The sequence below is a fragment of the Methanobrevibacter arboriphilus genome (assembly GCF_019669925.1).
Lineage (GTDB): Archaea > Methanobacteriota > Methanobacteria > Methanobacteriales > Methanobacteriaceae > Methanobinarius > Methanobinarius arboriphilus_A.
Genome location: NZ_AP019779.1, coordinates 519,045 through 634,387, shown reverse-complemented (window position 1 = coordinate 634,387; position 115,343 = coordinate 519,045). Strand labels below are relative to the sequence as shown.

Sequence of the window (115,343 nt, the reverse complement as noted above, 5' to 3'; positions counted from 1 at the left end):
TATGTAGATACCAATGTAATGGCTGGTCGAACTGGTCATATTAAGGATAATGGTATGTATGAAGGATTAGTTTATTTGCCTTGTATTCAAGAAAATGATTTTGTACCAGAATTACCTAAAGAAAAGGTAGATATAATTTATCTCTGCTTCCCAAATAATCCTACTGGGACTACACTTAATAAAGAACAATTAGCTAAATTTGTAGAATATGCAAAAGAAAATGAATCTATAATATTATTTGATGCAGCTTATGAGAAATTTATAACTGAAGATGATGTTCCTCATAGTATTTATGAAATAGATGGAGCTAAAGAGGTAGCTATTGAATTTAGAAGTTTTTCAAAAACTGCAGGTTTCACTGGAACTAGATGTGCATATACTATTGTTCCAAAAGAGCTTAAAGCTGTAGATAGCTATGGTAACTTACAATCTGTTAATGAACTTTGGAATAGGAGACAAACTACAAAATTTAATGGTGTTTCTTATCCTGTTCAAAAAGCTGCTGAAGCTACTTTCACAGAAGAAGGAAAAAAAGAAATAATGGATAATATTGAGTATTATATGAACAATTCAAAAATAATTCGAGAAAGCTTAGCTAATATAGGTTTAAGTGTTTATGGTGGTGTAAATTCTCCTTATATTTGGGTTAAAACTCCTAATGATATGGATTCTTGGGACTTTTTTGATCTTCTTCTTAATGAAGCAAATGTGGTTGGAACTCCTGGTGCTGGTTTTGGTTCTAGTGGAGAAGGTTATTTAAGGCTTACTGCATTTAATTCTTTAGAAAACACTAAAAAAGCAATGAAAAGGATTTCTGAATTATCTTTTTAGGTATTTAAAATATATGTTTTAAATAAAAATAAGAAGGAAATGGTATTTTGTTTAATGGAAAACACATCTCTTACTGGTTAGACAGTACAGAAATGAAAAACTATTCTTCTCTTAAAGAAGAGGTAAAAGTTGATGTTGCTATTATTGGTGGTGGAATAGCTGGAATAACAACAGGGTTTATTCTTAAAAAATAAGGATTCAATGTTGCTTTAATTGAATCTAATCGTATTGTTGGTGATGTTACTGCTGGAACAACAGCTAAAATCACTATTACATCTGGTTTAATTTATAGTAATCTTTTATCTAAATTTGGAAAAGACTTTGCTTTAAAATTTTATATGGCAAATTTTGATGCTTTTAATACTATTAGTAATATTGTCAATGAATTTAATATTGATTGTGATTATAGAGTTTCTCCTTTGTGTTTATATTCTTCTGATGAAAATTCTTTTCATTTAATTAAAGATGAGTATGATTCATTAGAAGAGCTTGGAGTTCATGCAAAACTTACTGATGAGTTACCATACCCTCATAAAGGATTGGGGATATTACATGATAATCAAGGTGAATTTCATCCAAAAAAATACTTAAATTTTTTAGCTGATTCTATTGATGGTAATGGTTCTTTTGTTTTTGAGAAAACACGAGTTTTTAGTATTGAAGATGCTCCAAAGGATTTATTCTATGATTCTGATTTGAAAAAGATTTCTAATGGTAATTATAATGATTTAAAATTGATTCATACTGAAAATGGAAATATTTTAGCTAATTTTGTAGTTGTAGCTACTAATTCTCCTATATATGATCCAGATTCTGTCTGTAATTTTATGCATCAAAATAAGTCATATATAATGGGAGTTTATACTAATAAAAATAAAGATTCTGGTATGTTTGTAGATATTAACCCATTTCATTCTTATAGATCAACTAATACTGATAAGGGAGAAATGGTTATTGTTGGTGGTGAACATCATGATATTGGTGAGGTTGAAGATACTTGGGAGTGTTATAAAAACTTAAGTAATTATATTGAAGAAATTTTCGATACAACCGATATTGAATATTTTTGGTCTAACCAAGACAATAGAGCTGTAGATGAGGTTCCTATAATTGGTGAAACTTCACATAATGGTGTTTATATAGCTACAGGATTTGGAAGTTGGGGAATGACTACTGGAACTATATCAGCTAATGTTATTTCTCAATTAATATTAAATAAACTTGGTAAAAAGAGAATAAAACTTAATGAAGGAAAAGAAAATTTAAGAATAGATGATTATATTAATATTTTTGATCCTCAAAGATTTAAGGATAAAGAAGGCCATAAAGATATTGAGGAATGTTTAAATAGGTTGGATAGAGGATCTAAAATTGAAAATTCTGATACTTATGAGTTAAATGATGAGGAATCTCAGTGTTTATCTAAGTATTTGTTAGAATTAGATTTTGAAGAAGCAAAAATTGTTAATATTGGAAATCATTCAGTAGCAATTTATAAAGACATTGATTCTAATTTTTATGGGGTTGAATCAAGATCTACTCATAGTGGTTGTACTCTTGTCTGGAATACAGCTGAAAAATCATGGGAATGTCCTAAATTTGGGTCAAGATTTAGTTTTAATGGAAAAGTGATCCATGGACCTGCAATTTATGATTTAAAATCATATATTTAAAAAATTCTCATGTATTATTAGTTCTTATTTGCTTTTTAAGCAATTTAATTTTAATTTTAAGTAATCTTTATTTTAATTTTAAGCAATTCTCATTGCAATGTTTCCAGCTTCTTTAAGTACTTCATTTTTCTGGTTTAAATCTTCTTTTGAATGAATTCCTGCAGCTATTAATGTATTTACAACATTAAAATTCATAAAATCGTATAAAAATGCTTTTTGATTTTTTATATATTCTTCATAAACTTTAGTATCAGGATTTCCTTGAGTGTATATTAAAATAACTTTTTTCCCATCAACATTTCTATTTTCATTATTATATATACTATAAAATCTATCTGTGAATAGTTTAGTTTGTGCTGTAACTTCACCAAAATAAATTGGAGATCCAACAATAATATAATCTGCATCCTCCATTTCTTTATGAATTTTATTTATATCATCATCTAAATCACATGATTCATTTTCTTTGCAATATCCACAAGCTTGACAAGGATTTATATTTAAACTGTTTAAAGATACTAATGCAGTTTCGTGATTATTTTCATCTGCTGTGTTTAGTATTTTTTTAATTATTGTATTTGTACTACCTTCCTTATTTGGACTTCCTGAAAATGCCATAATTTTCATAAATTCACCCCATCCTTAAAATTTAAAGTTTATTAACTATTTTAATTAAATTATACTATTTTAATTAATTTTATAAATTAATTTTATAAGTTAATTTTAGAACCTAATTTTATAAACTGATTCTATATAAGATATAAATTAATTTATATATAATTTAATTTATATATAAACTAGATTATATTTATTATATTAATATTATATTTAATATTATATTAGTTTATAACTAATTTAATAATTTATTTTATAATAATAATATCAATAATAATATTAATAATAATATTAATAGTAATATTTATAGTAATATCAATAGTAATACTTAAAATAACAGTGGTAATAATAAACTTAGTAATATTCATGTTTTTAAGTTTGTTATTTAAGCTTTTTATTTAAATTTTTATCTAAATTTCTTTGTTTTTTAGAGTTTAAGAGGGGTTTTAATGGTTTCTGATAAAGATCTTTTTGATGGAATGAGTGAAAATAATAAAAATAGGTATAAAAAAGATACGATCAATAGATATGGTAAGCGTTCATTTAAAAAGGCTGATAAAAAGCTTAAAAAGATGAGCCCTGCTGAATGGGAAAATTATCAATCTAACTTAAACAACCTAATTCAAGATATAGCCAACTCTATGGATAAAAATGAATATAATTCAAAAAAAGTTCAAAAATTAATATTTAAGCATTTTAAATTAGTTGGGACTTTGAATCCAACAAATAAAGAATCATATATTGAGTTAGCAAATCTTTACTGTGAACATGAAGACTTTATAGTGTTTTTTGATAATTATCATAAAGGATTGGCCCAGTTTATGTCTAAAGCTATGATATATTTTGCAAATAATAATTCTAGAAATTAATTCCAGAAATTAATTTTTTAACTAACAATTTTTAATTATTTATATTCTATTTAATCAACATTAAACATTAAATTATATATACTAATGTATATCAATATAAACTATGAAAGAAAAGGCAATAAAAATAGAGGATTCAGATTCATTCCAAACAATATTCACAAAATATGGGGCAATAGCTTTAGATAAGCAAGAATGCTTTGGTGAAATTATTGGAGATACTATTGGGAATTTAAATATTGATGATGGAGTTATATCTTTTGGAGATGATTTAGAATTTCCAGTACAGATAATTGGGACCTTATCCAACGAAAATAATAAGTGGCATTGGGCATGGGATAATGAAGAGGTAAACTTCCCTGAAAATTTAATCAAAGAGTCTTTTGATGTTAAAAAAATTGGTGAAAAATATAGTATTGGTCAGTTCACTACCGATGTATTTGATGCTGATTTACTTGAATCTCATTTGATAGCTATGACTGTTTCAGGCATTATGGATGATGATGCTTATTATGCAGTTGATCTAGGAGAAGTTACAATCTTTGTAACTATTAAATCTGATAAAATTCAAAAAGACAACTCAATTGAAAGATTTATAAATGTTTATAATAAGTTTCAAAAGGAATTTGATGTTAAACCAAGACTTGCATTTGAAGCTTATACTAAACTTAGAGGCTATAAATATAAGGAAAGAGATGAGTTTTCAGTAGCTAAAATTGATGAATCAAGAGTTATAGTTGGATTTTCAGAAAGAGGTAATGTAACTCATATTCAAACTATGTTAGAATAATTTAATCTCTATTTTATGTTTTCATTTCTATTTATTATAGTTTAAATATTTTAATACTTTTTGCATATATTTTATTAATATATTTATTCTATCAATATATTATTTTTATATTATTTATAAGATTATTTCTAATATTAATTATAATATTATTTTTAGTATTATATCTGATATTAGTTATAATATTATTTTTAATATTAATTATAATATTATTTTTAGTATTATTTCTAATATTTAGCTTATATGGCATTTAAAATTTTGGTATTTGGGCATTCCTAGTATTTTGAGTGGTTTTATGGATAAAGAATTAATTCAAGAAATAAACTATGAAATGTCAATATTAATTGATTCTGGTTTTTATTGCAATGAGGAGATACTTGAAATTATAGAAGAACAGTTTATTGATGAAGATATACCATTAGATGTTCTTGATAACATAATCTTAAATAAATATAATGAGAATATATCTAAACAAAAGAATTGGGAAGAAAAAACTGACTTTGATAGAATTAGGGAGTGTTTTAATCAGATTAATAAGGAAAACATAATAGCTATCCATAATGCAGGTTATACTATAGATGAAGGTGTTCATGATGCTTTTGAAGTCTTTCATCACCTTAAAACCAAAAATAGGTCTCCTGAGGGATTTTGTTTCTATAATTTTCAAGATATAGAAGTAGCTATTAATTATAATCTGTTAAATATTGCTTTTGGTGATTTTACAGACAATGAGGAAAAATCATTAGATATAGGTAAAAAAATAGCTAATATTTTTAAAGTCAATGGTTTTTCTGTTAAATGGAATGAAAATATTAATACAAGAATTGAAATTAATCCATTTAAGTGGGAGAAATCCTTTGATAATCAAGAATATGAAATGGAAGGAGCTTTTAATTCTTATTTAAAGAATTATAAATAATTAAGAATATTTATGAAACAAAAAACTTTAAGGTTAATGGAAGATGCAATTTCATCAGCTGGAAGATGGACTTGGTTAGAAACATCTGAAAATTCTATTCAACTTGATTTTGAGGATGTTCAATTGTATAAACCAAGCTTAGAAAAATATACTAAACATTCTAGTGAAATAACTATCCGTTTAGCTGATGATCCTTTTTTTACTATTTATTATAATGATTATCAAGATATAAATTTTTTAAACATAAAAAATAATTTAAACATAAAAAATAGTAAAAAAAAGAATTACTTTTTAAAAGAAGAAGATCTTCAAATTAAAGATGATTTTTCATATAAAATAATAGAAAATGGACTGAAATTTCAAGATTTTAATCTTTTTGAGAAAATAAATAAGGATTATAAGTTTAAAAAGACATTTTTAGGAAACATTGATCATTTTTCTAATATTAATAATGATTTTTTTAATATTGACGTTGATTTTTTATTAGTAGTCATTTTTGATGATATTGCTATTGTTTGTGGAGCTAATCAAATTAATTTTTTCAATGATTTTGAGTCTTTAAATGATCATGATATTAAAAAGCTTTCTAATCAATGGTGGGTTTACTGGGTTGATTATTGGAAATCTAAAAAAACTGATCATGAATATGAGTATGATCCTGCTTGTGAAGTATTTTTATGGATATAAGTTTTCAGAAATACAATTTTTCATGATATAAATTTTCATAATATAGATTTCTATGGTATAGACTTGTATTATTATAGATTTGTATTATTATAGGTTTTATTATTATAGACTTTTATAATATAGCTTTTTAATTTATTTTATTTCTAATTTATTTTATTTTTAATATATTATTTCTAATGATTTTAATTTTATTAAATGATAATTTTATTAATGTTTTTAATAATATATTATAATAGGATTATTTACTATGAAATCTAATTCACATTATAAATCAGAAGATATAACTATTGAGGATATAGTCAATTGTTTAAATGATTTAGAAAGTATTGATTCATTTTTTATATTAGAAAGAGGAGATTGTAGCTATCTCCAATGTATAAATTATAAAGGTCATTTATTAATTGAAGAGAGAGTTTATAAGGATAATAGTTTTAAACATTATGTTTTAGGGCATGATTATAACATCTTTAATGAAAATGAAGTCAAAAAAGATGGGATATGTGATACTGATGAAAGTATAATGTTTAATGTAGGGCATGAAAATAAAAAATCTTATTTTAATAATTATAGACTAGCTATTGATGATAAATTTTTCAAAAGATTTTCAAATGAACTTTTTTCTTTAGAAGAAACTATTAATATTTTTACTAATTATTATACTAATATCCCATTTGAATTTATCACAAAAAGAGATATAACTCATGAGTTTGGAGAGTTAGAAGAAGGATTTATTTTTATCAAATGGTTAAATTCAGCAGTTGATAGTTTTAAGGAAGATTTAGATGAATTTATAACAATTATCGAACCTTTTATAATCGATGAACTTAAAAAAGATTGTATTGGTCGTAAAATTGTTTTTGATGAAAAAATGATTGAAGGGTTAAATTTTCCTGAAAATGAAGATATTAATAATGAAGATATTAATGGAAATAATATCAAATGCTCAGTTTTTCAAGTCATAGACGTTTTCTGGGCTGTTGAGTCTATCATTGAAATTGCTAAAAAATATGAGTTTATATATGATATTGTTATTTTTAAAAAGAAAAGTCTTGAGGATATTGAGCTTATAAAAATAAGTATTGAAGATTTCAGCTAAATTATCCTATCAGACAACACATAAACAATATTTAAAAATCAATGAAACTAATAAACAGAAAACTATAAAATAATAAACTTCATTAGCCAATTTGTTATTATTCATGACCATCACCCTCAAATATCAAGTTATTACTTTTAGTTTTCCACATTAATAAACCTTACTATTAATTTTGTAATGGTTAAAAATATCATTATAAAAAACACAAAAAAAAATGATAAATCAAAAGATTTTTATATAAAGAAATTGAGGGAAATAAGAAAAATCAAGAAGAATTAGAAATTATTAAAAATATTAAATGATTGTATATAGATATAATAATTAGATATAGGATTATAATAATTAAATATAGATTGAGTACATTAAAAAGTAATAATATTAAAATAAAGGCTTTGTAGAAATCCTAATTTTTCTTAAAATTTTAAATTTCTTTTTTTCAATATTATTCTTTAATTTTAAAATAAACTATTTTTCATTCTTTAAATATTTATAAAAAGTATTTAATTTTGTTAATTCGAATTTTGTTAATTAAAAAGATATAAATATTAAAAAGGAGAATATATATTAATATGAAACGCAAAAATACATATTCTCCATTTAATAATTTAATTTCAAGACAGTTAAATCTTTCGGATTTTAACTTTGAAAAACCTGTTCAAAACTGTATTAAAAGATTTAAAAATCAATTTAAAATTGATTTAAATGAAAATAAACTTATAAATTTTATTTTTTACACTTATAATCACGCTGAAGAATGTATAAATAAGTATTCACACTATTTTTCTAATCATTTATACACACAACCTACTTTATTCACTATTTTAGCAATGAAAATTTATTTAAAATTAACTTATCGTGAAATAAGCTTTCTAATAGACTTATCTGATAATTTAAAGAAATTTTTCCATATAAAAAGGGCACCACACTACACAACTCTTCAAAAATTCTTTAAAAGGTTACCTGCAAGAATTTTAAATAAAATAAATCAATTAATCCTGATTGAAAATGATATAAAACCAGAAATGATTGTTTTAGATGGAAGTGGGTTCACAAATGATAATGCAGATAAATATTATGCTCAAATACGCAAAAAAGAGCGAAAAAGCTACATTAAGAATCATATTGCAATTGATGTTAAATCTCGTTTAATATTAAACTATCAAACACAAAAAGGTCCAAAATACGATACACAATTTGCAATAGCTTCAATTAGAAAAATAAAAAAATATAAACCTCATTACATATTAGCAGACAGAGCGTACGACACAGAACCAATTAGAAAATGTATAAACGAAGAAATTGAAGCTTTTGACCAAATACCATTGAAAAAAAGAGCTAAAAAGGGAAAATATAGATTAAATAGCCCTACAATTTTTCGAAATAAAATTTATAGAAAAAGAAACAACGTTGAAAGTGTATTCAGCGTAATAAAAAGATTATTTGATGGAACAAATCAAAGTAAAAGTACAAAACTATCAATCAAAGAAACCAAACTTAAAAACACAATTTACAATATACACAGATCAATACAAATCAACTAAAAAAAGGATTTCTACAAAGCCAAAATAAAAAAGAATCAAAAATAAAAAATTTAGTTAATAAAAAATCATTAATCAAATTTTTTAATTAATAACATATAAAGCATCTCTTTTACTAATTTGTTTTAAGCTGCTTGTACCTAATCTTAAATTTTTAACAATTTTTGAATATTTTTTAGGTATTTTAAATCTTAATATTATTTTTGTTGATTTTCCAGGTTTTAATGCTTTTAATTTAGCACTTGCAGTATATTTTTTAAGTTTAGGATGAATTTTACCGATATTTTTGTCGCCTGACTTTTGATACCACATTGATATTTTTGTCGCCTTTGAAGTTTTTGATCCTACATTAGCTACTTTAATAACTAAATAATCTATAGTTCCTCTTCTATAACTTTTTTGACTATAATAACCTGCGGTTATTGGTTGGGATTTACCCAATGACAATTGAGGAGCATCAGTAACTTTAACTAAATATATCTTGGTTCCATTGATTATTTTTCCATTTGCTTTTATAGATTGTCCAAAAATGTCATAACCTGTACAAGTACCATTAAGTTTTACTTTAATAAGATACCATCCTGTTTTTTTATATGTATGTGATATCCATTTAGTAGTTTTCTTTTTAGTACCATCATCAAAATCTATAGTTGCACCTTTGACTTTCATACCTTTTAAATTAGTTACTAATATATCGCCTCCACTATTTATTGAAGCTTTATATTTAATTTTATTTCCTTTAGCTACTTGGAAAGCATAATCTTTATAGGATTTCCATTTTTTGGGAATTTTATTTTTTTCAATGGTCTGGATTCCTTTATTTGCACTCAATTGTGTAAAACTATCTGCATTAGGACCGGTTACTTCAAACCCATCAGTACCATATTTTCCGTCTGCCCAAGTTGCAGATATTGAGAATAATACTAAAAATGATAATAGTATTGCAAATATTCCCACTCTGGTTTTATTAATATTCAAATTTTCCACCCCTTATTAATTTGAAAAATCTTTCTTTTTTTGCTAATATTTTTTATAATATCTAATATATTTAGTTTATTAATATTTTCAATTTTTTTATTATATATATTATATTAAATTAATTTATTATCTTATTATAATTTATATAAATAATAATTTATAATAAATACAATTTTTCTAATATCAAATGAAGTTTATAAATTATCATTTGTAATTGAAAATATATATAGTTTTGTTATTTAACAATATTATTAATTAAGATTATTGTTAGTTTTGTTTAATCTTATTGTTATTTTTATATTTATTTTTTTAAATAATTAATGTTTATTTTAATCTACTATCTATCTAGTTTATAATATAATATATTTTCTAATAATTTTTATAAGCTGATTAAGAAATTGGAAATAGTATTAAAAATAGCTATTATAGTTAATAATAAAATTAATACTAATTTTGTTATTATTCATATTATTCATTATTAACAATTAACTTAATATAGGATAATTTAACAATAGTATAATTGGGTTGATTTTTTGATTTTAAGTTAAAAAAATATATTTTAATAAAATCAAATAGTCTATTATCTTTATAAATATAATATCTTTATAAAAAACATTAATATTGTAGAAAAATGAAAAATTTAATTATTATTATATTATAAATATTAACTATATAAAACTTAAGTTAACTATAATCTATGTTAATTATAATTTAAGTTAACTATAATTTAAGTTTGATGATTATTTAATGGTTTAGGAGATTCAAATGACTTGTAATATTTTAGTTGGTGGAGCTTGGGGAGACGAAGGTAAAGGAAAATGTATAACTTATCTTTGTGATAATGATAAACCCAGTATAATAGCTCGTGCTGGAGTTGGACCGAATGCTGGTCATTCAGTAGAGTTTAATGGTGAAAAATATGGTTTACGTCTTACTCCTTCAGGTTTTGTAAACAGAGACGCGAAGCTTCTGATTGGTGCAGGAGTTCTTGTTGATCCTGAAGTATTTTTCCATGAATTAGATTACCTTGATAAGTATGATATTAAAAGTAGGTCCTTTATGGATTATCGATGTTCTATGATAGAACCTGAACATAAAGAGCGTGATCAAGCTTCAGAACATCTTTTCAAGAAAATTGGCAGTACTGGAACTGGATGTGGTCCAGCTAACGCTGATAGAGTACTTAGAACAGCTAAAATGGCTCAAGACCTTCCTGAACTTGAAAATTATACTACTGATGTTCCTTTGGCAGTTAATGAAGCTATTGACAATGGTGAGGAAGTTTTTATTGAAGGATCTCAAGGCTTTGGACTTTCTCTTTATTATGGAACTTATCCTTTTGTAACTAGTAAAGATACAACAGCTAGTACTTTTGCAGCTGATGTTGGAGTAGGACCAACTAAGATAGATGATGTTATCATCGTTTTTAAATCTTATATTACTCGTGTAGGTGAAGGACCTTTCCCATCTGAAATGCCTCAAGATCAAGCTGAAGAATTGGGCATTGAAGAATATGGTACTGTTACAGGAAGAAGAAGGAGAGTAGGTCTTTTTGATATGGATTTAGCTAAGGAAGCTTGTATGATAAATGGTGCAACTCAAATAGCTTTAACCTGTGTTGATCGTCTTTTCCCTGATTGTGAAAGAACTCAGGATTACTCTGCACTTTCTGGGGAGACTAAGAGTTTTATTGATGAAATTGAAAAAGAAACTGGTGTTCCTGTTACAATAATATCTACTGGTCCTGATTTAAAAGATACTATTGATTTAAGGAAAGAATTATTATAATTAATTTAAATATAATATTAAATCGTATATTATACTTTCTTATTATATTTTTTTATTATATTCTCTTATTATTTCTATTATTATATTTTTTATTATATTACATACCTATTTTTATAGAATAGAATTTATTTTTTAATAATTATTCATTTTTTAATAATTATTTTAATATTTATTTTTAATTTAAATTATGGCAAATTCTGTAAATTTAAGGGTTTATTTTAATAATAAAACTTTTATAAGTATTTTTCATTTTATTCTTGCTATTCCATCTACTTTGTCGAAATCTTTGTCAAAACTGATTATTTTTTCAGCTTTTAACTCTTTCATTTTTTCAACTATTAAAACATCAACTAAAGATAAGCTTCCATCATATTTCAGATGATTAACCATCGCTTTATCATATAAATTGTTTGTGGTGAGAATTGTATAATTATCTTTAATATTATTATATACTATATTAGCTTTTTTACCTCCTCCAAGATAACCCACTTTAGCTATTGTTTCTAATATTACTCCATCGGTTACCATACAATTGTCTTCTTCTTTTATTACATCTAATAATGATATTGCATTATTATGCCATTGATCTTTTTTAATAGTTAGTGCAATAAAATAACATGAATCAATGAAAATCAAGTTTATAATCTCCTTTTCAATTTTTTTAGATCATGTTTACTCATTTTTTTTAATTCTACTGCATCTGTAGGGGTTTCTAAATCAATTATTCCTATAATATCTCTTAATTTACTTTTTTCACGGAACTTGATTTTTATTTCACCATTATCATCTTCTATCCATTCAACAATATCATTTGGCTTTAAGTTATATTTTTTCCTTATTTCAGAGGGGATTATTGTTTGATTGTTATCATAAATTTTACTACTTATCATAGCTAATCACCAATTATATATTATATTGATAGTTATACTTAAATCTATTCAAGACAATATTCTTTTTTGGCTATCTATTTTAATTTTATATTTTATTATCACTAATTCAAATGTTTTATCTTTTATCTATTTTTAGGATTTTATATCTTAATCGAAGTGTTTTAATTGTTTATTATTGTATTAACTATTTTCAATAGTTTTTTATTTTTCATTTTTTATCTTTATTTTTTATTATTTTTATTGAATAGAATTTATTTTTTAATAATTATTCATTTTTTAATAATTATTTTAATATTTATGCTCAGTTTTTTTTATTATTTTTAATAATCATTTAATTTTAATTTCAGGGGTAGCTATTGTTTTTGTTTTAGGTAGTAATTAGTAATATTTATATAGAAGTATTTTTATATTATATTTATAACATAGTGAGTGTTCTCATTGTATTCGTTTTTCTTATATTGTATATTTATAATAGGAGTGAAAAATATTTTATTTAAGGATATATTTAGGGATAATTGTTTTATTTTATTTATTTTTGTGTTAACTTTCTTATTTTTGAGTTTGTCTAGTGTTAGTGCAGCTGAGTATAATTTTACTAGTTCTAATATTACTGATGATTTTCAAAGTGTTATTGATAATGATACTGATGATAAGTTAGTGATTAATCTTGATGATGGTGATTATAGTTTGGATCAGATTAATGTGTCTCGTAATGCTACTATTCAAGGTAAAAGTCGAAATACTAAAATAGTTGGAACAGGAAATGGTATTTTATTTAATATTAAATCAAATAATGTTAAGATTATAAATTTAACTATCACTGGTTTTGATACAGCTATACAATCTAATAATGGTGATTTAAGGATTGATGGTAATAACATCACAACTAATGGTATTAGTATTGATATACATAGTGTTGGTAATGATTTAAAAGGAATAAACATTGAAAATAATATCATTGTTTCTTCAATTGCTAATTATAATCGTGGGGCTCTTTATATTTCTGCTCTTGATAATAGTAATATTATTATATCTGTTTCTTTAATTGGTAATAATATAAGAGGTAATAGTCCTAGTGATTCTAATGGTGTTCGTATTCGTGGAGCTGGTTGTAGTAATAATATAACTTTCACCAACAATAACATCACAGGATCATATGGTGGTATTTATCTGTATGGAGCTAGTAGTAACAACGCTAATATATCTTTCATTAACAATAACATAACAGGAGAATCTCGATATGGTGTTTCTTTTGATGCATCTAGTAGTAACAACTCATGGTTTCAGTTTTCTAACAACAAAATCATAGGATCATATGGTGGTGTTGATTTGTCTGTAGCTATCAGTAGTAACACCAATATATCTTTCACTAACAACAATATTATAGGAACACCTAATGGCGTTCATCTATTCTCATACAGTAGCAAAAACACTAATATATCCTTCAATAACAATAATATCACTGGAATATCAAATAAAGGTGTTCAACTATCTTCATACAGTAGTAACAACACTAATATATCTTTCATTAACAATAACATAACAGGAACAGATTGTGGTGTTGATTTATCTGTATACAAAAACAGCAAATCACAAGTTATCTTCACCAAAAATAATATCACAGGGGGGCTCTATGGTGTGTATGTTTATTCTTTTGAAGGTAATATTAGTGGTGTTAGTTTTTTGAATAATAATATAACTTCTTATTATGGTGATGGATTTTATTTTGAATACTTTGAATCTCCTGATAGGATAATACCAATTACATCTATTAATATAAGTAATTTTACAATTAATTATAATAGTATTTTTGCTACAAATGGAATTGGTTTGAATTTTGCTGGTTTATATTCTAAATGTCGTGTTAATGTTATTGTCAAATATAATCATATTAATGCTCTTATTGGCGTGAATATCACTGGTTTTAATCTGAATAGTAGTTTTGATTATAATTGGTGGGGTTTTAATGATATAAATGGTAAGATTTTAGGTATTAATACTAAAAATCATTATATATTAAATATTATCAATATTTCTAGTTTAAACAACCTTAAACATGGTGATAATGTTTCATTTATCTTTCTAGTATTGAATACTACTTTAAAAAATGATTGTGTTGAGAATTTACCTTATTTTGTGGTGAATGGTACTTTTAATGGTGTTGAGTATATTACTAGTACTAATGATTTGTTTGAGAATAATTTCACCATTTTTGGTGGTAATCAGACTTTAGATGCTTCTTTGGATGATCAATATGTGACTTTTAATTTCATTGTTAAAAACATTACTAATTCCACTATTGTTATTAGTCCTTATACTGTTAATATTGGTGAAAATATTGCTATTTATGGTCAATTAGATGGTTATTCTGGTGATGGTTCTGATTTTTTAACTGTTAGTATTGATGGTAATGATTTTAATGTTACTGTTGAGGCTGCTGGTGGTTGGAATTATAATTATACTGCGTATTCTACAGGAAACATAAGTGTAATTATCAGTTATTGTGGTAATGAAAATTATACTGGTTTTATCAATGCTACTAGTTTTAATGTTGCAAAATATAATACAAATAGTACTATATATATTAATCCTTTAAATGTTTTTGTTGGTGATAATGTTGTTATTAGTGGTTATTTAGCTAATTATACTAATATTGGTGTGGTTAATGTTATTGTTGATGGTCATAGTTACTTAGTGGATGTTAATGATACTACTGGTTTTTGGAGTTTAAGTTATATAGCTACTCATGCTGGACTTATTGATGTGATTGTTGCTTTGTTTGGAAATCCTTTTTATGAGGATTTTACTAATTCTACTAATTTTGATGTTATAAAAGCTGATACAAATAGTACTATTGTTATTGATCCTTTAAACGTTTTTGTTGGTGATAATGTTGTTATTAGTGGTTATTTAGCTAATTATACTAATATTGGTGTGGTTAATGTTATTGTTGATGGTTTTAGTGAGTTGGTTGGTGTTGATAATGTAACTGGTTTTTGGAGTTTAGATTATACAGCTAATCGTGCTGGAGCTGTTAATGTGATTGTTGGTTTGTCTGGAAATCCTTTTTATGAGGATTTTAATAATTCTACTAATTTTACTGTTAAAAAGTTTAATGTGGTTTTTACTTTAGCTGTTTTTGGTAAAAATAATTATGGTGAAACTATTAAATTGAAATCTAAGTTAACTAAGTCTACTAATAATGGTTTGTCTTTGAAAGGTAAGTTAGTTAAGTTTTATGTTAACAATAAACTTGTTGGTAGTAAAATAACTGATCTTAGCGGATTAGCTTCCTTTAATTATAAAATTGTTTCTACTAAAAAATTAACTTTTAAAGCTGTTTTTGCTGGTGATTCTGAATATAATAATAAAACATCAAACATTATAACTAAAACAATATCTAAAGCTAAAATTACCATGATTTTAAGCAATAAACTTTATAAAAAGAAGATTAAAGTTACATTAAGGTTTAAAGGAAAACCATTAAAAACTAAATGGGTTAAATTTTATGTTAAAGGAAAATATATTGGAAAAGCTAAAACCAATAGTAAAGGGGTAGCTTTATTCAAATATACTAAAAAACATGGAAAATTAGCTGTCAAAAGTGTTTTTATGGGGGATAATTTATTTAAAAGTATTCAATATTCACGAAAAATAAAATTATAATATTGAAGGGAGTATAAAAACATTTTTAAGGTATTTTACGAGAGTTTTGTATTATTCAATCTATAAAACATTTAATATTTTATAAAATTCTAAAAATAGGACTATTTTTCTTTTTTTATAGTTTATTACCAAAGATTTGCTACAGATGATTAATTCTGATCAATATTTAATATTTCTAAATATTCTTAATTGGAATTAAAATATTTTTAGAAGTTTTTTATAAAAATTTGAGAGTGATTATCTATTTCAATTTTTCAGTATTACAATATTATATACTTCTTTTTTAAATTTATATTTTATATTTTATAGATTATCTTTATTTTTTGTTGTTTTTATTGAATATATCTTTATTAGATATAGTTTTTTTATTACTTATTTCAATATTTATCCTTATTTTTTAATTACTATTTTTTTATTAAATAAAGGCTCATTCTCATTTTAATATTTATTTTTCTTTTATTTTTAATTTAGAGACGGGGGTAGCTATTGTTTTTTGATTTTTGGTAGTAATATTTATATAGGAGTATTTTTATATTATTATATTGTAACATAGTGAGTGTTCATTTTCATTATGTTATTATTTTTTTGGCTTTGTAGAAACCCTTTTTTTATTATATCTGATTGATTGGATAATGAGGTGAAAAAAATTATGGAAAGTAAAAATTTTGTGCGAGATTTTCATAATGAAATAGGAAATTATAGGATGTTTAAATTATATTTAGTTATTATTGGATTGTTTTGTGTTCTTTTTTTAAGCTTTAATTGTGTTTCTGCCATTGAATTTAATGCTACTACTGATGATAATGTTACTGCTATTTTGAATAATGTTAGTGCAAATTATACTAGTGATGTGAATATTATAAATCTGGCTAATGGTACTTATAATAGTTCCAATTTTCAAACAACCTCTCCTGCTACATTAAATAATGTTAAAAATTTAACTATACGTGGCTCAGGTAATGGTAATACTATTATTAATGTTGGAAGTGCTTTTATTCAGCCGAATAATTCTAATATTACATTTGAGAATATTAATCTTAATGTAATTACTCCTATTATTGTTAGAAACACTGCAACTAATCTATATTTTATTAATTCATATTGGTATGTTCAATATTATGGTGATACTACAAAACATTTCAATAATTTGTATTTGTATAATTCTACTATTTTCATGAATCCACCAGCTGTTTCTATGGGTCAGGTTCAAAGAGGTATATATTGTACTAATGTTTATGCTTATGATAATTCATATATTAATATTAGACCAGGAACTGCAAGTTGGAATAATGGTGGTACTGCTCAAGTTTTTTATATTGTAGCTAATGTTTATCTTACAGATTCAAGATTGTATTTTACCTCGAATTATGCTGCTGCTGCTCTTTATAAAGCTGGGGTTTTAGGTAATTTAGTAGCTAATCGTTCCGATCTATACTATTACTCTTATTCTAGACTTAATAAGGCTTATTATCCATATTTTATTCAGGGTAGGGTTGATATTTATAATTCTACAATTTATGCTTATGGTAGAGAATATCTAGATCGGGTAAATGTCAATTTTGCATCGTCTGGTACTATTCAGAATAGTGTTTTCTTACCTGGTTCTTTTATTCGCTCTGGAACTGTTAGTGCTAATTATAATTTTTTCATGGATCAGCCAGGTTCAAGTTGGAGTAATGTTAATTATCCTAATTTTCAAGTTTCGTATCGGTATTATTATGATGAAGTGATTGGTACCTCGGATGGTAATGAGATATTGACTGTGGATATGTTTAAATTAACTAATGATCCTGGTTTATCTAATGTTTATTATCTTCCTTTTAAAATTGTTATTAGTAATCTTACTGGTTCATCTAATAGTACTCTTGAGAATGGTACATTGGAATTATATGATACCAGATTTAATCTAAAATTATCCAATATTAATGTTACTAAAATTGCATTTAATTATAGTATATATTATACAGATAAGGATGGTAATAGTATTTTATATAAATCGGGTGGTCTTGATAAATATTTTAAGGCTGTAACTATTCCTGATATGTTTTATACTCATAGGGATAATATTACTATTACTCGTTTTAGTCCAGATGGAGTTAATTCATCGGGTAATATTTCTATTTATATAAATAATTCTCATATACTTGATTTGGATTTGAATGATTATGATGATGGAATCTTTGTTTTTTGCCCATATGAAGATTTAAATTCTTCTTATCAAGATTTATACTTTAACTTTAAATATACAAATTATATTAATTTCACTGTTGTGTATAATGGTGATGCTGATTTTAATCGTCAAAATCAAAGTGTAAGTATTTATCCTTTTTCTACTATCATTGTGGATGATGTTCATGTTGGTGATACTGCGGTTATTACTGGTGTTTTAGCTAATTTTACTGTGATTGGTTTTGTTAATGTTACTGTTGATGGTAAATTGTACAGTGATGTTGTTGTGGATTCTACTGGTGGTAATTGGACTGTAAGTCATCTAACTAATCATACAGGAACTTATAATGTTGCTGTTGAGTATATTGAGTCTGATATTGGTAATTTTACTGGTTTTAGTAATAGTACAAGTTTTGAAGTTAGTAAGTTAGCTAGTAATTCTAGTATTGTTATTCCTGTTGATATTAAGGTTAATGAAACAGTTTTAATTTCTGGTGTTTTAACAGATGAGAATAATAATACAATATCTGGTGCTAATTTAGAAGTTATTATTGATGGTGAAACCTTTAATGTGACTACTGATTCTGATGGTTTTTGGAGTTTAAATTATACTCCTGAACATTCTGGTGTCTTTAATTTATCTCTCTTTTATCAGGGTGATAGTCGGTATGATGGTTTTGTTGAAAATAAGGCTTTTAATGTTAGTAAGTTAGCTACTACTTCTAGTATTAATATTCCAAGTAATGTTAAAGTAGGAAAATCGATTAGTGTTTCTGGTGTTTTGACTAGTGGTGGTAAACCATTGGCTAATAGGATTATTAGTGTTATTGTTGATGGTAAAACTTATAAGGTTACTACTAATGGTCTTGGTGTTTGGAAACTTTCCTATACTCCTAAAATAGCTGGAAAATCTACTATGAAGGTTTATTTTGCTGGTAATGATGTTTTTGCTGGCTTTAATGTTAGTAAGACTTTTAAAGTAGTTGGAAAAGCTAAGATTAGTATTGTTAAGATTTCTAAGCTTGTTAAAGTAGGTAAGTATAAAGGTTTTAATCTTTATAGTAAAATTTACACCATTAAAAACTTGGGATCTGTTGTGGGTTCTAAGGATTATGTTAAGTATTTTAAGAATTGGTATTTGGAGAAATTGTCTAAGACTAGTAAAATTGTTAAGTATCAGTTTAGTGCTAAGTCTAGGGTTTTAAAGGTTCAAGCTAAGAATTTAGGTGTTGGAAAACAAGTTAAAATAAAAATACTAGTAACATACAAAAAAAGACTATAAAAATTGTAATTATTTTTTAAGGGAGAGTTTTTAATTTTTTTCTCCTTTTATTATTATTTTTTTTAATTTTATTATATTATTATAGGTTTATATTTCTTTAAAGCCTTTATAATTGTTATATTTGTTTTTAAAGTATTTTATTTTTTTCTCTTTTTTTATTTATTGTGTTTTTATTTTTTAGATTCCTGTTTTGATCTGATTGATTGATAAATTTTTTAATAGTTTTTATTGATTAAATACATATTCATTATTTATATATTAGCATAAATTATTTATTACTTGATTAATAAACTAATTTATTATAAAATACTTTATTATAAACTACTTATTAATAAAATATTATTATTTAATTAAATTTATTTTAAGGTTTTCCATTCATAAATTTTTTAAATGGGGAATATTATGTTAAAAGAAGTTAAAAAACTATTTCCTATTCTTAAATGGGGGAAAAGTTATAATAAAAAGTTTTTAAGACTTGACGTTATAGCTGGAATAACAGTTGGAGCAATAACTATTCCAGAAGCTATTGCTTATTCTTCTTTAGCAGGTTTACCTCCTCAAGCAGGTCTTTATGCTGCTTTCGCTGCTTTACTTGTTTATTTTATTTTTGGAACATCTAATCAACTTTCTATTGGTCCAACATCTGCATTATCTATTTTAGTTGGTTCTACTATTGGAACTATGACTATTGTCAATCCTTCTAATTTTTGGGCTATTGCCTCTTTTGTAGGGTTGTTGGTAGGTATTTTTTCTATTGTAGCTTGGATACTTCACATGGAATTTATTTCAAGAGTAATATCTAGAAGTGTTTTAACTGGTTTTTCTGCTGGTGCTGCTGTTTATATAATGGCAACACAATTATCTAAATTGATGGGTATAGATGGTGCAACTGGAGGTTTTTTTAGCAGAATAGCTTTTATTGGAACTCATCTCTATGAGATTAATATAATTACATTAGCTATTGGGATACTATCAGTTTTTTATCTTCTTTTAAGTGAGAAATATCTATCTAAATTACCTAATGCTTTAATAATTGTGGCTGTTCCTATATTATTATTTACTTTTATCGATTTAAGTTGGCTAGGTGTTAGTTTAGTTGGGAATATTCCTGCAGGTTTACCTATGTTTGAAATTCCAAAAATACCTAGCATTGATTTGGGTCTTATAGTTTATTTAGCAGGATTTTGTTTTATTTTAAGCTATGTTGAAGGAATGGGTACTACTAAAATATTAGGATTAAAGAGAGATGATGATTCAGCAGATAGTAACAAAGAACTTCTTGCTTTGGGATTATCTAATATTTCATCTAGTATTGCTCAAGGATTTCCAGTTGGTGGAAGTTTCTCAAGGTCTGCAATCAATGAAGAATCTGGTTCACAATCTCCATTTTCAAGCTTGGTTTCTGCTTTAATTGTTATTATTGTAATATTATTTTTTACAGAATTTTTTAGCCATCTTCCTGAGACTATTTTAGCTGCCATTATAATTGTAGCTGTTACTAAGATTTTTAATTTGAAAGAACTAAAAAGATATTATATAATAAGTAAAAAAGAGTTTGTTTATGCTATAGTTACAGCTGGAGGAGTTTTATTTTTAGGAATTTTGCAAGGTGTTGTTGTTGGAGTTGTAATTTCTGTTTTAGGAATATTATATAATATTTACAACCCACATATTGTTGAATTAGGCCGTGTAAAAGGTACAAGGTTATATAAGGATATACGATTCCATGAACCTGTTGAAACTATTTCTAATGTTCTCATACTAAGGATTGATGGTGCTCAAGTTTTTCTTAATTCTGAAAATATTGATAATGAAATATTAAAAAGAATAAAAGAAAGAAAGGAAATTTCTGTTCTGGTTTTAGATATGGGTAATACTGACTATTTAGATATGGCAGGAGCTGAAAATTTAGAGCTTTTACATGGAATTTTAGCTAAAGAGGGAATTGAACTAAGATTGGCTCATTTAAACTCTCCCGTTAGACAATTATTATGGAAAATGGGTCTAAACAAAAAATTAAACATGTATAAGGGTATTTATCCAACTATAGATGATATTGTAAATAACTGGGAAAAAAAGTATTATGATGAAGAAGAGAAATAACTATATATTTCGTTTTATATTTTTACTTTAATATATTATGTGTTTTAATATTATTGTGTATTTTCATATCTGATATTACTATGTTACTTATTTTAATATACTTATTTTAATATATAGATAAATTTAATGTTTGTTATTACTTATAAAAATTTTTTATTTTTATAAAGCTAAAAAAGAAGCTTTTATTATTTATAATTTTTTATTATTTATAACATTTCCATGAGTATAATTTTTTCATGAATTTATATAATTTAGCAAATTTTATATAGTATGAATAAAATATAATATAATGTTATTATAGCGAGTATTCTCTATAGTAACCCTCCTCAATTATAATATTTCTTGAACATATGTTTCATAGTTTTTCTGTTTTCTTAAAAATTAAAAAATATTCTATATTTACCTACCTTATATTATATTTAGCATCTAAATTATTATAATTGAAGGAGGATTTATTTTATTTTAGTATTATGTTTTATTTTAGTATTATTATTTTTTTTAAAAAAAATAGTGTATTGTATACATGAAATTTAGATATATTCTTTGTAAAATATTAACTTATATTTTTAAAGTTTTTCAATTATTAAAACAGCTTTTTTGTTTTAATGTTCCATATTCACCATTTTTTATAGCTTTTTCTGTAAAATCTAAAGATTTTTCAATGGATATATTCAAATTATTTCTATTCAAATCATTTGTATTTAGATAATTTGTATTCAAATTATTTGTATTTAGATCATTTTTTTTTATTAAATAACTTGTTAAAGCAGCTGAAAATGTGCATCCACTACCATGAGTATTTTTTGTTTCAATAAGAACTTTTCTGATAGTTTTTAATTCATTATTGGTTTTGTTAAAAATAGTATTGATTCCATTTAGATGCCCTCCTGTTATTATAACATTAGAAATCTTTCCAATTTTATAAGCTGCTTCTTTAGCATCATCAGGATTCTCTATCTTCATTCCTGCTAGAATTTCTGCTTCAGCAACATTTGGTGTTGTAATTATAGACTTTGGAAGAAGATATTTTCTGAGAGCATTTGCAATCATTTCTTTTGATTTTTTTATATCTCTTTCATCTTTTAAAAGAGATCCTCCAGCACTTGCAATCATCACTGGATCTACTACAATTTTGATATCATACTCTTTAATTTTTTTAGCTACAGTTTTTATTATTTCTGGAGAATATAACATTCCTGTTTTCCCATAGTTAATATATTCTCCATATCCATCAAATATTGAGTCAAATTGTTCTTTGATATATTCTGTATCTATTGGCATTAATGAAAATACTTTATTGGGGTTTTGCGAAGTTAATGCTGTTATAACTGAAGTTCCATGAATACCAAGAGCTTGAAATGTTTTCATATCTGCTATTATTCCTGCTCCTCCTGATGGATCTAGTCCTGCTATTGAAATTCCCATCATCTAATCATCTTTTTTAGATTTTTAACTTTTATTTTACGTATTTAATTAAAATTTAATTAGTTTTTATCTATTTAATTAAAGTTTAATTATTTAATTAGTGTTTAGCTATTTGATTTAAATTTAATTATTTAATCAAATTTAGTTATTCAATCAGGTCTTGTAACTTTTAGTCTTTCTGCACCATGAATAGATTCAACACCTATTTTTAAATCTTTTAAATAGCTTTGTGCTTCACATCCTGATCCATGAATCATTATTTCTCCGAGGTCTTCTGCTATGTTCACATCAAGAGACATATAAAATGAATCATATATTACAGGGTCAAATCCATTTTTATTTGCTTCTTTAATATGATTTTTGAAGCTAAATTCCCCAAATTTCATATCGATAGATAATGGTTTTATTATAAGACCATTTGTTCCTCCTCCTTTAGAAGGAACTATCACAAAATCAAGAGCTTTCGCTGATTCAATTAACGCATCAATGTTTGTTTTAGAAATTAAAGGGATGTCTGATGGAACAATAAACACTTTTTTGGTTTTATGCCTACACCAGTCCATAGCTTGAGAAATTGCAGTGTTTAAATTTAAACCTTCATTTTCCACCAATGTTAGAACTTCAAGTTTGTTTGCATATTCTAATACTTCTTTATCTGCACTTATTATAACTATCTCATCAACTACAGATTTTAATGTTTTTGTCACATCTTTAAGCATAGCTTTAAGAAGTTTTTCCCTTTCCTTTAACTCTAAAAAAGGAGATAATCTTGTTTTTGCATTTGAAAATCTTGATACTGGTATGATCGCATATATTTCATCCATTTTACCTACTCTTTATTAGTCTTATTGATTTTTTATTATTAATATGATTATTACTAATGGGATTATTGATATTATTATCAATATTATTTTTATAATTTCAATTATTCTTTATTATTTTAATAAGTTTTAGCCATTAAAGCAGTATATTTGCCTTCTTTACCACAATGGATACATTTTGAACCATCAATATCTTTGCAATAATCGCTATTTTCTGATTGAGTTCCAAGTATATCAATTTCAGTTATTTCCTCTATTACTTTTCCACATTCTTCATTCCCACACCATGTAAATGAAACAACTTTTTCATCTTTAATTAATTCATTTACATTATCTAAGCTTTTTGTTGAAATAATAGAGTCGTTCATTTTTTTCCAAACTTGATTTTTCATATTTTCAGATATTTCTTTAAACATTTCTTCAATTTTTGAAACATAATCAGATTCTAAGTCAATTTCAACTTTTTCAAGATTATCTCTTCTAACAATCACTGCTTTGTTGTTTTCAAGGTCTCTTGGTCCAAGTTCTATTCTTATTGGTGATCCATTTAATTCCCATTCATAAAACTTTTTACCTGGACGAATATCTCTAGTATCCATACTTGTCCTTATGTTATTAGATTCAAGGGAAGATTTTATTTCTTCACATTTGTTTAAAACTTCTTCTCCTCCTTTTTTAAATATGATAGGGATTATTGTAACTTGGTTAGGTGCAATTTGTGGTGGAAGTCTGAGTCCTTTCTCATCACCATGTATACCAATTACAGAAGCTATTACTCTATCAGAAAGACCATAACATGTTTGATAAACATAATCATGAGTACTTTCAGCTGTTTCATAGGTAATATCAAATGTTTTTGCAAATGTTTGACCTAAATTATGGACTGTTCCAATCTGCAGTGTCTTTCCATCAGGCATTAATGTATCAAAAGCCATTGTATAATCAGCACCTGGGAATTTGTCCCATATTGGTCTTTTACTTAAAAGATAAGGAATAGCAAGAGTATCAAAAAATTCTTTATAAATTTTAATAGCTTCTTTCACTTGTTCATCAGCTCCTTCTTTGGTTGTATGAACAGTATGGGCTTCTTTAAATGTTGTTATTTCTCTTACTCTTATGAGTGGTCTTGTATGTTTTGTTTCATATCTAAATGTATTAACAACTTGATAAAATTTCATTGGAAGGTCAATATGGGATCTTACCCAAAGAGAAAACATAGGATACATTGCTGTTTCACTAGTTGGGCGTATAGCTAATTTTTTATTTAATTCCTTTTGCCCTCCGTGTGTTACCCAGTAAACTTCATCTTCAAATCCTTTTACATGTATTCCTTCTTTTGCTAATTCATCTTCAGGCACAAGTAGTGGGAATAATACTTCTTCATGATCTTTATCTAATAGTTTTTTAAGAGGTTCAATAATATGTTTTCTTAATTTAAATCCTTTAGGTAACCACACACTCATTCCTTTTATTGGATATCTTGAGTCAATTATTGATGCTTCTTCTAAGATATTATGATACCATTGGCTGAAATTTTCCATTTAATCACCTGAATATTAGTAATAATTATTTTCATTGATTTTTAACATTTATCTTTATTTTTATTTTCTTTTTTAATTTTTATAATTTTTTAAAGAAAATATAATTTTTATTTTAAATAATAGCTATTAATTTCAAAATTAGCCTAATATTAGTCTAATATTAATTTATTACCAATTTAGTATTAGTTTAATATTAGTTTTATTGTTAGTTATTTATTAATTATTAGTTAGAATTAATTACTAGTTAAAATTAATTATTAGTTAAATTGATAATAATTTAAATAATTAATAAGTTAATGGATACTATATTATAAATTGGACGAACTCTAAACATTTTATCTAATAGTTATCTAATAGTTATAATATTCATATTATTTTATTAATATATAAATTATATTTCTAAATTATTTCTAATTATATTATTGATTATATTTCAAAGTATATTCATAATTATATTAATAATAATTATTCTAGTATATTTATAAACTATATTTCTAGTTATATTTCTAAAATATATTTCTAATTATATTTCTAATTAACCCTAATTATATTTCAAGTTATATTACTAATTATATTTAATTTATATTTCAAGATATATTCATAGCTATATTCATAAATATTTCTAGTTATATTTTTAATTATATTCTATTTAATTTATTATTTTTACTAAAAAATCAAAACTTATTTTATTAGTGGAGGCAAATATATATTATAAGATTATAGGAGATAATTATGGATTCCAAAAAAATTCAGATGCCTAGGGAAGTTCATATAGGTGCTGATGTTATTGATAATACTGGAAGTATATGTAAAGATTTAAGATTTTATGGTGAGGTTCTTGTTGTTACAGGACCAAACACTCTTAAAATTGGGGCTGATAAAGCTATTGAGAGTCTTGAAAATGAAGACTTTGAGGTTGACCTTTCTAAAATCAATGATGCTACTTCTAAGACAGTAAAAAAAATAGAAGATAAACTTAACAATACTTCTCTCATTGTTGGTGTGGGGGGAGGTAAAGTTATTGATGTAGCAAAAATGGCAGCTACTAATGCAGGTATTTATTTTGTTTCTGTACCTACTGCTGCTTCTCACGATGGGATTGCTTCTCCTTTAGCATCGATTAAAAATAATAAAGGTTCTGTTTCTATGACTGCTCAAGCTCCTATTGGAGTCATAGCCGATACTAATATAATCCGTAATGCTCCTTTTCGTCTTCTTTCTGCAGGTTGTGCAGATATTGTTTCTAACTACACTGCTATTAAAGATTGGCAATTAGCTAATAGGCTTCAAAATGAATCTTATAGTGAATCTGCAGCTGCTCTTTCTCTTATGACTGCAAAATTAATAATGAAGTCATCAAAATCTATAAAAAAAGGTTTAGAAGAAAGTGCTAGGCTAGTAGTGAAATCTTTATTCAGTAGTGGAATGGCAATTAGTATAGCTGGATCAAGTAGGCCTGCAAGTGGGTCTGAACATAAATTTAGTCATGCATTAGATAAAATAGCTAAAAAACCTGCTCTTCATGGTGAGCAATGTGGTGTTGGAACTATAATGATGATGAGTCTTCATGGTGGAGACTGGGAAGTTATAAAAAATGCGTTACATGATATGAATGCACCGACTAATGCATATGAATTGGGAATTGATCCTGATGATATTATTGAAGCTCTTATTATGGCACATAAGATAAGACCTGAGCGTTATACAATATTGGGAGATAGGGGACTTTCAAGAGATGCAGCTAAAAAATTAGCTATAAAAACAGGAGTGATTTAAATGATAACTTTGATTGGAGAGGATTTAGCAGAAGTTGGACTATCTTTTATATTTGAAGGTCATGTAAAAGAATGTGAAGGTTGTAGGTTTAAGGCGTCCTGTGTTGATTCATTAGAAAAAGGAAGGAAATATACCATTACTAAGGTGAAAGATATTACTCAAAAATGTCCAATTCATGATTCTGGAATTGTAAATGTTGTTGAAGTAGAATTAGCAGATATAAATGCTCTTGTTGATTCTAAAAAAGTTTTTGAAGGATCGAATATTTCTTTTGAGTCTCCAAACTGTGATATTGATTGTATTTATTATGATTTATGCTTCCCTGATGGTTTAAATGATGGGGATAAGTGTATTATTCTTAAAAATTTAGGAAAAAAGGAGCATGTTTGTGCTAAAGGACTTAACCTTACTAAAATTAGCTTAAAACTACATCCTTAATTATATGTTTGTTATTAATACATTTAGACTAATATATCATAGCTTGGACAATGTATTATAGCTTAAACTTGTATATATAGCTAATTATTATAATTCAATATATATAGTTTTAGTATTATATTTTATAGGTGTATTAATTTATATTATAACTTATTAATTCACTGTAACTTTATTAATTCACTATAACTGTGTTAATCTATTTAATCGTATTTTTTATTATAATTGTATTATTGTTAATATTTTTGGTGTTTAAATATGAATTTAAAGAAAATAGCAGGTTTTGCTGCTGCAGAAGAAATTCAAGATGGTCAAATTATTGGTTTAGGTACTGGTTCTACTACTCATTACTTTATTGAAAAAGTGGGTATGAGGATGAAAGAAGAAGAAATAAATGTAATGGGCATTCCTACGTCATATCAATCTTTTCTTTTAGCAAAAGAATGGAAAATACCAGTAACTACTTTAGAAGAGCATGATGTTGATATTGCTGTTGATGGTGCTGATGAAATTGATCCTAACTTTAATTTAATTAAAGGTGGGGGTGCAGCTCATACTTTAGAAAAGATTGTTGATTATTCTGCAGAAAAACTTATTATTATAGCTGATGATTCAAAAATTGTCAATAAGCTTGGAAAGTTTCCTGTGCCATTAGAAATAATCTCAGAATCTAGAAAACCTGTTTTTTCTGCACTTGAAGATATGGGTGCAAATCCTAAGATAAGAATGGCTCAATATAAAGATGGTCCTGTTATTTCAGATAATGGTAACTTTATAGTTGATGCTGATTTTCGTGAAATCGATAATCCTATACAGTTAGAAAAGGATTTAAATTCAATACCTGGCGTCGTTGAAAATGGAATATTCTCTCAGATGGTAGATCAAGTAATATTGGGAACTTCTGATGGTGTGGAAGTTTTAAAATGAGTTTTAACTATTAATATTAATATTTTTTTATTTAAATAGATAATATAGAAGAAAATCATTAAAAATATAATAATAAAAAATATTAACAATATTAGAAAAATATTGAAAATAGAATAAAAAACAATATAAGAAAATAATATAATAAAATAATATAAGGATAATATAAGAATAATAAAAAAATAATAAAAAATAAAGTAAAATATTTAATCAGTACTAAAAAATAATTAAAAATATAATAAAAAATATATTAATGGATATAATTATCTATATTCGTGTTTAAAGTTAGGATCATATAATTTTGAACTTTCGAAGTCTCCGGGGTCAAGAATTTCTCCAACAACAATCATAGCAGTTTTAGTAATATTTGCTTTTTTAACTTTATCTACGATATCAGATAAAGTTCCTCTAACTATTAATTGTTCTTTCCATGAAGCTTTTTTAACTACAGCAATTGGAGTGTTTTCATTATAACCTTCTTTACCATCAAAACCATTTTTAAGTTCTTCTACAACTTTTTCAATCATTCCGACTCCAAGGAATATACACATAGTTGCTTGATGTGTTGCTAGGCTAGCTAAACTTTCTTTTTCAGGTTTTGGTGTTCTTCCTTCTGGTCTAGTTATTATTACTGTTTGTGATATTTCAGGTAGTGTTAACTCAGATTCAAGGGCTGCAGCTGTTGCAAAGACAGAACTAACTCCTGGAATTATTTCATACTCTATATTTCTTTTTTCTAATTCTCTGATTTGTTCACCAATCGCACCATAAATTGATGGATCTCCAGTATGGACTCTAGCGATTGTTTTGTTGTTGTCTATTCCTTTTTCAATAATTTTTATTATCTGGTTTAAATCAATCGTTGCACTATTGTACACTTCAGCAGTTTTTTTTCTATGATTTAGAACTTCGGGATTAACTAATGAACCTGCATATATAATTATATCTGCTTTTTCAATCGTTTGATATCCACCAATTGTTAATAATTTTGGGTCTCCAGGACCAGCACCTATGAAAATCACTCTTCCTTTCATTATATCACATGATTAATATTCCACTATGTCTTTAAATGTCTTATTTTTTAATAATTTTAATGTACTGAAAGTAGTATTTTATTATTTTTATTATTTTTATTAGTTCTATTAGTTTTATTACTTTCATTACTTTATTACTTTTATTATTCTTGTTTTTAGTATTTATTATTCTTGCACATTATTTGTATTATATACTGTATAATTACTAGTTGTATTATGTTTTATATGATCAGTAGTTGTATCATATATTGTATAATCAGTATTTGTATTAATACTGTATAATTGTATATGGTATTAATTTTCATTATATTAATTAAATTTTGATTTTTATTCGTTATATTTATTCATTATCTTTTTTAATATTAACTCTTTCTTCATATACTTCGATAGCTCCATAGGGACATTCATGAATACAAATTTCACATACTCCACATGATGCTGGATCTATTACAGCTTTACCATCATCATTATAGTAAATAGTCTCAACACCAGTTAAAACATTTGGACAAGAATTTAAACAGGCATTTTCACATTCTTCAAATCCTTCACAAGCTTCTTCATCCACCATTGGAACTTTACAAGTGAAACCAAGAGCCCTTTTTATAGCTTCTTTTGTTCTGTAACTTGCAATATGTAATATTGTGTCTCCAGTAGCATTATCAGTTGCCATTGAAGCAACACAAGGAAAATTATGAAGTTTATTGTTTGCTTCAAATTCCGCATCTTTAACTGAAACCCCATTTAAATTTTCAGCTATAAACCAGCTTGAACCACAAGGAGCTCCTCTTATAACTTTTATAGAAGAAATATTGCTATCTAAATCAATTTCTTCAGATTCACTATCAGTTTCTATTTCAAACCTAGGTCTTCCAAATATTTCTGTAAATTTATCAATAAATTCATCTCCTATTGGAGTTAGTCCACAGAAAGGTTTAGGAAATACAATGGTTGTATTATCATCTAATTCATTTATTATTTCATTTTGAAGACCTAATGGTAATTGTTTCGGATGATAAATAGGAGCAATTACAGATTTAGCTCCTGATTTCTTAACTACCTCTGGAATAACCATGTTTATATCTCCATAAAGTCCAACTGCTATTATTAAGTCCGATTCAGGAATATTTTCAGGTATATAACTACTTATATCATCTATAAACTCTGGTAAATCATCTGAAGATGGAAATTCATGTATGCCTATAATGTTAGATGCAAAACCATGAGTAGCTATTCCATTTACTATTTTAGATCCATATTCTCCTGAACTAAGTATGAAAATTTTCATTTTATCCTCTCAATTATTTTTTGTGTCCTTTTAATTATTTTTAATTATATTCTTAATTATTTTTTAGTATCTTCTTAATTATTTTTAATTATATAATAATGAAATTTTATTTTGAGTTTTTACTTTTATTTTTAGTTTTTTATTTTTTACTTATTCATGAATTCTTATCTTAAAATAAGCTGATTCTTTTTTTTCTACTGTTTCTATTATCTTCATTTTTTCCATAATAATAAGTAAATCGATAATTTTTTCTAAAAATTCTTCTTTTTTATAATTTTCTTTTTTTATTTGGAAATTTGTTATAGATCTTTCTATTTTATTTTTTTCATATTTCTCATATGGTAATTCGTTTTTTAGGTTTTTTATTTCAATAAAGTTAGTATTATTTATTAAGTGATCTATTATAATTTCAATACTTGTTAACTCATTAATTTTTAGTTTTTTATAGATTTCAAATATTAATATTACTTTTTCACATTCTTTTTCTTCCATCAGCACTGGTTCAATAGATCCTTTAATCTTTTTAGCAAAATGGGTTATTTCTTTTTTTTCTCCGATTGGAACAAGTATTAGGACTTTTACTTCTTCACTTAAAAAATACATTCCTCTACTAACTTTGAAACTTTCCATTTCAATTATCAATCCACCTAAATCATCTATAAATTCTTTAAATTCATTGAATTTATAAATTCCACCAGTAAATAATAATAATTCATACATATTATCAACTGATATTTATTTTTGTATTTTTGATTATATTATTATTTCTATTTCATCTATTTTTATTTTAAATATTTTTTATTTTTAATACATTTTTAATATTTTTTATTTTTTCAAGTGTTTTTTGTTTTATTTTTATTATTTTTATTATTTCTATTATTTTTTTATTATTTTTTTATTTTCTTTTTATTTTAATTTCTTTTTACTTTCTTTTTACTTTCTTTTTTTTTATTTTTTTCATTTTTTTAATTCTTCTTTATTTTTATTCTTTTCTTGTAAATTTGTCCTTTCTTAAGAATTTTTCAAATAAATTTTAATATATTCTATTAATTTAATGTTTTTATCTTAAAATAACATTGAAAGCTTGTTTTTTCAATGAAAAATCAGCAAACCTTTTTAATGAAAATCAATAAAGACCTTTACATGGATTCAAGAGGAATATATACGATTGATTTTTTATTCTCAATATTTTTAACTTTGACAATTGGAATTATTGTTTTGAATCTCATTGGAAACACTTTAGAAGATCAAAAAACCATTGAAGAAGATATGGGTGGGAGAATATTAATTGATAATATTGCTAATGCTATAAATCAAGTTAATTCCAACAATTTAGGATATATGAAGGAAATTAATATTCCAAATAATATTTCTGGTAAAGATTTTAAAATAACAATAACTCATGATGAAGTTGTTTTAGAGTTAGAAAACAAAAAAGCTGATTCGGCTTTAATACCTATTAGAATAGCTAATATCAACCTTGATTCTATTGAAGAAGTTAAAATATATCCTGGAAATTCATATAAAATTAAAAAATTATTAGATAATAATAATTTAACAGCAATTCAAATTTATAATGGTTATTAATTTGTAAATTGTTAAATAATCTTTACTTGCAGTTATTCAATGTTGATAATAATTTAACTATAAGTTTGTTGATATATTGGTAATAATATAATCCTAATTTATTGATAATATTTTTATTGGTAAAATGATGTTTAAAAACGAAGATAAAGGACAAGGATCTATTGAGTTTCTTTTTTTAATTAGCTTTGGTATAATTTTAGCTTTATTATTAACTAACTCTTTAGCTCAAGAATATGATTTAACTCTATCTATTTTAGCAGCTAAAAATGGTGTTACTACTGGTTTAGATGGTGGAAGATTGAGTGTTTTTGAAAAAAGTGCTTATAATAAATATAAAATTAATAATTCTGTTTTAACACATCCTAATTCTATTAAATTAGTGAAAATAGAAACTATTGATAGGGGATACGATAGTAGGTATAATAGAACTAGTATTCAAATAAAAGCTTTTGTATCATCTTCTTCAGTAATGTTGAAAGGAGATAGAACTTCAACAGGAGATAGGATAAACTTTAATTTAAGAAAAAGTATTACCATGACATTTGGCACATCTAACTTAACTAATACATTACATAATCCTTGTTTTTCCAATCATCATGTGTATACAACTGCTAATGTTCAATGGGTTTAATTTTTCTATTGTTTTTATGTTGTATTCTACAATTTTTAGATATTAATATAATAGCATTAATATAATTATTATAATTAACATTATTAAGATTAATATTATTATATCTAATGTTATTATATCCAATGCTATTATAATTAGTATTAATATATTTATTATTATATCTAGTATTATGTTCAATATTATTTTTAGTGTTATTGTAATATATTGAATATTTAATAATATTAGTATTATTATTAATATTAATAGTATTATTAGTCATTATTACTATATTAATAATACTAATTATTATATAAAATATAAATATGACATATAATTATTGAATATTTATAATATTCTAATTAAATAAATAATATAAAATATCTTTATATTTAATGAATTGAGCTAAAGTAGTGTTTCCAATTATATCGGGAAGTATTATTGCCACTATAATTCCAAGTATTCCAAATACAATTCCAATTCCCCAAATTATTCTCACAGCTTCTTTTTCACTAATCGGTTTTCTAAGAACTAATCTAATTAATGATTTAAAACCTTGATCAGGAATTATCAGCTTACCATCATTATTAACTTCTGTTGGTTTGTGTTGTTGTCTTTCCATAACTCCTGCACTATAAAATTTCATAGCTGCATCAAGTATATTTGGGAAAAGAACAATAAATGCGATCAATTTCATCCTACCAATAAAAGCTATTGCAGCTATTGCTGCTCCAATAATCAAAGTTCCAGTATCTCCTGGAAATACTCTTGAAGGATATTTATTATATAGTAAAAATGCAATTAATGATCCTAACATACTCATACTTATAATAGCTACATCATATTTACCTAATATTATACAAGATATGGTCAATGAGGTCATAGCTATTACTCCAAGACCTGATTCGATTCCATTTAAACCTGCTAACATATTTGTAAGATTAGCTACTATTGAAACAGCTATAGGGATTAAAATTATGTATAACAATCCAACATTTGGGGGCGCGATCCATATCAAAGGAATACCTGCGAGAAATAGTAAAATAAATTTTTCTTTTGAGGATAATGTTAATAAATCATCTACCATACCTATAATCCCAACAAGGAGTATAACTACTAAAACAACTGTCAGTTGAAAAGTTAAAATTGGATGTAAATATATTCCAGCAAATATACCTATTATAAATCCAAATAAGATCCCTATTCCGCCCATTTCAGCCACTATTGGCTTAGCAGTTTTATGAATATCTTTCCCTATGATATTTGCTTTTTCAAGCTTGTTTATTAGTCTAGGCATTGTGAACCTAGTTACAAAAAACCCTAAAATACCACAGATAGCTGAAACCAGGACAATTGTAATTTCAGGATTTGTGGTAAGTAGATCTATCAATTTTTCACCTTTATCTTTTATATGTATTTTATTTCTATAATCACTATTTCTATAAATTTATTATAGTTTTTATTTCTATACTTTAATTATAGTTTTTATTCTTATAGCTTTACTATAGCTTTACTATAGCTTTATTATAGTTTTATTATAGTTTTATTATAATTTTTATTATAATTTTTATTTCCATAATTTTATCTTATTTTTAATATAACTGTTTATTATTTTATATATATCTATTTTATTTAATATACTATTATTTTATCTACTATAAACTTGTTATTTTAGTTTAATTATTTTTTATTATATGATAAACAGTTCTAAGAGGAATATTTTCTTTCTTTGCAATTTTTTTAACTGGAACTCCTGATTTAGCTAAATTTTTTATTCTTGTTCTTGTAGCATCATTATATTTATTCTTTTTACCTCTTTTTAACTTGATCTTCTCTTTGTCATAACTATTCTTCATATAATATATAGTTTTTACAGGTAAATTTAGGTATTTTGCTACTTCAGTTGGAGTTTGACCATCTTTTATTAATTTTATGACTTCTTCTTTTTTTTCATTGCTATATTTTATTCTAGAGGTCCAATTATGTTTAATTTCTACTTCTATTTCTAACTCTTCTAAAGCTTCTAAATATTTCTTTGAAATTCTTTTATATATGCTAGGGGGGCATGTAATTCTTTTTAAGTTAGGATATTCATCCATTAGATTAACAATCATTTTTGAACTTAGTTGAGAGCTAATATGGACTGTTTCCTCCTCTTTTTTATTTTTATCTTTATCTAGCATTTTAATCTATAAATATATTTATCTACTTCTTATTTATCTACTTCTTATTTATCTAATTCTTATTTATTTACTTCTTATTTATTTCTAAGCTTATTTATTCTTTATTTTTAAGTTTATTTCTTTATCATTTCTAAGAATTTTTTAGTTTTATCGCTTTTTGGCCTTTTAAAAGTATTAATATTTTTTATTTCATTTTCAACACTTTTTTCAGTAACATCAAATGTTTTTGAAGATAAAGAAACTGGAATATTACAATTTGAGCTTATAATAGCTGCTCCAAGTGAAACATAATTAATTTTTATATTGGATCCTTTTATTTTCTTTTCTAAATTAAATTTTTTATTCAGTAATAAATCCATATTATTTAATTCAATTATTTTTTCATTTTCATTATTTTTTAAGATGTTAACAACTTCTTTGTTCATATTTTCAAAGATTCTTCTTTGTTTTCTATCAATATCACTACGTAGATATGGAAAAGGACCTCCATATCTTTTTCGTCTGTCTTGTGAAGTTGTTAAGTAATATTTAAAAATATCCCATAGTATTAATGTTGAAGCTACTTCTGAAAATACTCTTTTTTCAACATTTTTTCTTTTATTAATATCTTGTTTTAATTGAGGATCTAGATTTTCTCTTTTACTCATTAATCCAACAGTTTTTAATCTATTCTCAGTTTCAAATCTTCTCCATTCTTCTAATGAATCTTCTCCAACAACGAATTTAGGTCTTTGTAGTTTTACATCTCTCACAATTTCATCGTATTTAGCTAATTTGTAAATATTACTAATTTTGTCTTTTAATATGGATTCTTTATTGTTTTGAACAATGTTTTCTGCATATTTAGCATATCCAATAGCTAATGCAGTTCTAGCATGTTTATCATTGATTATGGTTGGTTTGGTTCTGTGGAATTGCAGAAACTCAATTCTTACATTTTTACCATATTCTTTTCTTATTTCTTCTTCATAGCTATCGACATATTCAGAATCTAATGAAACTCTTTTTCTTATCCATCTGTCATTTTCTTTAAATTTTATGACTGCTGAAACGGTTTTCACTACACCTTTTCTTTCTTGTTTCAATATACTTAAAACTTTTTTAAAGGATTCTCTCCCCCAACTTGTCATTTCAGACATTAAAACCATATAATTTCCAGATAATGGTAGATAAGGAATAATTTCTAATCTATAAACGCCTGTTTTATTAATTTCAAATTTAAAATCAGTACAACCACAGGAACATTCTTCTTTTTCTTCTTTTTTTTCTTCTAATTTTGATATATTTTCCTTATTTTCAATATTTTTATTGTTTGCTGATTCTTTTTTAGATAGCTCTATGAATGCTGAGGGTTTATATGATTTAGAACAAGATTCACATTTGAAGATTCCGAATTCTTCTAGATGACCGATAGCTATTTTATGAGCATCAATTGCAGATTTCACTCGATCTAATATGTTTTTTTTAGCTGTTGCCTTCATTCTAAAGTATTGGCCATGCCTATTTACTTCACTCATTTCTTCAAAGGCAATATCTCCTGAGTTAGTTGATCCATATTTATTCAAAGATCGATATGGGGCAGTATAACCTTTTAAGTCCATATCTTCTCTCATTTCTTGCAAATTGCTCAATCTTTTTGTAAGTTTACAGTAAACTGATTTAAATGATTCTAATTTGGAAATTTTTTCCAAACTTATTTTTTCATTTTGAATTTCATTTAAATATTTTTCAGTTTTACTTATAAGAATTGATTCATCCATTTAATCACCGTGAGGACTTAACACTTACAATAATTCAAGAATAACGCCAATTTCATTTTTATTGAAGTGTGTTAGATATAATAGGATTTTAATTTTTATATTTTACTGTTTATAGTCTATATTTCAATACTTATAGTCTATATTCTACTGATTATAATTTATATTCTATTATAGCTTATATTCTATTTTATATTTCATATTCATATTCTATGTTATATTGAAATATTATTATTTACCATCTTCTTTTTGTGTTATCTTATGCTTTCTCCTATTTCACCGTCTTCACAAGCTAATAAAGTAGAACTATCACTTGCCAGTATCATACCTTCAGATTTTACTCCGAATAATTTTGCAGGAGGTAAATTAACTAAAACTACTACTTTTTTATTTATTAATTCTTCAGGTGAATATTTAGTTCCAATTCCAGCTACAACTTGAATTTGCTTTTCTTTTATATTTACTTGTAACTTTAATAATTTATTAGAACCTTCTATTTTTTCAGCTTCTAATATTTCACCTATTCTCATATCCATTTTCCCGAAATCATCAATAGTAATTTGTTCACTCATTTCTTCGCCCCCTTTTTCTTCTTTGTTTCCTAGATTTTTTTCTTCACTTTCTAAATTTTTATACAAGCTTTCTTTTTCTTTTTCTATAATATCTTCATCTATTTTTTTAAATAATGGTTTTGATTTATTTATCTCATGATTAACTTCAAGAAGAATTTTTGAGTCATTCCATTTTGTATCTATAGGTATATTTAATATATTAGCAATTTCTTCGGCTTTATTTGGGATATAAGGTTTTAATAATATAGCTAATGCCTTAGCCAATTGATTGCATAAATATAAACAGTTAGCTGCTCTTTGATTATCTTCTTTAACAGCTTTCCAAGGTTCCTGATCATTAAAGTATTTATTTCCTTTTTTAGCTATTTTTATTATCTCAACTAAACCTTCTCTAAATTTAAATTCTTCAATTAATTTTCCAACGGTATTTGGAATCTCTTCAATAGCTACTTCAAAAGTTCTATCATCATCATTTGGATTTTTATATTCTGGAATTTTATTAGCAAAGAATTTTTTTGTGAAAGTAAATGTTCTATGTAGGAAATTTCCAAGTACATCAGCTAATTCGTCGTTAATCCTTCTTCCAAAATCGTCCCATGAAAAATCAGTATCTTTACTTAAAGGAGCATTTATTGTAAGGTAATATCTTAATAAATCACTATCATATTTTTTAACAAAATCTTCTACCCAAATAACCCAATTTTGGCTTGTAGACATTTTTTTCCCCTCGAGTGAGAGATATTCTCCTGCAATGATATTGGTTGGCAGTCTACATCCATATCCTTCAAGAAGGGATGTCCAAAATAGTGCATGATGATAGATTATGTCTTTTCCAATAAAATGGATTGCAGTATCATTCCAATACTCTTGCCAATCTTTTCCAGTTTTAGCTGACCATTGAACAGCAGAGGATATGTATCCAAGAAATGCTTCTCCCCAAACATATATTATTTTTCCTTTTACTCCTTCAAGAGGAATTGGAATACCCCAATCCATGTCTCTGCTTAATATCCAGTCGTTTAAACCTTCTTTTAACCAATTTTTAGCATAATTTTTAACATTTGCAGGCATTTCTTTATTTGAATCTATATATTCTTCAATACTCTTTTGGAAGCTACTAAGTCTGAAAAAATAATGATTAGATTCTTTTATTATTGGAGTATGATTACAAGTTAAGCATTTCGGATCTATTAAATCCACCACATCTAAATGCCTTCCACAACTTTCACAGTGATCTCCTCTTGCTCCTTCAGATTTACAATATTTACAGATTCCTTCTACATATCTGTCAGGTAAGAATTTTTCACATTTTTCACAATATAATTGTTTTATTTCCTTTTCATAGATTAAATCTTTTCCATATAAATCTAAAAAGAAATTTTGAGCTATTTTATAATGAATTTCATCAGTGGTACGTGTAAAGCTATCGAATGATATGTCACATGATTTTAAGTCATTTACAATCATTTTATGATATCTTGTAGCTATTTCAATAGGTTTTTTACCTTCTTTATCTGCTTTAACTGCAATTGGTGTTCCATGTTCATCAGTTGCACCAACTAGTAGTACTTCATTATCAATCATTCTATTATAACGAGCATAAATATCTGCAGGAATGTATGTTGATCTTAAGTGCCCTAAGTGACAGGGTCCATTTGCATAAGGTAATGCGCATGAAATAAAAATCTTAGACATCTTTTTCCTCCTATTAATTAGTTTATCATCAGATTAATCATATTTACAATATTTTAGTATCCTATTGTAAAATATTTTAATTATTTTATAATTTTGTAATATTTATATAAATTATATTATCGATTTAGCATTATATCATCTCATTATATTACTAATTTAATTAATTGACTAAAAAATATAATATAATATTTAATATAACAATAAAAAACATAGATATTTAATAGATATTTGAAAAATTAAATATGTTATATTTTTTACTTTTTTCTTATATAAATATGATGATTTATTTTAAACTAGCTATTTTTAACCTTATTTTTATTATTCTTACTATCGTATTTAGATATTTAAAATAGATTAAAGAATAAATAAGAGATAAATAGTACTTTTACATTATAAATAATATAAATAAATTTTTAGTATTATCAATTTTTTAGGTTTAAATATTTTTAAGTTTAAATATCAATTTTTAAATAAATAACTAACTAATATATTAATTTTTAAATAACACTAATTAATTATGTAATTTTAAATTAAATAAATAACTAAACTAATAATTAAACAAATAATTTTTTTAATGATAAAGACAAAATAAATAATATGGTTTTATTGTCATTTATAAATCCTCTTTCAGAAGAAGGTCAAGAGATAGTAAAGGAAAAAGGAAATCTTGAAAACGTATTCTCTTCTAATGATGAATTAATTTATATTGCTACTCATGACAAACGTCAAAATATCGATGATGATTCACTCATACCTGAAAGCTATGGAGATTTAGCTATTAAGCGTATCCAATGGTATATTGAAAGAAAAAACAATAAAAATTTTAATAATGATGATTACAGCTATTTATTCAATGAAAAAATTACTGAAGCTGATGTTATTTCTTTTCATTTAATTTCTCAAGCAATAGCTACTAAACTCAGCCCAAATTCTCGTGAAGCAAGATTTTTTGTAGAATCTCAAGGAAAAATCATTGAAGAAAGAATAGTTAAATTACCAGAACAGGAAAGAAAAGAAATTGTAAACAGAATCTTGAATCAATTAATCTTTCAAGAAAGCATTAACTGGAAATTCTTAAAAGAATTAGTAGCTAGTAAAAAGATTTCTCTAACTGATCTTGTTTTAGATGAAGGAAATATAATTTTAGATAAAGAAGACTTTATTAATCGTTTTGGAAATAAATTTAAAGATAGAGCTCCTGATAGAATGTATGATATTATAATTGGGGATAGTATTAAAGAGTTAATTTTAACTAAAATGATTATGCAGAATACTGAAAATTATCTTCAAAAAATAAGAGAGATGTCATCTAAAATAGAGGTTCATCCAGCTATATCCGAGCTTTCAGAAAAGATTGCACAATCTATTTCTGAGCTTACAAGTAAATATAGTGGATTCTATGGAGTTGGTGTGTCTGAAGGGTCCATGAAAATTGGAAAGTTAATAAAAGAAGCTTTTCCTCCATGTATAGCAACTACAGTTGAAGGTGTATCATCAGGGGGTAGAAATGATGCAATTGTTTTACTTTTAACCTCGTTTGTTTCTTATGCCCGTCTTTATCCTGCTATTTTTAGAAATGAGGGTGTAGATGTTAAAATTTCTGATATTGATCCTAATCTTACTATTACTTTAAATGAAATTTTACCACTTATTTATGAAGCTGCTGACAATTGTTCTCCTCCACTCTTTGATGATCAGCCACAAGAGAAGATAAATATAACTTCAAAACTTGGTTTTGGAATGTATGAAAATCCTGAACTTGATCATGAAGGTGAAACAACATGGTATACTCCTATGAGTTGTGAAAAGATTAAAATGCATTTACCTCAATTGTGTAGACCTGATAAATTATGTGCAAAAATAGGAAATCCTCTTTCTTACTATTCAAGAGCTAAATGGTTGATGGAAAAAGAAGGAAAATCTGCTAATAATGGTAATAGTAATAATAATGGTAATAGTAATAATGATTAATATTAATAGTAACAATATTGATAGTAATTATAATGAAAAATAGGATTGACTTTAGATATAAGTTCAAATAATTTTTATACATACTTATGGCACATTCATGGTGATATTATTTTTAAAACAGCTACCTTAGAAGAGCGGAGAAGATATTATAGGGAGGAATGGTCTGAAAAGGATTTGCCTAAATTCATTACAGATGAACTTAGGATGAGGGAATTTGGGTTTGATCATTTAGGACATGGCCCTAATGATAGATATAAAGTTTTTAGAGGTAAAGATTCTCTTAGAAGATTTCTTAGATATAAAACTCCTTTTGCAGCTTATATATCTGTAGCTTTTTATAATAATCCTCGAAGAAGGGGAGATTGGATTAAATCAGAATATGTTTTTGATGTTGATGCAAAAGATCTTCCTATAAGATCCTGTGATTGTGATGGTGTTTGTGAAATCTGCCTTTCTGAAGCTCTTGAAATAGTAAATAACTTGATAGATACTCTTGAAAGTGATCTTGGAATAAAAAACATCCATCTTATATATTCTGGTCGAGGATACCATATAAGAATATTGGATGATGATATAATGGATTCAGATAGTGAACTTAGGTCTGAAATTCTAAAATATGTAGCTGGAGCAGAAGTTCCAAAATTAAAGTATGGTAATATATCTGAAGGTAGTGGGAGTAGCTATAATTTTGAACATTTTTCTATTCCAATAGCTTATCCAAAGGTTTTTACAAAAAGACTAAAATATAATATCCAACATTTAAAGGGAACTGAAGAAATTGATGATATAAACAAGAAACTATTAAAGGATATTATTAAAAATAGGGATCTTTTGGAGGATAATCAGTGGGGTATTTTCAGGAGTAAAATCGGTCCAAGAAGATATAAAAATATGGTTACTGGAATGGCAAGGGTTAATTTAGCTACTATTGATGCAAAGGTTTCAATAGATCTTAAAAGAATTTTAAGATTGCCTACTTCTCTTCATTCAAAGGTTAGTATGAAATGTGTTGAAGTAAAAGATCGTGAATGGTTTGATCCATTTAAAAGTGCTGTTCCTAAGTTTGTAGAAGAAAGAGAGTAATATATTAATAAATATAAACTTGTGGTCTAAATATTATATATTATTAATTTATATATTATTAATATTTTATGTATTATTATTAATAATAATAATTTTTTATAGTGTTAGTATTACTATTAATAATTTTTTTTATATTGTTAATAGTTTTTATATTATTAATATTACTATTAAATATTATATATTATTAATATTATGTATATTATTAATAATTTTTTTATATTATAGTTTTTTACTATTTTATTGTTTTTTACTATTTTTATTGTAATTTTATTATTTTTATTATTTTAATGTCTATTATAGCTTTTATTATTATTTATCAATTCTTGTTTTGGATTTTTTTGATCTGTTTATTTATGTTTGATGCTTCTTTTTTATTATATAAATAGAAGCCTGCCCATATTAGAATAGTAAATGTGAGAGCGATTAATATCCATATAATAATTCCTAATCCATAATTTATTGGAATCCATCCTACAAATAAAGATGTGATTATTAAAATACTCATTCCAATAGACATTTGTATTAAAAATTGTTTTAACAAAGATAATTCATTGTTTTCATAAACTATTGAAGGTAAAGAAAATCCAATGCCTATAACCATAGCTGCGATTGAATAGGTTATGAAGTTATTTATTAATAATTCTTGAAACTCTTTTCCTCCAAAATAAATCCCAAATATACTTAAAATTATTAATATTAATGACCCTATTGCCATTCCCTGGACAGTTAGTTTAATATATTCTTTCATAGAAATTCCTCCTAATTATAAACCAATATGTTTCTTAAATGTAGGTAAATATTTTCTTGAAATGTTTGATTCTAATCCATTTTTCATTTTAACATGCATAATTCCCTTAAATAATGGAATTACATTATCAATTTCTTTTATGTTAATTATCGTTGATTTAGAGATTCGAAAAAAATTTTCACCTAATATCTTTTCTAATTCATATAATCGTTTATTTGAAGTGTACTTTTCATTTTTATCATAAACAATGACTTGATTATTTGCTGATTGAACCATGAATATTTCTTCAATAGATTTTATGAATATTTTATGCTTATTTTTTAGAATTATTAATGAGCTTGATTGATTTTCAAGTGTTTCAATAGCCTTTTGAATTTCATCAGTTATTTTATCTGTGAAAATTATTGCATAAGGCTCTTTTATTTCATTAGATAATTTTATTTCAACTTTCAAACTATTCCTCCTTTATCTTATCAGTGAATATCTATCTATATGTATTTACTACAAAAATAATCTTTTTGGAGGATTTAATAAGTTGTATATATCCTTAGCTAAGTGGTAAAAATAGAAGTTTAAAATAAGAATTAAGTTTACTTTTAAAAGATAAAAAGATAAAAAATTAAATAAAAAGATAAAATTAAATAAAAAGATAAAAGATAAAAAATTAAAATTTAATAGTTAGTAACATATTTTACATGGACCATAATATTGTCTAGCATAAGATAATGATACATAACTTATATATTTCATATTTCCATGTTTATATGCATGATATTTTGCTCCAGTCCTTGTTATTATTACTTGTCCTCCACTATTCTTTTTTGGTGTTGTTTTTTTGACTATCTTAATTCCTTTTACTGTTTTTTTGTTATTAGATTTTTTTAGTTCATTGATTTTATTTTTATAATCAACATTGAAAATCTTATTGTATTTTTTATAGTATGAACTGATAGATACTTTAACAGTTTTATATTTCCCAGGTTTTAATGCAGGAACATAGTTTTTTTTAATGTATTTTCCTTTTGAATATGTGCCTAAATAATTACCTTTAGCTGTTGCATCTCCAGTATTTTTAATAGTTATATAGTAATTATTATTTTCCCGTTTAACTTTAGTTATTTTGAGATCTGGTTGTTTTAAAAAATTTACTGTGACTTTTTTAATTTCTGATAAACCTAAATTTGAAGCATAAAAAGTCTTATACATTGAATAACCATTTTTACTCTTGTAATTTTTAAAATCAATTTTATCTTTTAAAGTTTTTGATTTACCTTTATTATCACTAATTTTAATAGATGAAACTTGTTTGTAATCTTCTGTCCAGATACTTCCAGAATTAGAATCAAACTCAACTTCATAATTTTCAGCATTATTAGAGTAATAATAGATATCATTTTCATCATGCAATGTATATGTAGCAGCTGAAGCAGCATTTAGACTAAAAAAAGCTACTAACACAAAAAAGCATATTATTAACAATTTACCTGCATTTTTCATAAATAATCAAAACCTTTCAATATTATTATAGTAATAATATTTTGTTTGGCAATAATATATAAAAGCTTTTAAAATATTTTCTTATTTTGTTTATTTATTTTTAATTGTATACATTAAATTATTTTAACTATATTCTATAATATTAATATAAGGGTGATAAACATGAGTGAAGTTAATGAAATTGGTAAGAAATTTAAAACACTTTTAAAATTAGATAAATCTCCTTTAGCTATATATGAATCAGAAAATCTTCCTGAAAATGCAGTACCTATATGTTCAGTGGATCGTTGTGTTGCAAAAGCGATTTTTCTAACTTCTGCTAATGATAATATAAATTCTTTATATATAAATAATAAATCACTTAAAGGATGTTGTCCAGGATCAATCACATATCTTGGGTTTGGAAAACCAGCTAAATTTATTAAATATTTTGTTTCTACTGGTAAAGAAAATTTTAGAGGCGGAGATGCTGAATATCTTAAAGCAAGCCCAGATGATGTTGAAAAATTTTTGGAATCTATTGGAGAAATAAAACAAATTGAAAAAAATCTTATAATTCAAAGATGTGAAGATGTGAAATATGATATTGATGATATAAACCTTAAATCAATTCTTATTTTTGGCGATGCTGAGCAAATACGAAATTTAAGCAACTTAATATATTTCAAAAATGAGAATACTTTTGGTGGAATTAGTATGCCTTTTGGACCATCATGTGCTAGTTTTATTACATATCCTACAGGAATAGCTGAAAAAACACCTGAAAATACTTCTTTTTTAGGACCTGTTGATCCAACTGGAAATAATTGGTTTCCATCAGACTATTTATCTATGGGAATACCCATAAATATTGCAATAGAATTATATAATGATATTGATGATTCATTTATTTCTAAACGACCGAAAGTTGCATTTCCACAAAAATGAATATAAATTTTTATGGTTATATTTTTCTATTTTAACTTCATGGTTATACTTTTCCTATTAATTTCCTGGTTATATTTTTCCTATTAATTTTTTTTATATAAAATGTGTTTCATTAAAATGTTTTCATACTATTTTTAGGTTTTTAAATTAGAAAGCAAGTTCTTTTTTGATTAATTTTGTGTTATTTATCTGTAGCTTGTATAATTGAATGACCTTAAAGTATATACGTCTAACTGATAATATTATAATAACAATTCATTATAGAAGATAAATAATTTTTTTCTTTTAATGATTAAGGTTGTGTTATTATGAATACATTTGAAGTTATAAATAAAAGAAGAAGTGTAAGAAGTTTTTCAGATGAAAAAATTGATGAGAATGATCTTGAAAAGATTATCGAAACTGGTAAAATTGCTCCAGTAGCTGGAAAATTTCAAATTACTGTAGTTCAAAATAAAGAAATTTTAAATAAATTAAATGATGCAGTTAAAAAAACTTTAAAAGCCTCTGGAGATGAAGCTAGAATAGCTCAAGCTGAAAATCCTGATTATAATGCATTGTATGGAGCTAATACTTTTGTTTTATTTTCAGCACCTGATGAAAATCCTTTTGGAGCATTGGATATTTCACTTTCAGCTGAAAATATCATATTGGCAAGTACAGAATTGGGATTAGGAACTTGTTATATGTTAACACCAGTATTTCCATTACAATCTCCAGAAAATGAAGAATTACTTAAAGAATTTGAATTACCAGAAGGATATAAACCAATTGGAGCTGTTGTCATTGGTAAAGTATCTTCAGGTATTCAATATCCAGAAAGGAATGATTTGGATAATGTAAATTATGTGAAATAATCACATAACTTTTTAATTATTTTTTATAAAGAATAATTCTTAGATTATACTTTTGATTATGAATTTTTAATTTAAATTTTACTTACTGAATATTTTTATTTATTATTTATTGAATGTCTTTATTTTTTATATTTAAGATTTCAAATATTGAAGAAAATATAAAAATTAGGAAATATAAAAATTATAATACTTAATTATAGTATCCAACTATAATATATCACTATAATATCTTACTATAATATCTAATTATAATCTCCATTTTCCTGTTTTATTTTGAATATCAACCATTCTCTTATATAAACCATCTATTTGATTTAATTCTTGAGGAGAACCTTTTTCAACTATTTTTCCTTCTTTTAAAACTACAATTTTATCAACGTTTGCTATTGTACGCATTCTATGTGCAATTACAATAACAGTTTTGTTTTTAATCAATATAGATAGTGCCTTTTGAATTTCAGATTCATTTTCTACATCTAAAGATGCTGTTGCCTCATCTAATAAGATTATCGGTGCATTTTTGAGTAGTGCTCTAGCTATTGATATTCTTTGTCTTTCTCCTCCTGATAATAATGACCCATTTTCTCCAATTAATGTATCATATCCATCTGGAAGGTTTTTTACAAATTCATCACATCTTGCCAGTTTTGCTACCTCATATACCTCTTCATCACTTGCTCCATGAGATCCTATTCTTATATTTTCTTTCACTGTATTATTGAATAGAACTACATCCTGGAATACAATCGCATAATTTTTGAGTAGTGCTTCTGGATCAATTGTTTTTAGATCAACACCACCTAATGTTATTTTTCCCTCATTAGCATCCCAAAATCGTGCTGCTAATTTGGATATTGTACTTTTTCCTCCTCCTGATGGACCCATTAATGCTGTTACTTCTCCTTGTTTTGCAGTGAAGTTAATGTTTTTTAAGATATCCTTATCTTCTTTGTAATTAAAACTAACATCTTTGAAAGTAATATCATATCCATTATTTGAGTATTCTATAGATCCATCTTGGACTGTTTGACTTTCTATTTTTTTCATTCTGTTAATTTTAACTCCTGCCATAAATGTTTCAGCTAAAAATTCTAAGGCACCTTGAATTGGTAGATATATAAATGCTGCAGCTATTAAATATAATATAAACATTAATAAGCTAATTTGACCATCTACTAATAGAGTGGATCCCACAATCATTACAGACACAATGCCTAATTTAAGTACCATTTGACCAGATATTACACTAGTGCCTGTTACTAATTCACTTTTAATAAGAGAGGATTCAATATTTTTGATCTTTTTGTTTAGACCTCTTAAATAATCATCTTCGTAATTATATGCTTTTAATTCTTTTATTGTTTCAATAGATTCTTGAATTCCATCAGTACCGGTTCTACGTTTTTTTATTATCTTTTCACTATTTTTTTCCTGTATTGATCTTGAAACAATAACTATTAAGAATGATACTGGAATAACCCATAGTAAAGCAATAGATAATGGGAGGTTGAATAATAACATTCCAATAGATATAATAACTAATGAAATTACCGAACCAGCTAATTCAGGAATTGCATGAGAAAATGCATGTTCTAAGTCAGTACAATCTCCCATAATAGTTGTTGTCAAATCAGATAAATTCTTTTTTTCAAAAAATGACATTGGAAGTTTTCTTAGCTTTTCTGCAAGTGTTATTCGTCTAACTTCACTTTCTTCATAAGTTGCATTGTAGATGAAATGGTATTGTTTTGACTTTAATATATAGATTATTGCTAAAACTATTATTATTAAAATTATAAATCCTATTAAATCTAATTTAACAGAAAAAATACTTGGATCAGGTATATATTGAGACAAAAACAAAACAAATAGTATAACAGGTAACATTAAACTAAAATCTAAAAGAGTTGTATATACTATTCCTTTCTTTAAGTTATTAGCTCCTTTTTTACTTAATGCAAATTTTTTAGCTAGATATTCATCTATCATTATTACACTCCCTCTTTTTCATTGTCTAAATTTATTGGAGATTGGAAATTTTTCACTTTCCACTGTACAGATTCATTATAGTTATCCCACATATTTTTATAAAAACCATCTGCTTCAATTAGCTCATTATGTGGTCCTGATTCTATAATCTCACCAGATTGTATTACAAGTATTTTATCTACATTCTTAATTGTAGATAACCGATGTGCTATAATCAAGACGGTTTTTCCTTCTGTAATTTTTTTAAAAGCTTTTTGTATTTTGTATTCATTTTCAGGATCTGCAAATGCTGTAGCTTCATCTAAAATAATTATTGGAGCATCTTTTAATATGACACGAGCTAAAGCTATTCTTTGTTGTTCTCCTCCGGATAAATGAACTCCTGATTTTCCAATAACTGTATCTATTCCATCAGGTAATTTTTTTATAATATCATCACATTGTGCAGCACTCAATGCTTCTAATACCTCTGATTTTTTAGCATCTTTTTTAGCAATTAAAACATTGTTTAATATACTGTTTTTAAATAGTTGTGTTTTTTGAAAAATAAATGAAATATTTTTCATTAACTCTTTTTCTTTAATATTTTTTACATTTACATCTCCGATTAATATTTCTCCACTATCTACATCCCAGAATCTTGGAATCAATGTAGCTAAAGTAGTTTTACCTCCTCCTGAAGGACCAACTAATGCTATAGTTTCATTTTCTTTAATTTCGAAATTGATATTTTTTAAAGTTTCCTTTGTATTTCCTGGATACTTAAATGAAACATTATTAAAATTTATTTGATGACTTTTAATATGTTGAGGATTTTTACTTTCTTCTAATGGTTTTGTATCTAATATTTTTTCTATTTTTAGTAGAGATTGTTTTGCAATCATCCAATTTTGGCTTGAAAACATGATTTTATTCATTATTAAAGATGCTATTGGAGTTAAAATAATGTAAAATATTAAATCTAAAAATAAAGAAGGATTAAATGTAGAACCTATTAATAATATTCCTGCAGGTATTAATAATGCAAAAAATCCATTTATTGAAACAGTAAAGCAAGTATATGGGACTTGACATGAAATTGAATAGCTGGTTACAAATTTACTATAGTCTTTAATTGTTTTGTGGAAGTTTTTAAAAGAAAAAATACTTTGTTGGAAAGTTTTTGTAACAGGTATTCCTCTTACATATTCTACTGCTTCAGAATTCATATCTTCTAAAGATTCTTGATATTTTATTAGCATTTCTTTATTACTTCCTCTCATCATAGGCATAAGTATTAATAATGCTATTGTCATTGGAATTAAAGATAATGCTCCGAAAAACCAATTATAGCTAAATAATAATACTAAAAAAGCTATAGGAGTTACTAATGCACTAATTAAATCTGGTAAGGAGTGAGCTAAGAACCCTTCTGTTGTTGCAGAACTATAATCAATAATTTTACGTAAACTTCCACTACTCTTATTTGAAAAAAATCCTAAGGGTAATTTTAATAAGTGGTTCATAGTTATAATTTTCATATTTCTTTCATTTCTAAATGCAGATAAATGTGTACACATTAATGCTACAAAATAGATGCCTATAGATAATATTCCATAAAATAATGCCATCCATCCATAATGGGCTAAATTTACAGCATTTGAATAATTTGGCATTACTAATATTATCTCTTCAATCATTTTCCAAATATAAATAAAGGGTATTAATCCTAAAACAGCGCTAATACCTGCTAAAATACATCCAATGATTGTTAGGTATTTATATTTTCCTGAAAAACTTAATAAACTTAAAAATTTATTGTCTTTTTTTTCATATAATTTCATTTTTTTCCTCTTATATTATTATTTTAACAATTATCATTTTAATAAATTTTTAGGCACACCTAAATTTATAATAATCCGAAAAGCCATTCATATTTTTAAAACAATTTAAAAAAATAAATATATTTAAAATGACTTTAAAATTTATTAAAACTAAAATTAAAATAAAAAAACCATTAAAATTATCTAATAATAGATAATTTTAGTTAATATATAGATATTTAATATTATAAGTTAATATTAGATAAATATTTAATATTATATATATTTAATATTATAATTATTCAATATTATAAATATTTAATATATAATTATTCGATATTATAATTATTTAATCATAATAAATATTTAGCATTGATAAATATTTAATTGGATTTATTGGTCATTTTATTTACAGTTAAAGTATATTAACACAAGAAATATATAAATATAATCGAACTAAAAAGACAAAACAATCCAAATAGACAAAATAAGTAAATATATTTATTTTTTTTGTAATCTATATTGACTTGGAGTGAGTTTATAATATTCTTTAAATGCAGCAGAAAATTTACTAGGATTTTTATAACCTACCTTATTAGCTATTTCACTAATTTTATAATCTTCTTTATTTAATAATTCTTTAGCTATTTGTAAACGATACTCTTTTCTCCAAGCATACACTGGTTTGCCATAAATAGCTTTAAAAGAAGTTTTCAATGAAGTAATACTAATATTATATTTTTTTGATAAGTATTCGAGAGTTATAGGATTATGAATGTTTTTTATTAATTCTTTTTTTATAGCTTTAATAGTTTCCACTTGTTTTTTTGAAAATTTTGGCCTATTTTCAATTGTATTGTTTAAAGGAGTTATTTTTAGAAATAAAAAAAGTTCTAATACTTTTAATTTAAAATACATTTTCTGAATCTTTTCATCTACATAATACATCTCATTAAAAATATGTTCTATCTCTTCTGTAGATTTAATTAAAAGAAAATCATTATTTTCAGATATTTTATTGTATAGCTCATTTAAATCAAATGAATATCCAAATACATTTTTTAAAAAAGATTTAGCAGATTTTTTATTAATATATATTTCTATTCCTTCATAATAACCTAAAGGAAATGTTGAATAACTTTTTTCTGAAGTTTTTGTAGCTACAACTAAATCTCCTTCTTCTAAATAATGGTATTTTCCTTTAAATTTACATTCAAATCTTCCTTTTTTGCAATGATTAATAGTAATTTCTTGATTTGAGTCTATTCTTTTAAATTCATTTATTTCAAATCCATGAATTTCATTATGTACTAGATAAATGCCTGGAAAAACAGCATAGCTTACCATTTTTCCATTTCCAGACTTAAAATCAAAGGAATAAACTGTTTTAAAAGAACTTTCATTAAAAATATGCATTGACTTTTTATTATATTTTTTATCAATCTTTAGTTTTAATGGATTGTTTTTCATGATAATCATTAGTTATATGCAATTTTTTAACAATTAATCATTGATCAGACGATTAATCACTAATATGATTAATCATTAATTAAAATTAATTATTAATTAGATAAATAATTATTAATATAATTATTAATAGAATAATTTTTGAATAAAGTTTTTCTATTAATATGATATATAGATATTATAATATATAAAATTTAGGTAAACCTAAATATTTAAATATTTTTTATAATTTTATATGCAATAATGTTTATAATAATGCAGTATATGTTATTTTTTCACTCTATGGGCTGTTTATTGAAAATTCAAGGTTTAATATTGTTAATTAAAATAGTAATTTATGAATAGAAATATAAAAGATTCAAACAATAAATATATTTTCAAAAAAATGATGATTAATCTTATTTTTTAGTGTTTTTATTACTAAATAAGAATATTTTAGGATATTAAAACCTATTAATCATAATTTAAATAAATATAGTTATTTCATTTAGTTTTTTCATCTTTAATTCATAAGTTAGAATTAAATTCTATTAAAAACTTTTAATTTTTTAAATAATTGAAAATATTATAAATATAAATAATTAACATTAAAATTTTAATAAATAATATTTTAATAATCTAAACTTTTTTTATTATAATAATACTTTTCCATGTTTTTTATTGAGGATTCTATTTATTTCAATAATCTTTATTAATAGTTATAAATATAATATTAATAATTATTATTAAAATATTAAAGTGGTTTATATGAGCTTTGAAGAGGAAATAAAAGGATTTATAAAAGGGATACCTGAAAAATTAGAATTTACTGATTCTGAAAAAACAACAAAGATTGCATTAATACTTTATTGTTAAGAGAAATGGATCATGATACAACAAAAACTTATGGAAGTTAAAGTCGAATAAGCTGGAGATATTGGGGCTAAATGGGAAAAAAATATTTTGATATTATAAAAAATTAATAATGGTGTGTTGGATGAAAAAAAATGATAGGAGTAGTATTAATCCATTTACTGGAAAAAAACATTTAGATATTGTCAATGATGATAAATTATTGAATCAATCTTATGTTGAGTATAATAATATTGTTAATCAATGCGAATTATTAGATGAAACATCTAATGGTCAACTATTATCTGATGTTTCATTAAAGTTAATCGATGCAGTAGAAAATTATTTATTAAAAATTGAAAGATCTGATTACACTAGAAATTACTATGATTGGGAATTTCATTTAGTCTTAAATGATACATTAAATGCTTTTTGTATGCCTGGTGGTAAAATTATCATGTTTTCAGGAATCTTATCAATTGCAAATAATGAAGAAACATTAGCATTTATTTTAGCCCATGAAATGGCTCACGCATTACTAGATCATTCTAGAACTCAAGTGAGTGCACATAATGTTAAAAATAGTATAACAACTGTATCAAGGTTGGGAGCTATTGGTCTTGGTATGATTGGTTTAGGAGATTTAGGTTCTATTACAAGAACTGCAATAGATGTAGCTGATATTGGGTCTGAATATCTAGTAATGAAACCATTTGGTAGATCCCATGAATTGGAAGCAGATAAATTAGGAATGATGATAATTAATTGGGCAGGTTATGATATTAGTAAAATACCTACATTTTGGCAAAAAATGAGTGAACATAATTCAAATAAACATGATTTTTTCTCTACTCATCCATCAGATAAAAAACGAATTGCTGCAATGAATGAATTAGTTTTAGAGATATCTAATCAAAAAGATTTCCATAATATTCCTGTTTTGTCAGAAATATCTAATCAAAAAAATATAGAAAACCAAAAATCAAAAAAAGTAGATTTGATTGAAAAGAAACCTTTTAAGAATGGAAATTTCTGTTCAAAATGTGGAAATAAGGTAGGGATAGGTGCAAAATTCTGTTCAAAATGTGGTAACAAATTAAAAATAGAATTTAAATGTAATAATTGTGGAAAAAAAGTAAAAGAAAATGATTTATTTTGTTCTAAATGCGGAAATAAACTTAATAACTAATGGAACTGAATAATAAAAAACTAATATTATGAATAATATTGAAAATTAAGGCAGAAATCATGTTAAATATTTTAAATAAAATAAAGTGTCATATTTAATAATTGCTATTCAGATTTTACTTTTATCATTTATTTCTATTTATAAAAATTTTTCCATAGTTTTTTAATTTGTATTTTTTTATTCTAATTTTGACAATTATTTTATTTATTATTATCATAAATAATATTAAAAAATTCTAATAAGTTGAAAAATTTTAAAATACATTATTGTATTCTTTACTCTTCAGAAGTAGTTATAATTATAGATGTGTCTTATTTTTTCAATGCATAAATTATTTAGTGTTAAAAAGATAATAAAATTGAAAAAATTAATTTATTATTTGTTTTATAGCTTCAAGATTAGCATCTATAATCTCATCTACATCACTATCAGATAGAGTCATCCATAAGTTTATAAATCCTTTAATATTGGTAAAAAGAAATAAAGCCATCTTATTTGGACTAATGTTAATATCTAATTCTTTTTTATATATAAATTCATCAACTGATTCTTTAAAAATGCGAATTACATTATGAGTCACATTATCAAATAAATCTCTATATTCTGGATGTTGATGGTAAATACTATTAAGCATTAAATAGTATTTTTTATAATCAATTGTTTCGCCATTTATTATTTGAATAGATTTCTTATTATTCTGAATATCAATGCCTATAGAACGATAATAGATAAACCTTAATTTTTCAATAAATGAGCCTTCAAATTCATAACAACTTTTTTTTAATTCTGTGACTTTTTCTACAAAGTATTTTTGTATCATATAAGACAAAATAGCATCCTTATTTTTGTAATGATGATAAATAGAACTAGCGGCGATTTCAGATTTTTCTTTAATTTGTTTTATAGAAACATTATCATATCCATATTCCATAGATAATAAAAAAGTAACTTCAACAATTTTATTTTTTGTATTCATTATGATCTCCCCGAATAAATATGATAATTATATAGTTAAACAATACTTATATATTATGCTATTTGTAATTCACAAATTTTAAATAAAAATCCAGTTAGTACAAATAAAAACATTTATATACATGAATAAACAAGATTATAACAAGTCATAATTGGAACGAATTTTCGTTCCAATAGATTAAGATTTAATTTTTTATAAAAATTAAATCTAAGAATATGACTTTGAATGAAAAGATTAGTATAAAAAATTGACTTTAATATGTTCTCTCCCTGAATAATAAATTCAATATAAACTAATCTTTTTGTTCTAAAAACAGTATTTATTTGTTTATTTATTGTAATGGGGGTGAAAAAGAGTGATGTTTAAAAAATTAAGCATATTCTTGATAGTTTTATTTGCTTTTTGTTTTTGTTTGACTTCAGTTTCAGCAGCTGAGACCACGATTGATAATTCTACTGCTGGGGGGATTAATGGAGCAATAACAAATGATCCAAGTGATACAATAATTCTTGATCCTGGAGTTTACTCTGGGAATAACAATACTCAGATAGTTATTAATAAATCAGTTACAATTAAAGGAAATGGTCCATCAAATACTGTTATAATTGATGGAAGTAATTTATATAGTATATTCAATGTTACAGGTACTGGAACTTTAACTTTGATTAATGTTACATTAAAAAACGGTTTTGCAAATTCTCCTGATTTTTTTGGGGGAGCTATTTATAATTTAGGTACAGTCACTATGACTGATTGTGTTTTAACTGGTAATCAAGCAGGACGTTATGGAGGGGCTATTTATAATAATGGTATACTCAATGCAAACAATTGTGTGTTCGATGAAAACTATGCTCCTCAAGGAGGATCTATTTTCAATGACCCAAGGGGAAGAAGCTATATCAATAATTCAATTTTTTCAAATGGAATTGCTGATGATGGTGGAGCAATTGTTAATTATGGGAATATGAGTATTATAAATTCAACATTCATTAATAATAGTGCTAGTGATCTTGGAGGAGCTATTATATCTCAAGGACAACTTTCTATTATAGGATCTATATTTAGGAATAACACTGCTGATGTTGGTGGAGCTATAATCATAGGTCCCGCAGGTACGTTGTATATAAGTTATTCTATATTAGTTGATAATAAGGATAGTCAGAATTTTACTATTCGTAGTGATGGTAATTCCACTGCTGATTATAATTGGTGGGGTTCTAATAATCCTATTAATGTAACTGATTTTGATCTAGGTAATTATTTCACTATGATTCTAAATACTAGTGTTTTAAATAATACTTTAGAAATTGGAGATATTTTAGATTATAATTATTATTTTGTATTGAATGGTACAAGCAATAATGCTAATGCAGGTTTATACTTCCCATACTTTGAGGTAGATATATTTAAAAATGGTGTTTTGATTGAGACTATTGATGGTAGAAATAGCCAGTCTTTAACTACTGAGTTAGATTCTAAAGTTTCAAACTTCTCAACTACGTTAGATTATGAAACTCAAGGTTTTACTATATTAGCTACTGAACCAATACCACCAGTACCACCAAAACCTCCTGAACCTCCTGAACCTAATAATAATACTGATAATTCAAGTAATAATCCAGTAGCTAATGCTACTATGAAAGAAACAGGAATTCCAATAATTGCCATAATTTTAGTGCTTTTAACAAGTTTAGGATTAATCTACAGAAAACAATAAAATTTTATTTTTTCAGGGGATAATTTATTTTCTATTCCTTATTCTTTTATTTTTTATCTTTTATTTTTATTTTTATTTTTTCTTATAATTGTTATATTTATTATTTCTCCTTCTTTTTGATATTTTTAATTTTAAAGAGTTTTTATAGAAATGTTTAAATATAGTTATTTTAAAAATATTAATTATTAGTATATACTATAACTTTTATCATATTGTGTTATGCTATAATTATTTATTGTATAATATTCATTGAATTTTTGTAGAAAAAAAAGAACAAATGGAAAATTAATGGTGATGTACTGGTTCACTTTTTAAGGAGAATGAAATATGAATAAAACAACAAAAGGACTTTTCGTAGTACTAATAGGTTCTGTAATGTTATTTTCAGTACTATCTACTACAGTATTTGGGATAAGTGCAGATGAAACAAGTGTAAAAGGTACTGACAATAGTAATAGTAATGTGGTTATAGCAAAAGCAGCAAGTAATCAAATAATTTGGAATGGGAATGGTGGCAAGTTTGGAATAAAAAAAAACAAAAACCACCACAGTAAAAAAGGGAGCTAAGATAAAACTTCCTAAATCACCAAAACGTACTGATTATGTGTTAAAAGGATGGTATACAAAAAAATCTGGTGGAATAAAGATAAGTAAAAATACAATACCAAAAAAGAAAGTTATTTATTATGCGCAATGGTTAAAAAAATATACTCTAACTTTTGATCCTAATGGTGGAAAAGTAACTACTAAATCTAAGAAAGTAGCTAGAACCAAAGCTTTTGGGATCTTACCCAAACCTACTAAATCTGGATATATATTCACAGGCTGGTATACAAAAAAATCTGGTGGAACAAAAGTAGCTACCACAACCAAAATGTCTGCAAAAAACATGATAGTTTATGCACATTGGAAAAAAGGAACTTCCACCACAAACAGAACTTTGACCGCCTCTGAAAAAGCATTAGTTGGTGATTGGTGGATGGTTTCTAGTTCTGCCTCAATGATGTATTCTTTTGCAAATGATGGAACATTCACGCAATTAATTATTATGGAAGGTTCGCTTAAATTGGAGACATATGGTAAAGGAGTGTGGAGTGAATCTGGTGGTACTATTTATATGTCTAATCGAGTTGGCCAATCAAGGATTAATGGGGGATCTTGGTCAGCTTGGAAACCTTATGCAGAACCTTTAGGAACAATGAAATATCGTTTTGGTACTGATGAGAAAGGTAAGTATTTTGAAGAGCTTGCTTATGGAACTAAATATTATAAAAATTAATTATAGTTCTTAAAAAACTTAAAAAATAGATTTGGTCGAAGTTTTAAATCTTAAAGCTAAAAGATCTGGTGTATATAAACTAACTCCAAAAGCTAAAGAGTTATTACAATACTTACATTAATAAAAATACAAATTAAAATTTTGATAATATGAACAATGAAAGAAAAATTAAACTTTAAAAAAGTTCTAGAAAATTATTTGACTATATGAAGTATTATTAATTTAAAAATATTTTTGTTTTATTAAATGTTAAAAATTAGAGTAAGATATACAATGTCCTATGATATTTTTTTAAAAATAATGAAAAATGGATGGGAGGGAACAATAGAATGCTCTGAAAATAGCCTTCATGACCCATCTATATCAACATTGTATAGTAGAATAAGAATGAATCCTTTTGATGCATTAGCTGTAGATAGATTGGCTCATAAAATAAATGTTAATTTTAGAGTTGACAATAATGGAATAGTTATTCATCAAACTAGTCATAAAAACAAGCAGATGAAAATAATTTGGGAAAATATAATCAATGTATACAATACAAAAATCACTAGTGAAATTCTAATTAAAGTAGTAGATGGTAATGAATTAATAATTACGCCTCCTTTCGTCAAGCGCTTTTTTTTAAAACATTATTTTGTCAATGAATTCATTTCATATATTAACAATCATGTTCTAAAGAATAAATCTTAAATTTTATATTTTTTTTCAATAACTTAATTTAATTTTTCCATCATTTTAAATTAATAGTTACTTTAAATCTAACAGTTTTATTAATAGTTTCTGTAAGAATAATTGAGATATTCTAAAAATTAGTAATCTATTAAGTGTTTATCATGCTAAAATGTAGTTAACGGACTTGGCGAGATTTGAACTCGTGATCTAACTATTAGGGGTCTTAAACCCTTCAAAACTAGGTTAAAAGCCCATAAATAACAAATATTTTTAATACTCGTTTAAAGATGATGAGATATTATTTAAAAACTTTTTAAAAAAATATATTCTAAAAACAAAAAGCAATAAACGGGTTAGGGGATTTGAGCCCTCGATCGCAAAATTGGAAGTGTTGTCGTATCTATATACTTTTTCATTTTTTGTTAAATATATAAAGAATAGTCTAAGTCTTATCTATAATTAGAATATCAGTAAATCCAGTTGCATCGAAGACTTCCATGATTAACTCATTTGGATTTTTAATAACCATATCTCCCTGTTTTGTCATGATTTTTTGAGTGGAAAGAATAACACGGAGTCCTGCACTTGATATGTACATTAATTCTTTAAAATCAAAGATTAATAATTTTACATTGTTTAAATTATTCTTCAATTCGTTTTCTAAGATTGGAGAACTATTTGTATCTAATCTTCCTGATAATTCAACTAACAATTCAGATCCATTTAATATTTTATTTATCTTCATTTTAATTCCTCTTTATTTTGATTTAAATTGTTCATTGTTTTAAATGATTATTCTTTAATTGAATTTTATTTTAGCTAATGTATTAAATATTTTTTTAATTGTAAGCTTTATAATATAATTTTGATTAGCTAATTTTATCAATAGCTTTTTTAGTTGGTTTTTTTAATGGTTATTATGGTATTATTTAATCCTAAAATTCTACTATAACTTATTTTATCGGAAATTTTTTTGAGTACAGTTATATTATCAAATTCTTGAACATCATCGGACTGGACTGTTGGGTCATATTCAATACCAGAGTCTTTGAAAGATAATATTACTTCTCTTTTCCCTATTTTTATTAAAATATCTATGAAATCTAGTTTTTTCTTTTTATTAAAGGTATGTTTCTTTTTATTATTTGCTTTCTTTCTATTATTAATCAAATTATTTTGGTTATTATCTTGATTATTGTTATAGTTAATAATATTTACAAGGATTTCTTCAATAGCCATACCTAAATACACTGATGTTTTTTCACTCAAGCCTTTACTTTCAGAAAAATCTATAATTTTTTCAGATAAATCCATAACTTCATTTAAACCTTTTATTGTCAAATCAAATATTTCAAAATCATCACTTCTTTCTAATAATAAAAATCCTTTATATTTACCTTTAGATTTTGAAGAAATGATTTTAACTGAAACTAGTATTATTAGTATTGTTGTAATTTCAGCTATTGAAAATGAAATCCAAATTCCATATATTCCAATGATATTACTAAGAATATATGCTACTGGAATTAATATTAATAAACCTTCACAAATAGAAATTAAAAAAGATAATTTATTTTGTCCAATAGCTTGATTATAAAAGAGCATAATAAAAGTTATGGTTACACCAACAAAACTTAATGAAAAAATTCTCAAAGCATCAATTGTTGCACTAATATTTTCAGAACCTGTAATTCCATAAATCTGGACTATTATATTAGGTAAAATTATTATAGATATTGTAATAAGCATACTAATGATAATAGCTATTTTAAAAGAGTGTTTCATGACGAATTTTACTGCATTATTATCTTTTTCAGCATAAAGAACAGCTACAATTGGAGAAAATGTTTCACAAACTCCAGCTACTAATATTGATACAATTAAAAGAACATCAAAACAGGTTGCCATTGCAACAGCACCAGAACTACCCAGTGTTATTATTACAAGGGAGTTGATGATTAATATTTTTAAAAACATGAATATTTGTCCAGATGCAGGAGAAAGTCCTAATACAAAAATTGATTTCAATGTTTTAAATATATTCTCTATTTTATTTGTGAACTTTGTAACCCTATCTTTTGAAATTAAATATCTTATTACTAAGATCATTCCAAAGCAGTATCCTACAAGAGTAGCTAAGCTACCTCCCATAATTCCCATATTGGCATATTTTATAAAAACAACATCCATTATGACATTCACTACATTTGCAACTATAAAAACCATTGTAGCTAAATTAGGTTTTCCTTCAGCACGGATAAAATAACTAAATCCCAATGATAAGAGCATTAAAGGTGTTCCTAGAAATATGAAACCTAAATAATCATTTACTAACTGAAATAATTGTTGATTTCCTTGTGGATCATAGTTTAAGGTTGCATATAATTGATCATAGACTTGTTCATATGATTTAGATATTTGATTGTCTGCCATTTTATCACTTTCAAAATAATTTGTAATATTCGCTACTTTTTTTAAATATAAAATGTTTTAAACCAATATTTTTAACTAATTTCTATAATTTTTAAAATTTTAATATAATTATTTATAGTAGTGAATATTCTCTACTTTTTTATTTTATTAATATCTTTAATATAAACTTATCTATATAAAAAATATAAAAAAGAACATAAAAAATATAAACTTAAACATAATATATATATATATATATATATATATTTACCAGTTATATATAAACTAATAAATAAAAAATATTTACTATATAGAAAATAAAAATGAATTATTAAAATACAATCTAAATGTTTTAGAAATATTTAAAATGGTATAAATAAACAATTAAGAATTAAAAATAGGTAATTAACTATTAAAAAGAGAAATAATTAATAAAATATGAATAATCAGTAAGATTAGAATTAAGATGGTAATAATTAATAAAATAAAAAAATCTAAAAAAGTGTAATAAAAAATCTAATAAAACCATGTATTAAATAATAACTTTTATAGATTTGTTGGTTCTGATGAATAAACTGAAATTTCTAATTCTTTAGCTAAATAGTCTTCTATAGCTTCACCAAATTTAGTGAAATGAACTTGATTTAAATGAGAAGTTAAACAATCCTTATTTTCCCATTTTTCAACAAATAAAAGAGAATTATCCTCGTCTAATTGATCATATAAATTATATTCTACGCATCCTTTTTCTTTTCGTGTTTTTCTAATTAGTTCTTTAGATTCTTTAATAATATTATTTTTCATACCTTCTTTTGCTACTATTTTAGCTAATACTATAATCATATTTATTCACCTATAATAAAATTCTATAATAAAAGTTATATGGTAATTTTGTATTTTCTACAAACTACCATAGTATTTAATGTTTTTATTTCTATCTAATCTAAATTTAGCCCTTTTATTCTCAAACCTCCATTTAATGAAACTTTTCGTAAGTGTTTTTATACATGTTTTATATTTTTTATATTACATATTTTCATCAATTATAACTACTGGTTTTATCAAGTCTCTTGGTTTTTCTTTCATTAGGAGTAATGCTTCTTCAATTTTATCAAATCCATGGAATACATGTGTTGCCATTAGTCCTGGATCCATTCTTCCGTAAGATACTATATCAGCTAATCTTTCCATTCTGACTCTTCCACCAGGACATAATCCTGTTGCAAAATCTTTATCTGCCATTCCGAAACCCCATCCTTCACGACAGATAGGTAAAGTTTCTCCACTTCCAAAGTAATTGATATTTGAAACTATAGATCCTGCTTTTGCAGTTCTAACAGCATCTAGTATTATATCTGGTCCTCCTCCTGCTATAATAACTGAATCAACACCTTTTCCACTGGTTGCTTCTAATATTTGTTCATCTGTTGGTCCTTCTTTATATGATATTATATCGGTTGCACCATATTCTTTAGCTACCTCTATTGCTTTGGGACGAGTTCCAACTGCGAAAATCTTCCCTGCACCTTGTAGCTTTGCACCAGCAATAGCTGATAATCCAACAGGTCCAATTCCTAATACTGCTACTGTTCCTCCCATTGGGATATTAGAATTTTCAGCTCCCATAAACCCAGTAGATAACATATCAGGTATCATAACAGCTGCTTCAAGAGACATCCCTTCAGGTAAATGTGCCAGGTTTGCATCTGCTAAGTTCACATGGAAATATTCTCCAAAGACTCCGTCTTTAAAGTTAGAGAATTTCCATCCTCCTAATGGTCCAGTTGTTTGTGAGGAAAATCCTCTTTGTGCTGCTTCATCATCCCAATCAGGAGTTATAGCTGGAACAATTACTCTATCTCCTGGCTTAAAATCTTTTACTTCACTTCCAACTTCATCAACTACACCTAAAGCTTCATGTCCTAATATAAGATTGTGTCTATCTCCTATTGCACCTTCCCATACAGTGTGTATATCTGATGTACATGGAGCAAGGGCTAATGGTTTTACCAGTGCATCACGAGAACCTATTTCAGGTTTATCTTTTTCAATCCATCCAATTTCACCTATTCTTAACATTGCCAATCCTTTCATTATATCACCTATTATGTATACAAATGGTATTATGGCACTTAAAATTCTATCGCTTTATTATTGCTTTCTTGAATAAGGAAACAGAATAATATATTGTATTATAATACTCTTCAAATTAGATTTTAGTATTAGTTGTATTTCAATTAATTTGTTTCGAATATCTTCAATATTAGTAGAGATACATAATCTGTATAACTAATAATATTTTGATATTTTTAATATTTGATTGATTTTTGACATTAAATGCCATCAATACTCATTAATACTGATATAGTATTAATACATAAATACTTTTCTAAATAATTCTTAATATTCTAATAATATTATTTTTAAGTTTAGTAATAATAATATTAAATAAAAAATATATGATAAATAAAAAGATATATGATAATATGGATTATTCAATTATTTATAAAGCTAATATTTTAATATTTTTAATTTTAATATATTGCTATCTTACTATCCTAATATATTAATCTCTTAATATTTTAAATAAGCAAAAAAACAATATTATATTAAAAATAGCTAAATAATAATTACATTAGAAATAAAATAATTAATAATCATTAATAAAACAATTAATAAAATAATTAATACAATTATTAGTTAAATTATTAGTTGAACTATTAATTAAATTATTAATTAAAGTAAAAAATAAATTTTATCTTTTTAATAGCTGTCCTGGATTTAAAAAGTTTTCTAAAAATTTTAAAAAGTCTGTGTTTTCTTTTAAACTTTCATCTTTTAGTAGGTGTTTGATACTTTGCCAGGTGTATGTGTCTATTAAAAGTCCCTTCATATTCTTCCCTACCTTTATAATATGGATATTCTCTTTTGTTAAAACACTTTTGATAAAATTCTTTGCAGTTTTAAATTGCCTTTCTTTATTTAAAACAAGTTTATCTTCGAGAATATAATAATCTTCACCATGAGATTTTATAAAGTTTTCACATGCTTTTTTATCCCAAACTCTAGGACCTTCATGAATATAATATTTACTTTGCTTGTAAACACTTAACTCAAATATAAAAACTCCTATTTTCTTTTCATCAGTCCAATAATCACTTTTAAAAACTGAAAAATCGTTATCTTCTAATTTTTCTTCAATTGACTGTTGGGTTTTTTTAAGTTGAGGATGAATAGAATCAACAGAAATATCTGGAATATTAAATTTTATCGTGATTGTTTTAGTTTTTCTATCCTTAAATTGTTTATATAACTCATAAGGACTAATCTGATCATGTATTTCTTTTTCAGACATTTTTTCTTCAAAAGTTTCTTTTTTATCAATTCCATAAAAGAATTTTATTTTATCGGCTTCATTAGAATTTAAGAAGTTTCTTGAAGCTATTATAAACTCAGACATCCTTTCTTTTGTTAATGCAGCTCCAACATTTCGTGTTTTGTCAGTTGGATCAATAGCTATAAGGGGATCTTTAAACAATTTATCTGTTTTATAATCTTCTAAATCAATAACTGTCTTATTTTTCCAATTAGCTGCTGCTTCAAGAGTCTCTTCAAAAGTATTATATCTAAGTATTAGCATTTCACAAAGATAACCTGCAAATCCACCAACTTTAAACTCAGATCCATAAACTCCAACTTCACTCATGAATTTTTTAAGAAGTAATACTTCATCTTTTTGTTTTTCACTTTTTAAATGTTTTTTAATATAGTTTGTGTGGAGTATTGTTCTATCAACTGCTGATTTTAATTCTTTAGCAGTTTTTATCTTATAACATGGAACAAAATCAACATAATAACCATTAATATGGCTTGTAAGGTAAGGATGGGATGCATAATGTTCTTCAGCTATTCCATTTAGATGTTCGCTACAATTATGTCCTAAATAAAGACCTTTTTCTTTTAAATAATCTTCATCTTCTTCAAGTGAGAAATTAATGAATATATCAATATCAGAACTTCCAGATAACCATGTCCCTTTAGCTATTGAACCAACAAGTTTTGCTTCAACATTGATATCTTCTTCTTTAGCTATTTTATTAATGTAGCTTATTGCATCTTTAGCAATTTCATGAACCTTTTTTATTTCTGATTCTTTTGGTTTTATTTCTTTTAATATTTCCTTATAGTTCATAAAATCACTTAATAAAGATATGTATTTATATAAATACTAATAATGTTATTAATACCATTAATACCATTAATACCATTAATACCATTAATAATTATAATAATCATAATATTTATAATAATACTAATAATTGTAGTAATACTAATATTAATACTAATTTGATTTTATTATATACTAATATTTATAATACTTATAATAATTTTAATGTTTATAATAATCTTAGTATTTATAATACTTTTAATAATAATTAATAATATTTTTAATAATATATGTAATAATTATAATAATAACAATAACAACTATATCAATGGATTACTAATAATTTTATCAATATAATATTATAGTTATACTAATTTATATTATACTAATAAATTATAATATAAATTATAGTATAAATTATAATATGAATAATAATATAAATATTTATTAATATAGATATAATTAAGATATAAATAATTAAAGTATTAAAGTTCGAAAACTTTAATATTAGAATAAATTGGACCTTTTGGTGTGAGTTCACTTATTTTTAGAGATATTTTTTCAATATTCATGTTTCCAATTTCAAAATTTTCTAATTTTTCTATTTTTGATTTAAATTCATTTTTGTCCTTTAGATTCCTTATTCTTCCAATGGTAATATGAGTTTTAAATTGTTTATCTAATTTAAATCCAATTTTTTTAAATTCTAAATCTAATGCATCGTGTAGTTTAGTTATAAACTCACTATTTTCACATCCAACCCACAATACTTTCATATAATTTTTATTTGGAAAAGTCCCAAGTCCTTTGATAGATATTTCATTTGAAAAATTATCTTTAAAGTTTATTTCATTTAAAACCTTTAAAATACAGTTTTTAACTTCAAAAATTTTATCTTTATCTATATCTCCAAAAAATTTAAGCGTAAAATGTAGATTTTCCTCTTCTACATATTTTACATTGTTATTCGTGTTTTTAAATTCCTCTTGAACTTTTACTATATTTTGAATTAAATCTGAATCTATATCTATAGCTAAAAAACAACGTTGTTTTGCCACCATAATTTCACATATATACTTTAATTCCATAACTTTTTATTTAAAAGTTATAATTAACCTTTGATTTGTGTTTAAAGTATTATTTTTCAATTATATTTTCTTCTATAGACATTCCAAAATGTCTTGCTCCTTGATCAATGAATACTTTAAGTTTATCTCCAACTTGAATATCGGATACTGAGATAGCTTCATTTTTATCATTTACAAGTCTTATTGTTTCAGCATTCTGTAATAAAGATTTTATCTTAATTTCATCGAATTCAGCTTCTATCAATATAAGAGGCCTCTTTTCGATTTTAGACCTTCCTACTATAACAGTTCTACTATTGCCATCTTTATCAACAGCTAATACTTCATCACCAGTTTCAAGTTCAGATAAGTATTTTGTCTTATTTCCAGGTACCATTACATAAGCTTGTACAGGACCTGCATTTACCCTAAATGGTCTTGATGCAACATATTCACTTTCAAGAGATTCACTATGAACTAAAAACATAGCTTTTGAGTATGATCCAATCAACATTCCCTCTCCAGGAATTAACATTGAGGTTGTATCAATACATACTCTATCCCCACTTCCAACAGGCTTAATATCTGTGACTGTTGCTTCTTTTAACTCATATCTTTCAGTAGATGCATCTTCAATTATTTTAGCTATTTCTTTTATTTGCTTGAAGCTTTTTGGTTTAAATATTATTCCATCAGTTCCAATTTCTAAGGTTTCAATAGCTAGTTTAGCTTCTTCAGGGCTATTTACAGCAGCTATTAATTTTACATCTACACCTTGAAGATCTGCGATTATATTTTCAAGGGGGATAATTGTCCAATCTTTTCCAACGAGAATTAAATAATCAACAACTTTTCCAAGGACTCTAGCTAACTCTTCATGTTTTTTACTATTAATTTCAACATAAGCTACGACTTTTTTCCCCTTATTTTTATAGCTTTTAGCTACTTTTAAGTCATTGGAATCATTTAAATCAGTATCATTACCTAATTGAAGAGTTCCATCACCTTCTCCATTGATACCAACAATGGATATATCTGCATTTTCATCTTCGCTTATGACTTCAATGTTTCCTAATTTTTTTATATTGTTGATGTCTTTTAAATCTAAAACATGGTCGATTCTAGATTCAAGTCCAGTTGTTATTAGTTCTTTTTTTTCTTCCCATTTTATATCAGGGGTCATTATCCAAGCAAATTTATTTTTCAAGGCAAGATCTCCTTAATATGTTAATAAAATTTAGTTTGATATTTTAAATTATTTAGTTCAGATTTTAGATTACTTAATTAATATTTAGATTATTTAATCCATGTTTTAGATTATTTTGAATTATTTATTTTTGTTTTAAATTATTTAATCAATATTTTAGATTATTTGATTTAATTTAATTTTTTTAATCTAATATTTTTAGAGCTTCTTCAACATCTAAATCTTTATGAACAACTTCAGCTATAGCTTTTGTAATTTTTCCAGGAGATTTAGCTTGGAAAAGGTTTCTTCCAAATGCAACTCCAGCACCACCAACTTCGAGGGAATCTCTAACCATTTCTAACAATTCTCTATCAGTTTCAACTTTAGGTCCTCCAGCTATTACAACTGGAACTAATGCTCCTTCAACTACTTCTTTAAAGCTATCTGGATCACCAGTATAGTTTGTTTTAACAATATCAACACCAAGTTCAGATCCAACTCTTGCTGCGTGTTTTACAAGTTCAACATCATGTTCATTTTTAATTTTTTGACCTCTTGGATACATCATTGCAAGTAGTGGAATTCCCCATTGACTGCATGTTTCAGCTATTTCACCCAATTCCATTAACATTTCAGCTTCTGTTTCTGAACCAATATTTACATGTACTGATACTGCATCAGCTCCAAGCTGAATTGCTTTTTCAACAGATGTAACTAAAACTTTATTGTTTGGGTCAGGACTAAGTGAAGTACTAGCTGATAAGTGTATAATAAGACCAAGATCTTTACCATATCCTCTGTGACCTTGTTCGATTATTCCTTTATGCATTAAAACTGCATTCGCTCCTCCACGAGAGATACTTTCAATTGTTTCACTCATATTTACTATACCTTTAACAGGGCCAATTGATACTCCATGATCCATCGGTGCAATAACAGTTCTATTAGTTTTTCTATCTATGATTCTTTCTAAACGAATCCTTTTTCCAATCATAATTAGCCATTCTCCTATAAATTCTACTTTTCTATTTTTTTGAATAAGATTAATCCTATTAAGCTAATAACCTTTTTAAGCTTTAAGATAGATTTAAGCTTTAACTTAAAAGTATTTTTATAATTTTTTTAATAATAAAAGTATTTATATTTCTTTAACTATAAAATATTTTTTAATTATATAAATATTAATAAGCTTATATGAATATTATAATAAAAATGATAATTAATAAAATCAATTTAATATTAATAAAAATATAAAAATTATATAAAAATTGAATAAAAATTATATAAGATTATATAAGATTATATAAAATCATATAGAAATATTATAAAAATTAATAATTATGATATTTATTAAGTTATTAAGTTATTAAGAAGTTATTAAGTTATGAAATTAATAATATTAATCATACTAATATAAATTAATAATTTTGTAATTAATAGATTAATAATTAATAATATTAAAATTACTATACTAATGAATTGTATTTAATAAATTAATAAATTATAATTAACATACAAAAATATTATGATCAATTAACTTTTTTTGTTTTTATTTAATTTAGGACTCCAAAGTTCAAACTCTTTTATTTGTGGAGGTATACCTTCATTTCCACATGATTCTAACCATCCTTCATTAGATTCAAACACTTCTTCAGTTTTAGAACTTCTAACAAAATCTATAAGTCCTCTATTTCTAATTAATGTTATTTTAGGTTTTAATAATGATGCCCATATAAAATATACTTTAAATGTTGTATCTGGATGATAACCTCCTCCAAGATCAACAGAAAGAACATCACACTTGTTTAAATTTTTATATACTTTTTCTAATGTGGTGTGAAGGCGAACATCACCACTGATAAATTTTAAATTGTTATATTTTTTAGCTAAAATATCCATTTTAGGTATTGCTTCTGGACTGTTGTCTAATGCAATTAACTTTCCATTTTTAATATTTTTAGCTATTATTTCACTTGTGTTTCCAACATGACACCCTAATTCAACTACTGTATCTCCTTCGTTTAAAACCTCTTTTAGTTGCTTTCTATACACTTTAATGTCATAACTAATTAGTATCATATTATCTTTAGCTTTATTTTAATTAAATCCTGTCATATTATTATTAAACTTTTTAATATTATTCTTATTTTAATATTATTCATTATTTTATATTATTGATTAATTTTCATACTTTAATCAAACTTTAATATTATCAATCAATTTTTATATTATCATTATATATTTTAGATATTTTAAAATCAATAGCTTTTAAATTATCAGACTTTTGAATTTTTCCTAAATCTTCCTTTTTTGCAATTGCAAATACTGTATTTCCAAGCATTGCCATTGATGCTCCAATTGTACATTTTTTTAATTCATTAACAATTTTCAAAAGTTCTTTATTCATCAATCCTGTTTTCTTTGCAAATTCATATGAGCAATCCATAAAATTTTCAATTGTTGGATTATTAATTATTTTTTCCTGCATAATAAGACCAAATTTATTTATGTCCTTCTTCTTTTTGGGGTTTTTTATAATGCTTGAAGTGTCTATTTCTCCAAATGTTTTTGTAAGGACTAATATATCAGAAAAATTATTTTTATCTTCTATAATATTTGTTTTACCAATTTTTGGTGCTCCAGGAGAGGTTCTAATAACAATACCTTTTGATGTTTGAGACAAAACGTCTCCCAATCCACTTCCAAGTTCAACTTCTGTTAAATGAGCAATTTGACCTGCTTGGTTATTAGATAAATCTAAATTAAAGATTTTTGATAGTCCAATAGCTGTTCCAAATGAGCATGAAGCTGAAGTACCAAATCCAGATCCTACTGGAACATTTATTTCATGATTAATAATTATATTATCTTTCAATTCAAATTTTCCATTATTTTTTCCATTATTTTTAATAATATAATTTTTCAATATTTCTATTGTTTTTAGAGTTATTAACTCATTTTTTGGATCTTTTTTACCATTTATTCTAATTTGAATTTGATGAATTTCATTATTTTCTTTTTTTATGGTTTGTATACTTGTTTTAACTCCACTATCAATTAAGACCCCTGCTCCACAAGAACCTTTTTTTAAAGGATTTTCATCTTCTTTTATACTGAAAAATCCAGTTATATGACTTGGCACAAAAATAGAAACTTTCATATTCATTCCTTTTAATTTTATTCTAAAACTTTTTAAAGTCTTTTTAATCTTTTTTAAAAGCTTTCTTAAAATAGCTTTCTTAAAATCTTTTAAAACATTTTTAAATTCTTTTTTAAATGCAATAAATAATTTTAATAAATAATTTTAATAAATATTTTGACAGTTAATGAATAATATGCAATAAGTATTTTAATAATAAAATATATTATTAATAAAATTATATATTTATATATTTAATTACTATATATCTAATTATTATATATCAAATTATTATATATTTAATTTATATACTTATTTTTAGTATAATATAATTAATTGTATTATAATAATAAAATTATAGAATGATAATAAATTATTTCATTATTTAATCATTAAACAGTTATTAAACATATTAAGGAGAAATATTTTTGAATAAAAGAATAGATTTACACATGCATAGCTTATTTAGTGATGGTGAATTACTTCCTTCTGAATTAGCTAGAAGAGCTGCAGTTTTAAACCATGAAACAATTGCTATAACCGACCATATCGATTCTTCGAATATAAGTTCTTTATCTAAACTAGCTGGAGCTCTTGATGATATTAATGAAAATTGGGATATTAATGTTGTTCCTGGTGCTGAAATAACTCATGTTCCTATTGAAGTTATTGATAATTTAGCTTTAAAGGCAAGGGAGTTTGGAGCTAAGATTATTGTTGTTCATGGAGAAACATTATCTGAACCAGTTATTCCTGGAACTAACTTAGCTGCAGTTCAATCTGAGAATGTGGATATTTTAGCTCATCCAGGTCTTATAACTCATGAAGAAGCTGAAATAGCTAAAGATAATAATATATTTCTTGAAATTAGTGCAAGAGCAGGTCATAGTTTAGCTAATGGCCATGTAGCTAAAGTAGCTTGTGATGTTGGTGCTGATTTAGTAATTGATACTGATGCTCATGCTCCTAATGATTTAATAACATTTGAAAAAGCTAAATTTATTGGTTTAGGTGCTGGACTATCTGAAAAACAGGTTGATAAAGCTTTAATTGATAACCCAATTAAAATTCTTAAAAAAAGAAATATTATTTAATCTAGTTACAGTAAAAATAAATTAAAATTAAAAATATAGTAATATTAAAAATATATTTAATATAATATTGATATTATTATATTTATTTAACTATAAATTTTATTCAATATAACTAGTTTTAATATATCCAATATAAGAAATAGTTTTATATTTATTATCTAAAATTAGTTTTAGTATATTTAATATTTAAAATAAATTTAATAAAAAAAATAAGAGGAATAATTCCTCTTTAATTGTTTAATTTTTTAAAATCTTTTAATTTTACTTATAATAAACTTTTTTAAAGTCTAACTTTTTTAAAAGCTTATACTTGCGGATTTTCCTTGTCCTTTTAAGGTATATGTATTGACATTCCAGTTTTTAACAGTACCTAAGCTATTTTGTGAGCTAGTAGTGTCTGCTAATACCCAAGTGTCACCTACTTTTATCTGTGCAAACACATGTCCTACTTTTCCACTTACTGTGAAAATACAGTCTGCATGAACATATCTTGCAGCTAAACCAGATGCTCTTGATAAAGCTATCAATAAATGGGTTTGGTCAACACAGTTTCCCCATTTTCTATTTAAAGCTCCTACAGCACCATTTCCTCCACTAAGAGAATTTTCATAGTAACTATATTTTATATTATCTCTTACATAGTTAAATATTGCAGTTGCTTTTTCAAGTTCAGTTTTACAGTTTTTAGTTAAACTTGCTGCTAATGATTTTATTGCAGCATTATTTACTTGACAATTAGTAGTTGCTACTAAGTATTTTTGTAATTCACTTGCACTTAATGTATTTTTTTCATTTAAAGGACCTGTAGGAATAGAACCAGATCCACTTCCTCCGCTACTTCCACTTCCTCCATTTAATTTATCCGTACTTTTTACATTTAAGGCTAAATAATTTGGCAATCTCCCTTCTGATTTTGAGAATTCAAGGATTTTTGAAAAACCTAATATTAAGGTTTGGAATTGCATATTACCTAATGTCGAACTTCCATAGTTAGGAGCCTGACCATTTTTAACCATATATGCTGAAACTCTTGAAGCTAAATCTACAAAGTCATTTTTGTAAATATTTCCATTTATTGAGCTTCCAGTAGGATTTGAAGGAGCTTTAAAGGTCTTAGCTACAACACCGCTACTAACACCTTTATTTATATTAACAATTGCAGTTGATGCTAAATATAAAAAGTCAGTCATTGAATATTGCTTTCCATTAATTACAACATAGTTCGGAAGAACACCATTGTTTTTAACAAATGCTTCTACTCTAGCTCCTGCATCTTTAATATTAGCTAAACTGATTGTATCGGAGTTTGATGAACCGTTTGATCCACTATTTCCACCTGTACCACTATCATTTGTTGAAGAACTACCAACTGTAATTCCATTTTTACCATTATAGTTAGGTACAACTTTATTTAAAGTAGTAGAAATTTTTTTATCAAATGAAACATAGTTAGGCATTACTTTATTGTTTTTATAGTAATCTACTATCTTAGCAAATCCATAAATCATAGTTTGGAATTGTATGTTTCCAAGAGTTGAACCTCCATAGTTTGGGGCTTGGTTGTTCTTATCTGTAAATGAAACAATTCTTTTTGCTAAGTCAACATAACCAGCTTTGTATAAATTTCCATTAGTTACACCACCATTAGGGTAACTTGGATCTTTAACATTTTTTGCAGTTATATCTGAATTACTGCCTCCATTTAAATTTATAATGGATTTAGAGAGTAAATATAAAAATTCACCCATAGATATTTTTTCACCGCAAAGAGTTATATAATCTGGAAGTTTACCATTTTTTTCAACGTATTTCTTTAATTCAGTTGCTGCAGACATAATATCTTTATTACTAAATTTAACTGTTGAAGTTAAAGTAGCGAGGGTTTTTAAGATAGTTGTATCAGAACTGCTTAAAACTGCACTATTCGAATTTGTTGTTGAAGTATTACCTAATTGGTTTGTTTTCTCAGAATTTCCTTCGCTTGAATTATTTATTTGACTATTATTATAGTCTGAATTATTATTAGTTTCTAAAGATTCTGAGACTGAATCATTTGAACTATTTGATGAAGATTCGATATCATTTTGATTTTCATTAATATTATTAATATTTTCGTTAGTTATATTAATAATATCTTGGTCTGAATTATCATTTGTACTTATTGAATCCTCAGGCAAATTATCCGCACTTTCTGTAAAAAGATTTTCTATAGTATCGTTTGTGTCACTAGCATATATTAAACTACTATTTGCAATAATGAGTAGTACAATAAATACAAATAACATTTTTACCCTATTCGAAATTTTTTTACCTCCAATTTCTCAATTAAAGAGCTTTTTTTATATTGTATGAACATTTTAAAATTTTTATAAAATTTCATATAATATAACTCTAAAACTGAGTATTTAATTGTTTTGTCTTTTAAACAATATAAATGTATTGTTTTTTCTCATTGCAGCTTTTTTTTCAACTATTAATCTTATTTCAAGAGTATTCTATTATTATTGCATTGTCTTTTTTATTTGCTGTATAAAAGTTTATATTATTTATTAGGATTTTAATATTAAATACACCAATAATCAGCATTCTCTATAAATATAATCTAAATTAATACTTTAAAATCAATAATTAATATAATTTTTAATTTATAAGAATATTTAAGTTAATTCATAAAAATATTTTAGGAATAATTATAGAGTAATAAAAATAGATAAGAATTAAGTAAGAAATAATAATGAATAATCTACAATAGTTTATAATAATACACAATGATCTGTAATAATCCATAATAACAAACAAAAACAAATAATAGTAAATAATAGTAAATAATAACAAATAATAATTAGTTATAATCAATAATAATTAAAAAAATAAAAAATAATAAAAAATATATCTAAATAAAAAATAACTTTAAAAAATAATTCTAAAAAATAATTCTAAACTATAAAAAAATAATTAAAAAGAAGGTAAGTATTAGAATAATATTTCTGCTACTTTACCTGATTTAAGTTTATATGTATTTGGATTCCAATTATTTACAACACCTAAGTCATTTCTTGAACTTGTTGTATCAGAAACAGTCCAAGTATCATCTATAAGAACTTGTACCCAAACATGACCATAAACATTTCCACTGGAGAAAGTACATGTTCCATGTACATATCTTGCAGCTAATCCAGATGCTCTGTAAAGAGCTATAGATAAATGTGCTTGATCTACACAGTTTCCATATTTAAGCTGAGATGTTTTAACAGCTCCATATTTAGTATCGTAATAAAAACTGTAGTCTATATTTTTTTGCATCCAGTTATATATGGCTGTTGCTTTTTCTAAGTCATTATTACAATCTTTTGTTATGCTTGTTGCTAATTTTTGTATTTCAGAGTTAGTAACTAGACAATTTTTTGTGTTTTTTAGATATTTTTGCAGTTCACTGGTACTGAATGTATTTTTATCGTTTAATACTGTAGTTTTTGCTGAACTACCTCCACCAGTACCACCTGAATTAATAGGGTTATTAGATTTTACATTTATAGTTACTGATGATGGTAATTTATTATTTTTAGATGAATACTCTATTATTTTTGAAAATTCCCACACGATTGTTTGGAATTGAATTTTCCCAATTGGAGAATTTGCATAATTTGGAGCTTGTTTGTTAGATTTTATAAATTTTGTAACATTTTTTGCAAGAGATACAAAATTTGCCTTGGATAATTTACCATTTATTGAATTTCCAGCAGGTTTTGTTGGATTACTTACAGAAATAGAACTAATTCCACTTGATGAACCACTATTAATATTAGTGATTGCACAACTCAATAAATATAAAAAATTAGACATTGTATATTTTTTAGAATTTATTTCTACATAATTTGGCAATTCATCGTTTTGATTAACAAATGCATTTACTCTAGACGCAGCGTCTTTTATATCAGCTAAACTTATTCCACTACTCACAGTAGGTTTTGATGGTGTTATAAGTCGTGTATATTTTGGAATTACTTTATTTATATTGTTATTTTTTGATATTTTTACAGTTATTTTTGATGGTAAATACCCTTTAACAGATTTAAAATATACTATCTTATTTAGCATTGATATTACAGTTTGATACTGCATAGTTCCTAATTTTGTAGTTAAATAATTTGGTATCCTATTATTGGAATTTATATATTTTATTATCTTTTTTGAATATGAATAATATTGTGCTTTAGTTAATGAACCTTTTATAGTAACTCCAGTCGGATTACTTGGATTTTTAACATTATATTTTATAGTTACTGATGTTGATTTTTGATTATATTGGTAGTGTATATATTTACTTAATATATACATATATTCAGGCATTGAAAACTTATATCCTCCAATAGTAATACTATTAGGTAGTTTTTTATACTTTTTTATATAAGTATTGATGGTTTTAGATGCTTTCAATATTTGACTTTGAGTTAATTTACTAGGTTCACCAGCAGCTGCCTTACCAGTTACAGTAGTTTTAGGATTATTATTAGTATTATTATTAGTATTAATATTAGAATTAGTATTAGAAGTGTTTTTAACCTTGTTTGCACTTTCATTTGTACTACTAAGATTATTTACATTTTCTTGAGCTATATCTTGAATATTGTTACTTTCTATATTATTTTCTCCTAAATTTGAACTATAATCAGTCGCATTACTAGCATAACCTGCACTTATTCCAATGAAAAATAGACAAAATATAAGTATAATAAATGTCTTTTTTCTCAATTTAATTCTTCCACCTCTAGACTCTATAACTAGTTTTTATTTTACTAGTTTTATTAACTGAATAACCCATTAAATTAAGTTAATTAAATTAGTAATTCATAAAACACTTAATAAACTAATAATATTTTATCAATAAATTTACAGATTATATTATTAATTCATTAATAATTAATACTATTTTACTAAATAAATATAGATAGTTTATATCTATATTAAATATTCTATTATATCACTATAATGTAGAGTCATGCATTAATAGTAATATAACTAAAATTAAAAAATGAATTCTATTGGAATAAAAATATCCAATCTAATATTCATTCTAAATTAGAATATAGCTATTTAACTTAATATTTAATGTTATATCTATTATTGAATTTATAGCTTATAAACTTTTATATATTAAAATAAGCACATAAACCTTTTTTTTTAGAATAAAATCACAGAACTTTGTACTCCAGTACTAAATCCTTTCCTAACTGATAGCTATTTTTTAATTCAAGGTTGATGGCTTCTTTCATGAAATCAAAACCATCTCCATCAAATAATGTTTTAGCATATTTGCCTCCAACAACCATTGGAGCTACACAGACCCTTATTTCATCAATTAGGTTTTCTCTTAGCATTGAAAAGTTTAAAGTAGATCCTCCTTCCAACATTAAGGTTTTAATCTTTTTTGAGTAGAGATACTTCATTAATTCTTTTAAGTTCACTGATGGGTCTTTAGAATAGAATACATCAGCTTTTTCACTAAGGGCTTTTGAGCGTTCAAAGATTATGTTGTCTGTTTCAACTTTATTAGAAACTGCTATGATTGTTAAAGCATCATCATTCAATATTCTCGATTCAATAGGTGTTCTTGCTTTATTATCAACAACTACTCTAATGGGATTATCTAGTTTCTCAGAAGTTATTTTATGAACAGTTAATCTAGGATCATCCATTAAAACAGTATTTATTCCAACCATTATCCCATCAACTTCTTTTCTAAGTTCATGAACCCTTTTTAAATCTTCCAGACCAGATATTTCAGAACTCCCTGTTTTTGTAGCTATTTTACCATCAAGTGTCATAGCTGCATTTAGTATCACATAAGGTCGCATGTTTTCACACTTGTCTTTGATATATTGTCTTTTTTATTAATTATTATATTAAAGTACTTTTATTATAATTAATTTTAAATATTTAATTAATTTTAATGTATTTTTATATTAATTATTTATCTTAAAATATTTTTATTTTAAAAACATTATTATTTTTAAAGTTTCTTTGAATTAATTTTAAAAACTTTTTTATTTTAAAATTTTTTATTTTTAAAAATCTTTTTATTTTAAAAAATTTATATTATTTAATATGTATAATAATATTGTATAATAAATATAATTATATAATCTATAAATAATGAAATAATAAATGAAATGAAATAATAAATGATTGAAAAATAGTATATAATTTAATAATAACTATTCGAATAGTAAATAATGGTAGTAAATAAAGGAAAAATAAATAAAAAATATTTATTTTAATAAATATCTAATTTAGACATATCTAAATTAAGGTGATGATTTAATGGAAGATAGATATAAAAAAGGAATGGAAATTCTTAAAATAACTAATAAAGATGCTATCAATGGATTATTTGATGAATTAGAAGATATAGCTCCAGATCTAGGTAGATTTATAGTTGAGTTTCCTTACTCTGAAATATATACTAGAGAAGGATTAGATTTAAAAACACGAGAATTAGCTACAGTTGCAGCTCTGACTGCTTTAGGAACTGCCAAAGGACAATTAACTAATCATATCAATGCTGCACTTAATGTAGGTAATACTCCTGAGGAGATTGTTGAAGTTATAATTCAGATGTCTGCTTACGCAGGATTTCCAGCAGCTATAAATGGTATTTTTGCAGCTAAAGAAGTTTTTAAGAAAAAAGATTTACTGCCATTAAAAGATAATGAAAATGATTAATATTCATTGATTTATAACCAAAAGTTATATTAATTTATAATTATTTATAATTATTTATGTCCATTATAATCATTATATCATTATAATCAATATAATTATTATAATCACTATAATTATAATTATTATATAAATGTTTATATTATCATTAGGGGTATAATATGTTTATGGGAGCATCAACTAAGCAAGGTTATGATATAGCTGATAAAAGTAGGGAAATTGTAAGGTCATTAATTTCTGAAGAAATTAAAAACCTTTCTAACGAGGAAAAAGACATTGTTGAAAGGATAGTTCACTCTACTGCTGATCCTGAATATGCAAAATTAGTTTTAATCAGTTCTGAATTTGTTAACTCTAGCTTAAAAGCTTTGAAAAATAATGAAGATATTTTAACTGATATTAATATGGTTAAATCAGGAATTACTCAATATGATGGTAATGTTGAGTGTTTTATTAAAAACAGTGAAGTAGTTGATATAGCTAAGGATAAAAAAATTACAAGAGCTGCTGCTGCTATTGAATTTGCAGCTCAAAATGACTTTAAGGGAATAATTGTTGTTGGAAATGCTCCAACTGCACTCTATAAAGCTATTGAATTATATAATAATAATGAATTAGATGTTTCTTCTATTGTTGGGGTGCCTGTTGGATTTGTTGGAGCAGCTGATTCAAAAGAAGAGTTGAAAAATAGTTCAATACCTAATATTATTACTAAAGGGCCAAAGGGTGGAACTCCTGTAGCTGTAGCTTGTGTTAATTCTTTAATTCAGACTATGAAAAATATTAATAAATAAGTTAGGATTTTTATGAATTAATTGTTAAATTAGGGTTTTTATTTAATTAAATTGTATTTAGTGATGTATTATGAATTCAAAAGATTTATTCAATGAATCAAAAAGATATTTTCCTGGAGGAGTTAATTCTCCAGTACGTGCATTTAAACCATATCCTGTTTTTATAGAAAAAGCTAAAGGATCTAAAATTTGGGATGTTGAAGGTAATGAATATATTGATTGTTGTTTGGGATATGGACCTTTAATCTTAGGTCATTCTGACTCTAGTGTAATTGATAATGTTTGCAGTCAAGCGAGTATTGGAACTGCATATGGAGCACCAACTGAAAACGAGATAAAATTGGCAAGAATGGTTATTGATAGAGTACCTTGTGCTGAAATGATAAGATTTGTGAATTCTGGGACAGAAGCTACAATGAGTGCAATACGTTTAGCTAGAGGTTGCACTAGTAAAAATAAAATAGTTAAATTTGAAGGTAGCTATCACGGTGCTCATGATTATGTTTTGGTGAAATCTGGATCTGGAGCAGCAGCTCTTCCTGATTCTCTTGGAATTCCAGAAGACACTACAAAAAATACTTTAACATGTCCTTATAATGATGAAGATGCTTTAAAAAAACTCATTGTTGATGAGAAAGATAATATAGCTGCAGTAATAGTGGAGCCTGTAATGGGTAATATTGGATGTGTTGAACCAAATAATGGATATTTAGAGTTTTTAAGAGAAATCACTGAAGAAAATAATATACTCCTTATTTTTGATGAGGTTATCACTGGTTTTAGACTTTCCAGTGGAGGAGCTCAGACTTATTACTCTATTACTCCTGATCTTGTTACTATGGGTAAAATTATTGGAGGAGGATTTCCTATGGGTGCATTTGCAGGAAAACGTGAGATAATGGAAATGATAGCTCCTGAAGGAAATGTTTATCAAGCTGGAACATTTAATGGAAATCCTATATCAGTAAAAGCTGGTATTTCTACATTGAATCAACTTGATCAAGATTTTTACAAGAATTTAAATAAAAAAGGAAATTATTTAAGAAATCAAATATCTGAAATTGTTGATAATTTAGATTTAAATATCCAGACTGTTGGCTTAGCTTCAATGTTTCAAATATATTTCAATATTGAAAAAGTAACAAATTATGAAATAGCTAAAAAATCAGATATTGAAAAATTCTCTATATATTTCCATGAATTGATGGATAATGGTATTTTTATACCTCCAAGTCAGTTTGAATGTAATTTTTTATCCTCTTCTCATAGTAATGAAGATATAGAAAAATTATTAATTGCTATTGAGGATTCTCTAAAAATTGCTTGGAAATAAAAAATATTTTTTTCATTCCTTTTATTTATTTTCATTTTGAAAATTAACTTAGTTATTAATCTTTAATTTTATTATCATTAGTTTTATTATCTTTATTTTCATTTTTTTAGTTTATTATATTTAGTTTTATTTTCTATAAAATATCCTATTTTTTAGATACTTTATTTTCTATTATTCACTTTTAGCTTTACTTTTTTATTTTTTAGATTTACTTTTTTATTTTTTGACTTTATTTTTGTTTTTATTTATAATATTATTATAAAGATAAAATTGATTAAAAGTAGTATTAGGTATTAGCTAAAATAGTATTAAAAATAATATTTAAAACTAAATCATCTCAAAAATAGTAAATATAAATTATATGAATAAAATTAAAGATAATAAAACTAATGATAATGAAATTAAAGAATAAATATGATCAAAATTAGACAAAATTAGAAATTAATAAATAGAAATTATAATTAAAGATTAAAAAATAATAAAATATTAAAAAATAGAAAATTAGACTATAATTAGTCTAATTATTATAAAACAGATCCTAATCCTTTAGAAGCCATTAGGCCAACAAATGATCCTTGTGGAATCATTACAATATTGCCTTTAGAATACTGATCTAAAGCAGCTTGAACCATAGCATTCCGTTTATCTGGATTATTTGCAGCAGTTGAAAGTGCTGAAGCAAGTGCCATCACAGCTTCTCCTCTGCTCATGGATCCTCCATGTAATTCATCGTTTTCTCGTACAAGATCTATTGCACTAATATTTGTTTCTTGTCCATCAACTTTTATAGGGCCTGCAGCTTGTATAACTGCATCTAATGCTTCAGTATTTATTGCTACTACAGCATCAGGTGTCATATTTGTATTAGCTTCAACAATTTCTTTTGCATATTGCATTCCTTGTTGAGTGTTAGTACCCCATAATGAATCATGAAGTAAAAGCTTAGATCCAGCTCCCTGTGATTGTGCTTCTGCAGGTTCAGGTTGAGTTGGATGAGTTTTACCACCTGGATAAATTGGTGTATAATTAGATATACTTCCATTTTTCAAGTCTATAACAAATGCCATATCTACAGCACCCATACCTGGTCTTGATTCACCTTCATCAACAGCTAACACTAAAATGCTCTTATCTCCTTGAGATAAATCAGGGCCTCCTAAAAATGTTCCCCAAACAACAGCAAGTATTCCAATTGCAGCCACTATTGTAATTGCAATTATGAGTTTATTTTTTCTTTCCATGTTTTATCCCTTCCCAAAATAGTAAATTTAAAATTGCTTTTTATTTTTTAGTTTTCGTTTATTTTTTTATTTTTAATTTATTTTAACAATTTTATCATAATTAGAGATAATATAATTATGTAGATATATATTACTTATATAGAGTAATATACACTTTAATTATTTTAAATAGCTTTATTAACTATTATAAAAAATTGTTTTTTATAGGATAAACAACATATTTTTTCCTATTATTTCTAAAAATAAACTATCTTAAAAAGTAGTTAATTATGAAAAAGTAATGATATTTTCATTACTTAATCTATATAATATATGTCTTCATTGAATATAATCTTTTCTATGAAATATTTTTTTCTATATAATCTTTTTTATATAATTTTTTATATTAAAAATATTATTAAAATACTTATTATTAAAAATACTGTTAAAAACCACATTAATTAGTAATATTAATTAAACCATATTAATTAAACCATATTATTAAAAATATTATAAATTCTTATTATTAATAAAATTTTAAATAAAATTATTATAATTATTTAAATAAGTATTATTATATCTAATAAAGATTATATCTAATAAAAATTATATTTAATAAAAATATAAAAAAAATATAATAATTATAATACAAAATGTAATTTGTACAATAAAATTTATACATTAAAAGTTTTGGTAGGTTATATGGTAAAAATTGTGGTAGGCTGTGGTGAAAATAAAAATGTTATTTTGGCACAAAAAGCATTAAGTAAAAATGAGGATATAGAAATAGAATTAGCTTATTCTGATGAAGAACTAATTTTTGCCATGGAAGATAATACTATTGATGCTGTTGTTAGAGGTTCTTTAAAATCTTCAAAAGTACTGAAAAATATTAAAAATCTAAATAAAGGGATGTCAGTTAATAGGGCAAGTTTTATAAGATTTAACAATGAAATACATGAAGACATTAAAGATAATATTGATTTAAATTATAATGGATTTTTGCTTGGACCTGTTGGAATTGATGAGGGAAATAATATTGATGAAAAATTTCAATTAATTCTTCAATCAGTTAAATTCATGTTAAAAATAAATAAAACCCCTAAAATTGCTATTTTGGCTGGTGGAAGAAAAGAAGATTTTGGAAGAAGCCCTGAAATTGATAGATCAATCAAAGATAGTGAAATTTTAGTAAAGAAAATAAATGATTTTTTTTCAGATAAAGAATCAAACCCTGCTTATAATGCTTTTTTTAGTTTTAATTCCTCAAAAAACAATTTAAATAATATATCTACAAATTTAAACAGATTATCTATAAAAAATTATTATATTCTAATAGAAAAAGCTATTGCTGATAAAAATAATATAATTATTGCTCCTGATGGAATCAATGGGAATATAATATTTAGAACACTTGTCTTAATAAATTCATGGGAGAGTTTTGGTGCCATAGCTTTGGGTAGTGAAAAAATATTTATTGACACAAGCCGTGATCAATCAGAAAAAGGATATTTAAGAGCATTGACCTTTGCATATAATTTAGCTAATAAATAATATTTAATCTTATAAATATTTAATTTTATAAAATGATAATTATAAACAATTATCATAATATTCTTATTATAATATTAGTTATAAATAATTTATAAATATTACAATTTTATAAGTATTATAATTTTGTAAATACTTAATTTTATAAATAATTAATTTTATAAATATATAATATTATTAATTTAATTTTAATATATAATAATCTAAATTATTGTAAAATATATAATCTAAAATTATTATATAAGATTAATAAATCAGTTATACAATTAATAAATTAAGATGTAAAATTAGTATATAAAATTAATATATAAATGTATATATAATATAAAGTCTTTATAAATAAATTTTATTTTCAAAATTAAACTTTATTTTAGAATTAGAGCTAATTATTGTATCTTATTAATTATCTAATTAATTATTCTATTAATATTTCTAAGATTTAATCTAAAAGCTTTAATATAAACTATTTAATATAATAAACTATTTAATATAATTACTAAATTAGTCTAAAATTTTGAATATTATCTTTTTATTGATAATTTGTGTATTAAGAAAGGGAAAAATTATGGAATTGATGAAACCAATATATCAACTTTATGAATGGTATATATCCAAAGGACTTGATCCTAATAGTATGCCTAAGCATATAGCTATAATTATGGATGGTAATAGAAGGTATTCTAGAGTACAAGGTAATATAAATGTTATTAAGGGTCATGAAATTGGTGTTGACACATTAGAAAAAGTTCTTGATTGGAGTATTGATCTTGGAATTGAAATTGTAACTGCTTATGCATTTTCCACAGAAAATTTTAATAGGCCCTCCGAAGAAGTTGAAGGTTTGATGAATCTTTTTGTAAAAAACTTTAAAAGAATTGTTGCACATGAAAAGATTCATAATAATGAAGTAAAAGTTAAAGTAGTAGGAAGGCTTGATCTTTTACCAGAAAATGTAAGAGAAGCTATACTTGAAGCTGAAGAATCCACTTCACATTATAATAAAAAACTTTTTAATTTAGCTATTGGTTATGATGGTAGACTTGAAATAGTTGATGCAATAAAGAAAATAGTTAAAGAAGTTGAAGAAGGAAAAATTACTAAAGACGAGATTGATGAGAAAACAGTTAGTGATAATTTATATACTGCGGGGTTGGAGGATCCTAATTTAATTATTCGTACAAGTGGAGAAGAACGTTTAAGTGGATTTCTTTTATGGCAGTCTTCATATTCTGAATTGTACTTTTGTGATAGTTTATGGCCTGAATTGAGGAAAGTTGACTTTTTAAGAGCTATTCGTGACTATCAACAAAGAGAAAGGAGATATGGAACTTAAATAAATTTTTAAATCATTTATTGAGGAATTTTGATGATAGATATTCATTGTCATGTTGATTTTGAGCAATTTAATAATGATAGGGAAGAAATAATTAAAAGAGCTAAGAAAAAACTTTCTGCAATTATAAACTCTGGAACTAGTATTGAAGGAAACGAAAGAGCTTTAAACCTTTCAAAACAAAATCCTAATTTTATTTACCCTACTTTTGGTTTCCATCCAGTTAGTTCTGGACAGATTAGTGATAAAGATTTAAATCTGTCTATCGATCAAATGAAAAATCATATGGATGAAATATTAGCCATTGGTGAGGTTGGTATGGATTATTTTTATGTTAAAGATAAATCTGAAAGAGCTAAACAAGCTGAAACATTTAAAAAATTCATAGAATTAGCTAATGAATATAAAAAACCTCTTCTTATACATGCTAGGGATTGTGAAAGAAAGGCATTTAATATAGTGAAAGAATATGATGATATTCCTAGTGTTATATTTCATTGTTATAGTGGTAGTTTAAAAACAGCTAAAAAATTAATTGATGAAGGTTATTATACATCAATTTCAACCATGATTTGTTATTCAAAACACCATCAAGATTTGTTTAAAGAAATACCAATCGAAAACATCTTAACTGAAACTGATAGTCCTTATCTTGCTCCAAACAGGGAAGATAGAAATGAACCATCTAATGTTTTGTATGTTGCTTCGAAATTAGCTGAAATTAAAGAAGAATCAGTTGATAATATTGATAAAGTAACTGAAAAAAATGCTAAAAATGTTTTTAAAATTTAAATAAGCTTTTTTAAATCTTTTTAGCCTTTTTAAACTTTTTTAAGACCATTTTAAACTTTTTTAAAACCTTTTTAGAATTTTTTCTTTTTTTATTTCTTTTTTATTTTTTCATCTCTTTATTTTTTTATATTTTTGGTTTTTATTTTTTTTATTTCTTTATTCTTAATTTCTTTTTATTTTTAGTTTTTATTTTATTTTATTTTTAATGTATGTTTTTTTTATTGGATAACTGACTCTCCTGCAGATTTTCCAGCTAGATAGCCTGTTGAAAATGCGATTTGTAGATTATATCCTCCTGTAGGTCCATAACTTTCAAGAAGTTCTCCTGCAAAATAAAGTCCATTAACTCCACTTATTTTTGATTCCATGGTTTTTGGATTTATCTCGTTAATTTTGACCCCTCCACATGTAATCATCGATGCTTTTTTATTCATACTATTTATTTTAACTTTGAAATGTTTTAAAGCATTAATAATAGCTTTTTTATCCTTTTTAGTCATATTACTAAGTGTTTTATTTCCACTTACTTGTGATTTGTTTAAGAAGAAGTCTATAAATCTATTCTTTAGATAAATTTTGAGATAATTTTTTATCATTGTTTTTCCATTAGTTGATGAATCTTTTATTATCATTTCATTCAGTTTTTCTTCATTAATATTAGGAATCAAATCAATTTCAATATAAACACCGTTTAAGGTAAGTTTACTGTATTCACATTGATTATCTAAGGATATATGATTACTAATATCCAAAATTCCAGGTCCTGATAATCCAGAGTGAGTTATTAAGATATTTCCTCTCACTTTAACAACTTTACATTTTTCAATTGCTTGATTATTATTTATTTTATATGAAATTTCAACATTTTCTAGTGTTATTCCAGAAAGTTTATTAAGATAAGGGTCATTTATTTCTAATGGTGTTGCTCCTGGCATTAATTGGGATATAGAATGTCCAAATTTAGTAGCTAAGTTATATCCTTCACCATTTGAACCTGTATGAGGATAACTTTTTCCTCCTGTAGCTAATATTACTTTTTCACAGAAAATATCTTTTTTGTTTGTGCTAATGCGAAATAAATTGTTTTTTTCTTCTATTGTTTCATTTACTTTTTCATTTAATTTTATTTTTAATCTTTCATTTTCTTTTTTAATTATAGATTTCACATGAAAATTTAATAGAACCTCAATATTCAATTCTTCTAAATATTCTTTTAAGATTGATAAAACTGAGTTTGAATCTTCAGTTGTTGGAAAACATCTTCCGTTTTCTTCTTCTTTAAATTCTAATCCTTTATTTCTAAATATATTTAACAAATCATGATTATTTAAGTTGTAGATACTATGTTTAAGGAATAATTTATCTTCTTTTCTAAATTGATTTATTAATTTTTTTATTGGAGAAAGATTTGTTATATTGCATCTTCCTCCACCAGTTAAAAGTAGTTTTTTACCCAATTTCTCATTTTTTTCAATTAATACAACTTTGTAAGGAGTTTTAATTTCTTTGGCAGCTGATATTGCAGCTATCATTCCTGCTGGACCTCCACCTACAATAGCTACTTTGTAATTTTTCATTTTTTTCATCTTTTCACTCAATAAGTTCCATAGTTCCAACAATATAGGAATAAGATAAGTTTACATTATTTAATAAATAATTACTATAATTTACTATTCATAATACCTTTTTAACCACTCGTCACGAAAATCAAAAAAGTTTTTCTTAAATATAGATTGACGGATTTGATGGGTGAGTCTGATGATGAAATAGACATTATGAGTGGTTATGAGCTCCATAGCAAGTTTTTTATCTGCCATAATCTGTTCTGAAGTTTTTAAACCACCTTCATTTTTTAATAATTTACGAATTTCTCCCCTTGTGTAAGAAGATTTGCAAGTTGGGCACTGACAACCCTCAAACAAAGTAGAAGAATCACCTCTAAATTTTGCATTTCTGAGATTAATATCTCCATCAAGAGTATAAACTTTACCATGCCGTGCCTCACGAGTCGGTGCCACACAATCAAATGTGTCACATCCATTTTCCACTCCCACAAAAATATCATCTGGTTTTGAAAGACCCAAAAGATGGCGTGGTTTTGATTCTGGTAAAATCCTATTACACCAAAACAAAATATCGGATAGGTGTTCCTTTTCAAAGGCACCTCCCAAACCATATCCATCAAAATCTAATGCTCCTAAGTCACGAGCAGCTTTTTCTCGTAAATCTTGATAATGTGCTCCTTGAAGGACACCAAAAAGGGCCTGATAAGGTTTTCCAGCATGTTCACCAGTCAATTTTTGATGCTTAAGTAAACACCGAACTCCCCATTCATAGGTACGGTTAAGTGCTTTTTCATTATATTCTCTACTATCACCAATGTTCGTCAATTCATCGAATGCCATAATAATATCAGCGCCGACTTTATGTTGAAATTCCATTGAATATTCAGGGGTGAAAAGCTTTTCAGCTGCGGTTTCATTTGTCTTGAAATATACTCCCTCATCTGTTACTCTTGCCAAACGATTTTTATTTTCTGCTTTAAATTGTTCACGAGCAATGTTTCGCTTGTCCATTGAGATAACCTTACCTAGTCCACTACCAAATGACATAATTTGGAATCCACCACTATCAGTAATAGTAGGACAATTATACTCTGAATATTTAGACAATCCTCCATATTGTTCAATGTCTTTAGAGATTTTTGATAAGTGAAACCCATTGCTAATCATTGCTTGAGCACCAATATTATTAAATTGATATGGTGGTAAGAACCTAACTTTAGAATATGTGCCAACAACAACAAAAGCAGGTGTTTGGATATCACCATGAGGAGTATGAATAACACCTGCTCTACCTAATGCACCTGGAATTTTAGCATTAATTTCAAAATTAAACTGATTCTGATTCATTTTCCATCACTTTTTCTGATATCATTAATTTTTCACATAGCTTAACAGCTCCATAAGTCACAGGTAATAATAGTGTTTCACCAACGATTTTAGAAATATATGCAATTAACAATAATCCCACAAATTGGAAGGTTGAAATTGTACCAATAAATGCAATGGTAGTGAAAATCACAGTATCAACCAAATCACCAACCAAACTTGAGCCAATTGCCCTTTGCCAAAAGTGTTTACCTTTAGTAATTTTTTTAATTTTAACAAAAACATAAGAATTAAGAATTTGTCCACTAACAAAAGCAATCAAACTGCCGGCAACAATACGTGGCATAAAACCTATAATTGTTTCATATGCTATTTGATTTTCCCATCCAGGTCCTGGAGGTAAAATTTGAACGATGAACAATGCCAAAACAGCAATTAAATTCATTGCAAATGCTGTCCAGATGACTTTTTTGGCACGCTCAAAACCAAAAATCTCAGTAATTATATCTCCTAAAATATAAGAAATAGGAAAAAGTATCGCACCACCGTCCCAAACTAGTCCAGTTGAAAAAAAATCAAACATTTTAGTGCTAGCAAGATTACTGACAATTAAAACAGTAGCTGTTAGTGCTGTTAAAATTGCAAAAAGCTGTGATTGAGAAATTTTTAACTTACTAACCAAATACAACATTATTCTTTCTTTCAATGTCATTTTTTCTTTCAAAATCACTTTTTCTTTTTTAATCATATGTAACCTCAAAGCTAATTTTCTTTAATAAATCTTATTAAGATTATAAAATGACCATTAGTTGTTTAATTATTTCAATCTCTAATTTTATATTAATTTAAAGTTGAATATAACTTTTTATACAATTTTTAGAAAAAACAATGAAAATAAGTATATAAAAGAGGAATAATAAATAAATAATTTTACTATCTATTTTACTAACTAATTCTCTATTAATTACTTAAATAAACTTTCAAAGTTCAAATATAAATAAAACAATAAAATAAACAATAATTAAATAGCTATAATAAAATAAGAATTATTAAAATACTTATTATAAAAATAAAAAGCTAAAAAATATAATAATTAATGAATAAGGATTGAAAAACAGAGATTAAGGAGTTAATCTACGTCTATCTCTTGGGAATAGAACAGTTTCTCTAATGTTATCTAATCCAGTTAGAGTCATGTTAAATCTATCAGCTCCAAGACCCCATCCTGAGTGAGGAGGCATTCCATATTCAAACGCTCTCAAATATCCATTAAATGCATCAGGATTTAAACCTTTTTCAGCTATTTTCTCTCTTAAAAGATCGTGCTGATGAACCCTCATAGCTCCTGAAGATATTTCAAGATCTTTATACATTAAATCAAATGCATGGCTTTTTACAGGATTTTTTTCATTTGGCATTACATAGAAAGGTTTTATCTCAGTTGGCCATTCTGTTAAGAAGTAGTAACCATCCATCATTTCTCCAAGTGCTTTTTCAGCTGCTCTTGATAAATCTTCACCCCATTCCATAGGCACATCTCTTGAATTTATCATATCAACTGCATCATCATATTTTAAAACTTCGAAATGGCCTTCTGGTATATCTAAATCCATTTCAAGAGTTTTTAATTCTTCTCTACAATCTTGTTTAACATCTATGATAACTTTTTGAACAAGATCATTTAATATCTTCATAACATCAACATCATCCATAAATGATGCTTCCATATCGATTGAAATAGCTTCATTTAAATGACGAAGAGTATCATGTTCTTCTGCTCTAAATATTGGAGCTATTTCATAAACTTTATCAAATCCAGCTGACATCATCATCTGTTTATACAATTGGGGACTTTGACCCAGAAATGCTTCTTTTTCAAAGTATGTAATTGGGAATAATTCTGTTCCTCCCTCGGTAGCTGAAGCTACAAGTTTGGGTGTGTTTATTTCTAAAAATCCTCCTTCTTCAAAGAAATTTCTAACAGTATGTAACATTTTACTTTTTATTTTAAATATAGAACTTACTACTGGTTTTCTAAGATCTATGAATCGAGAATCAAGTCGAGTATCAATTTCTGCCTTAACTTTTTCAGTAGGGTCCATTGGTAATGGTTGATTAGCTAGACTAAATATTTTTATTTCAGAAGGGATGATTTCAACACCATTAGGTGCTTTTCCACTTTCTTGAACTTTTCCTTTAAGTCCAATAACAGATTCTTTTCTTAATTTTCTTATTTTATCTAATAATTCTCCTTCTATTTCTTTGCTTGGAGCAGTTAATTGTATCATTCCACTCCTATCTCTAATAAGTACAAATATTATGCCTCCAAGGTCTCTGATTTCATGTACCCATCCCATAACTGTAACATCTTCACCAGTAATATTTTCATCTATTTCCTTTGTATAATGGCTTCTTCTCCATATATCTGATAATCTTGTCAATTTTTCACCTTTGTAATCTTATAAGTCTTTTATACTTTAATTTGCTATTAAATTCAGTTATTATTATAGATACTAGATAGATAATAGTAAATTAATATTATTAAAGTTAATAATTATTAAATTGAATTAATTATTAAATTAATTATTAAATTAAATAATTAAATTATTAGTACTATTAGTCATATTAATAATATTATGAATATTATTAGTTGTTTTTCATTATTTCTATTAATATCTCTATAATACTATTAAAATTTTTATTAATATTAAATTTCATGAAATCTAAAAATGCATAGACCATAATGAAATAATATTAATCAAATTAATATTTAAATGTTTTTTTAAATAACTACTATTAATTAGTTGTTTTTTATTAGTTATTTCAATATTATATGTCTTATTATGATTTATTTTATTAATAATTATTCTATAAGTTTTTATTTTAATAATAAATATTCTAATAATTCTTATTCTATTATAGCTATTTAATTATTGTTTATTTTATTATTTAAATATTTTAATTCTATTATTTACTTTATTAAAAATTACCTTAATATTAGTATTAGTGCTAATAATTAGTATTATTATAATCTCCATTATTATTTTTATTATTACTATTATTACTATTAATATTATTGCTATTATTTCTATTTTTATTATTTTTATTATTTCTATTATTAGTTCTATTTTTTATCTAATCTAACTTTAATTGAATCTGCATGAGCATAAAATCCTTCATATTCTGCTATTGGAACAACAACATTTTCAAGAGATTTTAAACCTTTTTGAGTAATTGTTTGAACTGTAGGCTTCTTTAAGAATGATTCTGTTGAAAGTCCTGAATACATTCTAGCGCCTCTATCTGTGGGGAGAACATGATTTGTTCCAGAACCGTAATCTCCAGCAGCTACTGGAGAATATTTGCCTAAAAATATTGAACCAGCATTTTTTATCTTTTTCAGTATTTTTTCATCTGCTTCATTATTTTTAGTCATTATTATCAAATGTTCTGGAGCATATTCATTAGATATATCAACAGCTTCTTCAATAGATTTTGTCACTATAATTTTTCCAAATTTCTTTAAAGATTCTTCAATAACTTCTTTTCTTTTAGCTTCTTTAGTTTTTAACTCTATCTCTTTTTTAGTTTTTTTTGCTAATTTTAAGTTATCTGTAACAAGATAGCATGATGCATTTGGATCATGTTCTGCTTGTGAAAGTATATCATAAGCTATATATTCGGGATTAGCTGTTTTATCTGCTATTATTAAAACTTCTGAAGGTCCTGCTGGAAATTCAATATCAACGTTTCCATAAACAAGTTTTTTTGCTGCAGTAACAAATATATTTCCAGGTCCAACAATTTTTTCAACTTGTGGTATTGATTCTGTTCCATAGGCCATAGCAGCAATAGCTTGAGCTCCACCTACCTTGTATATTTCATCTGCACCAGCAATATCTGCTGCAACTAAAATTGCATCCATTATTTTACCATTCTCTTGTGGAGGACTGCAACATATTATATTCTCCACTCCAGCTATTTTTGCAGGGATAACAGTCATTAAAATTGTTGAAGGATATGCAGCTCTTCCTCCTGGAATATAACAACCAACTTTATTTATTGGTCTGATTATCTGTCCTGCAGTTATTCCTTTTCTTAATTCAATTTCCCATTCTTGTGGAATTTGTTTTTTATGAAATTTTGCTATGTTTTCACTTGCTTCTTCAAGAGAATTAAGCAACTCTGGATTTGATTCTTTTAAATTTAGATAACTCTCTTTTATTTCATCTTTAGAAACTTTCAATGATTCTATTTCAACATTATCAAATTTTTTTGTATATTCTATTAAGCTTAAATCTTTTGAATTTTTAACATTTTTTAAGATTTCAGAGACAGTTGGTAATATGTCTTCAATATCTTCTTGAGATTTTTCTGTTAATTTACTTAAATTTTCTTTATCGTAATATGAAATTTCCATATGAATCAACTATAATTCTGAAAATAAATTTAATTAGCTCTAAATAAATTTAGCTCTATTTTTTTTAAATGAATCATCATGTATTAAATATTTCTTTTATAAAATATTTCTTTGAAATGATATAAATATTATGTTATTGTACATTATTCATAAAAACATTTATAAGCAATTTAAAGGTAATATCTCTAATAGCTATAAAATTATTTAAAATAAATTCTAATAAATATATAAATCAATCATATAAATTATATAAATCAATTATATAAAATTATAATGAATATTATATAAAATTATTTAGCAACAATTTTAAATATTATTAAATTATAATAATGATTATTATAGTACAAATATTGTATTGAGATAGGAACACATATAGTTTTTTTTGAGAATATTTAAGATTATATAATCTTGTATTGTATATAACATAAATATTGTATAGTACTATTATTAACTAAATATTAATAAGTAATATTGATATATTTCAAATAATGCATGATTTTGACTACTATATTTTGCATTTATTTAAAACTTTTAAGATAATCTATAAATTTATATAATACTTTTGTACAATGTTATTATTATATAGATATTAACTGTTATTTATATAAATATAAAATAGTACTTAATGATTATACATTAAATTAATATGATTATACCTGATTAATATTTTGGGTATAGAGTATTATTTATATAATATACGCTATTATTATCAAATCTCAGTGCTTGAAATTGATTTCATTAATTTATAATAGTAAGAGAGTAGCTATTTAATGATGAAGTGATAAGAGGTTATTTATGTATAAAGATGAAATGATTCAGATGCATCAATTTTTAGTATATGTTTTAAAATTTTTAGAAACAGAAAGTGAGATACCTAATTCATGTAGTGAGTATATTGCTCTTAATATAAGCCCTCATCATATTCATAGGACTAAGGCAGAACATAAGCATGCAATCTTTGTGCTTTCAAATACGATTTCTGAAATTATCTTGAAAGAAGATAATGATTCTGTCCCTACTAATGTTTCTAATGCTTTATCAGAACTTGTTAAACGCTCTAAAAAAGAATTAAAAGTTGAAAATGCACCTGTGCCTGTTGAGTCAAAATAGAAAAATATTTGAAATTAGATTTTAATTAGTTTTCTTTAATTGGATTTATTTAATTGATATGTTGTTTTAACATTTTATTGATTTTTAATTTTAATCCAATTATTTAAATAAGTGATTATAAGAATAGAACTATTTTTAGGACACAGATTTTAATTGTTATAGCAATGTCTATAATTTTATAATGTATTTTCATAATAATTTTAATCTCGTAATGATTTTAATAATTTTTTATACTAATTTTAATAAGTTTTCATAATTTAGTAAGTTTTAATATTTTAATAAGCTTTTATAATTAAGCTTAATGGTATTTATAATAACTTTAATAAGAATTTCTAAAATGTTTTGTTAAATAACTTTTGATGCTTTATTTATAAATAATACTTATTTTATTAATTTTTATCTTATTACTATCTATTTTACTAGTATTTATTCTATTATTCTTATTATTCTTATTATTTTTATTATTCTTTTTATATTCTTATTATTATTCTTATTATTTATTTTTATTATATTTTATATATTAGAATATACAAATTATTAGAATATATAGGTGTTTTAATGAATGATTCGAAAAATATTCTTTATTTTGAAGAAGAAGGAATTTCAAATAACGAGATAATTGTTTTTATACACTCTAATTTATTAAGTAATTGGGTTTGGATAAATCAAAGAGATTATTTTAAAGATTTTCACTGTATATATTTGGATCTTCCAAACCATGGAAATAGCTATTTCGCGAATGAATTTTCAATAGAAACCTCTTCAAAAATTATAAAAGAATTGATTCAAGAAAAAGCCTATGATTCTAGAAATAATAATAAAATAAAGAAAGTAAATTTAGTAGGGGTTTCTTTAGGTGGTCAGATTGCATTATATTTATTATCTAAATATCCTGCTTTAGTTGATAATGTTATTGTATCTGGAGTTAACTTATATGAAGATCCTAAAAAAGATGATTTCAATAATGTAGTTTCTATGATGAATATATTTAAAATGGATATTTTAGATAAAAAACCTAATAAATTTCTTATTAAAGCACTATTAGCTGAATACGGCTTAGAAAAAAAGTATTATGAATTTATAAAAGAATCAAATGAAAAAATTTCAATTGAGAGTTTTAATTCAATTACTAAAGAGTCATTAAAATTTAAAATACCTAAAATCGAAAATAGTAAAACTAAAAATAAAAACAATAGAAAAAGTAAGTATAAAAATAACGAAAATAACAAGTATAAAAATAATAAAAGTAATAAAAAAAATTCTAAAAATAATAATACTAACAATAAAAGAGATAATAATGGTGAAAATCTTTTAGTTTTGTTTGGAACAAAAGAGTATCCTAAAGTTAAAAAATCTGCAAGCTTAATAAAGGATATTTTTAATAAAGCTCATGTTTTTGGAGTTTATAGATCTCTTCATCTTTGGAATATTATTGATTATGAATGGTTTAATGAAGTTGTTAAAGATTTTATTTGTAATAAATCATATAATTTAAATAATAAGGATTACTTAATTGAAGATATATATTTGGAGATATATAATTGAAGGTATATATTTGAGGATATCTAATTAGAGATATATAATTTTAGGATAGATCTTTTAAGGTGTAGGTTTTATGAAAAAGTATGGCTTTATTGGATATGGAAATATGGGGAAAATGATAGTTGAAAATATTCTTAATTTGAAGATATTCTATCCTAATGAAATGATTATTTCAAATAGAACTTTATCAAAGCTCAATAAACTTAAAAAAGATTATCCCGATATTACTATCACTGATGATAATACATATTTAGCTAAAAATTGTGATAAAATCTTTATTTTTGTTGAAACTCCTGAATTTAAAGATCTGATATTTCAGATTTCTCCTTTTCTCACTGATGATTCTCATATTGTTCATGTATGTGCAGGATTAAGTTTTGAAAATATAAATAGTTTCTATAAGGGTTCTGTTAGCCAAGTTATTCCTTCTATTGTTTCTACTTTTAATAATTATCATAATGAATCTATTAATATTAATAATAATGAAGATGTAGATAATATTCATAATATTGATAATAATAGTGATATTGGTAGTAATGATACTTTTAATTGTTTTAAAAATGCATGTAACAATAAATTGGGGATTTCTCTAATTTTACATAGTAATAACACTTCAAACACTGATAAGTGTTTAATCGAAGAAATATTCAATGAATTTAGTTACATACAAATAATTGATGATTTTGAACTAAGTAATGATGAAAATAATGATAGGGCTGTTGAAATAGCTACTATTTTAACAAGCTGTGCTCCAGCTTTTATTTCACTTATCATCGATAATTTAGTTAGTATAGCTAATTTAAAATCTAAAAACAAGATTAATGTTGATGAAGCTAAGTATATAGTAGTTAAAACTTTTTTAAGTACTTTTATTCAGATTGATACTGATAATTTGTGTACTTCTGATATAATTGATAAAACTTCTACAAAAAAAGGAATTACTGAAATTGGTCTTAATTATTTAGATAAAAACAGTAATGAATTAATTAATGATCTTTTTGATTTACTTCTTGAGAGATATGATGAAGTTAAGAGTGAATTAAATAAAAATTATTCTTAATTATACTTTTATTTTAATTCTATAATTTTTTTTTATATGGCAGAAGAAAAAGCCCTTAATTAAATTCAATTCCATTTTAGTCATGTTTTATAATACGAGGATAAAGCTGCTATTTCGTGGAGGTTTTAATTTTTTAATTAAGGGCTTTTAGGACATAAATGTTTTGTTCATATATTTTTGTCCTGTAAACTTAATATTGTTTTTTCTAGTATATAAATGTTTAGGCATACCTAAACTTTTTTTTCTGTTTGATTTTTATATATCTTTGATTTTCATGTAAAATATTTTAGATTTTATATAAAATTATTTGGAAGAAAATAACCTCAATTAACAATACTTTGAGGTTGACTAAATTATGAGTTGATAGGCTTATTTAAAACCATTCTATGGAATAAAAGATTTTGTCAATTGATGGCAATTTTCTATCTATGACATGTTATATATTATAACAATTGTTATATTATTATTTTTATTATATAAATGTTGTGGTTATTTTTATAATAATATCTAATATTAGATAATCTCTAGTATTAGATAATCAGATTTTAATATTAAGATAATGAGATTCAAAGTATATTCAATAATAAATATCTTTGATGTATATTCAATAATATGTATATTCAGTGTAAAAACATTAATATATAATCTATTTAAGATTTAATAATAAAAATAAAGTAGCTATTTATCAAAAAGTATTAAATTATGTCATACTATTCTGTTGATATAAACTTAACATATTTTCCATCAATATTAAACACTCTACATTCCTTCAATGTTTTTTTACCATCAGTAATATCGAATTTTAATCCATGTCTATATATTTCATTCCTTTTTTCTAAATCTACCTTAACATCATATAGTAAACCAGTAGTAGGTGAAATATCAGGGTTAGAAACTTCTACTAATCTTGCATAGATTATTTCCTCATTTTTTCTTAGTTTTAATTTAACTTCCTTCAACATTTTTAATCATCATTTTAATTATTTGTAATTAGTTAATAATAAAACTATTCTTAATTAATTACAAATATTAAATATTTTTTATATTTTTTAAATAATTATATTTAAGTTTTTTATAAGTTTTTATAAGTTTATTATAGTTTTTTATAAGTTATTATTAGATGTAATGATTTTTCACAGGTTTTTACAGGTTTTTAGAAGTTTTTACAAGTTTTCATGAGTTTCAATGTTTTAAAATGTATTTAAAGTCCCAAAAAGGAATTCCTTGTGTTTTATTATTCTCAAGGTGTTCCATTTCATGAGAAGATCCATATGCAGCAGGTCCATAAAAGTTTAAAGGCCCTTCCAAATGTTTTACAGAGATTTCCATATCTTTTGGATTTAAAATGGCTTCTAAAATATATTCTCCATTTACTTTTGTTATATATGGTCTTTCAACTAGCTCTCTTTCATTTTTATTTCCACATTTTTCCATTCTGTATATTTTACCTTCTTTTGATAAAATTTCGGGATTAACAAATAAGTATATTTTCTCTAATGTATATCCTATTTTAGTTTTTTTATCATACTCTGTTACTTTTTCTTTTATAGACATTAACTTTTTAGAGTTTTTATTAACACTCCAGTCCCCTCCAAAACGGACTGAAAAGAAAAGTGGCAAAAAAATTTCTTCTGGAAGATTTAATTCTCTTATTATTTCTTTTTCTTTTATTGTAAATGTCAAAATCTTTTTTATATCTTCTTTTTCCAAATTGACACCTTATTTATTTTATTAATCTTTTTATCATTATTTTAAAATTTTATTTATTATCATAATTATTTTGAAATATTTTTATTATTTTGAAATATTTTCATTTTTTATTATCATTGTTATTTTGAATTTTAATATTTAAAATTTTTATTGTTGATTTATTGTTGATATAATTTAAAAAAGCATTAAAGATAATAGTTGTAAATTCTTTTAAAAAAGATAAATATGAAAAAGATAAGCATAAAAAATAAATATTGAAAAAGTAAATATGAAAATGAGTATTAAAAGATAAATATAGAAACAAAAGGATTTAACTATTAATCTAAGGGCATTAAAATTCTAGTTAATAACTTATCTTCTGAAACATCCTCTGGACTATTGTAATAGCTTTCTAGAAATATTCCAGTAGGTTTCATCCCATTATCTTCAATCCAAATCATAATTTCATCGTATGTTTCTCCCATCTCTTGATAAGGTCCTTGATAGAGGCCATACACAGCTTTCATCTCTTCTATATAGCTGAATTCTATATCATCTTTTTCAGGTAACTCTTTGTAAACAGGAAAACCTATTTCTACTTTTAAATTCTCCATGTCCATATTAAAATACCTTACAAAAGGAATATCTTCAGGATATTCTCCAATTTCTCTCAGATATTCTTCTATTTTTCCATAGGTCTCCCCTATTACTATAGGCAGATTTTCCATTTTTGTTTTGGTTTTAATAGAGATTACTGGTTGTTTAGATTTTTTTACAATCTCTATTCTTGATACAAGTGGCATTTTATCTCCTTTTATATAATTTAATATAATCTTTTATATAAAAATCGTGATATTTAATTTAATTTAATTTTGGTATTTATTTTATATTTCCTTATGATTAATTCGTTTATGTATTTTTATAATTGTTTTTTATTAAAATCTTCAATAGCTCCATCTACTATTTCAAGAATGGATTCATCAAGATCTGGATAAGCATCATCAATAGCTATTGGGATGTTATCACAATAAACAACTTCAAGACCTGCTTCAAGTGAATCTTTAGTAGCAACATCTACAGCTGCAGCTTTAAGTTCAGTAAGCATTACATCCGCATGACCTATGTATTTTTCGATATCTTTTTGAAGAAGTGGCCTGTTTGAAAGGTGTGGTGTAGTTCCAACAACTTTACATCCATAATTTTCTTCTAAATGACTCACTAAAACATCTTTTACTTCATCTGGAGCTGTGGTAGCAAACAACACATTTTTACCATTAATATCACCATGAGGTTTAGGTCTGAATACAGTAGATATGATTTTTGCATTTGGATTTATTTCACTTATAAACTCTTCTATTGCTTTTATCTTTGAAGGTGTACTCATTGGTTCTTCACACATTGTAAGAATAATCAAATCAGCTAAACTTATTCTGAATGGTCCGAAAAAATTGGTTATATTTAAAATTGGTTGATTTGCTCCTATTAATGCAATGTGTTTGTCTGTTTTAACTGGGGGAACAGCTGCACCACTACCTTCAAATATAATAAATTTTGATTCAACTTCATTAGCTATCTCAGCACCTTTTTTCATGTTTGTCATGAATACATCACCAGACATTCCACCTCCACATCTTCTACAACCAATGGTAAGAATTCTACTCATAAGTGCATCTTCCCAATGGTCAGAAGCTGCATGAACACCTTTGTTAGATTGTTCCATTAAAAATTCTGGTGTAATTTCTAATTCATCTCCTCTTACAATTTCAGGTTCTTCTGGACCTCCTCTACCCATAGCTACAACACATGGTTCATAACCGTTTTCATCTATAAGTCTTGCTGCAAACGCAGATACTGCTGTTTTACCTATTCTTTTACCAGTTCCAAGTATTTTAATGGATGGTTTTGTTGGTATTTTATATTCTGTTAATGGTTGAAATTCAAAATCTGGTCCTCTGTATAAAACACCTTCTCTAATCACTTTTGAAGCTATTTTAAATCTTTTGGTGTAATCAAGTACTGGTTCATCACTTAAATCCATTACAACATCTGCATCATATTCTTTAATCATTTCAACTATTAAATCATAGGGAATTTCATTTTCATCTGGACCAAAATGTACGGGCATTCCCATCATTTCGGCATAGCTTTCAGGATTATCTGTTCTTAATTTTTCGGTTCCTCCAATAAAAACTGTTGCAACAACATCTACATGTTCTAAACTATTTAATATTTCAATTGCAGATTTAGTAACTGGTAAATAATGTTCTCCATCAACTAAACAAACTATTTTTTCCATATTTTTCATAAAACCACTTTTTTAGATTTATTAACTTATTTACTAATTTATACTTTAATTCCATATTTTTTTATATATTAATTTTAGAAATATTTCAATAAAGATGCTTTAGTGAATTATTTTTTCTAATTATTATTAAAATATATTCAATGTTATATAACATTTTATAACTATTTATCTTTATTTGTATTATTTATCTTTATTTGTATTGCATAAATTACATAAAAATAATCAATTAATTGAGACAATTAATGAAAATAATTTAATGACAGATTAATTGAGACAGATTTAAATATTTAAAATTAGAAATATATTTAATTGGAAATATAGTTGATTAGAAATATATTTAATGCATTATTAATAGAATAAATATTAGATTAATTTATATTTTAATCTATATAATTGATTATATAACTATAAATAATGAAATATATTAAATGGTGGAAATATGAAAGCAGATGCATTTAAAATAGCGGATGGAGTATATTGGGTTGGTGTTCTTGATTGGGATTTAAGAGATTACCATGGATATACTTTAGATGGTACAACATACAATTGTTACTTAGTATTTGGTGAAGAAAAAACAGTATTAATTGATAATACGTATCCAGGATCTTCTGCACAGCTTTGGGCAAGAATATATGATGCTTTTAATAAAGAAGGTAAAGAGCCAAAAATCGATGTAATTATTCAAAATCATATTGAAAATGATCATAGTGGATGTTTAGCTGAATTTGTTAGGAAATTCCCAGATTTAGATCTTTATTGTTCTCCTAAGGCTGTTAATGGTCTTATAAGTCATGTACCTTCACTCGAAAACTTTGATATGAATGTAGTTAAAACTGGAGATACTCTTGATATTGGTGGTAAAACTTTTACTTTTCTTGAAGCACCTATGTTACATTGGCCAGATAGTATGTTCACATTTTTAGCACAAGATGGAATATTATTTTCAAATGATGCATTTGGCCAACATATTTGTGCAAGTGAAAGATATGATACTGATATTTCAGAAGATTTCTTAATAAGTCATGCACAAAAGTTTTATGCTAATTTAGTAACTCCCTCTTCTCCCCTTGTTTTAAGAAAGCTTGATGAAGTTGTTGAATTAGGTCTTCTTGAGAAAATAAAAACTATTGCTCCATCTCATGGACAAATTTTAACAGAACCTATGAAATTAATTAATAAGTATAAAGAATGGGCTTCTGGAGAATGTAAAGATAAAGTAACTTTTTTATATGATACAATGCACCATTCCACACAAAAAATGGCTCATGCTATGATGGAAGGTCTTATTAGTGAAGGAATCCAAGTTAAGTCTTATTTTTTACATACAGATGGTAGGAGTGATGTTGTAACAGATGTTCTTGATAGTAAAGCTATTTTTGTTGGTAGTCCTACTATAATGAATAACCCTTATCCTAGCTTAGGGGACTTGATGTATTACTTCAATGCTCTTTCTTTTAAAAAGACTGGTTATCAGAAAAAAGCAGTTGTATTTGGTTCTAAAGGTTGGGGTGGAGGAGCTAACAGAAAACTAACAGCTGACCTTCAAGGAGCAGGTTTTGAAATAGTAGAACAATATGATTTAACATATATTCCTACTGAAGAAGAATTACTTAAATGTTATGAAATTGGAAAAGAAATAGGTAAACAGTTGAAATCTGAATAGTTAATTTCTTTTTTATTATTATTATTATTATTATTTTAATGTTTAATTTCTTTTTTTAAATTTTTAAATCAATAATTAATGATTTCAAGTTTTCACAAGCTTAAAAAAGTATGGGACTTGTAAATAAAATAAAATTTTCAGAAAAAGATATAAATTAATGCAATTATTGTATAGAAGAAAGTATTCTAATCATGGATAAGACAATACAATCTAGCTTTTAAAGAAATATATGAATTACTTGGAAAAACATCTTCAAAAAATAAAAAAATAATAATTAATATTAAATCATATTTAATAATTAAAGATAAAATGATTTAAATCAATATAAAGAATAGATATTAGTTAAAATAATTAAAAAAATAATAATTAGTTATTTAACTAATTTATGTAGATATTTCTTTTGAGTTGGGGTTTGCAAGGAATTTATATAATAAAGCAGCTATAATTCCACCAACAATAGGTCCAATCAATAATATTAAATAATTAGTCCAAATTAAACCTGCAGGATTTCCAACTAAAAAGTTTACAAGATATGGTGAAAAACCACGGGCGGGGTTAATACATCCTCCAGTAATATGGCCTAAAAATGTTAAAGAAATACCAATAGCCATACCAATGGATAATCCATAAACTCCTGGGTCTGCTTTTTTATCAACAGCTACTCCCATTACAACTAGGACTAATAAGAAAGTACCGACTATCTCAGCCAACATAGCTTGTGAAAAACTTATTCCTGTTGCAGGAGCATTTGCACCAAGAGCTCCAATTCCTGCTCCAATATCAACACCAAATATTCCAAGAAGACATAAACTAGCAATGATTGCTCCAATAAATTGAGCTAGAATATATCCAGATGCATTTTTACCAGGAATGCTTTTAGTAACTAACAATCCAATTGTTACAGCGGGATTTATATGCCCTCCAGAAATTTTTCCAAATGTATAGATAACTGCCATAGCTGTGATACCAAATCCCCAACTAACAGCTAGCCATTCTGCAAAACCTCCAAGCGCTCCAATAGATCCTGTTGGAACATAAGTATGTACAATCCATGCTGCGCCTATTGCAGAACCAGTACCAAAAAATACTAATAAAAATGTTCCAACAAGTTCTGCTATCATTTTTCTACTTAAACTATATTCCATTTTATCACTCCATATGTAGTTAATTTCCATAATATTAAAAATAAGATATTATGGAGAGTTTATTAAATATTAATACTTTTAATTTCATAATATTAAAAATTAATAAATAATCATTATTAATAACGAATAATATGACTAATAAAATGATAATACAATTAATAGAATATATTTTATATAATACATTATTTGATTAAATTAACTTATATTATTAAATGGAAATAAATTTGTTTGTATTTATTCAAATATAATCATTTATAATTGGATTATATAATTACTTTAATTAATATAGCTATACTACCTCATCCTATTATAGATTATGTTTATTATTATATATAAATCCAACATCAAAACAATGAATAAAAAAAATATAAGAATAACAATTAAAATAACTTAAAGATCATTATAAATATTAAATATGCTAAAAATAGATAACAATAAAAAATAGATAAAATAAAACTATATAAAATAAAAAATTAGTTTTTGTTAGAAAGATTTTGCATATTGCTTATTATAATTTAATTAATAATGTCTTTTATTCATCGAATGTATCTCTCTTGTTTTTATGTTTTTTGAAATAATCCTTATTTTCCAATTTTGTTCTTAGATTTTTTAAGAAATTATTAGAATATCTCTTTTTAAAATTATATTTTCAAATTATACTTTTAATCATTTTTAATTGTTTTTTAATATTTGTTCACATTTTAGGAATAAAAATTCTCAAAAGGTAAAGTTTATATATTTTGAGGTATAATATATCTTTGTGCAAGTGTATAAAATTTGGCCTATGAATGCTTTAAATATATAAAATAATTAGATTATATAAAATAATTTGAATATTTTAAATTAAGAATTATTCAATTATAATATTATTCAATTATAATTATTTTAATTATATATTCTAATAATATATATTCTAATAAAGCAAGAGGTCAAAGTCTTTAGTTTTGATTAAAAACAAAGATAACTTCGAAACTGTCTAATTAGCTACCTATGCTAATATTAAAATATAGGCTACTGACATGAACAAAACAACTACATTATTTATAGTGTTTTTGTTCCTATATTTACTTTGTAGCTTTGAACCGATTTCATTCACTGAAAAAAGTCTTTCAAATGAGCTAATGGAACACACTGAGCATTATGAAAACCCTAAAAGACCAAAAAAATCTAAAAAAACAAAAAATTCAATTAAGTCAAAAATATTTAGTGATATTAAAAAGATAAATAAAATTTTAAAACATGATGTATTGCTTTTAAGGTTATTAAAAATAGATAATAATAATTTTAAAGAATAGATAAATTCATAAAGGGAAAATCATTGAATAAAAAAGTTTATTATATGAATTTAATAGTATAAATTTAAAATTAAATAAACTTAACATTAGATAAATTTATAGTAACTTTTTATTATTAAGTTCTTTTTATAATAATATCTTTTTTACTATATGGAGTTATTTATATATTAAAAGTAACCTTGTTTTTTAATTAATCTTTAATTAATCTTTAATTAATCTTTAATTAATCTTTAATTAATTTTTAATTAATTTTTAATTAATCAATAATTAATTGATTACATTAAAAAATCTTTTTAATTCAACTTATTAATTTTTTAAATATTATAATATACTTATTATTTTATTAATCATTATTATAATTTTCATAATAATAAAAATATTCTAATTTAAATAAACCTAATTATTATTTTGATAAAACTTTCGGATTGAATAAAGAATTAGAAACAAAAATTAATAAATTAGAACATATTTATATATTGTCTTAATATTCAATAAATTAGGCTTTATAAATAGACATTATATAAAATAATTAAAATAAGGTTTAATTTAGTATAAGAATTTAATAACTCTTATTTAATTATTAAACCTATTATTTTGACTTAATCAATCTTATAAGATTTTAAGTTTTTAATAGCTGGACCATGAATTGAATTACCTTTATAATCAAAAAGGGAACCGTGTTGTGGACAATCCCAAGTTTTTTCTGCTGAATTCCAGCTTAATCTACATCCATAATGAGTACAGTTTCCTTGTAGTGCAAAAACATTGGATTTCAAATCTTTATATATAGATATGCTTCTTTTAGGAAGTTCAATTATTTTAGCTTCTCCAGGATTTAAATCTAATATTTCATCTTTTACTATTTTTAATTCTTCTGTGTTCAAATCTTTTGTATTGAAGCTACTTTTACATTTTTTCTTTATTGATTTTTGTTTTTTAAATCTTTTTGGTGAGAAAACTTCAGCATAAATATTTTTTTTATTTGATATTAAGTCTGTTAGCATTATTCCTGCTAATGTTGCTTTTACCATTCCCCAACTACCAAACCCAGTGGATATATAAATTCCTTTTTGAGAAGTCTCTCCAATAACTGGCAACCTATCGATAGTTTTATTATCTTGATTAGACCAGAAATACTCAATGGAATTAACATTGAACTTTTTCTTTGTATATTCTATTAATTTTTTGAAGTTTGCATTAGTATCCTTACTTTTACCTGTATGATGATGTTCTCCTGCAATGATTAATAAATCTCCTTTTTTAGTTGGAGTCTTTCTATAGGTATGGAAAGGATTTATATCAACAAACATAGAATCAGGTATATTTTCTTTTACATATACTCCTAACATATACGATTTGATTGGGGACATATATGATAAAGTTGAATCTGGGTCATATATTGGTGAATTTGTAGCTATGATAATAGAATCAGCAAAAATATCTCCTTTCTCAGTTATTATTCTATTTATTTCACCTTCTTTAATATCTATTACTTTAGTATTTTCAAATACATGAGATCCTTCTCCAGGTATTAGCTTTACTAATGCATTACTATACTTTTTGGGATGAAATATAGCTTGATTATTATATTTTATAGCTTTATTTATGTCAATATTGCTCTCACTATCATTATTTTTTGCGTTATTTTCCTTGAATGATTCTTCATTAAAAGGCATTTGAAAATCATCAGTTAAATCTGCATCTATATCTAATTTTTGCAATGCTTTATATTCTTTTTCAATATCTTTATAATTATTCTTATTTGTTGAATAGATATATAATGGAATTTTTTCATAATCACAATCGATTTTATATTCATTAATTATTTCAGATATTTTATCAAAAGCTAATATGTTTGCATCTCTGAATTTTAAAGCAATTTCCAAACCAAAATCAGATAATATCTCATCATAGACTAAATTTGATGATATTGTTATTTTAGCTGTTGTAGATCCCGTTACATCAGAAGCTATCTTTTTTGATTCTATTATGCCTACCTTAAAACCTTGTTTTTTAAGCATTAATCCTGTTGTAATCCCTACTATTCCTCCTCCAACAATAGCTACATCAACTTTTGTTTTATCTTTAACAGTAGGAAATTCTAATGTTTCTTCTTTATCTAACCAAAATGGTAAGTGTTTTTCTCTAATAAAAATCAACACCTTATATATTAATTAATATTTAATATGTTCATACAAAGTAATATAATTAATCTTTCGATTGATATTTGAATTATAATTAATATTTAATCATATGAAGATTATTTAATCATATGAACTTTTATTAATTGAGAATAGAATTTTATTGTTATAATTATTTTATCTAGTTATAATTTTTCATAATTTTTTTATTTTTTGATTCATTTTTAAATTCCTTTTTTAATTATTTTTTAAGTTATTTTTAAGTTATTTTTTTAGATTATTGTTATTTTGTATAATTCCTCTTTTATTATTTTTTACTTTTTTTGTTTAATATTTTTGTTTTTTAGCTAATATTTTTATTTTTTCATTTAATATTTTTATTTTTTGTTTAATATTTTTATTTTTCATTTAATATTTTTGTTTTTCATTTAGTGTTTTTGTTCTTTGTTTAATGTTTTTGTTTTTTAGTTATATTTAATACTAATATTTAGATTATTTTTTTGAAATATTATTGTTTTATTTATATAATATTGTTAATCGTTAATATTAATATGAATAGTTTTTAATTACTCTTATAAATCATCATTATATAATATATGCTTATTTTTATATAAATATATTTATTATTATTTGTTTATTATTTAATATTTCAATAATATTATATAATATATCAAACATATAGAATATTATAATATTTTCAGGGAGGTGAAAATATTAAAGCAAGAAATATAGTTTTTTTGTTAAGTATTGTCGTTATTTTTTTATCAGTTGCAGCTGTTAGTGCATCTTCAGACAATACTGACATAAATAGTTATGATGTGGGGTCTAATGAAATAGGAATATCTTCTTCTGATGTAAATAATAATTTAAATTCGGAACTTGATGTTGCTACAAGTGATTATTCTGCTAATGACATTCCAAGTGGTCCTCCAGGCCCCCCAGATAAAAATGACTTAAATGTTACAAAAAAGGTGAATAATAATACTCCATTAAATGGAAAAAACGTTGTTTATAATATAACTGTCAAAAATAAAAATAATGATAGAATATATAATGTTAAATTAACCGATACATGGAATAACCCTAAGCTAATATTTGTTTCTGCAAATACTGGTGGTGTTGGAAGCTTTAATAATGTTACTGGTGTATGGACTATTGGTACTTTAAATGGATATCAGTCTGTAAGTCTAATTTTAACTTTTAAAGTTAATGGTACTGGAAACATTACTAATAATGCTACTGCTTCTGCCCCTGGACAAAAAGATTCAAAAGATAGCTGTAAAATAGAGGTAAAGCCTAGTGCTGATTTGTCTGTTAATAAGACTGTGAACAATACTAAGCCTTATAATGGTCAGAATGTTCTTTATACTATAATTGTTAAGAATAATGGTCCGGATAAAGCTGTTAATGCTAAGTTGTCTGATTTGTTGAATTCTAAGTTGATCTTTGTTTCAGCAAACACACTTGTTGGAAGTTTTAATAGTGCTACTGGTTTATGGACTATTGGTGATTTAGCTAATGGTGCTGAAGCTATATTGTATTTGACTTTCAAGGTTAATGGTACTGGTGACATTGTTAATAAGGTTAATGTGTCTTCTAATACATTTGATCCTTGTTTAGATAATAACAATGATAGTAAGACTATATGTGCTAATGCTAGTGCTGATTTGTCTGTTAAAAAGTCTGTGAACAATACTAAGCCTTATAATGGTCAGAATGTTCTTTATACTATAATTGTTAAGAATAATGGTCCGGATAAAGCTGTTAATGCTAAGTTGTCTGATTTGTTGAATTCTAAGTTGATCTTTGTTTCAGCAAACACACTTGTTGGAAGTTTTAATAGTAATACTGGTTTATGGACTATTGGTGATTTAGCTAATGGTGCTGAAGCTATATTGTATTTGACTTTCAAGGTTAATGGTACTGGCGACATTGTTAATAAGGTTAATGTGTCTTCTAATACATTTGATCCTAATTTAACAAATAACAATGATACTAAAACAATTAATTCAAAGCCTAACAGTAATTTATCATTTAATAAATCAGCAAATGTATCCTATACATTTGTAGGTGATTTAATTAAATATACAATCACTATTAAGAATATTGGTGATGTAACTGCATACGATATTTATGTGATAGACAAATTACCTAAAAACCTTAGATTTATCAGTGCTAATCCATCTGTTGGTTATTATGATAATGGTAAATGGATTGTTGGGGACTTAGAACCTAATGATACTGCAAAACTTATCATTATAGCTGAAGCCTTAGAAGAAGGATTAACTGTTAACACTGCTGAATTAATATTTGATGGAGGATCTAAAACATTAAATGCTAGTTTTGATGTGGTTGTTGAAAGAAATAATCATACTAATGATACTAATACAACTAATCACTCTGTAACTAATAATACTGTAGCTTATGGTGATCTTGTTCCAATGAAGAAGACTGCGATACCTATTTCTGTATTATTTGTAATACTTGCGTTATGTAGTATTTTTGGAATTATTAGACCAAAGATTAAAAAATAGAAAATATTTAGGCATTTGAATCATGAAAATTTAATTCTTTGGGAAATTTCCCTTCCCCCTATTTTTGGGAAATTTCCCTAATTTTTATATTAATTTAATAATTTATTGTATTTTTATAAATTATTAGCTATTTTTAAAATATGAAAAAGTTTTGATTATAGAAAAAACTTTGAATAAAAAAGTTTTGAATTATACTTATAAAATATTTTTTAGATTTTAAAATTACTTTTAATAAAATAATAAAATTAAGAAAATGATATAATTAAAATAATAAAATGATACAGTAATGAAATATTAAAATAAAAATGATATATTAAAAATATTCATAAATATCTCTCTTTTTTAGATTTAATATTAATTATTATCAATTATTTTAAAAAATTTTATATATTATTTTTTCAATATTAATAATTATATAGTTACCATTATGATAAAAAGATTTAAAATTTACATGCTTAGAAAATAAATATATATTTCATCATTTAGTTATTCTTTTAAATATATTTTATTTTTTAATATATAATATGATTTTAGCTTTTATACTATGATTTTATCTTTTTTATCATGATTTTATCTTTTTTGTAGCTATTTTAATATTATAATTGAATAGGGGGCAATTATGTTTAAAAATAAAAAAATAAGCTTTATTTTATTAGCTACTTTATTTTGTTTTTTGCTTTTAGTTTCAATTAGTTCTACATATGCTAATGAAGCTAATATCACTAATACTACTAATGAAGGTATTAAAGGTAGTTTAGGCAATGACACTATAAATTTAGATGGTGGTATTTACAGTGGAGAGAACAATACTAATATTTCCTTTGATAATAGTAGGAATATTACAATTCAAAGTTCTGATCCCAACAATAAAGCCATTATTGATCTTGGCGGTGATGAAGGAGTAACTTTTATAAATAATACTGGTGCTATTGATAGTTTAGGGAGTTTAACACTGAAAAACTTAGTGTTTAAGAATGCTAGATTCTTTGCATTAATTTGTTTTAATTCAAAATTAACTGTGATCAACTGTACTTTTATACATAATAATGCATTACTTTTTGGTTTAATTGATATGGGCTATCATTCGCAACTTAATATTATAGATTCTGATTTTATAAACAATACTGGACGATATGGGACTGCAATTGCTACTGGTCCTTCTACTAAAAGTATAAGAATTACTAATTGTGATTTTATAAATAATCGTGCTTCTGAGTCTGGTGGGGCACTTTTTATATTTTCTTCAGAATTTAATAATACTAATATTACTAATTGTAATTTTATAAACAATAGTGCTTTAAATGGTGGTGCTATTTATAATTATGATGGTGCAAAGAATATTGTTAATTGTACTTTTATAAATAATACTGCATCTTCTCTTGGAGGTGCAATATATAATGAAAATAATGTTAACCTTAATATCTATAATGGTACTTTTATAAATAATACAGGTTTTTCTGGTGGTGCAATAGCTAATTCTAATATAGACTATATAAATATCTCTAATTCTAACTTTATTAATAACACTGCATTTGTTTATGGTGGCGCTATTTATAATGATCAGTCTAATGGTTTAAATGTTTCAAATTCTAATTTTATAGGTAATAATGCTTCTGATGGTGGTGCTATCTATAATGAAGATTTTAATCAGATTATTATAAATTCTACTTTTACTAATAATTCTGCTACTGGTTCTGGTGGTGCTATTTATAATTTTGGAGATAATCAGAATATATTTAATTCTACTTTTATGAATAATTTTGCTACTGGTTCTGGTGGTGCTATTTATAATTTTGGAGATAATCAGAATATATTTAATTCTACTTTTATGAATAATTCTGCTTCTGATGGTGGTGCTATTTATACTTATTCTAATTATCAAAATATTGATAATTGTGATTTTATAAGTAATAATGCTTCTTTCCAAGGAGGTGCTATTTACCAATTTGGAAATAATCATACTATAACTAATTCTGAATTCATTGGAAATAATGTTTCTGATGATGGTGGTGCAATTTACATTAATGGAGATTGTAATAATATTACAAACTGTAATTTTAAAAATAATCATGCAGGTTATAGGGCTGGAGCACTATATCAAAATGGTTTTAGTAATATAATTAATGATTCTATATTTACAAATAATAGTGCTAGTAAAGGAGGAGCAATATATAGTAACTCTAATATGAATGGTAGTGTAATTAATTCTTCTTTTATAAATAATAATGGATTTTATGCTGGTGCAATCTATATTTCCAATACTAATTTTTATAATATAATTAATTCTTCTTTTGTTAGTAATAATGCTAGTTATGGAGGAGCTATTTTTAATAATGAGATTTATATGAAGCTTGCTAAGCTTGCTGAATTAGATAATATGGGCCTTAGTCAAGTTATTAATTCTAGTTTTATAAATAATACTGCAGACTTTGGAGGGGCTGTTTTTAATTCTGGTTCTTTAAATATTTCTAATTCTAACTTTACAAATAATACAGCAATTAAAGGTGCTGGAGGTATTTTTAACAATAAATTTTTATTTGTAACTAATAATTTTATGACAGGTAATTTTGTAATAGGTAATTTTGCAATTTTAGGTGGAAATGTTATTTATAATAATGGCTCTTTAAATGTTGTTTTATCATATTTGAATAATACTACTATTAATGTTTATAAAAAAAGTTTTACTTTATTTGCATATTTAACTGATGATATGGGTAATCCTATCACTGGTCAAAACGTTTCTTTCTTTGTTAATAATGTATTTATTGGAAATTCAACAGCTTATGAAGGATATTCTTCAATTAATTATTTAATTAATCAAACTAAAGGTATTTTACTTGTTAATGGTGATTATTCAGGTCATAATGATCAAAATATCACTATTAAAAATGGATATTTGTTAATTAGTAAAACTAATGTTTTATCAACTATTATTTTGGATAAAAATCATTATTGGGTTAATGAAACTCTTAATGGTGTTTTCAAAGTTGTTAATATTGGTGATGGTGATGGTGAAAATATAACTGCCCTTATTAGTTTTCCAAACAGCTTTAAATTATATAATTTTACTGTTTCTAAAGGTTACTTTGATTCTAGCACTGGAATTTGGTATATTGGTGATTTAGCTCTAAATGAAAGTGTTAGTATGTTTTTCACTGGCTCATTTAAAGAAAAAGGTGAAAAGATTTTTGTAATTAATGTTAATGGGGATAATATAAATACTTCTTCAGATAGTAAGGCTGTTATTGTTTATAAAAAACATTCTCCAGGTCCTAATCCTGGCCCTAATCCAGGTCCAAAACCTAAACCTTCTCCTAATCATTCTACAGATAATAATGTTAGTGCAGGTATGAAAAAGTCAGGTTTGCCTATTTTTACATTGTTACTAATATTAATAACTTCTGCCATAACATTTAGGATTAAAAAATAGTTTATATGCTTATTTAAAAAATTAGATAATTTTAGGGGTTTTATTCCCCTTTTTATTTATATTTATCTTCTATTCTTTTTTTATTTAGTATTTATTAATTTTTATTATTCTTTCTATTAATTCGTTTTATTTATTTTTTATTCATTATTCTTTTTATTCGCTGATTCTTAATTTTTTTATATAGTAATATAATGATTTTAACAAATAATAATAAATATTTTTGATATATAATTTAAAAAACAATTTAATAAAAATTTAAGAAGTAATATAATAAAAAAATTTTAATTGAAGGAATCAAATTCCTTCAGAACAATTTTTAAAATATTATTATTTGTATTATTGTCTATCTTTTTCTTTTAATTAGAATTGAACCCAATAGACTTAATAACACTAAAAGTATTGTTGTTGGTATTCCAGTTTCCTTCATTTTTGCACTTACAATGTTATCGTAATTATTTGTGGTGTCATTTTCATTATTTATATTGTTGGTGTTGTTTGTATTATTAGTATGGTTTGTATTGTTGGTGTGGTTTGTTTGATTTGCAACTATTAAAATCATACCATTTGCTATGTTTATTGCATATGGGTCATGACCACTATAATTACCAGTAACTTGTAAATTATCATCTTTATTTCCAATAACTGTATATTCTATAGTTGCATAACCTTCAATAGCATCAGAAACTCCAATATATTCTCCATTAATATAGAATGATATATTTTGACCAGTAATACTATTACCCATATCATCGGTTAAAGTAGCATATATATTAATCTTAGTTTTATTATTAACTTTTATTGTTGAATTATTGAGATATTTAAGTTTTAATATTCCCATTGATCCGTTATTGTAAATTTCTTTTCCTAAAAGAGCATTATTGTTTTCCATTATATTTCCTGAAAGTCTCATCATGGCATCATTAAATATAACTCCTCCATAACCTTCTGCTATATTTTCTGTGAAATTTGAATCAACAACATTCATTTCTTCAGTATAGTAGTTGTAAATTGCTCCACCATCATTACTTGCCTTGTTTTTGCTAAATTTAGAGCTATTTATTAGGAATTTAGTGCCTGCAGTATTGAAAATGGCTCCTCCATAACTCGCATTATTTCCATTGAATTCAGATTTTGTTACTGTTATATTATCTCCATAATATATGTCTATAGCTCCTCCATAGCTAGTGGCTTTGTTATTAGTAAATTTGGAACTGTTTATAATGATTTTATTTCCTCCAGTACTATATATAGCACCACCACCCCAACTATCTGGAGCAAGGGATGTATTATTTGTAAAATTTGAGTTAGTAACTTCTAGATCACTTGCATAGTTGTAAACTGCTCCACCACTACTATTAGCTCTGTTATTTGTGAATCGAGAATTAATAATTTTTAGGTTTGAACCACTATGTTCTATAGCTCCACCATCAATTCCAGCAACATTATTATTAAAAATAGAGTTAATAACGGTTATGTTAATTGCATTATTAAAAATAGCACCAGCAGTTCTACTTGCTGTGTTATTGGAAAAACTAGAATTAATAACTTCCATGTTTGGTCCACTATTAAATATTGCTCCTCCACTTCCATCATTTGCAGTATTGTTACTAAAATTACAATTAGTTAGTGTTATTTTTCCTCCATTGTTAAATATTGCCCCTCCACTATTAGCATATCCATTAATTATGGTTATGTTTATTAAAGTTAAGGTGTTTCCTGGGTTAATATAAAATATTCTTCCTAATTGTTGAGCATTAAGTATAGTGTTCTCTCTATTTTCCCCCTTGATTGTTAAGTTTTTATCTATGATTATGTTAGTTATATTATCGGTATATATACCATTTTCAAGATTTATCAAATCTCCATCGGTTGATTCGGCTACTGTTTTATTTAATCCTCCAACTGTGCTATTTGTTATATTGTGTTCTGCAGCACTTGTTGAAGATAAGCTGATTAATAGTAATGTTGAAATTGTAATTGTAAGCACTGTGATTTCTATAATTTTACTTTTTGACTTAATTTTCTCACCTCCTATATATTTTTCATGTATATATTTATTATTGTAGATACTATTTATATTTTTTTCATGATATTATATATAATATTTATTTATTATTTAGATTATTAATAAATATTAATATATTTATCAATAATATTAATATGAATTAGGTTATTTTTTATATATTCTATTAATAAAGTTATATTTCATTAAAATATATAATATAAAAATAAATAGTATAATGTATAACATAAAAATAAATAATAAATATTATATAAAATATCATAGTAAATAATATAAAATAATATATCAAAAAAGTATATTAAATATTCATTTATTAAATTTTATATTAAATGTTTATTTATTAAATTTTATAATTTAAAGATTATCATGTTTCCTGATTTTATCTATGCGTCATTTTGGGGATTTATTGGAACTTTTTCATTGATTATTGGGTCAGTTTTAGGATATTATTTCAATATTCCTAAAAAAATATTGGCTTCATTTACAATATTTAGTGCAGGAATTTTAAGTTCTGCTGTGTGCTTTGAAATACTTTTTGAGGCATATAGCTATGGAGGACTAGCTCCAACTGTATATGGGTTCATTATCGGTGCTTTTATTTTCACGATTTTTGATATTGTTATACATCATTTAAATATAAAAAATAGAAAATTGAAAAATCCTTCTAACAATGTTATTAATTTTGATAATGGATATAATGATTTTGATAGTTCTAGTAACAATAAAAATGAAAATAGTAAAGATA

Annotated in this window: 89 protein-coding genes (2 of these 89 cut by a window edge); 41 read left to right on the top strand and 48 right to left on the bottom strand. The window is 24.8% G+C overall.

Features of this window, described 5'->3' with window-relative positions; genetic code table 11:
- A protein-coding gene (locus tag MarbSA_RS02590; RefSeq protein WP_054835537.1) for an LL-diaminopimelate aminotransferase crosses the window boundary here: on the top strand, window positions 1-831 show its 3' portion. It extends 405 nt beyond the left edge of the window; the window shows 831 of its 1,236 coding nt (coding positions 406-1,236); its start codon lies beyond the left edge, outside the window; it ends in the stop codon at window positions 829-831.
- A 100-nt stretch (window positions 832-931) separates the two neighbouring features.
- On the opposite strand, the gene MarbSA_RS02585 is transcribed toward MarbSA_RS02590, so the two are convergent.
- The gene (locus MarbSA_RS02585; protein WP_156314687.1) at window positions 932-1,099 is read right to left on the bottom strand and encodes a hypothetical protein; all 168 of its coding nucleotides are present in this window, start codon (window positions 1,097-1,099) and stop codon (window positions 932-934) included.
- Between MarbSA_RS02585 and MarbSA_RS02580 the strand changes: the two genes are divergently transcribed.
- Window positions 1,044-2,504: an FAD-dependent oxidoreductase gene (locus tag MarbSA_RS02580; RefSeq protein WP_348531747.1), complete on the top strand. Its 1,461-nt coding sequence runs from the start codon at window positions 1,044-1,046 to the stop codon at window positions 2,502-2,504. The two genes, MarbSA_RS02585 and MarbSA_RS02580, sit on opposite strands and share 56 nt — an antisense overlap.
- Window positions 2,505-2,582: 78 nt before the next feature.
- Here the strand turns inward: MarbSA_RS02580 and MarbSA_RS02575 are convergent, their stop codons facing one another.
- Entirely contained in the window at window positions 2,583-3,131 is a 549-nt protein-coding gene (locus tag MarbSA_RS02575) for a flavodoxin family protein (protein ID WP_054835535.1), read from the bottom strand.
- Window positions 3,132-3,568: 437 nt separating this feature from the next.
- Between MarbSA_RS02575 and MarbSA_RS02570 the strand changes: the two genes are divergently transcribed.
- From MarbSA_RS02570 to MarbSA_RS10310, 6 genes are all read left to right on the top strand, one after another.
- Window positions 3,569-3,988 carry a TipAS antibiotic-recognition domain-containing protein gene (locus tag MarbSA_RS02570; RefSeq protein WP_221061797.1) on the top strand — a complete coding sequence of 140 codons (420 nt, stop codon included), beginning with the start codon at window positions 3,569-3,571 and terminating at the stop codon, window positions 3,986-3,988.
- Between the two features lie 103 nt (window positions 3,989-4,091).
- A complete protein-coding gene (locus tag MarbSA_RS02565; protein WP_042701392.1) occupies window positions 4,092-4,775 on the top strand; it encodes a DUF6882 domain-containing protein in 684 nt (227 codons plus the stop codon).
- Between the two features lie 292 nt (window positions 4,776-5,067).
- Window positions 5,068-5,691, top strand: coding sequence for a DUF6891 domain-containing protein (locus tag MarbSA_RS02560; RefSeq protein ID WP_054835873.1), 624 nt, complete (start codon window positions 5,068-5,070; stop codon window positions 5,689-5,691).
- A 12-nt stretch (window positions 5,692-5,703) separates the two neighbouring features.
- On the top strand, window positions 5,704-6,378 hold the full coding sequence (locus MarbSA_RS02555; RefSeq protein WP_042701386.1) for a hypothetical protein: 675 nt from the start codon (window positions 5,704-5,706) through the stop codon (window positions 6,376-6,378).
- A 247-nt stretch (window positions 6,379-6,625) separates the two neighbouring features.
- Window positions 6,626-7,474: a hypothetical protein gene (locus tag MarbSA_RS02550; protein WP_054835907.1), complete on the top strand. Its 849-nt coding sequence runs from the start codon at window positions 6,626-6,628 to the stop codon at window positions 7,472-7,474.
- Between the two features lie 569 nt (window positions 7,475-8,043).
- Window positions 8,044-9,015, top strand: a complete 972-nt coding sequence (locus MarbSA_RS10310) for a transposase (protein ID WP_231624340.1) — start codon at window positions 8,044-8,046, stop codon at window positions 9,013-9,015.
- Between the two features lie 81 nt (window positions 9,016-9,096).
- Here MarbSA_RS10310 and MarbSA_RS02540 read toward each other — a convergent pair whose 3' ends face one another.
- Window positions 9,097-9,990, bottom strand: a complete 894-nt coding sequence (locus MarbSA_RS02540) for a hypothetical protein (RefSeq protein ID WP_054835934.1) — start codon at window positions 9,988-9,990, stop codon at window positions 9,097-9,099.
- 765 nt (window positions 9,991-10,755) lie between these two features.
- On the opposite strand from MarbSA_RS02540, the gene MarbSA_RS02535 reads away from it, so the two are divergent.
- Window positions 10,756-11,778: an adenylosuccinate synthetase gene (locus MarbSA_RS02535; RefSeq protein WP_042701325.1), complete on the top strand. Its 1,023-nt coding sequence runs from the start codon at window positions 10,756-10,758 to the stop codon at window positions 11,776-11,778.
- Window positions 11,779-12,024: 246 nt separating this feature from the next.
- Here the strand turns inward: MarbSA_RS02535 and MarbSA_RS02530 are convergent, their stop codons facing one another.
- Both MarbSA_RS02530 and MarbSA_RS02525 read right to left on the bottom strand, forming a co-directional pair.
- Window positions 12,025-12,414, bottom strand: coding sequence for a type II toxin-antitoxin system VapC family toxin (locus tag MarbSA_RS02530; protein ID WP_054835932.1), 390 nt, complete (start codon window positions 12,412-12,414; stop codon window positions 12,025-12,027).
- A 2-nt stretch (window positions 12,415-12,416) separates the two neighbouring features.
- Window positions 12,417-12,668 carry an AbrB/MazE/SpoVT family DNA-binding domain-containing protein gene (locus MarbSA_RS02525; protein WP_042701319.1) on the bottom strand — a complete coding sequence of 84 codons (252 nt, stop codon included), beginning with the start codon at window positions 12,666-12,668 and terminating at the stop codon, window positions 12,417-12,419.
- 561 nt (window positions 12,669-13,229) lie between these two features.
- On the opposite strand from MarbSA_RS02525, the gene MarbSA_RS02520 reads away from it, so the two are divergent.
- From MarbSA_RS02520 to MarbSA_RS02510, 3 genes are all read left to right on the top strand, one after another.
- Window positions 13,230-16,334 (top strand): Ig-like domain-containing protein, encoded by a 3,105-nt coding sequence (locus tag MarbSA_RS02520; protein ID WP_221061796.1) that lies wholly within the window; start codon window positions 13,230-13,232, stop codon window positions 16,332-16,334.
- 649 nt (window positions 16,335-16,983) lie between these two features.
- Window positions 16,984-19,785, top strand: coding sequence for a carboxypeptidase-like regulatory domain-containing protein (locus MarbSA_RS02515; RefSeq protein WP_221061795.1), 2,802 nt, complete (start codon window positions 16,984-16,986; stop codon window positions 19,783-19,785).
- A gap of 402 nt (window positions 19,786-20,187) precedes the next feature.
- Window positions 20,188-21,888, top strand: coding sequence for a SulP family inorganic anion transporter (locus MarbSA_RS02510; protein WP_221061794.1), 1,701 nt, complete (start codon window positions 20,188-20,190; stop codon window positions 21,886-21,888).
- Window positions 21,889-22,464: 576 nt separating this feature from the next.
- Here the strand turns inward: MarbSA_RS02510 and thiD are convergent.
- The 3 genes from thiD to proS all read right to left on the bottom strand — a co-directional run bounded on the left by thiD (window position 22,465) and on the right by proS (window position 25,675).
- Window positions 22,465-23,316, bottom strand: a complete 852-nt coding sequence (thiD, locus tag MarbSA_RS02505) for a bifunctional hydroxymethylpyrimidine kinase/phosphomethylpyrimidine kinase (protein WP_221061793.1) — start codon at window positions 23,314-23,316, stop codon at window positions 22,465-22,467.
- Between the two features lie 146 nt (window positions 23,317-23,462).
- Entirely contained in the window at window positions 23,463-24,137 is a 675-nt protein-coding gene (gene cofC / locus MarbSA_RS02500; RefSeq protein WP_042704355.1) for a 2-phospho-L-lactate guanylyltransferase, read from the bottom strand.
- 116 nt (window positions 24,138-24,253) lie between these two features.
- The gene (gene proS, locus MarbSA_RS02495) at window positions 24,254-25,675 is read right to left on the bottom strand and encodes a proline--tRNA ligase (RefSeq protein ID WP_054835231.1); all 1,422 of its coding nucleotides are present in this window, start codon (window positions 25,673-25,675) and stop codon (window positions 24,254-24,256) included.
- Window positions 25,676-26,407: 732 nt separating this feature from the next.
- Here proS and MarbSA_RS02490 point away from each other — a divergent pair.
- From MarbSA_RS02490 to rpiA, 3 genes are all read left to right on the top strand, one after another.
- Window positions 26,408-27,451: an NAD(P)-dependent glycerol-1-phosphate dehydrogenase gene (locus tag MarbSA_RS02490; RefSeq protein WP_042704351.1), complete on the top strand. Its 1,044-nt coding sequence runs from the start codon at window positions 26,408-26,410 to the stop codon at window positions 27,449-27,451.
- Window positions 27,452-27,889, top strand: a complete 438-nt coding sequence (locus tag MarbSA_RS02485; protein WP_054835687.1) for a UPF0179 family protein — start codon at window positions 27,452-27,454, stop codon at window positions 27,887-27,889.
- 255 nt (window positions 27,890-28,144) lie between these two features.
- On the top strand, window positions 28,145-28,813 hold the full coding sequence (gene rpiA, locus MarbSA_RS02480; RefSeq protein WP_221061792.1) for a ribose-5-phosphate isomerase RpiA: 669 nt from the start codon (window positions 28,145-28,147) through the stop codon (window positions 28,811-28,813).
- Window positions 28,814-29,073: 260 nt separating this feature from the next.
- On the opposite strand, the gene cobM is transcribed toward rpiA, so the two are convergent.
- The 3 genes from cobM to MarbSA_RS02465 form a co-directional block, all read right to left on the bottom strand.
- The gene (cobM, locus tag MarbSA_RS02475) at window positions 29,074-29,844 is read right to left on the bottom strand and encodes a precorrin-4 C(11)-methyltransferase (protein ID WP_221061791.1); all 771 of its coding nucleotides are present in this window, start codon (window positions 29,842-29,844) and stop codon (window positions 29,074-29,076) included.
- Window positions 29,845-30,184: 340 nt separating this feature from the next.
- Complete coding sequence (locus MarbSA_RS02470) at window positions 30,185-31,129, bottom strand: DUF166 domain-containing protein (RefSeq protein ID WP_221061790.1); 945 nt, start codon at window positions 31,127-31,129, stop codon at window positions 30,185-30,187.
- Between the two features lie 150 nt (window positions 31,130-31,279).
- Entirely contained in the window at window positions 31,280-31,849 is a 570-nt protein-coding gene (locus MarbSA_RS02465) for a methyl-coenzyme M reductase family protein (RefSeq protein WP_221061789.1), read from the bottom strand.
- A 375-nt stretch (window positions 31,850-32,224) separates the two neighbouring features.
- Here MarbSA_RS02465 and MarbSA_RS02460 point away from each other — a divergent pair, with 375 nt between their 5' ends.
- On the top strand, window positions 32,225-32,716 hold the full coding sequence (locus MarbSA_RS02460) for a hypothetical protein (RefSeq protein ID WP_221061788.1): 492 nt from the start codon (window positions 32,225-32,227) through the stop codon (window positions 32,714-32,716).
- Between the two features lie 127 nt (window positions 32,717-32,843).
- A complete protein-coding gene (locus MarbSA_RS02455; protein WP_221061787.1) occupies window positions 32,844-33,347 on the top strand; it encodes a hypothetical protein in 504 nt (167 codons plus the stop codon).
- A gap of 334 nt (window positions 33,348-33,681) precedes the next feature.
- On the opposite strand, the gene MarbSA_RS02450 is transcribed toward MarbSA_RS02455, so the two are convergent.
- From MarbSA_RS02450 to metG, 4 genes are all read right to left on the bottom strand, one after another.
- Window positions 33,682-34,620: an MraY family glycosyltransferase gene (locus MarbSA_RS02450; protein WP_081720207.1), complete on the bottom strand. Its 939-nt coding sequence runs from the start codon at window positions 34,618-34,620 to the stop codon at window positions 33,682-33,684.
- A 379-nt stretch (window positions 34,621-34,999) separates the two neighbouring features.
- Window positions 35,000-35,506, bottom strand: coding sequence for a hypothetical protein (locus tag MarbSA_RS02445; RefSeq protein ID WP_054835406.1), 507 nt, complete (start codon window positions 35,504-35,506; stop codon window positions 35,000-35,002).
- Between the two features lie 113 nt (window positions 35,507-35,619).
- Window positions 35,620-37,266 carry a DUF530 domain-containing protein gene (locus MarbSA_RS02440; RefSeq protein WP_221061786.1) on the bottom strand — a complete coding sequence of 549 codons (1,647 nt, stop codon included), beginning with the start codon at window positions 37,264-37,266 and terminating at the stop codon, window positions 35,620-35,622.
- Window positions 37,267-37,517: 251 nt separating this feature from the next.
- Window positions 37,518-39,530: a methionine--tRNA ligase gene (gene metG, locus MarbSA_RS02435; protein ID WP_221061785.1), complete on the bottom strand. Its 2,013-nt coding sequence runs from the start codon at window positions 39,528-39,530 to the stop codon at window positions 37,518-37,520.
- A gap of 597 nt (window positions 39,531-40,127) precedes the next feature.
- On the opposite strand from metG, the gene priL reads away from it, so the two are divergent.
- Both priL and priS read left to right on the top strand, forming a co-directional pair.
- A complete protein-coding gene (gene priL / locus MarbSA_RS02430) occupies window positions 40,128-41,501 on the top strand; it encodes a DNA primase large subunit PriL (RefSeq protein WP_221061784.1) in 1,374 nt (457 codons plus the stop codon).
- A gap of 108 nt (window positions 41,502-41,609) precedes the next feature.
- A complete protein-coding gene (gene priS, locus MarbSA_RS02425; RefSeq protein WP_221062044.1) occupies window positions 41,610-42,584 on the top strand; it encodes a DNA primase catalytic subunit PriS in 975 nt (324 codons plus the stop codon).
- A 316-nt stretch (window positions 42,585-42,900) separates the two neighbouring features.
- On the opposite strand, the gene MarbSA_RS02420 is transcribed toward priS, so the two are convergent.
- The 3 genes from MarbSA_RS02420 to MarbSA_RS02410 form a co-directional block, all read right to left on the bottom strand.
- Window positions 42,901-43,332, bottom strand: coding sequence for a DUF3021 domain-containing protein (locus MarbSA_RS02420; RefSeq protein ID WP_042704327.1), 432 nt, complete (start codon window positions 43,330-43,332; stop codon window positions 42,901-42,903).
- 15 nt (window positions 43,333-43,347) lie between these two features.
- Window positions 43,348-43,785, bottom strand: a complete 438-nt coding sequence (locus MarbSA_RS02415; protein WP_221061783.1) for a LytTR family DNA-binding domain-containing protein — start codon at window positions 43,783-43,785, stop codon at window positions 43,348-43,350.
- A 225-nt stretch (window positions 43,786-44,010) separates the two neighbouring features.
- On the bottom strand, window positions 44,011-44,829 hold the full coding sequence (locus tag MarbSA_RS02410) for a CARDB domain-containing protein (RefSeq protein WP_054835783.1): 819 nt from the start codon (window positions 44,827-44,829) through the stop codon (window positions 44,011-44,013).
- 162 nt (window positions 44,830-44,991) lie between these two features.
- On the opposite strand from MarbSA_RS02410, the gene MarbSA_RS02405 reads away from it, so the two are divergent.
- Together MarbSA_RS02405 and MarbSA_RS02400 are read left to right on the top strand one after the other, a co-directional pair.
- Window positions 44,992-45,756 (top strand): DUF169 domain-containing protein, encoded by a 765-nt coding sequence (locus MarbSA_RS02405; RefSeq protein ID WP_054835265.1) that lies wholly within the window; start codon window positions 44,992-44,994, stop codon window positions 45,754-45,756.
- Window positions 45,757-46,064: 308 nt separating this feature from the next.
- Entirely contained in the window at window positions 46,065-46,613 is a 549-nt protein-coding gene (locus tag MarbSA_RS02400; protein ID WP_221061782.1) for a nitroreductase family protein, read from the top strand.
- A gap of 246 nt (window positions 46,614-46,859) precedes the next feature.
- On the opposite strand, the gene MarbSA_RS02395 is transcribed toward MarbSA_RS02400, so the two are convergent.
- The 3 genes from MarbSA_RS02395 to MarbSA_RS02385 form a co-directional block, all read right to left on the bottom strand.
- Entirely contained in the window at window positions 46,860-48,602 is a 1,743-nt protein-coding gene (locus MarbSA_RS02395) for an ABC transporter ATP-binding protein (RefSeq protein ID WP_054835264.1), read from the bottom strand.
- A gap of 2 nt (window positions 48,603-48,604) precedes the next feature.
- Window positions 48,605-50,425, bottom strand: coding sequence for an ABC transporter ATP-binding protein (locus tag MarbSA_RS02390; RefSeq protein WP_221061781.1), 1,821 nt, complete (start codon window positions 50,423-50,425; stop codon window positions 48,605-48,607).
- Between the two features lie 480 nt (window positions 50,426-50,905).
- Window positions 50,906-51,874: a helix-turn-helix domain-containing protein gene (locus MarbSA_RS02385; RefSeq protein WP_221061780.1), complete on the bottom strand. Its 969-nt coding sequence runs from the start codon at window positions 51,872-51,874 to the stop codon at window positions 50,906-50,908.
- Between the two features lie 973 nt (window positions 51,875-52,847).
- Here MarbSA_RS02385 and MarbSA_RS02380 point away from each other — a divergent pair.
- Window positions 52,848-53,891 (top strand): M48 family metallopeptidase, encoded by a 1,044-nt coding sequence (locus tag MarbSA_RS02380; RefSeq protein WP_221061779.1) that lies wholly within the window; start codon window positions 52,848-52,850, stop codon window positions 53,889-53,891.
- Window positions 53,892-54,258: 367 nt separating this feature from the next.
- Here MarbSA_RS02380 and MarbSA_RS02375 read toward each other — a convergent pair whose 3' ends face one another.
- Window positions 54,259-54,867 carry a TetR/AcrR family transcriptional regulator gene (locus tag MarbSA_RS02375; protein ID WP_221061778.1) on the bottom strand — a complete coding sequence of 203 codons (609 nt, stop codon included), beginning with the start codon at window positions 54,865-54,867 and terminating at the stop codon, window positions 54,259-54,261.
- A gap of 358 nt (window positions 54,868-55,225) precedes the next feature.
- Here MarbSA_RS02375 and MarbSA_RS02370 point away from each other — a divergent pair, with 358 nt between their 5' ends.
- The 4 genes from MarbSA_RS02370 (at window position 55,226) to MarbSA_RS02355 (ending at window position 58,556) form a co-directional block, all read left to right on the top strand.
- Entirely contained in the window at window positions 55,226-56,584 is a 1,359-nt protein-coding gene (locus tag MarbSA_RS02370) for a hypothetical protein (RefSeq protein WP_244987909.1), read from the top strand.
- Window positions 56,585-56,911: 327 nt separating this feature from the next.
- Window positions 56,912-57,151, top strand: a complete 240-nt coding sequence (locus MarbSA_RS02365) for a hypothetical protein (RefSeq protein ID WP_221061776.1) — start codon at window positions 56,912-56,914, stop codon at window positions 57,149-57,151.
- A gap of 1 nt (window position 57,152) precedes the next feature.
- Window positions 57,153-57,863 (top strand): InlB B-repeat-containing protein, encoded by a 711-nt coding sequence (locus MarbSA_RS02360; RefSeq protein WP_244987908.1) that lies wholly within the window; start codon window positions 57,153-57,155, stop codon window positions 57,861-57,863.
- Window positions 57,864-58,109: 246 nt separating this feature from the next.
- Window positions 58,110-58,556 (top strand): hypothetical protein, encoded by a 447-nt coding sequence (locus MarbSA_RS02355; protein WP_221061774.1) that lies wholly within the window; start codon window positions 58,110-58,112, stop codon window positions 58,554-58,556.
- Window positions 58,557-58,980: 424 nt separating this feature from the next.
- Here MarbSA_RS02355 and MarbSA_RS02350 read toward each other — a convergent pair whose 3' ends face one another.
- The 10 genes from MarbSA_RS02350 to MarbSA_RS02305 all read right to left on the bottom strand — a co-directional run bounded on the left by MarbSA_RS02350 (window position 58,981) and on the right by MarbSA_RS02305 (window position 70,534).
- The gene (locus MarbSA_RS02350; protein ID WP_054835116.1) at window positions 58,981-59,283 is read right to left on the bottom strand and encodes an STAS domain-containing protein; all 303 of its coding nucleotides are present in this window, start codon (window positions 59,281-59,283) and stop codon (window positions 58,981-58,983) included.
- Window positions 59,284-59,432: 149 nt separating this feature from the next.
- Complete coding sequence (locus MarbSA_RS02345) at window positions 59,433-60,971, bottom strand: MATE family efflux transporter (protein WP_054835117.1); 1,539 nt, start codon at window positions 60,969-60,971, stop codon at window positions 59,433-59,435.
- 525 nt (window positions 60,972-61,496) lie between these two features.
- Entirely contained in the window at window positions 61,497-61,793 is a 297-nt protein-coding gene (locus tag MarbSA_RS02340) for a putative quinol monooxygenase (protein WP_054835782.1), read from the bottom strand.
- Window positions 61,794-61,976: 183 nt separating this feature from the next.
- Window positions 61,977-63,044 (bottom strand): NAD(P)-dependent alcohol dehydrogenase, encoded by a 1,068-nt coding sequence (locus tag MarbSA_RS02335; protein WP_221061773.1) that lies wholly within the window; start codon window positions 63,042-63,044, stop codon window positions 61,977-61,979.
- Window positions 63,045-63,705: 661 nt separating this feature from the next.
- Window positions 63,706-65,142, bottom strand: coding sequence for a CCA tRNA nucleotidyltransferase (gene cca, locus MarbSA_RS02330; protein WP_221061772.1), 1,437 nt, complete (start codon window positions 65,140-65,142; stop codon window positions 63,706-63,708).
- A 461-nt stretch (window positions 65,143-65,603) separates the two neighbouring features.
- The gene (gene thpR / locus MarbSA_RS02325; protein ID WP_221061771.1) at window positions 65,604-66,179 is read right to left on the bottom strand and encodes an RNA 2',3'-cyclic phosphodiesterase; all 576 of its coding nucleotides are present in this window, start codon (window positions 66,177-66,179) and stop codon (window positions 65,604-65,606) included.
- Window positions 66,180-66,255: 76 nt separating this feature from the next.
- A complete protein-coding gene (locus tag MarbSA_RS02320; RefSeq protein WP_221061770.1) occupies window positions 66,256-67,392 on the bottom strand; it encodes a 3-dehydroquinate synthase II in 1,137 nt (378 codons plus the stop codon).
- Window positions 67,393-67,576: 184 nt separating this feature from the next.
- Window positions 67,577-68,371 carry a 2-amino-3,7-dideoxy-D-threo-hept-6-ulosonate synthase gene (locus MarbSA_RS02315; RefSeq protein WP_197016931.1) on the bottom strand — a complete coding sequence of 265 codons (795 nt, stop codon included), beginning with the start codon at window positions 68,369-68,371 and terminating at the stop codon, window positions 67,577-67,579.
- Window positions 68,372-68,907: 536 nt separating this feature from the next.
- Entirely contained in the window at window positions 68,908-69,453 is a 546-nt protein-coding gene (locus tag MarbSA_RS02310) for a methyltransferase domain-containing protein (RefSeq protein WP_054835819.1), read from the bottom strand.
- Window positions 69,454-69,586: 133 nt separating this feature from the next.
- Window positions 69,587-70,534, bottom strand: coding sequence for a pantoate kinase (locus tag MarbSA_RS02305; RefSeq protein ID WP_221061769.1), 948 nt, complete (start codon window positions 70,532-70,534; stop codon window positions 69,587-69,589).
- A 407-nt stretch (window positions 70,535-70,941) separates the two neighbouring features.
- On the opposite strand from MarbSA_RS02305, the gene MarbSA_RS02300 reads away from it, so the two are divergent.
- Entirely contained in the window at window positions 70,942-71,607 is a 666-nt protein-coding gene (locus tag MarbSA_RS02300) for a histidinol phosphate phosphatase domain-containing protein (protein WP_042704281.1), read from the top strand.
- 296 nt (window positions 71,608-71,903) lie between these two features.
- Here the strand turns inward: MarbSA_RS02300 and MarbSA_RS02295 are convergent, their stop codons facing one another.
- From MarbSA_RS02295 to MarbSA_RS02285, 3 genes are all read right to left on the bottom strand, one after another.
- Window positions 71,904-73,892 carry a pseudomurein-binding repeat-containing protein gene (locus tag MarbSA_RS02295; RefSeq protein WP_221061768.1) on the bottom strand — a complete coding sequence of 663 codons (1,989 nt, stop codon included), beginning with the start codon at window positions 73,890-73,892 and terminating at the stop codon, window positions 71,904-71,906.
- Window positions 73,893-74,580: 688 nt separating this feature from the next.
- Window positions 74,581-76,359, bottom strand: a complete 1,779-nt coding sequence (locus MarbSA_RS02290; RefSeq protein ID WP_221061767.1) for a pseudomurein-binding repeat-containing protein — start codon at window positions 76,357-76,359, stop codon at window positions 74,581-74,583.
- A 440-nt stretch (window positions 76,360-76,799) separates the two neighbouring features.
- The gene (locus tag MarbSA_RS02285; RefSeq protein WP_054835619.1) at window positions 76,800-77,462 is read right to left on the bottom strand and encodes a 2,5-diamino-6-(ribosylamino)-4(3H)-pyrimidinone 5'-phosphate reductase; all 663 of its coding nucleotides are present in this window, start codon (window positions 77,460-77,462) and stop codon (window positions 76,800-76,802) included.
- 466 nt (window positions 77,463-77,928) lie between these two features.
- On the opposite strand from MarbSA_RS02285, the gene MarbSA_RS02280 reads away from it, so the two are divergent.
- From MarbSA_RS02280 to hemL, 3 genes are all read left to right on the top strand, one after another.
- Window positions 77,929-78,330, top strand: a complete 402-nt coding sequence (locus MarbSA_RS02280; RefSeq protein WP_054835959.1) for a carboxymuconolactone decarboxylase family protein — start codon at window positions 77,929-77,931, stop codon at window positions 78,328-78,330.
- 158 nt (window positions 78,331-78,488) lie between these two features.
- Complete coding sequence (locus tag MarbSA_RS02275) at window positions 78,489-79,121, top strand: cobalt-precorrin-8 methylmutase (RefSeq protein ID WP_042704275.1); 633 nt, start codon at window positions 78,489-78,491, stop codon at window positions 79,119-79,121.
- Between the two features lie 70 nt (window positions 79,122-79,191).
- Complete coding sequence (hemL, locus tag MarbSA_RS02270; protein ID WP_054835533.1) at window positions 79,192-80,454, top strand: glutamate-1-semialdehyde 2,1-aminomutase; 1,263 nt, start codon at window positions 79,192-79,194, stop codon at window positions 80,452-80,454.
- Window positions 80,455-80,978: 524 nt separating this feature from the next.
- On the opposite strand, the gene MarbSA_RS02265 is transcribed toward hemL, so the two are convergent.
- Window positions 80,979-81,695, bottom strand: coding sequence for a DUF4012 domain-containing protein (locus MarbSA_RS02265; protein WP_042704271.1), 717 nt, complete (start codon window positions 81,693-81,695; stop codon window positions 80,979-80,981).
- 681 nt (window positions 81,696-82,376) lie between these two features.
- Here MarbSA_RS02265 and MarbSA_RS02260 point away from each other — a divergent pair.
- The 3 genes from MarbSA_RS02260 to MarbSA_RS02250 all read left to right on the top strand — a co-directional run bounded on the left by MarbSA_RS02260 (window position 82,377) and on the right by MarbSA_RS02250 (window position 85,350).
- Complete coding sequence (locus MarbSA_RS02260; RefSeq protein WP_221061766.1) at window positions 82,377-83,228, top strand: phosphate acetyl/acyltransferase; 852 nt, start codon at window positions 82,377-82,379, stop codon at window positions 83,226-83,228.
- Between the two features lie 562 nt (window positions 83,229-83,790).
- Window positions 83,791-84,558, top strand: coding sequence for a polyprenyl diphosphate synthase (uppS, locus tag MarbSA_RS02255; RefSeq protein ID WP_155930729.1), 768 nt, complete (start codon window positions 83,791-83,793; stop codon window positions 84,556-84,558).
- 33 nt (window positions 84,559-84,591) lie between these two features.
- Entirely contained in the window at window positions 84,592-85,350 is a 759-nt protein-coding gene (locus MarbSA_RS02250; protein ID WP_221061765.1) for a TatD family hydrolase, read from the top strand.
- 218 nt (window positions 85,351-85,568) lie between these two features.
- On the opposite strand, the gene MarbSA_RS02245 is transcribed toward MarbSA_RS02250, so the two are convergent.
- The 5 genes from MarbSA_RS02245 to hisD all read right to left on the bottom strand — a co-directional run bounded on the left by MarbSA_RS02245 (window position 85,569) and on the right by hisD (window position 92,661).
- Complete coding sequence (locus MarbSA_RS02245; protein ID WP_244987885.1) at window positions 85,569-86,936, bottom strand: BaiN/RdsA family NAD(P)/FAD-dependent oxidoreductase; 1,368 nt, start codon at window positions 86,934-86,936, stop codon at window positions 85,569-85,571.
- Between the two features lie 84 nt (window positions 86,937-87,020).
- A complete protein-coding gene (tgt, locus tag MarbSA_RS02240; protein ID WP_221061764.1) occupies window positions 87,021-88,262 on the bottom strand; it encodes a tRNA guanosine(34) transglycosylase Tgt in 1,242 nt (413 codons plus the stop codon).
- A complete protein-coding gene (locus MarbSA_RS02235) occupies window positions 88,243-88,932 on the bottom strand; it encodes a queuosine precursor transporter (RefSeq protein WP_280636284.1) in 690 nt (229 codons plus the stop codon). Before MarbSA_RS02235 ends, tgt begins: the two co-directional genes overlap by 20 nt.
- A 430-nt stretch (window positions 88,933-89,362) precedes the next feature.
- Window positions 89,363-90,682, bottom strand: coding sequence for an aspartate--tRNA(Asn) ligase (gene aspS, locus MarbSA_RS02230; protein ID WP_221061762.1), 1,320 nt, complete (start codon window positions 90,680-90,682; stop codon window positions 89,363-89,365).
- Window positions 90,683-91,365: 683 nt separating this feature from the next.
- The gene (gene hisD, locus MarbSA_RS02225; RefSeq protein ID WP_054835846.1) at window positions 91,366-92,661 is read right to left on the bottom strand and encodes a histidinol dehydrogenase; all 1,296 of its coding nucleotides are present in this window, start codon (window positions 92,659-92,661) and stop codon (window positions 91,366-91,368) included.
- A gap of 795 nt (window positions 92,662-93,456) precedes the next feature.
- On the opposite strand from hisD, the gene MarbSA_RS02220 reads away from it, so the two are divergent.
- The 3 genes from MarbSA_RS02220 to MarbSA_RS02210 all read left to right on the top strand — a co-directional run bounded on the left by MarbSA_RS02220 (window position 93,457) and on the right by MarbSA_RS02210 (window position 96,373).
- Complete coding sequence (locus MarbSA_RS02220) at window positions 93,457-93,771, top strand: UPF0058 family protein (RefSeq protein ID WP_042704259.1); 315 nt, start codon at window positions 93,457-93,459, stop codon at window positions 93,769-93,771.
- 558 nt (window positions 93,772-94,329) lie between these two features.
- Complete coding sequence (locus tag MarbSA_RS02215; protein ID WP_221061761.1) at window positions 94,330-95,316, top strand: alpha/beta fold hydrolase; 987 nt, start codon at window positions 94,330-94,332, stop codon at window positions 95,314-95,316.
- Window positions 95,317-95,386: 70 nt separating this feature from the next.
- Window positions 95,387-96,373: an NAD(P)-binding domain-containing protein gene (locus MarbSA_RS02210; protein WP_221061760.1), complete on the top strand. Its 987-nt coding sequence runs from the start codon at window positions 95,387-95,389 to the stop codon at window positions 96,371-96,373.
- A gap of 710 nt (window positions 96,374-97,083) precedes the next feature.
- Here MarbSA_RS02210 and MarbSA_RS02205 read toward each other — a convergent pair.
- From MarbSA_RS02205 to MarbSA_RS02190, 4 genes are all read right to left on the bottom strand, one after another.
- Window positions 97,084-97,335: a hypothetical protein gene (locus MarbSA_RS02205; protein WP_042704254.1), complete on the bottom strand. Its 252-nt coding sequence runs from the start codon at window positions 97,333-97,335 to the stop codon at window positions 97,084-97,086.
- Window positions 97,336-97,555: 220 nt separating this feature from the next.
- On the bottom strand, window positions 97,556-98,083 hold the full coding sequence (locus tag MarbSA_RS02200) for a putative ATP-dependent zinc protease (protein WP_221061759.1): 528 nt from the start codon (window positions 98,081-98,083) through the stop codon (window positions 97,556-97,558).
- Between the two features lie 317 nt (window positions 98,084-98,400).
- On the bottom strand, window positions 98,401-98,865 hold the full coding sequence (locus MarbSA_RS02195; RefSeq protein WP_221061758.1) for a GyrI-like domain-containing protein: 465 nt from the start codon (window positions 98,863-98,865) through the stop codon (window positions 98,401-98,403).
- Window positions 98,866-98,981: 116 nt separating this feature from the next.
- On the bottom strand, window positions 98,982-100,367 hold the full coding sequence (locus MarbSA_RS02190) for a cyclic 2,3-diphosphoglycerate synthase (RefSeq protein ID WP_054835390.1): 1,386 nt from the start codon (window positions 100,365-100,367) through the stop codon (window positions 98,982-98,984).
- A 439-nt stretch (window positions 100,368-100,806) separates the two neighbouring features.
- Between MarbSA_RS02190 and MarbSA_RS02185 the strand changes: the two genes are divergently transcribed.
- On the top strand, window positions 100,807-102,030 hold the full coding sequence (locus tag MarbSA_RS02185; RefSeq protein ID WP_221061757.1) for an FprA family A-type flavoprotein: 1,224 nt from the start codon (window positions 100,807-100,809) through the stop codon (window positions 102,028-102,030).
- A gap of 383 nt (window positions 102,031-102,413) precedes the next feature.
- Here the strand turns inward: MarbSA_RS02185 and MarbSA_RS02180 are convergent, their stop codons facing one another.
- Entirely contained in the window at window positions 102,414-103,175 is a 762-nt protein-coding gene (locus tag MarbSA_RS02180; protein WP_221061756.1) for an MIP/aquaporin family protein, read from the bottom strand.
- 1,019 nt (window positions 103,176-104,194) lie between these two features.
- Here MarbSA_RS02180 and MarbSA_RS02175 point away from each other — a divergent pair.
- A complete protein-coding gene (locus tag MarbSA_RS02175) occupies window positions 104,195-104,470 on the top strand; it encodes a hypothetical protein (RefSeq protein ID WP_156314820.1) in 276 nt (91 codons plus the stop codon).
- A 599-nt stretch (window positions 104,471-105,069) separates the two neighbouring features.
- Here MarbSA_RS02175 and MarbSA_RS02170 read toward each other — a convergent pair.
- Window positions 105,070-106,629, bottom strand: a complete 1,560-nt coding sequence (locus MarbSA_RS02170) for an FAD-dependent oxidoreductase (protein WP_221061755.1) — start codon at window positions 106,627-106,629, stop codon at window positions 105,070-105,072.
- Between the two features lie 719 nt (window positions 106,630-107,348).
- On the opposite strand from MarbSA_RS02170, the gene MarbSA_RS02165 reads away from it, so the two are divergent.
- Both MarbSA_RS02165 and MarbSA_RS02160 read left to right on the top strand, forming a co-directional pair.
- Window positions 107,349-109,145: a DUF11 domain-containing protein gene (locus MarbSA_RS02165; RefSeq protein WP_221061754.1), complete on the top strand. Its 1,797-nt coding sequence runs from the start codon at window positions 107,349-107,351 to the stop codon at window positions 109,143-109,145.
- Between the two features lie 619 nt (window positions 109,146-109,764).
- Complete coding sequence (locus MarbSA_RS02160; RefSeq protein WP_221061753.1) at window positions 109,765-112,575, top strand: right-handed parallel beta-helix repeat-containing protein; 2,811 nt, start codon at window positions 109,765-109,767, stop codon at window positions 112,573-112,575.
- A gap of 343 nt (window positions 112,576-112,918) precedes the next feature.
- On the opposite strand, the gene MarbSA_RS02155 is transcribed toward MarbSA_RS02160, so the two are convergent.
- Window positions 112,919-114,562, bottom strand: a complete 1,644-nt coding sequence (locus tag MarbSA_RS02155) for a right-handed parallel beta-helix repeat-containing protein (RefSeq protein ID WP_221061752.1) — start codon at window positions 114,560-114,562, stop codon at window positions 112,919-112,921.
- 402 nt (window positions 114,563-114,964) lie between these two features.
- On the opposite strand from MarbSA_RS02155, the gene MarbSA_RS02150 reads away from it, so the two are divergent.
- Window positions 114,965-115,343 carry the start of a ZIP family metal transporter gene (locus MarbSA_RS02150; RefSeq protein ID WP_221061751.1) on the top strand. The gene runs 587 nt beyond the window's last position, so 379 of the gene's 966 nt are visible here — the first part of the coding sequence; the start codon lies at window positions 114,965-114,967; the stop codon falls past the right edge of the window.

What these genes read in the sequence shown, in the direction of transcription:
- MarbSA_RS02215 (WP_221061761.1), top strand. Translation starts at nt 94,330, where the DNA reads ATGAATGATTCGAAAAATATTCTTTATTTTGAAGAAGAAGGAATTTCA.
- uppS (WP_155930729.1), top strand. Translation starts at nt 83,791, where the DNA reads ATGGAATTGATGAAACCAATATATCAACTTTATGAATGGTATATATCC.
- cofC (WP_042704355.1), bottom strand. Translation starts at nt 24,137, where the DNA reads ATGGATGAAATATATGCGATCATACCAGTATCAAGATTTTCAAATGCA.
- MarbSA_RS02440 (WP_221061786.1), bottom strand. Translation starts at nt 37,266, where the DNA reads ATGGATGAATCAATTCTTATAAGTAAAACTGAAAAATATTTAAATGAA.
- tgt (WP_221061764.1), bottom strand. Translation starts at nt 88,262, where the DNA reads ATGAATCAGAATCAGTTTAATTTTGAAATTAATGCTAAAATTCCAGGT.
- MarbSA_RS02335 (WP_221061773.1), bottom strand. Translation starts at nt 63,044, where the DNA reads ATGAAAGGATTGGCAATGTTAAGAATAGGTGAAATTGGATGGATTGAA.
- MarbSA_RS02235 (WP_280636284.1), bottom strand. Translation starts at nt 88,932, where the DNA reads ATGTTGTATTTGGTTAGTAAGTTAAAAATTTCTCAATCACAGCTTTTT.
- MarbSA_RS02570 (WP_221061797.1), top strand. Translation starts at nt 3,569, where the DNA reads ATGGTTTCTGATAAAGATCTTTTTGATGGAATGAGTGAAAATAATAAA.
- MarbSA_RS02205 (WP_042704254.1), bottom strand. Translation starts at nt 97,335, where the DNA reads ATGTTGAAGGAAGTTAAATTAAAACTAAGAAAAAATGAGGAAATAATC.
- MarbSA_RS02310 (WP_054835819.1), bottom strand. Translation starts at nt 69,453, where the DNA reads ATGATACTAATTAGTTATGACATTAAAGTGTATAGAAAGCAACTAAAA.
- MarbSA_RS02400 (WP_221061782.1), top strand. Translation starts at nt 46,065, where the DNA reads ATGAATACATTTGAAGTTATAAATAAAAGAAGAAGTGTAAGAAGTTTT.
- MarbSA_RS02410 (WP_054835783.1), bottom strand. Translation starts at nt 44,829, where the DNA reads ATGAAAAATGCAGGTAAATTGTTAATAATATGCTTTTTTGTGTTAGTA.
- MarbSA_RS02510 (WP_221061794.1), top strand. Translation starts at nt 20,188, where the DNA reads ATGTTAAAAGAAGTTAAAAAACTATTTCCTATTCTTAAATGGGGGAAA.
- MarbSA_RS02385 (WP_221061780.1), bottom strand. Translation starts at nt 51,874, where the DNA reads ATGAAAAACAATCCATTAAAACTAAAGATTGATAAAAAATATAATAAA.
- MarbSA_RS02550 (WP_054835907.1), top strand. Translation starts at nt 6,626, where the DNA reads ATGAAATCTAATTCACATTATAAATCAGAAGATATAACTATTGAGGAT.
- MarbSA_RS02515 (WP_221061795.1), top strand. Translation starts at nt 16,984, where the DNA reads ATGGAAAGTAAAAATTTTGTGCGAGATTTTCATAATGAAATAGGAAAT.
- priL (WP_221061784.1), top strand. Translation starts at nt 40,128, where the DNA reads ATGGTTTTATTGTCATTTATAAATCCTCTTTCAGAAGAAGGTCAAGAG.
- MarbSA_RS02565 (WP_042701392.1), top strand. Translation starts at nt 4,092, where the DNA reads ATGAAAGAAAAGGCAATAAAAATAGAGGATTCAGATTCATTCCAAACA.
- thiD (WP_221061793.1), bottom strand. Translation starts at nt 23,316, where the DNA reads ATGATGGGAATTTCAATAGCAGGACTAGATCCATCAGGAGGAGCAGGA.
- MarbSA_RS02450 (WP_081720207.1), bottom strand. Translation starts at nt 34,620, where the DNA reads ATGCCTAGACTAATAAACAAGCTTGAAAAAGCAAATATCATAGGGAAA.
- MarbSA_RS02285 (WP_054835619.1), bottom strand. Translation starts at nt 77,462, where the DNA reads ATGCGACCTTATGTGATACTAAATGCAGCTATGACACTTGATGGTAAA.
- MarbSA_RS02560 (WP_054835873.1), top strand. Translation starts at nt 5,068, where the DNA reads ATGGATAAAGAATTAATTCAAGAAATAAACTATGAAATGTCAATATTA.
- MarbSA_RS02250 (WP_221061765.1), top strand. Translation starts at nt 84,592, where the DNA reads ATGATAGATATTCATTGTCATGTTGATTTTGAGCAATTTAATAATGAT.
- cobM (WP_221061791.1), bottom strand. Translation starts at nt 29,844, where the DNA reads ATGAAAGGAAGAGTGATTTTCATAGGTGCTGGTCCTGGAGACCCAAAA.
- MarbSA_RS02350 (WP_054835116.1), bottom strand. Translation starts at nt 59,283, where the DNA reads ATGAAGATAAATAAAATATTAAATGGATCTGAATTGTTAGTTGAATTA.
- MarbSA_RS02380 (WP_221061779.1), top strand. Translation starts at nt 52,848, where the DNA reads ATGAAAAAAAATGATAGGAGTAGTATTAATCCATTTACTGGAAAAAAA.
- cca (WP_221061772.1), bottom strand. Translation starts at nt 65,142, where the DNA reads ATGAACTATAAGGAAATATTAAAAGAAATAAAACCAAAAGAATCAGAA.
- MarbSA_RS02295 (WP_221061768.1), bottom strand. Translation starts at nt 73,892, where the DNA reads ATGTTATTTGTATTTATTGTACTACTCATTATTGCAAATAGTAGTTTA.
- MarbSA_RS02445 (WP_054835406.1), bottom strand. Translation starts at nt 35,506, where the DNA reads ATGCTAGATAAAGATAAAAATAAAAAAGAGGAGGAAACAGTCCATATT.
- MarbSA_RS02275 (WP_042704275.1), top strand. Translation starts at nt 78,489, where the DNA reads ATGTTTATGGGAGCATCAACTAAGCAAGGTTATGATATAGCTGATAAA.
- MarbSA_RS02470 (WP_221061790.1), bottom strand. Translation starts at nt 31,129, where the DNA reads ATGAAAATTTTCATACTTAGTTCAGGAGAATATGGATCTAAAATAGTA.
- MarbSA_RS02455 (WP_221061787.1), top strand. Translation starts at nt 32,844, where the DNA reads ATGTTTAAAAACGAAGATAAAGGACAAGGATCTATTGAGTTTCTTTTT.
- thpR (WP_221061771.1), bottom strand. Translation starts at nt 66,179, where the DNA reads ATGGTGGCAAAACAACGTTGTTTTTTAGCTATAGATATAGATTCAGAT.
- MarbSA_RS02190 (WP_054835390.1), bottom strand. Translation starts at nt 100,367, where the DNA reads ATGAAAAATATGGAAAAAATAGTTTGTTTAGTTGATGGAGAACATTAT.
- MarbSA_RS02525 (WP_042701319.1), bottom strand. Translation starts at nt 12,668, where the DNA reads ATGATAAGTAGTAAAATTTATGATAACAATCAAACAATAATCCCCTCT.
- MarbSA_RS02305 (WP_221061769.1), bottom strand. Translation starts at nt 70,534, where the DNA reads ATGAAAGTTTCTATTTTTGTGCCAAGTCATATAACTGGATTTTTCAGT.
- MarbSA_RS02405 (WP_054835265.1), top strand. Translation starts at nt 44,992, where the DNA reads ATGAGTGAAGTTAATGAAATTGGTAAGAAATTTAAAACACTTTTAAAA.
- proS (WP_054835231.1), bottom strand. Translation starts at nt 25,675, where the DNA reads ATGGAAAATTTCAGCCAATGGTATCATAATATCTTAGAAGAAGCATCA.
- MarbSA_RS02265 (WP_042704271.1), bottom strand. Translation starts at nt 81,695, where the DNA reads ATGGAAAGAAAAAATAAACTCATAATTGCAATTACAATAGTGGCTGCA.
- MarbSA_RS02420 (WP_042704327.1), bottom strand. Translation starts at nt 43,332, where the DNA reads ATGAAAGAATATATTAAACTAACTGTCCAGGGAATGGCAATAGGGTCA.
- MarbSA_RS02210 (WP_221061760.1), top strand. Translation starts at nt 95,387, where the DNA reads ATGAAAAAGTATGGCTTTATTGGATATGGAAATATGGGGAAAATGATA.
- MarbSA_RS02490 (WP_042704351.1), top strand. Translation starts at nt 26,408, where the DNA reads ATGGATTCCAAAAAAATTCAGATGCCTAGGGAAGTTCATATAGGTGCT.
- MarbSA_RS02345 (WP_054835117.1), bottom strand. Translation starts at nt 60,971, where the DNA reads ATGGCAGACAATCAAATATCTAAATCATATGAACAAGTCTATGATCAA.
- MarbSA_RS02340 (WP_054835782.1), bottom strand. Translation starts at nt 61,793, where the DNA reads ATGATTATAGTATTAGCTAAAATAGTAGCAAAAGAAGGTATGAAAAAT.
- rpiA (WP_221061792.1), top strand. Translation starts at nt 28,145, where the DNA reads ATGAATTTAAAGAAAATAGCAGGTTTTGCTGCTGCAGAAGAAATTCAA.
- MarbSA_RS02355 (WP_221061774.1), top strand. Translation starts at nt 58,110, where the DNA reads ATGTTAAAAATTAGAGTAAGATATACAATGTCCTATGATATTTTTTTA.
- MarbSA_RS02555 (WP_042701386.1), top strand. Translation starts at nt 5,704, where the DNA reads ATGAAACAAAAAACTTTAAGGTTAATGGAAGATGCAATTTCATCAGCT.
- hemL (WP_054835533.1), top strand. Translation starts at nt 79,192, where the DNA reads ATGAATTCAAAAGATTTATTCAATGAATCAAAAAGATATTTTCCTGGA.
- MarbSA_RS02195 (WP_221061758.1), bottom strand. Translation starts at nt 98,865, where the DNA reads ATGCCACTTGTATCAAGAATAGAGATTGTAAAAAAATCTAAACAACCA.
- MarbSA_RS02460 (WP_221061788.1), top strand. Translation starts at nt 32,225, where the DNA reads ATGAAAAATCAGCAAACCTTTTTAATGAAAATCAATAAAGACCTTTAC.
- MarbSA_RS02260 (WP_221061766.1), top strand. Translation starts at nt 82,377, where the DNA reads ATGGTAAAAATTGTGGTAGGCTGTGGTGAAAATAAAAATGTTATTTTG.
- MarbSA_RS02485 (WP_054835687.1), top strand. Translation starts at nt 27,452, where the DNA reads ATGATAACTTTGATTGGAGAGGATTTAGCAGAAGTTGGACTATCTTTT.
- MarbSA_RS02280 (WP_054835959.1), top strand. Translation starts at nt 77,929, where the DNA reads ATGGAAGATAGATATAAAAAAGGAATGGAAATTCTTAAAATAACTAAT.
- hisD (WP_054835846.1), bottom strand. Translation starts at nt 92,661, where the DNA reads ATGGAAATTTCATATTACGATAAAGAAAATTTAAGTAAATTAACAGAA.
- MarbSA_RS02180 (WP_221061756.1), bottom strand. Translation starts at nt 103,175, where the DNA reads ATGGAATATAGTTTAAGTAGAAAAATGATAGCAGAACTTGTTGGAACA.
- MarbSA_RS02575 (WP_054835535.1), bottom strand. Translation starts at nt 3,131, where the DNA reads ATGAAAATTATGGCATTTTCAGGAAGTCCAAATAAGGAAGGTAGTACA.
- MarbSA_RS02370 (WP_244987909.1), top strand. Translation starts at nt 55,226, where the DNA reads ATGTTTAAAAAATTAAGCATATTCTTGATAGTTTTATTTGCTTTTTGT.
- MarbSA_RS02175 (WP_156314820.1), top strand. Translation starts at nt 104,195, where the DNA reads ATGAACAAAACAACTACATTATTTATAGTGTTTTTGTTCCTATATTTA.
- MarbSA_RS02395 (WP_054835264.1), bottom strand. Translation starts at nt 48,602, where the DNA reads ATGATAGATGAATATCTAGCTAAAAAATTTGCATTAAGTAAAAAAGGA.
- MarbSA_RS02390 (WP_221061781.1), bottom strand. Translation starts at nt 50,425, where the DNA reads ATGAAATTATATGAAAAAAAAGACAATAAATTTTTAAGTTTATTAAGT.
- metG (WP_221061785.1), bottom strand. Translation starts at nt 39,530, where the DNA reads ATGTCTAAGATTTTTATTTCATGCGCATTACCTTATGCAAATGGACCC.
- MarbSA_RS02245 (WP_244987885.1), bottom strand. Translation starts at nt 86,936, where the DNA reads ATGAAAAAAATGAAAAATTACAAAGTAGCTATTGTAGGTGGAGGTCCA.
- MarbSA_RS02535 (WP_042701325.1), top strand. Translation starts at nt 10,756, where the DNA reads ATGACTTGTAATATTTTAGTTGGTGGAGCTTGGGGAGACGAAGGTAAA.
- MarbSA_RS02365 (WP_221061776.1), top strand. Translation starts at nt 56,912, where the DNA reads ATGAATAAAACAACAAAAGGACTTTTCGTAGTACTAATAGGTTCTGTA.
- MarbSA_RS02160 (WP_221061753.1), top strand. Translation starts at nt 109,765, where the DNA reads ATGTTTAAAAATAAAAAAATAAGCTTTATTTTATTAGCTACTTTATTT.
- MarbSA_RS02465 (WP_221061789.1), bottom strand. Translation starts at nt 31,849, where the DNA reads ATGTATGAATTATTATTATTTACTGGTGGAATTTATAAATTCAATGAA.
- MarbSA_RS10310 (WP_231624340.1), top strand. Translation starts at nt 8,044, where the DNA reads ATGAAACGCAAAAATACATATTCTCCATTTAATAATTTAATTTCAAGA.
- MarbSA_RS02185 (WP_221061757.1), top strand. Translation starts at nt 100,807, where the DNA reads ATGAAAGCAGATGCATTTAAAATAGCGGATGGAGTATATTGGGTTGGT.
- MarbSA_RS02375 (WP_221061778.1), bottom strand. Translation starts at nt 54,867, where the DNA reads ATGAATACAAAAAATAAAATTGTTGAAGTTACTTTTTTATTATCTATG.
- MarbSA_RS02220 (WP_042704259.1), top strand. Translation starts at nt 93,457, where the DNA reads ATGTATAAAGATGAAATGATTCAGATGCATCAATTTTTAGTATATGTT.